Annotated in this window: 104 protein-coding genes (1 of these 104 running past the window's edge); 51 read left to right on the top strand and 53 right to left on the bottom strand. The window is 60.0% G+C overall.

The annotated features are described in order from the left end of the window. The 4 genes in view from BFP95_RS19475 to BFP95_RS19460 are tightly spaced (at most 10 nt apart) and all read left to right on the top strand, a layout consistent with a single transcriptional unit that may run on beyond the window. On the top strand, positions 1-1359 hold the 3' portion of the coding sequence (locus BFP95_RS19475; protein WP_065875029.1) for an efflux transporter outer membrane subunit. 153 nt of this gene lie to the left of the window's left edge; the window shows 1359 of its 1512 coding nt (coding positions 154-1512); the start codon falls outside the window, past its left edge; its stop codon occupies positions 1357-1359. A 10-nt stretch (positions 1360-1369) separates the two neighbouring features. After that, positions 1370-3547, top strand: a complete 2178-nt coding sequence (locus BFP95_RS19470) for an FUSC family protein (RefSeq protein WP_065910578.1) — start codon at positions 1370-1372, stop codon at positions 3545-3547. Then, positions 3537-3737 carry a DUF1656 domain-containing protein gene (locus tag BFP95_RS19465; protein WP_065875027.1) on the top strand — a complete coding sequence of 67 codons (201 nt, stop codon included), beginning with the start codon at positions 3537-3539 and terminating at the stop codon, positions 3735-3737. Before BFP95_RS19470 ends, BFP95_RS19465 begins: the two co-directional genes overlap by 11 nt. A 10-nt stretch (positions 3738-3747) precedes the next feature. Then, positions 3748-4608 carry an efflux RND transporter periplasmic adaptor subunit gene (locus BFP95_RS19460; RefSeq protein WP_065875026.1) on the top strand — a complete coding sequence of 287 codons (861 nt, stop codon included), beginning with the start codon at positions 3748-3750 and terminating at the stop codon, positions 4606-4608. Between the two features lie 105 nt (positions 4609-4713). Here the strand turns inward: BFP95_RS19460 and BFP95_RS19455 are convergent, their stop codons facing one another. Continuing rightward, positions 4714-5115 (bottom strand): hypothetical protein, encoded by a 402-nt coding sequence (locus tag BFP95_RS19455; RefSeq protein WP_017526200.1) that lies wholly within the window; start codon positions 5113-5115, stop codon positions 4714-4716. Then, entirely contained in the window at positions 5112-6296 is a 1185-nt protein-coding gene (locus BFP95_RS19450; RefSeq protein WP_065910577.1) for an MFS transporter, read from the bottom strand. The genes BFP95_RS19455 and BFP95_RS19450 overlap by 4 nt, the downstream gene beginning before the upstream one ends. Positions 6297-6407: 111 nt before the next feature. Here BFP95_RS19450 and BFP95_RS19445 point away from each other — a divergent pair, with 111 nt between their 5' ends. Beyond that, a complete protein-coding gene (locus tag BFP95_RS19445; protein ID WP_065910576.1) occupies positions 6408-7265 on the top strand; it encodes a LysR family transcriptional regulator in 858 nt (285 codons plus the stop codon). On the opposite strand, the gene BFP95_RS19440 is transcribed toward BFP95_RS19445, so the two are convergent. Beyond that, a complete protein-coding gene (locus BFP95_RS19440; RefSeq protein WP_065910575.1) occupies positions 7262-8074 on the bottom strand; it encodes an SDR family oxidoreductase in 813 nt (270 codons plus the stop codon). The two genes, BFP95_RS19445 and BFP95_RS19440, sit on opposite strands and share 4 nt — an antisense overlap. A gap of 14 nt (positions 8075-8088) precedes the next feature. Then, the gene (locus BFP95_RS19435; protein ID WP_065879586.1) at positions 8089-8553 is read right to left on the bottom strand and encodes a multidrug transporter; all 465 of its coding nucleotides are present in this window, start codon (positions 8551-8553) and stop codon (positions 8089-8091) included. Positions 8554-8733: 180 nt separating this feature from the next. On the opposite strand from BFP95_RS19435, the gene BFP95_RS19430 reads away from it, so the two are divergent. Together BFP95_RS19430 and BFP95_RS19425 are read left to right on the top strand one after the other, a co-directional pair. After that, positions 8734-9147, top strand: a complete 414-nt coding sequence (locus BFP95_RS19430) for a hypothetical protein (RefSeq protein WP_065875022.1) — start codon at positions 8734-8736, stop codon at positions 9145-9147. A gap of 170 nt (positions 9148-9317) precedes the next feature. Further along, positions 9318-9800 (top strand): hypothetical protein, encoded by a 483-nt coding sequence (locus BFP95_RS19425; protein WP_065879585.1) that lies wholly within the window; start codon positions 9318-9320, stop codon positions 9798-9800. Positions 9801-9892: 92 nt separating this feature from the next. Here BFP95_RS19425 and BFP95_RS19420 read toward each other — a convergent pair whose 3' ends face one another. From BFP95_RS19420 to BFP95_RS19355, 14 genes are all read right to left on the bottom strand, one after another. After that, positions 9893-11344, bottom strand: coding sequence for a mannose-1-phosphate guanylyltransferase/mannose-6-phosphate isomerase (locus tag BFP95_RS19420; RefSeq protein ID WP_065875020.1), 1452 nt, complete (start codon positions 11342-11344; stop codon positions 9893-9895). A gap of 171 nt (positions 11345-11515) precedes the next feature. Further along, complete coding sequence (locus tag BFP95_RS19415) at positions 11516-12169, bottom strand: alginate O-acetyltransferase AlgF (RefSeq protein WP_049709899.1); 654 nt, start codon at positions 12167-12169, stop codon at positions 11516-11518. A gap of 16 nt (positions 12170-12185) precedes the next feature. After that, positions 12186-13370 carry an alginate O-acetyltransferase gene (locus BFP95_RS19410; RefSeq protein WP_065875019.1) on the bottom strand — a complete coding sequence of 395 codons (1185 nt, stop codon included), beginning with the start codon at positions 13368-13370 and terminating at the stop codon, positions 12186-12188. 11 nt (positions 13371-13381) lie between these two features. Further along, positions 13382-14923 (bottom strand): MBOAT family O-acyltransferase, encoded by a 1542-nt coding sequence (locus BFP95_RS19405; RefSeq protein WP_065875018.1) that lies wholly within the window; start codon positions 14921-14923, stop codon positions 13382-13384. A gap of 146 nt (positions 14924-15069) precedes the next feature. Continuing rightward, positions 15070-16179, bottom strand: coding sequence for a mannuronate-specific alginate lyase (locus tag BFP95_RS19400; protein WP_083207046.1), 1110 nt, complete (start codon positions 16177-16179; stop codon positions 15070-15072). 8 nt (positions 16180-16187) lie between these two features. Then, positions 16188-17636, bottom strand: a complete 1449-nt coding sequence (locus tag BFP95_RS19395; protein ID WP_065910614.1) for an alginate O-acetyltransferase — start codon at positions 17634-17636, stop codon at positions 16188-16190. Between the two features lie 11 nt (positions 17637-17647). Next, positions 17648-19222, bottom strand: a complete 1575-nt coding sequence (gene algG / locus BFP95_RS19390) for a mannuronan 5-epimerase AlgG (RefSeq protein WP_065875016.1) — start codon at positions 19220-19222, stop codon at positions 17648-17650. Then, positions 19222-20709 carry an alginate export family protein gene (locus tag BFP95_RS19385; RefSeq protein ID WP_065875015.1) on the bottom strand — a complete coding sequence of 496 codons (1488 nt, stop codon included), beginning with the start codon at positions 20707-20709 and terminating at the stop codon, positions 19222-19224. The genes algG and BFP95_RS19385 overlap by 1 nt, the downstream gene beginning before the upstream one ends. Further along, entirely contained in the window at positions 20706-22133 is a 1428-nt protein-coding gene (algK, locus tag BFP95_RS19380) for an alginate biosynthesis TPR repeat lipoprotein AlgK (protein ID WP_371905285.1), read from the bottom strand. The genes BFP95_RS19385 and algK overlap by 4 nt, the downstream gene beginning before the upstream one ends. An 83-nt stretch (positions 22134-22216) precedes the next feature. Continuing rightward, positions 22217-23383 carry an alginate biosynthesis protein Alg44 gene (locus BFP95_RS19375; protein WP_065875014.1) on the bottom strand — a complete coding sequence of 389 codons (1167 nt, stop codon included), beginning with the start codon at positions 23381-23383 and terminating at the stop codon, positions 22217-22219. 37 nt (positions 23384-23420) lie between these two features. Next, complete coding sequence (gene alg8 / locus BFP95_RS19370; RefSeq protein WP_175402968.1) at positions 23421-24902, bottom strand: mannuronan synthase; 1482 nt, start codon at positions 24900-24902, stop codon at positions 23421-23423. Positions 24903-24985: 83 nt separating this feature from the next. Next, entirely contained in the window at positions 24986-26302 is a 1317-nt protein-coding gene (locus tag BFP95_RS19365; RefSeq protein ID WP_065875012.1) for a nucleotide sugar dehydrogenase, read from the bottom strand. Between the two features lie 898 nt (positions 26303-27200). Continuing rightward, on the bottom strand, positions 27201-27980 hold the full coding sequence (gene yaaA, locus BFP95_RS19360) for a peroxide stress protein YaaA (RefSeq protein ID WP_065875011.1): 780 nt from the start codon (positions 27978-27980) through the stop codon (positions 27201-27203). Positions 27981-28115: 135 nt separating this feature from the next. Next, complete coding sequence (locus BFP95_RS19355) at positions 28116-29024, bottom strand: hypothetical protein (RefSeq protein WP_065875010.1); 909 nt, start codon at positions 29022-29024, stop codon at positions 28116-28118. Between the two features lie 199 nt (positions 29025-29223). Here BFP95_RS19355 and BFP95_RS19350 point away from each other — a divergent pair, with 199 nt between their 5' ends. The 7 genes from BFP95_RS19350 to BFP95_RS19310 all read left to right on the top strand — a co-directional run bounded on the left by BFP95_RS19350 (position 29224) and on the right by BFP95_RS19310 (position 40411). Then, positions 29224-30348 (top strand): polysaccharide deacetylase family protein, encoded by a 1125-nt coding sequence (locus BFP95_RS19350; RefSeq protein WP_065875009.1) that lies wholly within the window; start codon positions 29224-29226, stop codon positions 30346-30348. 339 nt (positions 30349-30687) lie between these two features. After that, entirely contained in the window at positions 30688-32082 is a 1395-nt protein-coding gene (locus BFP95_RS19345; protein ID WP_065875008.1) for a PhoH family protein, read from the top strand. 88 nt (positions 32083-32170) lie between these two features. Beyond that, positions 32171-32644, top strand: coding sequence for a cyclic pyranopterin monophosphate synthase MoaC (gene moaC / locus BFP95_RS19340; protein WP_016978208.1), 474 nt, complete (start codon positions 32171-32173; stop codon positions 32642-32644). After that, the gene (moaD, locus tag BFP95_RS19335; protein ID WP_049709886.1) at positions 32641-32883 is read left to right on the top strand and encodes a molybdopterin converting factor subunit 1; all 243 of its coding nucleotides are present in this window, start codon (positions 32641-32643) and stop codon (positions 32881-32883) included. The genes moaC and moaD overlap by 4 nt, the downstream gene beginning before the upstream one ends. A gap of 2 nt (positions 32884-32885) precedes the next feature. Continuing rightward, positions 32886-33338 carry a molybdopterin synthase catalytic subunit MoaE gene (gene moaE, locus BFP95_RS19330; protein WP_065875007.1) on the top strand — a complete coding sequence of 151 codons (453 nt, stop codon included), beginning with the start codon at positions 32886-32888 and terminating at the stop codon, positions 33336-33338. A 208-nt stretch (positions 33339-33546) separates the two neighbouring features. Further along, positions 33547-35520 (top strand): hypothetical protein, encoded by a 1974-nt coding sequence (locus BFP95_RS29580; RefSeq protein WP_139114600.1) that lies wholly within the window; start codon positions 33547-33549, stop codon positions 35518-35520. 76 nt (positions 35521-35596) lie between these two features. Then, on the top strand, positions 35597-40411 hold the full coding sequence (locus BFP95_RS19310; RefSeq protein WP_065879582.1) for an RHS repeat domain-containing protein: 4815 nt from the start codon (positions 35597-35599) through the stop codon (positions 40409-40411). An 86-nt stretch (positions 40412-40497) separates the two neighbouring features. Here the strand turns inward: BFP95_RS19310 and rhlB are convergent, their stop codons facing one another. Continuing rightward, on the bottom strand, positions 40498-41958 hold the full coding sequence (rhlB, locus tag BFP95_RS19305) for an ATP-dependent RNA helicase RhlB (protein WP_175402971.1): 1461 nt from the start codon (positions 41956-41958) through the stop codon (positions 40498-40500). Between the two features lie 96 nt (positions 41959-42054). Further along, positions 42055-42711 (bottom strand): alpha/beta hydrolase, encoded by a 657-nt coding sequence (locus tag BFP95_RS19300; protein WP_065910574.1) that lies wholly within the window; start codon positions 42709-42711, stop codon positions 42055-42057. Positions 42712-43056: 345 nt separating this feature from the next. Here BFP95_RS19300 and BFP95_RS19295 point away from each other — a divergent pair, with 345 nt between their 5' ends. The 4 genes from BFP95_RS19295 (at position 43057) to BFP95_RS19280 (ending at position 47226) form a co-directional block, all read left to right on the top strand. Then, positions 43057-44088 carry an amino acid ABC transporter substrate-binding protein gene (locus BFP95_RS19295; RefSeq protein ID WP_065875000.1) on the top strand — a complete coding sequence of 344 codons (1032 nt, stop codon included), beginning with the start codon at positions 43057-43059 and terminating at the stop codon, positions 44086-44088. A 72-nt stretch (positions 44089-44160) separates the two neighbouring features. Beyond that, entirely contained in the window at positions 44161-45342 is a 1182-nt protein-coding gene (locus BFP95_RS19290) for an amino acid ABC transporter permease (protein WP_065874999.1), read from the top strand. Positions 45343-45352: 10 nt separating this feature from the next. Further along, positions 45353-46450 carry an amino acid ABC transporter permease gene (locus BFP95_RS19285; protein ID WP_065910573.1) on the top strand — a complete coding sequence of 366 codons (1098 nt, stop codon included), beginning with the start codon at positions 45353-45355 and terminating at the stop codon, positions 46448-46450. An 11-nt stretch (positions 46451-46461) separates the two neighbouring features. Continuing rightward, positions 46462-47226 carry an amino acid ABC transporter ATP-binding protein gene (locus tag BFP95_RS19280; RefSeq protein WP_003171943.1) on the top strand — a complete coding sequence of 255 codons (765 nt, stop codon included), beginning with the start codon at positions 46462-46464 and terminating at the stop codon, positions 47224-47226. Between the two features lie 51 nt (positions 47227-47277). On the opposite strand, the gene BFP95_RS19275 is transcribed toward BFP95_RS19280, so the two are convergent. After that, a complete protein-coding gene (locus tag BFP95_RS19275) occupies positions 47278-47769 on the bottom strand; it encodes a type II toxin-antitoxin system MqsA family antitoxin (protein ID WP_065874998.1) in 492 nt (163 codons plus the stop codon). Continuing rightward, entirely contained in the window at positions 47766-48050 is a 285-nt protein-coding gene (locus BFP95_RS19270) for a type II toxin-antitoxin system MqsR family toxin (RefSeq protein WP_256534270.1), read from the bottom strand. Before BFP95_RS19270 ends, BFP95_RS19275 begins: the two co-directional genes overlap by 4 nt. A 186-nt stretch (positions 48051-48236) precedes the next feature. Here BFP95_RS19270 and BFP95_RS19265 point away from each other — a divergent pair, with 186 nt between their 5' ends. Both BFP95_RS19265 and BFP95_RS19260 read left to right on the top strand, forming a co-directional pair. Beyond that, a complete protein-coding gene (locus tag BFP95_RS19265; RefSeq protein WP_065874997.1) occupies positions 48237-48896 on the top strand; it encodes a FadR/GntR family transcriptional regulator in 660 nt (219 codons plus the stop codon). Further along, the gene (locus tag BFP95_RS19260; RefSeq protein ID WP_065910572.1) at positions 48886-50139 is read left to right on the top strand and encodes a CynX/NimT family MFS transporter; all 1254 of its coding nucleotides are present in this window, start codon (positions 48886-48888) and stop codon (positions 50137-50139) included. The genes BFP95_RS19265 and BFP95_RS19260 overlap by 11 nt, the downstream gene beginning before the upstream one ends. A gap of 4 nt (positions 50140-50143) precedes the next feature. Here BFP95_RS19260 and BFP95_RS19255 read toward each other — a convergent pair whose 3' ends face one another. The 9 genes from BFP95_RS19255 to BFP95_RS19215 form a co-directional block, all read right to left on the bottom strand. Beyond that, entirely contained in the window at positions 50144-50767 is a 624-nt protein-coding gene (locus BFP95_RS19255; RefSeq protein ID WP_065910571.1) for a DUF1120 domain-containing protein, read from the bottom strand. 44 nt (positions 50768-50811) lie between these two features. Beyond that, positions 50812-51459 carry a DUF1120 domain-containing protein gene (locus BFP95_RS19250; RefSeq protein WP_065879580.1) on the bottom strand — a complete coding sequence of 216 codons (648 nt, stop codon included), beginning with the start codon at positions 51457-51459 and terminating at the stop codon, positions 50812-50814. A 19-nt stretch (positions 51460-51478) separates the two neighbouring features. Continuing rightward, positions 51479-52603, bottom strand: coding sequence for a DUF1120 domain-containing protein (locus BFP95_RS19245; RefSeq protein ID WP_065910570.1), 1125 nt, complete (start codon positions 52601-52603; stop codon positions 51479-51481). Between the two features lie 11 nt (positions 52604-52614). Continuing rightward, positions 52615-55068: a fimbria/pilus outer membrane usher protein gene (locus BFP95_RS19240; protein WP_065871713.1), complete on the bottom strand. Its 2454-nt coding sequence runs from the start codon at positions 55066-55068 to the stop codon at positions 52615-52617. 128 nt (positions 55069-55196) lie between these two features. Beyond that, positions 55197-55958, bottom strand: a complete 762-nt coding sequence (locus BFP95_RS19235; RefSeq protein WP_083214591.1) for a fimbria/pilus chaperone family protein — start codon at positions 55956-55958, stop codon at positions 55197-55199. Positions 55959-55960: 2 nt separating this feature from the next. Further along, entirely contained in the window at positions 55961-56590 is a 630-nt protein-coding gene (locus BFP95_RS19230) for a DUF1120 domain-containing protein (RefSeq protein WP_065879578.1), read from the bottom strand. Between the two features lie 66 nt (positions 56591-56656). Beyond that, positions 56657-57280 carry a DUF1120 domain-containing protein gene (locus tag BFP95_RS19225; RefSeq protein ID WP_065910569.1) on the bottom strand — a complete coding sequence of 208 codons (624 nt, stop codon included), beginning with the start codon at positions 57278-57280 and terminating at the stop codon, positions 56657-56659. Positions 57281-57313: 33 nt separating this feature from the next. Further along, the gene (locus BFP95_RS19220) at positions 57314-57937 is read right to left on the bottom strand and encodes a DUF1120 domain-containing protein (RefSeq protein WP_065879577.1); all 624 of its coding nucleotides are present in this window, start codon (positions 57935-57937) and stop codon (positions 57314-57316) included. A 21-nt stretch (positions 57938-57958) separates the two neighbouring features. Beyond that, positions 57959-58591, bottom strand: a complete 633-nt coding sequence (locus BFP95_RS19215) for a DUF1120 domain-containing protein (protein ID WP_065871717.1) — start codon at positions 58589-58591, stop codon at positions 57959-57961. Between the two features lie 397 nt (positions 58592-58988). Between BFP95_RS19215 and BFP95_RS19210 the strand changes: the two genes are divergently transcribed. The 7 genes from BFP95_RS19210 to dacB all read left to right on the top strand — a co-directional run bounded on the left by BFP95_RS19210 (position 58989) and on the right by dacB (position 66867). After that, on the top strand, positions 58989-59813 hold the full coding sequence (locus tag BFP95_RS19210) for a response regulator (protein WP_065871718.1): 825 nt from the start codon (positions 58989-58991) through the stop codon (positions 59811-59813). Positions 59814-60014: 201 nt separating this feature from the next. Further along, a complete protein-coding gene (locus BFP95_RS19205) occupies positions 60015-60650 on the top strand; it encodes a response regulator transcription factor (protein WP_065871719.1) in 636 nt (211 codons plus the stop codon). Between the two features lie 395 nt (positions 60651-61045). Next, positions 61046-61516 (top strand): nuclear transport factor 2 family protein, encoded by a 471-nt coding sequence (locus BFP95_RS19200; protein ID WP_065871720.1) that lies wholly within the window; start codon positions 61046-61048, stop codon positions 61514-61516. Positions 61517-61552: 36 nt separating this feature from the next. Next, positions 61553-61825 carry a GIY-YIG nuclease family protein gene (locus BFP95_RS19195; protein ID WP_065871721.1) on the top strand — a complete coding sequence of 91 codons (273 nt, stop codon included), beginning with the start codon at positions 61553-61555 and terminating at the stop codon, positions 61823-61825. Between the two features lie 75 nt (positions 61826-61900). Beyond that, the gene (locus BFP95_RS19190) at positions 61901-62836 is read left to right on the top strand and encodes a glutathione S-transferase family protein (protein ID WP_065890476.1); all 936 of its coding nucleotides are present in this window, start codon (positions 61901-61903) and stop codon (positions 62834-62836) included. Between the two features lie 109 nt (positions 62837-62945). After that, positions 62946-65369 (top strand): TonB-dependent siderophore receptor, encoded by a 2424-nt coding sequence (locus BFP95_RS19185; RefSeq protein ID WP_065910568.1) that lies wholly within the window; start codon positions 62946-62948, stop codon positions 65367-65369. Between the two features lie 52 nt (positions 65370-65421). Next, positions 65422-66867, top strand: coding sequence for a D-alanyl-D-alanine carboxypeptidase/D-alanyl-D-alanine endopeptidase (dacB, locus tag BFP95_RS19180; RefSeq protein WP_065890474.1), 1446 nt, complete (start codon positions 65422-65424; stop codon positions 66865-66867). Between the two features lies 1 nt (position 66868). On the opposite strand, the gene BFP95_RS19175 is transcribed toward dacB, so the two are convergent. After that, complete coding sequence (locus BFP95_RS19175; RefSeq protein ID WP_065910567.1) at positions 66869-67648, bottom strand: IclR family transcriptional regulator; 780 nt, start codon at positions 67646-67648, stop codon at positions 66869-66871. A gap of 120 nt (positions 67649-67768) precedes the next feature. Here BFP95_RS19175 and hmgA point away from each other — a divergent pair, with 120 nt between their 5' ends. From hmgA to BFP95_RS19155, 4 genes are all read left to right on the top strand, one after another. After that, entirely contained in the window at positions 67769-69052 is a 1284-nt protein-coding gene (hmgA, locus tag BFP95_RS19170; protein WP_065879576.1) for a homogentisate 1,2-dioxygenase, read from the top strand. 3 nt (positions 69053-69055) lie between these two features. Further along, positions 69056-70342: a fumarylacetoacetase gene (fahA, locus tag BFP95_RS19165; protein WP_065910566.1), complete on the top strand. Its 1287-nt coding sequence runs from the start codon at positions 69056-69058 to the stop codon at positions 70340-70342. Positions 70343-70354: 12 nt separating this feature from the next. Next, positions 70355-70996: a maleylacetoacetate isomerase gene (gene maiA / locus BFP95_RS19160; RefSeq protein ID WP_065910565.1), complete on the top strand. Its 642-nt coding sequence runs from the start codon at positions 70355-70357 to the stop codon at positions 70994-70996. A 71-nt stretch (positions 70997-71067) separates the two neighbouring features. Beyond that, positions 71068-72435, top strand: a complete 1368-nt coding sequence (locus BFP95_RS19155; protein WP_065910564.1) for an MFS transporter — start codon at positions 71068-71070, stop codon at positions 72433-72435. Here BFP95_RS19155 and BFP95_RS19150 read toward each other — a convergent pair. Next, the gene (locus BFP95_RS19150; RefSeq protein WP_049709855.1) at positions 72432-73235 is read right to left on the bottom strand and encodes a SirB1 family protein; all 804 of its coding nucleotides are present in this window, start codon (positions 73233-73235) and stop codon (positions 72432-72434) included. The two genes, BFP95_RS19155 and BFP95_RS19150, sit on opposite strands and share 4 nt — an antisense overlap. Before the next feature lie 185 nt (positions 73236-73420). Here BFP95_RS19150 and BFP95_RS19145 point away from each other — a divergent pair, with 185 nt between their 5' ends. Then, positions 73421-74440 carry a Leu/Phe/Val dehydrogenase gene (locus BFP95_RS19145; protein WP_065871730.1) on the top strand — a complete coding sequence of 340 codons (1020 nt, stop codon included), beginning with the start codon at positions 73421-73423 and terminating at the stop codon, positions 74438-74440. 54 nt (positions 74441-74494) lie between these two features. Here BFP95_RS19145 and BFP95_RS19140 read toward each other — a convergent pair whose 3' ends face one another. Beyond that, on the bottom strand, positions 74495-74755 hold the full coding sequence (locus BFP95_RS19140) for a YebG family protein (RefSeq protein ID WP_003171979.1): 261 nt from the start codon (positions 74753-74755) through the stop codon (positions 74495-74497). Between the two features lie 246 nt (positions 74756-75001). On the opposite strand from BFP95_RS19140, the gene BFP95_RS19135 reads away from it, so the two are divergent. Continuing rightward, positions 75002-75490: a phosphate-starvation-inducible protein PsiE gene (locus tag BFP95_RS19135; protein ID WP_049709853.1), complete on the top strand. Its 489-nt coding sequence runs from the start codon at positions 75002-75004 to the stop codon at positions 75488-75490. Here BFP95_RS19135 and BFP95_RS19130 read toward each other — a convergent pair. The 3 genes from BFP95_RS19130 to BFP95_RS19120 form a co-directional block, all read right to left on the bottom strand. Further along, positions 75487-75801: a DUF3509 domain-containing protein gene (locus BFP95_RS19130; RefSeq protein WP_065871731.1), complete on the bottom strand. Its 315-nt coding sequence runs from the start codon at positions 75799-75801 to the stop codon at positions 75487-75489. The two genes, BFP95_RS19135 and BFP95_RS19130, sit on opposite strands and share 4 nt — an antisense overlap. A 286-nt stretch (positions 75802-76087) precedes the next feature. After that, positions 76088-77374 (bottom strand): serine/threonine transporter, encoded by a 1287-nt coding sequence (locus tag BFP95_RS19125; protein ID WP_065910563.1) that lies wholly within the window; start codon positions 77372-77374, stop codon positions 76088-76090. Positions 77375-77434: 60 nt separating this feature from the next. Next, positions 77435-78811 (bottom strand): L-serine ammonia-lyase, encoded by a 1377-nt coding sequence (locus tag BFP95_RS19120; protein ID WP_065879573.1) that lies wholly within the window; start codon positions 78809-78811, stop codon positions 77435-77437. A 137-nt stretch (positions 78812-78948) separates the two neighbouring features. Between BFP95_RS19120 and BFP95_RS19115 the strand changes: the two genes are divergently transcribed. Beyond that, positions 78949-79896 carry a LysR substrate-binding domain-containing protein gene (locus BFP95_RS19115; protein ID WP_065910562.1) on the top strand — a complete coding sequence of 316 codons (948 nt, stop codon included), beginning with the start codon at positions 78949-78951 and terminating at the stop codon, positions 79894-79896. Positions 79897-80108: 212 nt separating this feature from the next. Further along, positions 80109-80519, top strand: a complete 411-nt coding sequence (locus tag BFP95_RS19110) for an HPF/RaiA family ribosome-associated protein (protein ID WP_065871735.1) — start codon at positions 80109-80111, stop codon at positions 80517-80519. Positions 80520-80580: 61 nt separating this feature from the next. Here BFP95_RS19110 and fecA read toward each other — a convergent pair whose 3' ends face one another. The 3 genes from fecA to BFP95_RS19095 all read right to left on the bottom strand — a co-directional run bounded on the left by fecA (position 80581) and on the right by BFP95_RS19095 (position 84435). Then, complete coding sequence (gene fecA / locus BFP95_RS19105; protein ID WP_065871736.1) at positions 80581-82917, bottom strand: TonB-dependent Fe(3+) dicitrate receptor FecA; 2337 nt, start codon at positions 82915-82917, stop codon at positions 80581-80583. A gap of 91 nt (positions 82918-83008) precedes the next feature. After that, positions 83009-83950, bottom strand: a complete 942-nt coding sequence (locus BFP95_RS19100) for a FecR domain-containing protein (protein WP_065871737.1) — start codon at positions 83948-83950, stop codon at positions 83009-83011. After that, a complete protein-coding gene (locus tag BFP95_RS19095; RefSeq protein ID WP_065871738.1) occupies positions 83947-84435 on the bottom strand; it encodes a sigma-70 family RNA polymerase sigma factor in 489 nt (162 codons plus the stop codon). The genes BFP95_RS19100 and BFP95_RS19095 overlap by 4 nt, the downstream gene beginning before the upstream one ends. 170 nt (positions 84436-84605) lie before the next feature. On the opposite strand from BFP95_RS19095, the gene BFP95_RS19090 reads away from it, so the two are divergent. The 5 genes from BFP95_RS19090 to BFP95_RS19070 are packed head-to-tail and all read left to right on the top strand — an operon-like array spanning position 84606 to position 88366. Beyond that, a complete protein-coding gene (locus BFP95_RS19090; protein ID WP_025858985.1) occupies positions 84606-84908 on the top strand; it encodes a DUF3649 domain-containing protein in 303 nt (100 codons plus the stop codon). Further along, entirely contained in the window at positions 84905-86479 is a 1575-nt protein-coding gene (locus BFP95_RS19085) for a PepSY-associated TM helix domain-containing protein (RefSeq protein ID WP_065910561.1), read from the top strand. The genes BFP95_RS19090 and BFP95_RS19085 overlap by 4 nt, the downstream gene beginning before the upstream one ends. Beyond that, entirely contained in the window at positions 86480-86806 is a 327-nt protein-coding gene (locus BFP95_RS19080) for a DUF3325 domain-containing protein (RefSeq protein WP_065871740.1), read from the top strand. 7 nt (positions 86807-86813) lie between these two features. Further along, positions 86814-87392, top strand: a complete 579-nt coding sequence (locus BFP95_RS19075) for an RNA polymerase sigma factor (protein WP_049713413.1) — start codon at positions 86814-86816, stop codon at positions 87390-87392. Continuing rightward, complete coding sequence (locus tag BFP95_RS19070; protein WP_065871741.1) at positions 87389-88366, top strand: FecR family protein; 978 nt, start codon at positions 87389-87391, stop codon at positions 88364-88366. Before BFP95_RS19075 ends, BFP95_RS19070 begins: the two co-directional genes overlap by 4 nt. Here BFP95_RS19070 and BFP95_RS19065 read toward each other — a convergent pair whose 3' ends face one another. Further along, positions 88367-88717 carry a glutaredoxin family protein gene (locus BFP95_RS19065; RefSeq protein WP_065871742.1) on the bottom strand — a complete coding sequence of 117 codons (351 nt, stop codon included), beginning with the start codon at positions 88715-88717 and terminating at the stop codon, positions 88367-88369. It abuts the gene before it with no gap. Beyond that, positions 88717-89721 (bottom strand): nucleoid-associated protein YejK, encoded by a 1005-nt coding sequence (yejK, locus tag BFP95_RS19060; RefSeq protein ID WP_049709838.1) that lies wholly within the window; start codon positions 89719-89721, stop codon positions 88717-88719. Before yejK ends, BFP95_RS19065 begins: the two co-directional genes overlap by 1 nt. Before the next feature lie 397 nt (positions 89722-90118). Here yejK and BFP95_RS19055 point away from each other — a divergent pair, with 397 nt between their 5' ends. Continuing rightward, the gene (locus tag BFP95_RS19055) at positions 90119-90400 is read left to right on the top strand and encodes an HU family DNA-binding protein (protein WP_003212743.1); all 282 of its coding nucleotides are present in this window, start codon (positions 90119-90121) and stop codon (positions 90398-90400) included. Between the two features lie 195 nt (positions 90401-90595). Here BFP95_RS19055 and rlmF read toward each other — a convergent pair whose 3' ends face one another. From rlmF to BFP95_RS19030, 5 genes are all read right to left on the bottom strand, one after another. Beyond that, a complete protein-coding gene (gene rlmF / locus BFP95_RS19050; protein ID WP_065871743.1) occupies positions 90596-91615 on the bottom strand; it encodes a 23S rRNA (adenine(1618)-N(6))-methyltransferase RlmF in 1020 nt (339 codons plus the stop codon). Positions 91616-91818: 203 nt separating this feature from the next. Then, complete coding sequence (locus BFP95_RS19045; RefSeq protein ID WP_065871744.1) at positions 91819-94665, bottom strand: valine--tRNA ligase; 2847 nt, start codon at positions 94663-94665, stop codon at positions 91819-91821. Between the two features lie 212 nt (positions 94666-94877). Then, the gene (locus tag BFP95_RS19040; RefSeq protein ID WP_065871745.1) at positions 94878-95255 is read right to left on the bottom strand and encodes a DNA polymerase III subunit chi; all 378 of its coding nucleotides are present in this window, start codon (positions 95253-95255) and stop codon (positions 94878-94880) included. A 7-nt stretch (positions 95256-95262) separates the two neighbouring features. Continuing rightward, positions 95263-95691 (bottom strand): DNA polymerase III subunit chi, encoded by a 429-nt coding sequence (locus tag BFP95_RS19035; protein ID WP_065871746.1) that lies wholly within the window; start codon positions 95689-95691, stop codon positions 95263-95265. 193 nt (positions 95692-95884) lie between these two features. Continuing rightward, positions 95885-97375 carry a leucyl aminopeptidase gene (locus BFP95_RS19030; protein WP_065871747.1) on the bottom strand — a complete coding sequence of 497 codons (1491 nt, stop codon included), beginning with the start codon at positions 97373-97375 and terminating at the stop codon, positions 95885-95887. Between the two features lie 284 nt (positions 97376-97659). On the opposite strand from BFP95_RS19030, the gene lptF reads away from it, so the two are divergent. From lptF to tadA, 10 genes are all read left to right on the top strand, one after another. Beyond that, entirely contained in the window at positions 97660-98781 is a 1122-nt protein-coding gene (lptF, locus tag BFP95_RS19025) for an LPS export ABC transporter permease LptF (protein ID WP_065871748.1), read from the top strand. Further along, positions 98774-99853: an LPS export ABC transporter permease LptG gene (gene lptG / locus BFP95_RS19020; protein ID WP_065871749.1), complete on the top strand. Its 1080-nt coding sequence runs from the start codon at positions 98774-98776 to the stop codon at positions 99851-99853. Before lptF ends, lptG begins: the two co-directional genes overlap by 8 nt. 151 nt (positions 99854-100004) lie before the next feature. Next, a complete protein-coding gene (lepA, locus tag BFP95_RS19015) occupies positions 100005-101804 on the top strand; it encodes a translation elongation factor 4 (protein WP_003210439.1) in 1800 nt (599 codons plus the stop codon). A gap of 5 nt (positions 101805-101809) precedes the next feature. Continuing rightward, positions 101810-102661, top strand: a complete 852-nt coding sequence (gene lepB / locus BFP95_RS19010) for a signal peptidase I (protein ID WP_049709829.1) — start codon at positions 101810-101812, stop codon at positions 102659-102661. A 152-nt stretch (positions 102662-102813) separates the two neighbouring features. Beyond that, positions 102814-103503 (top strand): ribonuclease III, encoded by a 690-nt coding sequence (gene rnc, locus BFP95_RS19005; protein ID WP_017136295.1) that lies wholly within the window; start codon positions 102814-102816, stop codon positions 103501-103503. Beyond that, positions 103496-104398 (top strand): GTPase Era, encoded by a 903-nt coding sequence (gene era, locus BFP95_RS19000; protein ID WP_029297473.1) that lies wholly within the window; start codon positions 103496-103498, stop codon positions 104396-104398. Before rnc ends, era begins: the two co-directional genes overlap by 8 nt. Positions 104399-104555: 157 nt before the next feature. After that, positions 104556-105245, top strand: a complete 690-nt coding sequence (gene recO / locus BFP95_RS18995; protein WP_065879564.1) for a DNA repair protein RecO — start codon at positions 104556-104558, stop codon at positions 105243-105245. Positions 105246-105296: 51 nt separating this feature from the next. Further along, a complete protein-coding gene (pdxJ, locus tag BFP95_RS18990) occupies positions 105297-106046 on the top strand; it encodes a pyridoxine 5'-phosphate synthase (protein ID WP_065871751.1) in 750 nt (249 codons plus the stop codon). 170 nt (positions 106047-106216) lie between these two features. Next, complete coding sequence (locus BFP95_RS18985; protein ID WP_139113170.1) at positions 106217-107593, top strand: multicopper oxidase family protein; 1377 nt, start codon at positions 106217-106219, stop codon at positions 107591-107593. Further along, on the top strand, positions 107593-108090 hold the full coding sequence (gene tadA / locus BFP95_RS18980; RefSeq protein ID WP_065871753.1) for a tRNA adenosine(34) deaminase TadA: 498 nt from the start codon (positions 107593-107595) through the stop codon (positions 108088-108090). The genes BFP95_RS18985 and tadA overlap by 1 nt, the downstream gene beginning before the upstream one ends. A gap of 140 nt (positions 108091-108230) precedes the next feature. Here tadA and cmoB read toward each other — a convergent pair whose 3' ends face one another. The 6 genes from cmoB to BFP95_RS18950 all read right to left on the bottom strand — a co-directional run bounded on the left by cmoB (position 108231) and on the right by BFP95_RS18950 (position 114883). Continuing rightward, entirely contained in the window at positions 108231-109187 is a 957-nt protein-coding gene (cmoB, locus tag BFP95_RS18975; protein WP_065910560.1) for a tRNA 5-methoxyuridine(34)/uridine 5-oxyacetic acid(34) synthase CmoB, read from the bottom strand. Continuing rightward, positions 109184-109927: a carboxy-S-adenosyl-L-methionine synthase CmoA gene (gene cmoA, locus BFP95_RS18970; protein WP_049709823.1), complete on the bottom strand. Its 744-nt coding sequence runs from the start codon at positions 109925-109927 to the stop codon at positions 109184-109186. The genes cmoB and cmoA overlap by 4 nt, the downstream gene beginning before the upstream one ends. 35 nt (positions 109928-109962) lie before the next feature. Continuing rightward, positions 109963-110619, bottom strand: coding sequence for a lysoplasmalogenase (locus tag BFP95_RS18965; RefSeq protein WP_065871756.1), 657 nt, complete (start codon positions 110617-110619; stop codon positions 109963-109965). Between the two features lies 1 nt (position 110620). Continuing rightward, positions 110621-111010 (bottom strand): protease inhibitor I42 family protein, encoded by a 390-nt coding sequence (locus BFP95_RS18960; protein WP_065871757.1) that lies wholly within the window; start codon positions 111008-111010, stop codon positions 110621-110623. Positions 111011-111232: 222 nt separating this feature from the next. Next, the gene (lon, locus tag BFP95_RS18955) at positions 111233-113656 is read right to left on the bottom strand and encodes an endopeptidase La (protein WP_065910559.1); all 2424 of its coding nucleotides are present in this window, start codon (positions 113654-113656) and stop codon (positions 111233-111235) included. Positions 113657-113893: 237 nt separating this feature from the next. Continuing rightward, a complete protein-coding gene (locus BFP95_RS18950; RefSeq protein WP_065879562.1) occupies positions 113894-114883 on the bottom strand; it encodes a GntR family transcriptional regulator in 990 nt (329 codons plus the stop codon). Positions 114884-115343 lie beyond the last annotated feature (460 nt).

The following is a 115343-nucleotide window of genomic DNA, read 5'->3' as shown; positions in this document are numbered from 1 at the left end:
GCCAAGGACGCTCATTGGCCCACCGCGCAATGGTGGCGGGCCTACGGCGACCCTCAACTCAACCGCTGGGTCGACCTCGCCACTCAAAACAACCCGAGCATGGCCATGGCCGCCGCACGCGTACGTGAAGCACGGGCGATGGCCGGCATTGCCGAGTCAGCCGAGTCGTTGCAGGTCAACAGTGACACCACCCTCAAGCGCCACAACTGGCCGAAGGATCAGTTCTACGGTCCCGGTGAATTGAGTGGCGCCAACACCTGGGACAACAATTCGTCCCTCGGCCTGAGCTATGCCCTCGATCTCTGGGGCCGCGAAAGCAATGCCTCCGAGCGTGCCGTCGACCTGGCGCATATGAGCGCCGCCGAAGCGCGCCAGGCCCAGCTCGAATTGCAGAACAACGTGGTGCGCGTTTATATCCAGCTGTCCTTGCATTACGCCAATCGCGATATCGTCGCGGCCACCCTGGCGCAACAGCAGCAGATTCTCGACCTGGCCAACAAACGCCTGAACGCCGGGATCGGCACGCACTTCGACGTCAGCCAGGCTGAAACCCCGCTGCCGGAAACCCACCGCCAACTTGACGCCCTGGACGAAGAAATTGCCCTGAGCCGTAACCAGCTGGCGGCGTTGGCGGGCAAAGGCCCGGGGGAGGGCGCGCGATTGCAACGCCCGACACTGTCTCTGGCCGCACCGCTGACATTACCCTCAAGCCTGCCCGCGCAATTGCTCGGTCAACGCCCGGATGTGGTCGCCAGCCGCTGGCAAGTTGCCGCCCAGGCGCGTGGCATCGATGTGGCCCACGCCGGCTTTTATCCCAACGTGGACCTGGTCGGCAGCCTCGGCTACGTGGCCACCGGCGGCGGCATGCTGGCGTTCCTGGCGGGCAAGAAATTCAACTACAACGTTGGCCCGGCGATCACCTTGCCGATCTTCGACGGCGGTCGCTTGCGTGCGCAACTGGGTGAGGCCAGTGCCGGATATGACATCGCGGTGGCGCGCTATAACCAAACCCTAGTGAATGCGCTCAAAGGCATCAGCGATCAATTGATCCGCCGTGAATCGATGGATAAGCAATCCTCTTTCGCCGCGCAATCGGTGGCCTCGGCGCAAAAGACCTACGACATCGCGATGATCGCCTACCAGCGCGGCCTCACCGACTACCTCAATGTGCTCAACGCCCAGACCTTGCTGTTCCGCCAGCAGCAGATCGAGCAACACGTACAGGCCGCACGCCTGACCACCCACGCCGAACTGGTGACCGCTCTTGGCGGCGGCATCAAAGCCGGCGACGACGTACCGCCAGATACCAAGATCCTCCCGAGCAAGACCCCGGCGGCGCTCGCCGTGTTTGATCACTGAGTAGGATGTGATGACCCCCTTGCCTGCACCGCTGCGCTGGCTGCATTCCCTTGAGTGGCGCCGTGGTTTTTTCGACTGGGCACGCAGCGACGGCGTGACCTGGGTGTATATCTTCAAGGTGCTGATCGCCGCGTTCCTCACGCTGTGGTTGGCCATGCGCCTGGAGCTGCCGCAACCGCGCACGGCAATGATCACCGTGTTTATCGTGATGCAACCGCAGAGCGGCCAGGTGTTTGCCAAGAGTTTCTACCGCTTCCTTGGCACCCTGACGGGGTCGGCGGTGATGGTGTTGTTGATTGCCCTGTTTGCGCAGAATACCGAACTGTTCCTCGGCGCGTTGGCGATCTGGGTCGGCGTCTGCACCGCCGGTGCGACGCGCAACCGTAACTTTCGCGCCTACGGGTTTGTACTGGCCGGCTACACGGCGGCGATGGTCGGCTTGCCGGCCCTGGCCCACCCGGACGGCGCCTTTATGGCGGCGGTGTGGCGCGTGCTGGAAATCTCCCTGGGGATATTGTGTTCCACGCTGGTCAGCGCGGCGATCCTGCCGCAAACCAGCAGCGCCGCCATGCGCAACGCCTTGTACCAACGTTTTGGCGTGTTCGCGCTGTTTGTCACCGACGGCCTGCGCGGGCGCAGTGAACGGGACGGTTTCGAGGCCAGCAACGTCCGGTTTATCGCCGAAGCGATCGGCCTGGAAGGGCTGCGCAGCCTCACCGTGTTTGAAGACCCGCACATGCGCCGGCGCAACGGTCGGCTGAGCCGCCTCAACAGCGAATTCATGAGCATCACCACGCGGTTCAACGCCTTGCACCAGTTGCTTGAACGCCTGCGAACCGATGACGCCGATCATGTGGTCGCCGCCATCAAACCCGGCCTGCAGGACCTTGCCGAAGTGCTCGATGGCTTCTCCGGTCGCGCGCTCACCAGCCCTGACGCAGCGCGCCTGGTGGCTCATCTGAGCGCCTACAAGGACGGCCTGCCGGCCAAGGTCCGCAGCCTGCGCGCGACCTTCCAGGAACAGAGCCCCAGCGAAGCCGAACAGCTGGATTTCCATACCGCCTACGAGCTGCTTTACCGCTTTGTCGATGACCTGCACAACTACGCGCAAACCCACGCCTCCCTCGCGGATCACAGCCATGCGCGCGAGCAGTGGGACGAAACCTTCATACCGAAAACCAACTGGCTGGCCTGCGCCGCCTCAGGGATTCGTGCGTCATTCATCTTGATCGTGCTCGGCAGCCATTGGGTCGCCACCGCCTGGCCCAGCGGCGCCACCATGACCCTGATCGCCGCCGCCACCGTCGGCTTGTCCGCCGCCACACCGAACCCCAAGCGCATGGCATTCCAGATGGCGTGCGGCACCTTGATCGGCGCGCTGGTGGGTTTTGTCGAAATGTTCTTCGTATTTCCCTTGATCGACGGCTTCCCGCTGCTCTGCGTGATGCTCGCCCCGGTGATCATCTTTGGGGCCTTCCTCGCTTCACGCCCGCAATACGCGGGTGTGGGCGTGGGCCTGCTGATCTTCTTCAGCACCGGCTCGGTGCCGGACAACCTCACGGTCTACAACCCCTACACCTTTATCAACGACTACATCGCCATGGTCATCGGCATGCTGGTGTGCGCGGCGGCGGGGGCGATCATCCTGCCGCCCAACAGCCGCTGGCTGTGGCGCCGCCTGGAGCAGGACCTGCGTGAGCAAGTGGTGTACGCGATCAGCGGCAAGCTCAAGGGCCTGGCCTCGAGTTTCGAAAGCCGCACCCGCGACCTGCTGCACCAGGCCTACGGCCTCGCCGTCGGCCAGCCACACGTGCAGCGCGACCTGCTGCGCTGGATGTTCGTGGTGCTGGAAGTCGGCCACGCGATCATCGAGTTGCGCAAGGAACAGGCGATTTTGCCGGTGCACCCGGCGTACGCCGAATCCCAGCCCTGGCGCCAGGCGATCCGCGTGATGGGCCGCTCGCTGGTGCGCTTGTTCCTGCAACCCAGCGCGAGCAACCTGGAGCGTGGCCTGATCGCTGTGGACCACGCGATCAGCCGCGTGCAGGCCACCGACGAACCCTTCGCCCCGCACTTCGATACCTCGGCGCTGCGGCGGGTGAAAAGCTACCTGCATTTTATCCGCACCTCATTGCTGGACCCGCAATCGCCGCTCGCTGCCCTCAAAGGATCCCCGAATGCCCCGTGAAATCGCCTTCCACGGCGTGTACATGCCGACCATCACCCTGATGTTCCTCATCGCGGCCGTGCTGGCCTGGGCGCTGGATCGCTTCCTGGCCGGGTTCGACCTGTACCGTTTTTTCTGGCACCCGGCGTTGCTGCGCCTGAGCCTGTTCGTTTGCCTGTTTGGCGCCCTGGCGCTGACCGTCTACCGTTGAGAATGCCCCGATGAAAAAGTTTTTCAGCCTGCTCGCGACCTTGCTGGTACTGGCCTTGGCGATCTGGATTGGCCGCACGCTGTGGGTGCATTACATGGAGACCCCGTGGACCCGCGACGGCCGCGTGCGTGCGGACATCATCAACGTGGCGGCTGACGTTACGGGTGAAGTGGTCGACGTGCCGGTGCGTGACAACCAGTTGGTGAAAAAGGGCGACTTGCTGATGCAGATCGACCCCGAGCACTACCGCATCGCAGTCAAGCAGGCGCAATCGTTGGTGGCTTCGCGCAAGGCCACTTGGGAAATGCGCAAGGTCAACGCCCACCGCCGCGCCGACCTCGATGCGCTGGTGATCTCCAAGGAAAACCGCGAAGACGCCAGCAACATCGCCGATTCGGCCTTGGCAGATTACCAGCACGCTCTGGCGCAATTGGAAGCGGCCGAACTCAACCTGAAACGCACTCAAGTCGTCGCGGCGGTCGATGGTTATGTCACCAACCTGAATGTGCATCGCGGCGACTACGCGCGCATCGGCGAAGCCAAGATGGCCGTTGTCGATATGAACTCGTTCTGGGTTTACGGGTTCTTCGAAGAAACCAAGCTGCCTCACGTTAAAGTCGGTGATAAGGCCGACATGCAACTGATGAGCGGCGAGACGCTGAAGGGGCACGTGGAGAGCATTTCACGCGGCATCTATGACCGCGACAACCCCGAAAGCCGCGAGCTGATTGCCGATGTGAACCCCACCTTCAACTGGGTGCGTTTGGCGCAGCGGGTCCCAGTGCGCATTCATATCGATGAAGTGCCGGAGGGGGTGTTGTTGGCGGCGGGGATTACTTGCACGGTGATTGTTGATCAAACACGCAACTAAAATGTGGGAGCGGGCTTGCTCGCGAATACGGTGTGACAGTCACCTAATCCATCGACTGACCCAACGCCTTCGCGAGCAAGCCCGCTCCCACATTTATCGACCCTGTCAGGCTTTGATAAAGGTCTCATGCAGGTGACGCCACAACAGCGCGCCACTGGCCTGCTTCTCGAACACCACCGTGGCGCGGCGGTCCGTCTGCGTGCCGCTGTCATCCACCTGATGTTCACGATAAGTCACCGTGGCGCCACGCGCATGCCGGTCAATCCCGGTCATCTCGCTCAACGTGATCTTCAACCCCGGACGCATGCCGCCCAAACGCGTGAACAGGGCGTTGACCCCGGCGGTATTGACCCGTGTGCCGGTCGCCGGGGCAACCATGCTGAATTCCGGAGAGAAGCGCGCGAGCAAGTTCTGCAAGGTGCCCTCTGGCGCAACCCCGGCAAACCATTGCTCGATCTCGACGTGGGTCTGGATCACTTCTTCAAAAAAGTCGCTGTAATCAATCATCGGTGAGGCTCGCTGGCAGGGTGGAGCAATGCGCGCACTCGGGACGTGTCCAGGCGCAGCACTGCAAAAAGAGGCAGCAGGGTCAGGGCTGCTGCCATCGTGAAGGTAATGGCGAAAGAATCCAAGGCCGACAACAATCCACTCAGCAGCGCGGCGCCCAGGCAGAAGCTCACTTGCCGATTGATGTTCCACAAGGCGCTGGCGTGGCACATGCGTTCGGCGGGGATATCGAGAAAAGCCAGGGTTTGCGCGGTGCTGCTGCACAGGCTGCCGCCCAAACCCATCAACAGATAGGCCGGGATAATCAGCGCAGGCTCGTTCAGCAACAGAATGCCGATGCATTGCAGCGCCATGCCCGCCAGCAACAACGGCTTCGGCCCGCAACGGTTGAAGAGCTTTTTGCTGAGGTAAATTGCGACTGCCGAGGCCAGCGCCCAGGGCAGCATCAGCGCACCGGTGTGCGTGGCGTCATAGCCGAGGCCGCGCAGGTAGAGGATGGCGATCAGGCTGGTGCCGATAAAGACGCCGGGAATGCACAGATAGATCAGCATGGCGACCCGCAACATCGGGCTGCCGATCTGTTTGAAAATACTGCTCACGTCCAGGCCCGGCCTTACAGTTGTGGGCGCGTCGGGTTTTATCCACAGCAGGGCCAGCAGCAGTGTGATCAGCGCCAGCGGCAGGTTGGCGTAGAAGATCCAGCGCCATGACAGGCTGTCGACAATCAAACCGCCCAACGCTGGGGACAACGCGGGCACCAACAACGCCACTGACATCACCCGCGCCGTCAGTTGGCTGCGCTCAGCGGCAGGGAAGTGCCGGTAAGCCATGGCCTGCCCAACGGGAATCAGCAGGCCACCGCCCAGCCCTTGCAGGCCGCGCCAGCCGATCAGCGTTTCAATCGAACTCGCCTGGCCCACCATCACCGAGGCTCCGGCGAACAACAGCAGGCTGGCGGCGATCAAGGCTCTTTCTCCCATCATCGCGGCCAGCCAGACGCTGAGCGGAATGATCACCGTCAGGCCGAGCATGTAGGCGTTGCTGATCCACGCCAGTTGCGTGACCGAGGCCTGCAGGTCGCGGGCGATATCCGGGTAGGCGACCGTGGCGACAAACATATTCACCAAGTCCAGGGCGAAGCCTAGCAAAAAGATCCAGGCGACTTTCGAGCGGTAGGTCATGGGCGCAATCCTGCGAATGAAGCGGGCAGGGTAGGAGGGATGCAGTGTTTGGTATACGTCGGTTTGCCTGTTAGTTTGTCAAAAATATTTTGACAAAGGAGCGCGCTGCCGATGGTCAGCCTGGACCGATTCGACACCTTCAAGGCCGTGGTCGAGGCCGGCTCGCTGACGGCTGCGGCTGATTTGCTGGGGCAGACCCGCGCCGTGGTCAGCTTCAACCTCAAACGCCTGGAAGCCGAGTTGGGCGTGACCCTGTTGACCCGCAACACCCGCCAATTGGCGCTGACCGATGCCGGCGAACGCTTCTACCTGCGCTGTACGCGCATGCTCGAAGAGGCGCGGCTGGCGGTGGAAGAGGCGCGCTCGGAGCATGCCCAGCTCAAAGGTTCGTTGCGCATTACCACCACCGTGGAATACGCGTTGGCCGTGGTCGTTCCGGCTATCGAAGCTTTCCGCCGCTTGCATCCGGACTTGAATATTCACTTATCCACCTCCTCGACCCATGCAGATTTGATCTCCGAGCGTTTTGACGTGGCGATCCGCCTGGGACGTTTGCTGGATTCCAACCTGCGCGCGGTGCAGTTGTCGACGTTCGAGGTGTTTGCCGTGGCGGCGCCAGCGTTAGCAGGGGTTAGCACCCTGGATGAATTGGAGCAGATGCCCAGGTTGGGCCATGGGCGGCTGACCGAATTGACGGTGACCGACTCGGTGGGCGTCGAGCATCAATACCGCACGGGGCACACCACCCTCGTGGTTGACAGCGCCGCAGTCCTGCAAGCCTTCGCCGTGCGCGGGCATGGCGTGGCGGTGTTGCCCCAATGGCTGGTCAAAGACGATCTGGACGCCGGCAGGTTGGTGCGCCTGTTGCCGGACCATCGCTTCGCCCCGCAAGGGGTCTACGCACTGTATCCGGACACTCGGCATTTGCCGCTGAAGGTGCGGGCGTTTATTGATTTCATGAAGAGCTAAAGCGAGCCGGCGAGCCCGAAGCGCTTCTTGAGTACCTTCTCCAGCAACCCCTTGGGCAGTAACGCCGCCATCAACGGCAATGCCCGGCTGCCATTGCCCGAACGCAGCAGGCGTGGCGGTAGATCTTGTTGCACAGCCTTCAGCACATCCGCCGCAAACACGCTGGCCGGTGTGGGTTTGTCCTGGGAGGCCTGGCTGCGCGCACGGATGCCGTCGCGCAACGGCCACCAAGGGGATTGCTCATTGATCAACAACTCGGCCTGGGCCCCGGCGTTTTTCGCGAAGTGGGTGTTGATGGCGCCGGGTTGCACTTCCATCACGCGCACGCCAAACGGCGCCAGTTCCATGCGCAGTGCATCGCTCAAGGCATGTACGGCGGCTTTTGACGCGCAGTAGGCGCCGGCAAACGGCGTGACCAGCACACCGGAAACACTGCCGATATTCACCACCAGGCCTTTACTGCGCCGCAGGGCCGGAAACAACGCTTGGGTCACACCCACGATAGAGAACACGTTGGTCTCGAATTGGCGCTGCATGGCTTCGGTGCCGCCGTCGAGTAACGGACCCATGGCGCCATAACCGGCGTTGTTGACCAGCACATCCAATTCGCCCAATTGTTCGGCCAGGCGCTGCAAGGCGGCGCTGTCGTTGACGTCCAGTTCGACGGCATTAAACCCGGCGGCGGAAAGGGCGGCGACGTCTTCCGGGCGGCGGGCGCTGGCCCACACCGTGTAGCCGGCGGTTTTGAAGGCATCCGCCAGGGCACGGCCGATGCCGCTTGAACATCCGGTGATGAGTACGTTGGGCATGGGTCAGTCCTTTGTCAGTCCGAGAAACTGCCTTGCAGGTGCTCGGCACGAAATTCGAGGGTTTGCGGGCGGTAGCCGGCGCGTAGAGGCGGTGTGGGCAGGCAATCGTCCCAGGTGGCGCCGGCCTGCAACTCACCCGGTCCGCGATAGCGCGGGGCGGCGTAGACATTGTCGGCGAGGTTGACCGTGTCGCCCGGCGCATAGGCGGCGACGCGCCACCGCAGCTCGGTGAGGGGCACGTCGTTGCCGTTGTTCAGGGTCAGTTTGAGCGGCCGGTCGGCCGGGCATTCTGCGGCGGCATAGGTGATGCGCAGTTCCAGTCGGGCTAATTGAGAGGCTTCGCGGTTGTCCAGCCATACCACCCAAACGGCGACCAGACCCAGGCCAACGGCGGCGGCCAGCGACACCGGCAAGGCCTTGGCCGGATAGCGCAGCAACAGGATCAACCAGGTGATGATCAATAGGACGCCGAAGAACATGATGACAACCTCATAAGCAGATAAAACATCCTACCTGCGGGGTGGCCTCGGTGCCTATCGCGGGTAGCGGTTTTCGTTTACAGGGAACCTGATAACTCATTTTCTCCACAGAGCCAGCATAGGGAAATGCCAACTACCCAGGAGGGTTATCAACCGCAGTCTGATTAAGTGAGAAAAACTATGATTGCAGCAGCCCTTCTTGCGCCGGCCGTCACCTCCGCCCTGGCGTCGGCGGTGACCTCTCTCATCACGGCTCAGCGAGCACCAGCGCCGAATACGGCTGGAGCGTCCAGGCAAACGAACGAAGAGCCGGGTTCACGCCCGTCTGGTCGTATGCAGAATCAGAAGCTTACAAACTTGGGGCAAACCTTGCTGCAAGCGCCTTCAGCAGATCTGCGCAACAGCGGTATGAACGCCAGGCACGCCAAGGGATTTGGTATTGCCATGGGCGGCATGGCAACCCAGGAGGCTGGGCAAACACTGGTCACCAGCGGTGGGACGTTGTCCAAAGTCCTCGGCGCCGCGATGATCGTGGGAGGCAAGGTTGCCCAAGAGTATGGTGCCGACACATTCGATCGCGCCAGTCGTAGGTAACGGCAATCAAAACCCAGGATTGCGTCTGTTCAGCAGCCGCAAAGCACGACCTGGGTGTGTGGGCATTTCCTTTGATACGGGAACCGGTTTCGAGCTTTTTCCCACAGAGTTTGAGCACGGAGTTGCGCGCTAAGCCATGAAGGAACTCAACCGTAGACTTACGAAGTGAGATGTTCTATGACCGTATCAAATACCCTCGCCCCTGTACCGACGCCTTTGTCTCGCTGGCATCCACGCCAGCGCCTGCGGTGTTGGGAACACCCAATCAAGTGCCCAAGCAAGAGGTCAGCTCGAACGGGTTACCGCGTATGCAAAACCTGGGGCTTACGAATCTGCGCCAGACACTCATGCAAGGCATCAGCAATCGCGTCAATTCGCAGTTTTCAACGGCGCTTCACGTTAAAGATGATTCGAATAAGGGTAAGGTCGCCGGGGTCGCCATAACGGTGGCAGGTGCGGCGATGCAGGGGGTTGGCGCGAGAGTTGCGACCAATGGTGGCGCAGGTGCGAAAGTTTTCGGGGGGGCTATGGTCTGGGGCGGCAGGACTATGGAGGAATATGGCAAGAAAAAATATGACATTGCGGGCACCAGCACTAACAATACGGGCAATTACAATGCCTATTCCCCGAGTAACTGGGGCGGTCGCGCATAGGCTTGAACGGCCTGTGAACTAAAAAGCCCCCGCCCAACCGGCTGCGGATAGGGGACGCAGTCGGCTGGACGGGGGCTTCTTGTACGACTGTTTTACTGCGCGATAGTTTTCACCGACACGCCACGTTCAACTGGCGTCGAGCGGCCGTAGATATCTTCAAATCGCTCGATATCGTCTTCGCCCAAGTAGCTGCCCGATTGTACTTCGATGATCTCCAACGGGATCTTGCCTGGGTTACGCAGGCGGTGCACCGAAGCGATCGGGATGTAGGTGGACTGGTTTTCGGTGAGCAGGAACACGTTCTCGTCACAGGTCACTTCGGCCGTGCCGCTGACCACGATCCAGTGTTCGGCGCGGTGGTGGTGCATTTGCAGCGACAGGCACGCGCCCGGCTTGACCGAAATGTGTTTGACTTGGAAGCGGCCGCCCATGTCCACCGAGTCGTAGGAGCCCCACGGGCGATAGACTTCACAGTGGTTCTGGGTTTCAGTGCGGCCCTGGTCGTTCAGGGTGTTGACCATCTGCTTGACGCCCTGGACCTTGTCCTTGTGGGCAATCATCATCGCGTCCTTGGTTTCAACGACCACGATGTTGTCCAGTCCGATCACCGACACCAGTTTGCCGTTGCCGTGGATCATGCAGTTGCGGCTGTCCTGGATCACCACGTCGCCTTTGCTGACGTTACCGTGGACGTCTTTGTCGTTGACAGCCCACAGCGACGCCCAGCAACCCACGTCGCTCCAGCCGGCGCTCAGCGGAACCACGCAGGCGCGCTGGGTTTTTTCCATCACAGCGTAGTCGATGGAGTTGTCCGGGCAGCAGGCGAAGGTGGCTTCGTCGAAGGACACGGTGTCGGCATCTTGCTCGCTGCGTTCCAGGGTCAGCACGCAGGTGTCGTAGATGTCCGGATCGTGCTTTTTCAGCTCTTCGAGGAAGCGGCTGGCGCGGAACAGGAACATGCCGCTGTTCCAGAAGTAACCGCCGCTTTTGACGAACTCGACGGCACGTTTTTCATCGGGCTTTTCCACGAACTGTTGCACGCGGCTCACGCCTTCGGGCAGCAGCGAATCAGCCGTGGACTTGATGTAGCCATAACCGGTTTCCGGACGGGTCGCCGGCACGCCGAACAACACCATCTCACCACGCTCGGCGGCTACGGTAGCCAGGGCCAGTGCACGTTGCAGGGCTTTCTGGTCGTCGATCACGTGGTCGGCCGGCAGCACCAGCATCAGCTCGTCGCGGCCTTCGTTGACCAGCATCATCGCGGTGAGGGCCACGGCCGGCGCCGTGTTGCGGCCGAACGGTTCCATCAGGATGCGCTGGCATTCCAGCTTACGGGTCGCCAGTTGTTCGTTGACGATAAAGCGATGGTCCTTGTTGCAGACCACGATCGGGGCGTCCATGCCTTCGAACACCAGGCGTTCCAGGGTTTGCTGGAACAGCGTGTGTTCGCCGGTCAGGGCCAGGAATTGTTTAGGAAACTGTTTACGGGAAAGCGGCCAAAGACGTGAGCCGCTACCACCGGAAAGGATTACTGGGATCATGTGTTTCTCCTTGAATCAATTTGGGTCAGAGCTACGAAGGTTTGTCGTTTCACTCTTGTTTTTGTCTCGGTCCCTGTGGGAGCGGGCTTGCTCGCGAAGGCATCACCTCGGTGCATCTGACAAACCGAGTCGTGTGCATCGCGGGTAAGCCCGGCTTCCACAGGGAAATAATTAGCGGGTCGACACGGGGCGTTTCACCCAGACTGGCGACAGGCTCGAACCGGAACCCGTGACGTACAGCACGGCGGCTTCACCGCGCTCCAGCGCCACTGGCTTCAGGTCGCTGACTTTCTTGTCGCCGTCATACAAGGCCAGGCTCACTTTCACCGGGTTGATTTCGCGCTCGCCACGGCCTTTGGCAGCCACGGACTTGACCACGTCGGTCTTGCCGTCAGCGGTTTTCAGGGTCAGGGCCTTGTCGCTGAGGTTCTGCACGCGCACCAGGGACTTCTGCTTATTCTTGAACGGTGGTTCTTCGATCAGCTGTGGCTGGCCGCTGCCGTTGTTGACCAGGGTGTAGTAGTGGTCTGCGGCGAGTTTGACCGGCACGGTCTGGCTGCCTACCTTCGCGCTGTAGTCACCGCCCGGCATGAAGCTGAAATCGCTGCTCGCCAGTGGCGCGACTTCGCTCAGGTTGGTGCTGCCAACGGTGGCGCTGACTTCTTGATTTGAGGCGTTGTAGACGCGCACGAAGCTCGAACCTTTCGGTGCGACGGGGCCGTACAAGGCAGCATCACCGGCGAAGGCCGACATCGAAGCGATGCTCATGCCAGCGGCGAGGGCCAAGGTTTTGGCGAGACGACGCGGAGTAGTAGTGAAAGTCATGTGAGTTACCTCTCTTTCAGTTTTGCGCCCGGTCGGGCGTCTCGGATTTTGGGTTTTTAGCTGGGGTGTTCAGTGCCATGTTCTGTTGGCGCGTACCGGCTTGTTTAAGTTGCGCAACCCACTTGGGGTCGGCATCGCCGATTTCGTTGTTCACGGGCAGATAACGTTCAGGAAACTCCCAGATCAGCACCTGTGGCGGGCTGTTCTTGAAGTCATCGCTTTTGAGGTAGCTGAGCATTGGCAGGATCGGGCCGTGGCCGTCTTCGGCGTAGCTGACTACGTCGCTGCCCAGGGCTTGCTTGAGGGCGCCGACGAAGTTCCAGTTGGGGTTGGCGCTGTAGCTGGTGCCCACCAGTGCCACCGGGGTTTCGCTGTCGCTGAACAGCGCGTCGTCACCTTTGGTTTCGGCCAGGTGCGTGACGCGTTTTTCCAGCGGCTCTTTAGGTGGCATCAGGTTTTCGAACAGCGGGTCCAGAGGCAGGAACAGGCGCAGGTCGCCTTTGTGCGGCTCGGTTTTCTCTGCTTCGGTGACAAAGCGCTGTGGCTCGCCGCTCAGCGGGGTCTTTTCGGTAATCGTCTTAGCCAACTGCTTGGCGGCAATTTCAGCACCGTCCGGCGTCCAGTGCGTGTCGGTGCGCAGGAACACTTGCTTGCCAGCGAGCTTGGCCTGTTGCAGTGGGCCAAGCAGGTCGGGGGCGATGATCTTGTCGGCGGCGACACGGGCGTGGAAGTCCTGGTACAGGTTGGCGTGGATGCTGGCCGGTTTCACTTCACCCAGGTGTTCCGGGTACAGGCGCACCTTGGCCGGCACGATCGCCATCACCAGCTGAATGCCCTGCGCCTTAAGCTTCTGGCGTACGCCTTCGACCAGCGCGTAGTTGCCTTCAAGGTTCTGGTCTTCGTTGACGGCGGGGTTGAACTCCTCGTCGCTGTACAACCAGTGATCGCGACCCAGTACCACGCCAGGGCGACCTTCATTGAACAGCTTATAATCCAGCGCTGCCCACAGGTTGGTGCCCAGGCGTTTGATCGGGAACTCTTCGTCGTAGTGCGTCTCGACAGCCTTGGTCCAACGGCCGTTGAGCACGGTTGCGTCGGCATTGGTGCTGAAACCGAAGAAACTGCGCAGTGACCAGGCACCCAGGGCCAGCAGCACCACCAGGAACAGGCCGATATAGAGGACGCGTAATGAACGGGTCATGGTCGGCTCCCTCAGAATTGGAAGTAAAGGAACGGCGAGAAACTCTGCGCCGACAATTTAAGAATCGACGCCACGAACAGCAGCAGCACCGCAGCGCGCATGGCGTAGCGTGGCCAGTCAGCGGTCCAGTAGGCCGGTTGCACGGCGGCATCTTGGCCCACGGTGAAGCCGGGCTCGTGGATGCTGCCAGGGTTGTCGCCCGGTACGGCCTTGATCAGGCTCGGGTCGGCTGGCTTGGTCTTCTCGGTTTTCTCGGCAGGGCGATTGGTGTAGAAGTCGCGCAGGCCAAAAAACGCCAGGGTTGCATAGGCCACCACCAGGGTTGCTACTTGCAGGCCGGTGAGGTTGGCGCGGTTGAGTTCCGACAGCGACCACTCGCCAAAGCTGAACATCGCACCGTACATACGGCCGGCGACGTGCAGGTTTTCGGCGCGGAAGATCACCCAGCCCATCACCACCAGCAGGAAGGTAAAGGCCCACCGTACGGGGTTGAAGCTGCGCGGCGAGGTGTTGAGGCCGATGGCTTTTTCAATCGCTAGCCACATGCCGTGCCAGGCACCCCACACGATGTAGGTGATGTTCGCACCGTGCCACAGGCCACCGAGCAACATGGTCAGGAACAGGTTGCGGTAGGTGGTCAGCGTGCCTTTACGGTTGCCGCCCAGGGTGATGTACAGGTAGTCACGCAGCCAGGTGGAGAGGCTGATGTGCCAGCGACGCCAGAACTCGGTGATCGACTGGCTGATGTACGGCTGCTTGAAGTTTTCCATGAAGCGGAAACCCATCATCAAGCCCAAGCCAATCGCCATGTCGCTGTAGCCGGAGAAGTCGAAGTACAGCTGTGCGGTGTAGGCCAGCGCGCCGAGCCAGGCATCGCCCGTTGTCGGGTTTTGCAGGGCGAAGCAATGGTCGGCCACCACCGCCAGGGTGTCGGCGATGAAGACCTTCTTGATGAACCCCTGCATGAACCGCGTGCAGCCCTCGGAGAACTTGTCGAGGGTGTGGGTGCGGTTGTTGAACTGGTCGGCCAGGTCGCGAAAACGCAACACAGGTCCGGCAATCAAGTGCGGGAAGATCGCCACGAACGCTGCAAAGTCGATGAGGTTGCGCGTGGCGGGGGTGTCGCCACGGTACACGTCGATGATGTAGCTGATGGACTCGAAGATGTAGAACGAGATACCGATCGGCAACAACACGTGGGTCAGGATAAACGGCTCCAGGCCCGCCGACTTCATCATCACATTGATGCTGTCGACGCCGAAGTTGGCGTACTTGAAGTAGCCGAGGATGCACAGGTCGACCACCACGCCCAGCAGCAGCCAGCGCTGGGCCGGCTTGGTGCGCACGCCTGCCGCACCGACCTTGAGGCCGATCCAGTAGTTCCACAGCGTCACCGCGGCGAACAGCGCCAGGAAGTCCACTCGCCACCAGGCGTAGAACACGTAGCTGGCCAGCAGCAGCAGCAGGTTGCGATAGCGTTGCCCGCTCAAATAGTACAAGCCGAGAAAGATCGGCAAGAACAGAAACAGGAACACATTGGACGAGAAAACCATCCCGATCTCTCCATGTTTAACCAACAGTCAAGGGCCAGAGCCCCCCCAAACCCCCCCACGATTTCGCGAGGGGGCGGTACTACATTCCTACTGACGAAACCGGTTCAAACTGTGGGAGCGGGCTCCCACATTTGAAGTGCGTTTCGTCAGCTACCTTTGTTGCCCTTTTCATGCGTCGGGTCGTACACCTTGGTCAGGTCACCCCCGAGGCGGAACGTCTTGAATGGCTGCATCCCGTGTTTGCGCTCGATCACATCCGGCGCGCAGGTGTAGAGGGTGCAGAACGGCTCAAGCCAGGCATATTTCATGTCTTCCTTGAGGTCCTTCATGTCTTGCTCTTTGCCATTCTTCTGTTCGAAGATTTCCGGGTCTTTCACCCCGGCCAGCACTTTGTCGCCCAGGCGCTTGAGCGCGCTGTTGTTTTCCTGGCGCAGATCAACACCGTTGACCAGGGCAAAACTGGCGATCATCGACAGCGGCGGCAGGGCGTAGTTGTGGTACGACAAGGCGCGTTGCTGGCGCTTCAATTCGTTCGGCAAGAAGCCCTGGTCATCGACCTGGTTCACGCCGACCTTGTATTCCTTCACCGCCCAATCAAACAGGTCGCGGCGGTTGGTGGCGACGGACGTTGCCATCACCGACCAGGCGGCCCAGTAGGAGTGGTTGTTGGTTTTCTCCAGCGGCAGGTTGTCCCAGTCGCTTACTACCTGATCGGCCAGTTTGTTGAACCAGGCTTCGATGATTTGCGATTCCTGCTGGTGGTTGGCCAACGGGTGCGAATCGGAGAACTTCAGGCGTACATAGGCCGACGCCATGCTGCCCAGCGCCCATTTGCGCATGGACTTGCCGGTGTGGTTGAAGTCCTTGGACATCAACGCATCCGCCTTGGCCCAGCTCGTGAGCCAGTTGAGGGTGCATTCCAGCTGCTCCGGACGACCGTCGCGCATGAACTGCATCACGCGCTTGCTGGTGTCTTTTTCCAGCTTGGTGATATCAGCGGTGCTGTCGCGGAAGGCTTTTTCGGATTGCACATTCAGCGTGGAACGCGCCTTGTCCGAACCTTCGTACTTGCTGCGAAATTGCAGCGAGCCGGTGTACGGCGCCGGCATGGCGTCGCAGTCATTCTTGAAGTCGCCGGTCTTGAAGGCTTCAATCGGTGCGAAATAACCCTGGGGCGGACGCAGTGGCGCGGCGGCGTTAACGGAGCCGGCGAACATCGCCAGGCCGAGTAACGTAGGGATCAATAACTTCTGCATAGGTAACCTCATTGCCCGAGTGATGCGGTTTTTTGACCGCTGCTTGGGAATACGTTGCGTGTGCAAATTTTCGCTTCAACCTTTTGCGCGGCAGCGCCCGCTTCGGGACCCTGCACTTCCACGGCCAGCAAGTTCTGCGAGGCCCAGTCTTCATCGGTGCGCAGTTCAAAGGCGAAACGCCCGTCTGTATCGGATGTTTCGGGTTTCTCGATCTTGATGTCCTCGTGGCGCCCGTTCATGTACCAGAGGGTGGCTTGCAAGGTTTTCACCGATGGATCGGCGAAGCGGATATCAACCTGGTGGTTGGCGTTGCGCAGGTCTTTGTTCGAACTGTTAACCAGCAATTCGTTCTTGCCGGGTTTCAATGTCGTGCTGGCCGTCATCTGTGCGGTCTTGCCTTCGCAGCCGTTGTCGAGCAGGGACATCATCTGGCGATAGATGGTCTCCTGGTCGAGGCGATACAGCGGCGAGAACTCCCAGATCAGAATCTTTGGCGGCGACTTCTGGAATTCGTCGCTGCCCAGGTACTGGATCATCGAACCTTCCAGACCGCCGCCAGGGAAGGCGACGTTGAGGATATCGGCACCGATTTCCTGCTCGAGGAAACCGGCGAAGTTGTAGTTCTTGCCACTGTGGCTGGTGCCCACGAGGGTGATCTGCGGGTTGCCCGAGTCGCCGAACAGGTCGCCATCACCGGCTTCGCCTTTGGGCTCGGTGGTGAACTGGTCCATGTACTGGATCGCGTAGCTCGTGCCGCACAGCTGGCCGGCCATGTTGTGCAGGGTGCCGGTCTTGCCCATGCGCCCGGAACGCTTGGTTTCGAATTCGCGCTTGGGAATGTCGGCAAACTCAGGCATTGCACGCACTTTGGCACCGACGATTTTCGCCGTGCGCTGGGCGCCGTAGGGCGTCCAGTGCTGGTCGCCACGGAAGTAGAAATCGTGGGCCGGCAGTTCATCCGGAAGCTGTTCGTTGGTCAACGGCGACAGGTCCGGCACCACGTAGCCCATCTTGGCGAAACGGCCGAGCATGGTCTTGTAGTTGCCCAGTGCCTTGTCGAAATCGAACTTGGCTTTCTCTTCCGGGTTGAGTTTATTGCGGTTCACCAGGCCACGGGTGGGCTGGTAAACCACAACCAATTCAACGCCCTTGGCCTTGAACGCATCGTGCAGCTGTTGCATGCGCTTGTAGCCGGAAGGCGTGGTGTCGAACTCGGTACGCAGGTCTTCCTGGGTACGGAACAGCCAGTCGCCCTGGGCTTGTACCAAGGTGGTGAAGTTCTGCTGGTAGCGCGTGGTGTAGTTGCTCGCATCATGCGCCGCCGGGCACAGGCTGCAGCACGGTTCGGCGGTGAAGGTCGGCGCCTTGATTTCGTCGGCGCGCACGCCCTGGCTGGCCGCAAGCAGGCCGAGGGTCAGACCCGAGAGGCTGAGCAGTTTGATCATGTGTGGGTGCATAAGGGTCATCCTCAGTCCTGCATTTCGGTCTGGCGTTCGACAGGGTCGATCAGCACGGCTTTCTGCTGGCGTACCAGCAGGTCGAGAATTTCTTCCTGGCGCTCGCCAAGAATGCCGGAGAAGCTGATGCCGCTGGATTTGGTCGGCGCCAGCATCGACACGCGGTACAACTCGACACTCAACGGCGAATCGATGGACAGCGGTCCGCTGCCGTTACCCGCCAGCTCTCCGCCGACCACGATCAGCGAAACTTTGGCGTCGAACGGGTCGAGGGCGATGTCACGGTCGGTGTCGGTCAAATCCTTGATGTGGCCGTAAAGCCCCGTCAGGCCGTTGGCCATCGAGGTGTTTTCGTACAGCTTGATGTTCACGCTGTTACGCACGCGGATACCGTGGCGACGGTTGGCAATCACTTTATTGCCCCACAGCAGGTTGTCACCGCTCTCATAGAGCGTGATGCCGTCGGTGTGGTTGCGGTAGAACTCGTTGTCAGCCACGTAGTTGTTGACGCTGTTACGGTCGAGCACCAGGCCGGAGAGCTTGTTGTCGTAGCTGCGGTTGTTGAAGATGAAGCTGTCGTTCACTTCCCGGGAAATGATGATGCCGTGCTTCTTCTTGGTGCCGTAGACGGTGTTGTCCGCGATGATCAGGCCGTGGGAACGGTCATGAGGGTCAATGCCGTAGACGATGTTGTCTTTGTAGGTATTGCCCTTGATCACAAAGCCCGTGGTCTCGTAGCAGTAGAAGCCGTACCACATGTCCGAGAACTCGGAATCAATGATCCAGCCGGTCGGCTCAGGGCGCTTGAGTACCTTGGCCATATTCGGCGTGTACTGGGAAATACTCACCCCGTACGACTTACTGTTGGCGTAGCCGAAGCTCGCCATCTTGGTATTGGCGATGTACGTCTCGGTGCCGCCCCAAGCCAGCAGGAACGGGCGAAATTCCTTGGGCGACTTGAACAGCGCCGGGCCGTTGGCTTTTTCGCTCCAGCCGGTGACTTTGGTGTCACTCACAAACAGCTGGCCATCGTTGATCAGGAACGAACCGGCTTCCTGGGACAAACGCAACTCCTGGGTCTTCTTGTCGATTTCCAGGATGCCTTTGCGCCCGACCACGATCGGCAACTTGGCCAGGAACACGCCCGGCGAGGTTTCGCTCAGGTACTGCTTGGGCACCTTGCCCAGCAGGTCCTTGAGGTTCATGTAGCCGTCATCGACAAAGATCGCCTGGGGAATGCCGTGCTGGCGCACCACCCATTCGGCCATCTTGTTGTCACCGCCAATGAAGTCCTTGAGGGCGTCTTCCTGCATCATGCGACGGATGCTGATCTTGCCCGCTTTGCCACGCACGATCTTCTTTTGCATCGCTGCAGCGGTGTAGCCCGAAAGATCCGGCAGGGCCGGCTTGGCCATTTCCAGCGGCGCGGTCGGCGGGCTGGAAATAGTGTAGGTCTTGGCCTGTTGCAGTTCTTTGGCGATGGTCGGCGCCTTGACCTGCTGCGCGGTATCGGCGAAGGCTGTGGCGCTGGCCATCAGCATCGCGGTCACCAGCAAGCGTTGAGGAATCATTGCGCAGGCTCCCATCAGAACTTCCAAATCACGTCGACAAAGGCGCGATGCATGTACGAATCGACCTGGCTGCCATAGGCGTCACCCGGTTTGAACACACCGGCACGGAAGCGCACCAGGGCCGACGGTTCGTCGATCGACTGGCTGAGCGCGGCCGGCAGCAAGCCGGTCTTGAAGTACTTGGTAACGACCAGGTCCATCTCCTGGCCCAGGTCTTTCTTGCCGTCTTCAAGCGGCAGGGAAGTGCTGGACAGGATCGCGCCGGTCACATCGTCGGTGTTGTTCTGCACGGCATCGATGCCGTTGCTGCCCACCGGCTTGTTACCGTCGACACGCCAGAACTTGTGGTACACCAAGCTGGCGTCGTAGTCCTCGCGCAACTGCCAGGAACCGAAGAGGCTCATGGACTGCATGTTGTTCATTTCGCCACGGAAGGCTTCGCCGAAGCGGTGCACGCGGGACTGGGTGCCGGTCCAGTTCGAACGGTTGCTTTGCAGGCCGTTCTGTTCGTACTCGGCGCTGGCGCGGGCGTAGGCAGCACCCACTTGCCACTGCGGGTCGAGGCGCAGGCGGATACCCAAGTCGGTAGCCCAACCATTCACGTCATCGCTGCGCTTGGCCTGGTCGGGGCGGGTGCCGTCGGCCTTCAAAGCGTTGACCGTGTCACGGTCGCCCTGCATGCCGGTGATGCTCGCCCAATAGTTGACGGTGTTGGTGTTGCGCCAGTTATAGGCGTCGCTGTTGGCTTCGATGCCGAGCCAGGTCAGGTCGCCGTTCTCGCGCTTGTCCAGCGAGTCGGTCGGCTGGCCCGGTTCCGGGTAATCGAGCTTGCCGTTGTCATGGGTGTGGTGGCCGCGCAGGCCGATCCATTGGCCCGGCGTCCACTGGTAGGAAGCGTCGGCGTACAGGTGCTGACGGTCCTTGTCCTTCGGCGACAGTTCCTTGAGGTCGGTGCGGTATTCGCTGAAGCGTTCGGCAACGCCGACGTTGGCCTTGAGCAGGGTGGTGTCAAAGGTCCAGTTCAGTGCTTCGATGTTGGTATCGCGCCATTGTCCGTCGTCATTGCGCAGGCGTTGGCGACCGAGCTTGAGGATCTCGCCAGGGTAGGGCGTGAAGCCGCTGTAGCCGACCCAGAACTCACGCATGGCCAAGTAGTTTTTCTTGGTCTTGCGATCGTTGTTGCTGGTTTGCTGGTTTTCGTCATTGGCCGACTGTTGCAGGGTGTCGGTCTCGATGATGTCGCTGGACGCAACCGCCTGGCCCATGGCGTAGGCGCTCCAGTTGCCGCTTTCACCGTAGATCCACGGGCGCAGGTCGAGGCCGATGCCGTTGACGTCGCCGCCTTTCTGCGTGCCGAGGTCGCGGTCATCTTCGGACTGCGCGGTGGCTTTGACTTCCAGGCCGAAGTTCTTGGCTTCGGTCAGGGCGGCCAGGGTCGGGCACGACCACAGCAGGGCGAAGGTCAGGCCGATGCCGGCCTTGACGAATGGGTTGAGCTTCATAGGGATTCCTCGCCGTCTTCTTCTTGCAGGGCGTGCAGTTGCAGCGTGCTCTGGGCCAGGGTGCCGCGTGCGGCCAGTTCCTGTTGCACCAGGCGTTGGCCTTGAGCGCGTTGCTCAGGCGTCAGCGGTGCCTCCAGCTGCGTGGCCAAGTCATTGGCCTCTGGCGTGCCCTGGGCTTTAGCCAATTGGCTGAAGACATAGGCATTCAGTGGGTCGGGCTTGGTGCCCTTGCCTTGGGAAAACAACTGGGCGATGGCGAAGTCGGCGCTGTTCTGGCCGTTGCGCGCCGCCGTCAGCAAGTGGTCCAGGGCTTTTTGCGAGTAGACCTTGCCCAGGTAGCCACGGCGGTAGATCTGGCCGAGGTAGTAATCGGCAGCCACTTCGCGGCCTACGGCTTTCTGGAAGTGTGCTTCGGCGGCCTTGGCGTCTGCCGGTACCCACTTGCCTTCGTAGTAGAGCTTGCCCAGCAACAGCTCGGCGCGCGGCTGGTCGGCGGCGCGGCCGTTGTCCAGGTACTTCATCATTTGGTCGACGTCGCCGAGCTCCGGGAAGTCGTAGAGCAGTTGCGCCAGGCTCACCCAGGAAGCCGGGTAGCCAGGCGCGATTTTTTCCAGCAGGGCCTGGGCAGTTTTTTCGTCGGTCTTGCCCAACGAAGCATCACCCAATACGCGAGCAACACTGTCGACGCGTTGTGCGGTGACGGTGCCACGGCTGTAGCCCGCTTCCATTTGCTTGAGCAGCTCGGCCTGTTTTTCCGGTTCGGCTTTTTTCTGGTAAACCGTGGCCAGCTCGACGTAGCAGATGTCGGTGGTGTTGAGCGCAGCTTTACAAATGCGCTCCACATCATCCAGATGCTGGTCGTAGGTATCCTGGGTGCGATACAGCAGCACCTGGGCCAGGCCGGCTTCCGGATAACCCGCTGCTTGCCACTTGCTGATCTGCTGCTGGGCGTTCACGTTCGGAAAGCTGTGCGGGTATTGCAGGTACAGCATCGCCAGCGGGATCAACGTGTTGCCTTCACCGTTGGCAAAAGCTTTTTTCAGCAGGCCTTCGGCTTCATGGTGCTCGGCTTCGGTGGAGCCGGGCTTCGCCACCAGCAGGCGGCCGAGGCGTGCCTGGGCGCGGGGCGAGGTGTCCGCCGCCGCACGGTAAGTGGCTTCAGCCTGTTTGATTTGCGCCGGATCGCGGGTGCCTACCTGGATATCGGCGAGGCCCACTTGGGCCTCGCTGTAACCCAGGTCTGCCAGTTGCTGGTAATTCTGCTGCGCGGTGACGGTGTCGCCACGCTTGAGCGCTTCATTGGCCAGGCGTTGGTCAGGCAGGCCGGCGCAACCGGCCAGAGAAATGGCCAGTGCCAATGTGCACAGCGATCCAATGTGGGAGCGGGCTTGCTCGCGAAGCAGGCGACGCGGTCCATCAGGCATACCGCGCTGATCCCTTAGCGAGCAAGCCCGCTCCCACAGGGATTGCGGTGTTTTTGGGAAAGTCATCACAGGCATGTCCTCGCTTACAGACCGTGAGCCATGGCTTTGTCGATCAGCCAGTTCAGCGATGGGCCGCGGTCGCTGGTCACTTCGACCGGGCGGCCGGCGTAGGTGCTGTCCAGCGGAGCGTCAGGCTTGATCTGCACGCGGATGTCGGAGGACAGGTCGGCGCTGTTCAGGCTGGTGCTGCTGACGATGGTGCCGGTGCGCAGTTGTTCTTCGTCGGCCACCTGGAAGCTCACCGGTGTGCCTGGGCGAACGTCACCAAACTGGCGATAGGTGAAGCGTGCTTCAACATTGGCTTGGGCGCCGCGCGGTACCAGTTGGAAGATCACATCGCCTTTGCTGGCGTACTGACCGTCGGCGACCATTTGCTGGGCAACGATGCAATCGCATGGCGAAGTCAGGGTGCCGGTCATTTGCTTGCCGAACAGCTCTTCAACCTTGGCCGGTTGCAGTTGGTCTTCATCCAGATGGCCCTTGAGCACATCCAGCATGCTGGTGCTGAAGGTGGCCAGTGGTGCGCCTTTGGCCGCGATCGCATCACCCTTGAGCAGGCTTTGCACGGTGCCGTCGCGCGGCATGGTCACGTTCATGCCAGGCACGCTGACAATGCCGGCCTGGGCGTGGCTGACGAAGTACATGCCGTAGACCGACTTGAACACAAAGCCGAACGCGGCCAGACCCACCAGGAAGATTGCCAGGCTGAACGTCACGGCGCGCAAGCGGCCGAAGGCGCTCATGTTGCTGCCGCTGTCCTTGACCTTGCGCGCCTTGGTGAAGTTGTCGCGCTGCAGGGTCGCGAGCACGTCGCCCATGGTCACGATGTCACCGGACAAGTGCGAGGTGATCAAGTGGCGCAGGGTGGAAATATCCTGGGCATCGAGGTTCTGGAACTGGCAACCGGTGCGGCCGGTCTGGCGGTCGTAGGAGCGAATCTGCAGCTCCACGTCCATCGCCAGGCCGAGGTTATCGATGACGAATTGCAGGCGCCCCTTGTGCACTTCACCGATGGTCAGCGGCTGCGTCGCGGTGAACGCGAGGCCGCCAGCGGACAGGTCGAGCACGCGTGCTTCGGTCGGCGTGCGGTCGGTGTTGAAAAAGCGCAGCTTGGCCGGGATTTTGACGCGGGCGTGCTGGCGCTGGGCTTCGGATTCGTGGACTACGTTGGCGTTTACTGGACTGTTCATCAGGGCATTTCCTAGAGTTAATTCAGGCTTGGCAGGGTCAGACCATCATCAGCAACACGGCAACAAAGATGCTGCCGGCGGAGAAGGTCATGGTCCGAGACGACCAGGTGTTGAACCAACGTTGAAAGCTGGCCAAATCGCGGGTCAGTTTGGTGTCCTGGCGGGTCCAGGACTGTTGATCAAGGCGGAAGAACACGTAGATCTTCACCAGCGCGCCCATGATCTGGTTGTAATAGAGAATCACCGGGTACGCCGGGCCGATCTTGTGGCCGGAGCACGACAGCAGCAGGGTCAGGATCAGGCGGGTGATGCCGATCCACAGCAGGTACGCAAGGATGAACGCGCCGCCGTATTTGAAAGTGGCGATGATCGCCACGGTCAGGCCGAGCAGGGACGTCCACATCGACACGCGCTGGTCGAACAGCACCACGCTGGTGAACAAGCCCAACCGACGCACACCCAGGCCCAGGGCACGGGAGTTCTGGCGCAGGTTGTTGCCGTACCAGCGAAACATCAGCTTGCGGCTGGCCTTGATGAAGCTTTTTTCCGGCGGGTGTTCCACGGTATTGATCGCGGCGTCCGGCACGTAGAACGTGTCGTAACCCAGGCGCATCAGGCTGAACCAGCTGGACTTGTCGTCGCCGGTCAAGAACTTGAAGCGGCCCAGGCGCCAGTGTTGCAGCGAGTCGCTTTCCACATCGGCGATAAAGCCCGGGTCGGTCACTACGCTGGCACGGAACACCGACATACGACCGGTCATGGTCAGTACGCGCTTGGACAGGGCCATGGAGCACATGTTGATGTGGCGTTGGGCGAAGCGCAGTTTGTGCCACTCGCTCATGATGTAGCCGCCGCGCACTTCGCAGAACTCGTTGGTGGTCAGGCCGCCGACATTGCCGAACAGCTGGAACCACGGCACGGTCTTGCGCACGACGCCTTCGGCGAGCACGGTGTCGCCATCGATCACCGCAACCACTGCGCGGTCATCCGGCAGATGGCGGGAGATGGCGCGGAAACCAAAGGCCAGGCCGTCGCGTTTGCCGGTACCGGCGATCCGCACGAAGTCGAGCTTGACGTGCTCCGGTGGGTTCATGCGTTCCCACAAACTCTTCACCAGCAGCTCGTCGGACATTTCCACTAGTGAGCAGACCACGGTGGTGGGGAAGCCGCATTCGATGGCTTCACGGATCACCGAGCTGTAGACCTGTGCAGTGGTCAGCGCATCAATACGGAAACTGGTGACCATCAGGAACACATGGGACGGGTCGGCGGCCTTGCCCAGCTTGCGCACTTTGCGGCGCAGGTGCGGGTAGACCACGTACAGGAACAGCATGCCGCGAAAGAAATGCGTTGCACCCATCGAGTAGCGCCAGATACCGACGGCGCCAATCAGGAAAATAAAATTCTTCGACTCAGCGTCGAACGTACTCGCCGGCAGCAGCAGGGCGAGTCCCATCAGCAGGCTCAGGAAGAACAGCCAGCCGGCGGATTGGAGCAGTACGTGTTTTAACTTGGACATGAGCGTCATCCGAAGGTGAAGAAGGCTCCAGGCTGCAAGCGCTGGGGATTAGTACGCTTGCAGCCCGGAACTGGCCGTTGCTGTTACCAGCAAATGCCTTCGGTACGACCGGTCGTGCTGGTGGCCTTGGACATGAAGCCCACCAGGTCGATCACTTGCTTACCGTGCGGTGCGTTCTGCGCCAGGGCACGGAACTTCTCATCGCGGTTGCCCAGGATGATCACGTCGGAGTTGTTGATCACGTCGTCGAAGTCCGAGTTGAGCAGGGACGACACGTGCGGGATCTTGCCTTCGATGTAGTCTTTGTTCGCGCCGTGGACACGGGCGTACTCGACGTTGCTGTCGTAGATGCTCAGGTCATAACCCTTGCCGATCAGCATTTCTGCCAGCTCGACCAGCGGGCTTTCGCGCAGGTCATCGGTGCCGGCCTTGAAGCTCAGGCCCAGCAGCGCGACTTTGCGTTTGTCGTGGCTGGAAACGATGTCGAAGGCGTTCTGCACCTGGGACTCGTTGCTGCGCATCAGCGAGTTGAGCAGCGGCGCTTCCACGTCCAGGGTGCTGGCGCGGTAGGTGAGGGCACGCACGTCTTTTGGCAGGCACGAACCGCCGAAGGCGAAGCCTGGGCGCATGTAGTACTGGGACAGGTTGAGGGTCTTGTCCTGGCAGACCACTTCCATCACTTCGCGACCGTCGACGCCGACAGCCTTGGCGATGTTGCCGATCTCGTTGGCGAAGGTCACTTTGGTGGCGTGCCACACGTTGCAGGTGTACTTGATCATCTCGGCAACGGCGATGTCCTTGCGGATGATCGGTGCGTCGAGTTCTTCGTACAGCGACTGCAGGACATCGCCGGAGGCTTTGTCGAATTCGCCGATCACGGTCATCGGTGGCAGGTCGTAGTCAGCGATGGCGGTGGATTCACGCAGGAATTCCGGGTTGACTGCAACGCCGAAGTCCACACCGGCTTTTTTGCCAGAGCAGTCTTCGAGGATCGGGATCACCACGTTGGCTACGGTGCCTGGCAAGACGGTGCTACGCACGACCACAGTGTGGCGGGTGGCTTTGTCACGCAGGACCAGGCCGATCTCGCGGCATACCGCTTCGATGTAGTCGAGTTCCAGGTCGCCGTTCTTCTTGCTCGGCGTGCCGACGCAAATCATCGACAGGTCGGTATCGCGGATGGCTTCGGCGAAGTTGGTCGTGCCGCGCAGCCGGCCGGTTTCAATACCCTGGCTCAACAGTTCGCCCAGGCCTGGCTCAACAATCGGCGATTTGCCAGCGTTGATCAGGTCGATCTTATCCTTGGAGATATCTACGCCGACCACTTCGTGGCCACGTGCAGACAGGCAACCGGCACAGACTGCGCCAACGTAACCCAAACCAAATATGCTGATGCGCATCGCATTTACCTCATGTGTCATTGAAGACGGTGTTAATCATGCCAATAATTGGCCGGAGTTCATGTTTGCAAGCGTCACTGATGCCGCGAAAGTTAGGCGAATAGACGCCGACTTATCGCGTGCAGGCATGTTAAATAGCGAGTGACTAACTATTGCACTCAAGTTGTGCGCAACTTGGCCTTGTTATTGGGGCCTGCCCTGAAATGCAGCCAGCCTTCCTGGGAGAAGGGCGTGGCGCCAGTGCCACAAGATTTTGATATGGGTTTTTAGCCTTAAATATCAATGTCTTGGGTTGTATCACTGACCCATTAGGGTAAGCACAGCCTTGGCCTCATAGTTCGTGGCAAATCATCCTTGTCGCCGCTCGTAACTAAGCATTTGTAAAGTGACCACTCGGTCAAAGTTTAGTGTGACAACTTCGATACTCTCCATTGGTCGTCATGTAAGTCATCTCCTACAGAAACAGAGAATTTCGTTGCCGGTGGTATGAGCCGTGCGTTTTGACGAAGTTCCGGGCCGCTCATCCTGTTTCCCGAAATTTCTTGAAATATTAGGCAAGATGGCACTAGTACTATATTGATAGCACTTGCTATTTGGGCCAGTAGTTGTGGGGAGTTGGCGCGCAGGGATAGTTTTGTGCCATCACGCTTTTAAAAAAGTGGTGCCACTACGAAAAAAAATGACGAATGTCGAGTGAAAGAATTGTTAGACATGCTTCAGGATGTTTTTTGACGCCAAAAATATGACGAATCTTGATGGGCGTGCACCTAAAAATGTGGGAGCGGGCTTGCTCGCGAATGCGGTGGGTCAGTCAACTCATTCAGTGGCTGACATTGCGCATTTGCGAGCAAGCCCGCTCCCACATTTGGACCTCATTGTCTGATGAGGCGGTTACGCCTTATTGCGGTGCGTGATCGCGCAAAAACACCAGGTTATCCGGCTTCGACTGCTCTGCATTGAAGCGATACCCCTGCACATCAAACGCCTTGAGCTTTTCCGGGTCGTTGATGCGTTCTTCGATCACAAAGCGGCTCATCATGCCCCGTGCCTTCTTGGCGTAAAAGCTGATGATCTTGTACTGGCCGTTCTTCAGGTCCTTGAACTCGGTGTTGATGATCCTTGCGTTCAGGGCCGTGCGCTTGACCGCCGAGAAGTACTCGTTGGAGGCCAGGTTGAGCAGCACGTCGTCGCCTTGCTCAGCCAGCGCTTGGTTGAGCCACTCACTGATTCGTGTGCCCCAGAAGGCGTACAGGTCCTTGCCACGGGCGTTGGCCAGTTTGGTGCCCATTTCCAGGCGGTACGGCATCATCAGGTCCAGCGGGCGCAGCAAGCCATAGAGACCCGAGAGCATGCGCAGGTGGTCCTGGGCGTAGGTGAAATCGGCATCGCTGAAGGTTTCGGCATTCAGGCCGGTGTAGACGTCACCCTTGAACGCCAGCAGCGCCTGTTTGGCGTTGGCTTGGGTGAACGCTGGGGTCCAGCTGCCGAACCGGGCAGCGTTGAGGCCGCCGATCTTGTCGGAGACGTGCATCAATTCGCTGATTTGCGCCGGGCTGAGGGTGCGCAATTGCTCGATCAGTTCCTGGGAGTGGTCCAGGTACTGCGGCTGGGTGAAGCGCTGGGTCACGGGCGCGGTCTCGAAATCGAGGGTCTTGGCGGGGGAAATCACCATCAGCATGAAGTTGGCTCCTGTAATCGTGGGAGGGATTCTAGGGGCTTGGGCGTTTTGACTCCACCTATGATGGCGATAGGTATGCACTCGTTACGCGCCTAGGGGTTAAATGCGCTCGGGGTCAAGGCTCGTTCCACATTGTTAGGTTTGCACGTAAAAGTAATGGGGGTGAGCAACGATCAATTCTTCCTGGCTCGTCGTCTGGTTTGCCAGAAATGCGCCGAGGAAAAAAATGTACGTTTTGCTGGTCGGTACTCCTGGGTTGATGAGCTGCATTGCCAGCGATTGGCCAGCGACGCTGGCGCTCAGCATGGCAGCATTGATAATGACGATCTTTGGAGTTGCGTGCGCTTTTTGTTCTTTCAGGCGAATGTAAAAATCGCCATTGGAGAGTTTTCCCGACACCACGGAGGCCGTGTGTATTCTTGTCCCAACTGAATACATCGATTCTGTGTCTTGATAATCAAAGGGATAAAACGCTGAGGCGTAAGTGCCGCCGAGATTCCAGGGGGCTTCTAGCGGCTGGGTTTTTCTGACCTGCTGAGTCAATTTGAGCCACTCCTTCGCGAAGCGCTCAACCCGCTGGGACTGGCTTTTACTCGTGCCTGCGCCGGTCCGGGATCGGCCTTGGGTCGAAGCGCTTGAAGGATTGATCTGGCTTGGAGAGATCGCGGTGGGGCCCCCGGAGCCAGGAGAGGTGCCGATAGGATCCACCCAAACAGCGGGGATATTGTTTTTATCCGGGTTGGCTCCTTGCGTTGGTGAAGCGTGCATAGGAGCCAGCTGCGGCTGTGAAGGTTTGCGATCGCAACCCGCTATGTGCTTTCCATGAAAATAGGATGAAGGCGTTATTTTTCGGCCAGGCTTGGAGGGCGAAATGATAGTAATGCGAACTTTAACCTTGCAGCGTGTGTTCGCGCACTCAACCTCCACTGCGCTATTGGCTTTGGCGGAGGTCGAGTAGTTCTTTTCGATGTCTTCAATGGAAACCAATTGCCCGACTTGCCCCAATGTCTGATGGCTCTTGGTCAGCCTTGCCTGCTCATGCATATTCAATATTCCTTTCGGTCTTTAGATGAATGCGGATCCCTTTGCGCACAGCTGGATACACACCGGCGCTCAATTGACTCTACCGGGCAAATGAGGTGCTGCGCCACTTTAGCGCCGACCCTATTCACGCTCCGGCATAGGCGTGGACGAGTGACTGATCGGCTATAGTGCCGGTCGACTCTGGAGAGGGAGACCCGTTGTGCGAATCGCGCTTTTTTTATCCGCTTGCCTGTTCTGCCTGAGCGCTCACGCCGCCCCGGTGGATGTGGCCAGCCTCGACCGTGGCACCTGGCCAGAAAAACTCGGCAGCCCGGCGCTGTTCGACGTCGCCTCGCGCGCGGAAATCCTGATGTTCGCCCATAGCCTGTTGGCCAGCGAGAATCAGGATGAAAGCGCGCTCAAACAGCGCCTTGGCCTGAAGATCATCAATCTGTCCGCCATCGACGACCTGCGTCGTCAGCTCTGGCAGCGCCTGCTGGAGAACTACACGCTTGCCCAAAGGAGCTGCGAGGAGGATGCCTCGTTCTGCTACCTGGTGGAAAACATGGACGACCTGCGCGAGCAGGCCGGCAAGTTCGAGGTCAGCAGCGATTCCTTCTATATAGGCTGGGCCGCCCCCAGTCATAGCTTCCATGAACGGTACCTGGACGAACTGCTGCGCAAGGCTGCGCTGTTTCCACAGATCAGCAGCGAAATCGCGCGGTTTGGCGACCATGAGCGTAATGGCGATGAATTCAACGACCGCCTGTTCCTGCTGACCTTCGACGGCGGCCCGGCCTCGGTCAGCGGTAACACCGACTGGCTCACCGACTACCTGCGCAAGCAAAAGATGAACGCCACGTTCTTCGCCCTCGGCAGCAGCCTGCAAACCCGTGTGGAGCGCAGTTCCGTTGCTGATGTGCAGGCGCTGTACCAGGGTCAGTGCGTGGGCACCCAGGGTTGGCAGTACCGTTCCCACAGTCATTGGGTGGATTGGCAGAGCTCCATCACCCGCAGTGCCTCACTGGCGCAAAACCTGATGCCGGAAAACTACGTGCCTCTCTTCCGTCCGCCCTACGGCCAGCGTCGTGCCGACAGCCAGGGTTTCTTTCAAGCCCAAGGCTTGCAGGTGGCATTGTGGGACATCGATTCCCAGGACGAGCCGGGCAAGCTCAAGGCCGATGAGTCGGCGCAACGGGTGCTGACGTTGATGCTGCTGTGGCGCAAAGGTGTGATTGTGTTTCACGACACCCAGGACAAAGCGCGGGTTGCTTTGCCCATCCTGCTACAGGCAACGGCGCAGAGTGGACTGGGTTGGCAGGACTGCCGAGAGGCGTTTCGCTGAAGTGCCCGGCCCTGTTGGGTGTGAGGCATTTTTGGAGTGATTTTGTACGATATTTCGATGCAGGCGGACTTCCGACTTTAACGGGGTACCTGTTACTCGGCTAGTGCTATTCGTCATCCTGAAAAATAAACTTCAAAAAAGCGTCAAAGTGCTTTTTCCTGTCATGGGTTTTGCGGTATTACGAAGTCAGATCGCCGAAACCTGCAACACAGGTGGCGTCTTCCAAGACTCCTCATGTGGGCACTGCGCTTGACGTCACTCAGGTGCAGTCGGTGGTCGAATCGAGGCGCAGCACCGCCCAGGTATTGCGTCGACTGGCTCCCACAAAGGTGACCGAGTATGGATGATCATGGACGTAACCCTTCTTCCGACCAGCCAATCCTTTATGTGCTTGATACCAACGTACTGATCCACGATCCGAACGCACTGCTTAACTTTGAAGAACACCACGTCGCCATCCCGATGATCGTGCTTGAGGAGCTCGACAAACTCAAAAGCGGGCACCACAGCGTTGCCGCCGAATGCCGCCAGGCCATCCGCCTGATCGACAAGACACTGGGCGAAGCATCGCCGGAGGATGTTGAAGTCGGCGTACCGATCCAGCGTGGCAAAAGCGGGCCCAAGGGCTTGCTGTCGATTCTGATGAGCAAGCGCAGCGAGCCCAACAGCCTGCTGCCGGAAAATCTGAACGACAACAAAATCATCAACCAATTGATCGACCTGCACGCGCGCGACAAGGATCTGCGCCTGGTACTGGTGACCAAAGACATCAATATGCGCCTCAAGGCACGAGCGTGTGGGATCGCTGCCGAGGACTACAGCACTGACCAACTGGTCGACGACGTGTCGATGTTGTCGCGTGGCTATCACACGGTGCCCGGCTCCTTCTGGGACCTCGTCAGCAAGGTCGAAACCCGTCAGGACCATGGCCGCACCTGGCATCAGGTACAGCTGATCGACAACCTGCCGGCTGTACACATCAACGAATTCATCATCGACGAACAGGGCTTTGTAGGCTGGATCAAAGAAATCCAGGTCGACAAGCTGCTGATTCTCGACCTGCATCAGGAACCCCTGTTGCACCAGGAAGCCTGGGGCCTGAAACCGCGCGATATCTACCAGAGCCTGGCGCTGTACGCGCTGCTCGACCCGGACATCCACCTGGTCAACCTGACGGGGGCTGCCGGTTCCGGTAAAACCATCCTTGCCTTGGCTGCCGCCATCGAGCAGACCATGGTGACCAAGCGCTATCGCCGCATCATCGCCACCCGCAGCGTGCAGGGCCTGGACCAGGAAATCGGTTTCCTGCCCGGCACCGAGGCGGAAAAAATGGAACCGTGGCTGGGGGCGATCACCGACAACCTCGAAGCCTTGCACATGGATGACGAAAACACCCATGGCAGCGTCGACTACATCCTCAGCAAAGTGCCGTTGCAGTTCAAATCCCTCAACTACATCCGAGGTCGCAGCTTCCAGCAGAGCCTGATTTTGATCGATGAATGCCAGAACCTGACCCCGCACCAGATGAAAACCATCATCACCCGTGCCGGTGCCGGTTCCAAAGTGGTGTGCCTGGGCAACCTGGCACAGATCGACACCCCTTACCTGTCCGCGACCAGCTCCGGGCTGACGTACCTGACGGAACGCTTCAAAGACTTCCCCAACGGCGTGCACATTGCGCTGCAAGGGGTGCCCCGTTCGATTCTGGCCGAATACGCCGAATCTCACTTGTAAATGCGGTCAGTGTGGGAGGGCACTTGCCCCTCCCACATTTTGATCGGCGATAGGTTTACAATCGGTGCTCCTGATCAGGAGTATCCCTGTGCTGACCCATCTCGATTCCCAAGGTCGCGCCCATATGGTCGACGTCACCGACAAGTCCGTGACGTTCCGTGAGGCGGTGGCCGAAGCGCGCGTGCGCATGCTGCCCGAGACCCTGAAAATGATTGTCGACGGCGCCCATCCCAAGGGCGACGTATTTGCCGTGGCCCGCATTGCCGGGATCCAGGCTGCGAAAAAAACCAGTGATCTCATCCCTCTGTGCCACCCGCTGATGTTGACGGGCGTCAAGGTCGAACTGAGCGCCGATGGCGTGGACGCTGTGCATATCCTGGCGCGCTGCAAACTCTCCGGCCAGACCGGTGTAGAGATGGAAGCGTTGACCGCTGCCAGCGTCGCGGCATTGACGATCTACGACATGTGCAAGGCCGTGGACCGTGGCATGACCATCGAAAGCATTCGCCTGCTGGAAAAGCTCGGCGGTAAAAGCGGGCACTTCAAGGCGGACCAGGCATGAGCATCAACGTATTGTTTTTTGCGCGTTACGCCGAAGCAGTGGGCTTTGACTCGCTGGAGGTGGAGGGCGATTTCGCCACTGTCGATGCGGTGCGTCTAGCGTTGGCCAGTGACCCGGAGTTTGCCGTACTCAACGAGACCAGCCTGATGTGTGCGCGCAACGAAGAGTTGTGCGGCCTCGATGAGCCAGTGCAGGCAGGTGACGAAGTAGCATTCTTTCCACCCGTGACCGGAGGCTGATCATGGCCATTCGTGTGCAGGCCCAGGCGTTCGATCCGGGTTTTGAGGTGAATGCCATGCACGCAGCCAATGTGGGCGTGGGCGGGGTGGTGAGTTTTGTGGGCTATGTCCGCGACTTCAACGACGGCCTGGACGTGGCAGGGATGTTCCTGGAGCACTACCCCGGCATGACCGAAAAGGCCCTGGCCAAGATCGCAGTCGAAGCTGAGCAGCGCTGGCCGTTGCTCAAGCTGGAAGTGCTGCATCGTATTGGCGCGCTGGAGCCGGGTGAGCCGATTGTGTTTGTTGCAGCCGCCAGTGCCCATCGGCAGGCGGCGTTTGATGCCTGTGCGTTTGTGATGGACTACCTGAAGACGCGGGCGCCGTTCTGGAAGAAAGAGAACACCAGTGAGGGGCCGCGTTGGGTGGAAGGGCGGGAAAGCGATTGTGCGGCTGCACATCGTTGGAACGTGTGAGAGTTTTCATGGCTTTTTGAAGCGCAAAACTTCATGACTATTTCTATTTGTTCTTATTAACTGTTACTTCTGACAGTTGTCATCACCTTGGTGAAAGACTTTTAATCGACCGTATGGTGCGGTGGCTTATAGCGGTTAAAGAAATTTATAATAAGTTTGTCGAGCCTGTAATTTTCTTATTTTTCATAATTTCTATAAGGAATTTGACATGGCTCAGACCGAAGATTCTATTCGCCTTTCTCATTTTACAATCAGAGGCTCTGGCGATGAAAGTTCGCGTTGCTCGGTATATGCCAATGGTAACCATCAGTGCGAGCTAATTATCGAAGTGATTAAAGAGGCTCAGGATGGGAACGGAGTGTGGCATGAAACTGAATTGTCGGAGTCTGAGCGTGCCAGTGTAACGGTCATCCAGTGTTTCGCTGATAAGATTCAACCACTCGCGTCGGGATGGTCGTGTGATAAGAAGAGAAATCAATATGATCTTGGCCTGCAAAAAAATAAAACAGGGCAGGGCAAGGCTAGAAAAAATGAAACTTCGATCTGCGGTGTAGGTTCTAAAAAAGAGTATGTGCGGCGTTTTATGCGTTGCGCCCCAACTGATAGTTATGCACCTATCACCCTTGTGGCCAAGGTTGAATTTGATGGCCAAGTTTATACGTCGGCAGGCTGTGCAGGCGATGAGGAAGATTCGTCGGTAGTCGTTAAGCCGATCCGTCCATTCGTCATTAAAGCTGAGGATCTCTCTGAATCTGCAGATGCTGCGTATGTAGACGCCAGATGTACCATTCAATGTTCCTATTGGACGCCTCCAAGCCCAATGTATTTTACTCGGAATTTAGGGCTTGGACGGTCTGTTGAATTTTCTGAAGAGGGAGAGCTGTTCCAAACATCGTTCTTACATGAGGAAGCATACAACTTGGGGTGGAAGGCTGGCGTTGTCAGGGGGGGGGACTATTCCGGTCTGCAGCTGCATTTGAGTGATATTCATCATGGTTTCTACCATCCATGGAAAAATCCGCTAGTACGATTTCATGAGCGTCCGACGATCATGCGTGCTCTCCACGTGAGTGATGATATGCCAATTCTTCGCGAAGACACTCGCAGTGCATGGACATTGATTGATAATGTCGGGACGACACAAAAATACCGTTTATCGAAATCATCTGGCGGTTTTGGGATGCGGGTGGAGGACTATGAGGAGATCGCTGAAACTAACGTCAAAGTCTTCAAGATTTTTTTCCCTAGTGGGCAGCCCAATAGTAATGAGCTCTATACCAATAATCGCCATCAATGCAAAGTTTTGATTGAAGTCGTCAAAGAAGAAACTCTCGATGGGAGCATCTGGGTGGAAAAACCCCTGACGAATGAGGAGAAAAAAAGCGCAACGATCACCTTTTATTCATCAGATAAGTTTGCCCCACTCCCGACGGGGTGGTCTGTTGACACAGATAAAAACATCTTCGATACGGGAATTCGCAGCCTGGATGCCGAGAACTCTGTGTGTGATGATAGTGGGTATACAGTTACCAATGATCCTAGAGCTGAAATAATTGAGCGATATATGCGCGTTGCGCCAGGCATCCCATTAGAATCAATCAGATTTATGGCGAGAATAATTGTAGGTGGCGTGGTTTATACAACTTACGGGTACGTGGGTAATTCATTTATCACTCTTTCACCTGTCAGGCCTTATGTTATTCGGGTTGGTGAGTTAACTGTGAATCGCTATGATGTTTTTAATGGCGCAGTCTCTACTGATTTAGATATGTATTATGTGCGTCCGTCAATGGGCGGTGTCGAGTTTCTGATGAACAAAGGGTTGGACACCCCTCTGTCGTTGCCTAGTGAAGGGTTAAAATTTCAGTCGTGTTACGCTCATGATGGGGGTGCTTTAGGGCGCTCTAGAAAAATTGGTGTGCTGTTAGGTGATGATGTTAATGCCGTCGTTCGATTTGGTGATATTGCGAATGATGGATTAGTGGATCCAAATATTATAATAAAAGCGGATCATCATAATACAGTAATGCGTATTGCGAGAGTGACAAGGCCTTCGATTTCGTTCGGTAGCGGAGACACAAAAACGCCATTGCGGCTGATCGATAATTACGGATGTGAGCAGGCGTATTATATTAATCAGAGTGAGGACGGTAATACCGCCTACTTTACCGATTATAACTAGTGCTTAGGAACCTTGAGTCTTGTTGTTATTGATGAGGCGGCGTTCAATTTCAAATGCTGACTTGAGGTGCGTCCGTATGAATGTTTACTCGAATGCGTTTTGCTTTGGCTCTTATTTGGCCGGTTCTGTCGATGACCGCACATTGCAATACACGTCTAAGGTTCAATTGGCAACCTTATATCCAAACGGCCCTTTAGAAGTGTCTAAGGATGTCACGCTGTCATTTTCAATGCTGAACACTCAGCCTTCAAGGTACGGTATTGGTTGGCGAATCAGTAATACCGAGTTTGATGTTGACAACCTTACGCTCACGCTACTCACGGGTGAGCGCTATAAAACCCAGAGCCTGCCGTCAGTAGGGGGCACGCTTGCATTCACAGATCGTAAGTTAAGGGATTTGGTGGTCAAGCGGCCGGCTGCGGACACGCTACATGTAGTTTATAAGGATGGAACCGTCGAGGTTTTGAAAAAGCATGGCAGTACCGTGCCCTATCGTATAAATACCATTCAGTTTGAAAATGGCGAGAGCTTGAGCTTTCGATATGCTTTGGGTGAACACCTCGATCGCATCCTTAATCAGAAGGGCGAGGAACTTGTGGTGTTGACCTATTCCCAGAGCTGGATACTGTCGACGGTCGATACCCTTGTCGGCGGCGGGCGTTACGCACGCGTCCGATTTTCATATGCCAACGAGTATTTAACCGGTGTCACCGTTCCCTATGATCGCAGTGGTCCGCCCGGGTCTGCTGCTTACACGTTCGCCTATACCGTGTTCCGCAATGGCTTGAGTGCTATCGAGAGTGTAAAGCGGCCTATGGGGGGGGAGGAACGCATTGTCTACAGCGAAAATACCCTTGCCTACGGTAACAACCAATACATTCCCAGCGTCGACACGTGGGTGCAGATTCCTGGCGCCAATCAGCCGCGCATGATCAGAAAATATAGCTACAGTCCGGGCAGCAACTTCTCCGGATACCCTTTTTCAGGTGGTTTCCAGGAGGGCGAGGACAACTTGTTGAAGGTGGCGGGGGCTTACGTTTATTGGTCGGAGGAAACCCGCATTGACGCAGCCGACAATGACAAGGTGCTGATGGTTACACGTACGACCTACAACAAATTTCACCTGCAGACCGAAAAAACGGTGCGGCGCGATGGCACCATAAGCAAGACCAGCGTCATCTATAACGTGGTCGCGGGTCAGTTCTCTGATCAACCGGCCAATTACGCGATTCCGAAGACGGTTACCCAGCGCTATGAACGGGCGGGTAACCCTGCAAGGGAGGTGTCTGAGCATATCGAGACCGACGACTTTGGCAATGAGCTAAGTCTCACTGAAGTATCCGGCGTTCGCACCGAGTACAGCTACTACCCGATCACTGGTGAAGCTGCAAAATGCCCGGCCGACTCTCACAACCTCTTTCCTCGCTACGTGAAGCAAGAGCGCCTTTTTCCTGTGGGAGCCACGGTTGCTGCGCGAGTCACCGACTACACCCACACCCGCTTGCCGGCGACGGGCGCCAGTTACTTTGTCTTGCAGCAGTCCATCCTTCAGGCTGGGAGTTTCAGCCAGCAGCACACTTACTACAGCGCGCCTGCCGAGCTGGTAGGTCGGTTGGAAACATCCTCTTGCACCATTGCTGGACTGACGCTGGTCAGCAACTTCAGCTATACCATCGCGGGTGATCGTCTTATTGAAACGCGCCGACTGCTGGGCCGTGAAGGGCAATGGGTTGAGTCTCAACGCACACTATCGCTGGTCAACCGGCGCCAGGAATCAATGATCCGGGACGGTGGTTGTGCAGTGGCTCTAGCATTCGATGTCAATGGTCGACTGGTTGAGGAAGTGGTTTCTCCGGGCAAACCGCAGCAGGCTAAGCGTAACTATGCCTACCATTTTTCGACGCAGAGCAACGCTGCTCATCTGATCACCACAGATGCCCAAGGTCGCCAGGTCGTCACAAGGTTTGATGGGCTTGGCCGCCAGGTTTCCGATAATCAACTGATGGCGGGACCGCTGGAACGCGCTATCGGAACACGGACTTACGATGCGCTTGGGCAACTCATTGAACAGGTCGATTTCGATTATGTGACCGACGGCCAGCGTGTGCTGAAGACGGTCTATTCCTACAATGGTTGGGGCAACCCCAGCAGCGTAACCGGTCCCGATGGCCGCGTTCTGATTGATGAATACGATCCGCAGTTGAATCTCAAGGTTGAGGGCGTTGAGGGTGGTGAACGTCTGAAAACTTATTTCAATGAGCATAGTCAGCCGGTGAAGGTGGAGCGACTTGATGCCAGCAATAACGGCGTAGAAGTAGAGTCGCGCACCTATGATGGCCTGGGCCGATGCCTGCTGGTGAAGGATATCAATGGCACTTCGAGTGAGTTCACCTATGACACCTTCGGCCGGCTGTTGACCGTTCTTCAAAAGCCTGTGGACGGCACCCCGCAACGGTTGCGCAAAATTGACTACGCGCCGGGTACCAGCAGCGAAACGGTCAGCGCACTCTTGATCGACGGCAAACAGTTGGGCACACGCAGTTATGACAGCCTGGGGCGCATGACCAGCCAGAGTCGTGGCACGGGGCAAGCCTCTACATGGGAGTATGAGGCAGGGTGGATGGCGCCCGTTGCGATGGTATCCCCTCGTGGTGCTCGTCAAAGCATTACTTATGACAAAGAGCTGGATGTGCAAACCAAGGTGGAGATGACGGGGCTCCCGGTAAGTACCTACAAGCATGATTATGTTGCGGGAACACTGACGCGCACGGAGACCAATGGCCTGATCCATGAGTATGTTCATGATGAGAACGGCCATCTCGAGAAGGAGACTCAAAACATCAATGGCACTTCGTTGACTGCCCTCTACAGCTATTCCCCTGGCGGTCGACTGCTGCATCAAACGGCCGCTGATGGTCAGGTTAGTCGGCTTGATTATGACGAGCGCGGTCGGTTTACCAAGATAGTCACGGGCAGTATGGTCGTTGAGCAGAGCTATGATACGTTGGGTCGGCCACAGAACCTGACCACTGCCTATGGCAGCACTGAAGTCGTAACCATGCTGTCTTACGATGGGCTGGGGCGTGAGTCCTCACGCCGTTTTGAGCAGAACGGCGCGCTGCTGCAAGTGATCACCAGCACATACGATGCCAACAGTATGCTGGCGACACGGGTTCTGACGGATGCGAGCTCACAAGTGGTGACCGATGAGAAATTTACCTACGATGCCTTCCTGAGGCTCAAGACTTATCGCTGTGAGGGTCGCGAACAGCCTAAGGACCAGTTGGGGCGTGGCGTCGTAGGGCAGGTTTTCAGTTTTGATAGCCTTAATAACATTACCCAGGTAATCACCTCCTTTACCGACGGTACGCAAGATACGTGCGTGCGCTTTTTCACCGGCACCGACCCTACCTGTTTGACCCGGCTCACTCACACTCTCCCAGTGCAGGATGTCACTCTGACTTATGATGCGGCGGGCAACTTGCAGGTCGGAGCCTCAGGCCAGACCTATACCTATAACAGTTTTGATCAACTGACTGGAGTACGGGCCAATGCCCTCCAGTACAGCTATGAGTACGATGCCGAATCACGCCAGGTACTTGCTTCCAGGGGCAACGAACCTCCTGTGAAGCTGATGTACGTGGAAGACCGCCTTGATACCGTGGTGGAAGGCAATAAAAAAATCCGTTTTGCCGACGGAGGGGATCAGGTGTTGGCGCGCAGCGGCGGTGTGGATGGGCCACAACTGCACACTAACGATGCATCAGGTAGCGTGCGCGGCATATCGGCTCCGGGGCTTGCGCATGTGCGGCGACATTACACGCCCTATGGCGATGCGCAAGTTGTACCGAATGACGGAAAGACTCGCACCATGGCAGACCTGCAACTGCCAGCGTTCAATGGTCATCGACTGGATGCGTCGTGCAACCTCTATATTTTGGGCAACGGCCAGCGCGTCTACGATCCTAGTCTGCTGGTTTTTCTGCAGGTTGATCCGCTTGCTCCATTCGATGAGGGTGGATTCAATAGCTACGCGTATTGTGCGTGTAATCCAATCAACTTGATGGACCCCAGCGGTTTGTGGCCGAGCTGGCTGAAGTGGGTTCTGACCGGGACGGCATTAGCCCTGTCGATAGTAACGGTAGGATTTGCGACGCCCGGGTTGATGGCGGCTGCGGCTGCCTATACGGCGGCGGCGACGGCGGCAGGTTTAGCAGCGGCTTCGGGTGGCGCAGCGGCAGTTGCTGCGACAGCCTCCGCCGCTACGGCGGCGATGGTAGTTGCCTCCAAATCGGCAGTTTTTATCGCTTCTGCATTGGGCGTAGTGGGTGGAACCTTGAGTACTGCGGCGCTTGGCATTGCAGAGGTTGACAGAATGACGGGGTGGGACCGTTCCCACCATATTCGCAACCTGGGGTGGGCCTCTTTAGGGTTTTCCATTGCTTCATGGACGGCCAGTATTGGGGGAGCCTATACATCGGCAAACCTGGCTTACAACGCGGCAGCGAAAGCCGGGACTGCCAAAGACTTCGTCAAGTACGCTGGCTTTTTTGATACCCCGCTTGGAAGCGGTCTGCAGGCGGCGGGCAAACGCATGGTGGGCTTGACCTACAAGTTCACCGACAAACAGGGCGTTACTACCTTCAGCAAGGTTTATGGCGTCACGCGCTTTGCTTTGAGAACGACCAATTTTGGCCGAGCGATAGAGGCCAGAAGCAAAGCGGCGTCACCGGCTTCTGAGTCAGGCCCGACGGGGCCGGGTTCGAACGCTTCGGCACAGCCACAGGCCGCTGGCAGTCTTTTTTTTGATATGCCAACGAGCAGTGCAGGTTACTTTCAGGCATTCAGAGACGAGGAGTCGCGCATTCGCCAACCATCCTGGTGGAATTGATATCGGTAGGACGGTGGCGCGGGACGTGTTTGATGCAACAAATTTGAGAGCGGGCGGGCCCGCTCACTTTTTTAATCGCGTTGCGCTTAAGGCCGCTTACGTTCCACCGCCCGCAGCAAATGCGTCGACGGCGTCTCACAGCTGATCTTGCGGCCCAGCAACGTCTCAATCGACGGCAACTGGTACGAGTCATCCTCACCCGCAAAACTGATCGACACCCCCGCCGCCCCGGCACGGCCGGTACGGCCGATGCGGTGCACGTAGTCGTCCGGCACTTCCGGCAGGGTGAAGTTGATCACGTGGCTGATGCCGTCGATGTGAATCCCGCGCCCGGCCACGTCGGTGGCCACCAGCACGCGAATCTTGCCTTCGCGAAAGCCTTCCAATGTCTTGATGCGCTTATGCTGCGGCACGTCGCCCGACAGCTGCGCGGCGTTGACGCCGTCACGCACCAGGCGCTCTTCGATGCGGCGTACTTCATCCTTGCGGTTGGCGAACACCATCACCCGCTCCCAACCGTTATCGTTGATCAGGTTGTAGAGCAGCTTGTACTTGTCGGCGCCGGCCACGGCGTAGATGTGTTGCTCGACGTTTTCGCTGGCGACGTTGAGCGCTTCGATCTCAACGATGGACGGGTCGGTAGTCCACTGCTTGGCGAGGTTCATCACGTCTTCGGTGAAGGTCGCGGAGAACAGCAGGGTCTGGCGCTCGGCCTTCGGTGGAGTTTGGCGAATGATCTGGCGCACTTGCGGGATAAAGCCCATGTCGAGCATGCGGTCGGCTTCGTCCAGCACCATCACTTCGACCATGTCCAGGTGCACGTCGCCGCGCTGGTTGAAGTCGAGCAGGCGGCCCGGCGTGGCTACCAGGATGTCGCAGTGACGGGCTTCGAGGTGCTTGAGCTGCTTGTCGAAGTCCATGCCACCGACGAATGTCATGACGTTGAGGCCGGTGTACTTGGTCAGGTCGGCGGCGTCCTTGGCGATCTGTACCACCAGCTCCCGGGTCGGGGCGATGATCAGCGCGCGCGGTTCACCCATGTAGCGTTCTTTCGGCGGCGGCGTCTGCAGCAGTTGGGTGATGATCGAAATCAGGAACGCGGCGGTCTTGCCGGTACCGGTCTGGGCGCGGCCGATGGCGTCCTTGCCCGCCAGGGTAAAGCCCAGCACCTGCGCCTGGATCGGCGTGCAGTACGGGAAACCCAGGTCCTGGATGGCGTGCATCAGTTCCGGGGCCAGTTTGAAATCGTGGAAGCGGGTCTTGCCTTCCTGGGGTTCGACGACGAAGTCTTCGAGCTTCCAGGGGATGACGACCGGCTTTGGTGCGCGTTCGCGGCGAGGCTTTGGAGCCACTGGCGCGGGAGCGGCTGCCGCCGGTGTTGCCTGTTCAGGCGGTGTCACCTTCGGCTGGGCAACGGGTGCTGTCCGGCCGGGTTGTTCACCGTCGTTGCGGCTGCCGGTAATAGAGACAGGAGCACTGGAATCAGGCGCGAGCGGCTCAGCCTCGCTTTTGCCGAACATCTTCTTGAGTGCTTTGAGCACGGTGATCTCATTAATTGGTTAAGGAATGTACGCCGGCCAGTGTAATGCAAGAATCGGGCGCGGCGTAGTGCGTCTGTCATACGGCTACATAAACGCCGGGTTTCAGCCCAGGCGCGCGGTCAGCCAGGCGCCGATATCGTGTATCTCCTGGGGTAACACTTCGTGGCCCATTGGGTATTCCTGCCATGTCACGGTGACACCACGGCTCTTCAGGTGCTCATACGCCGTGCGCCCCATGGCGTTCTGTACCACTTCATCGTACTGGCCGTGCAGACACAGCGTTGGAATGCGCTGCTGGCTGGCGGATAACTCCAGCTCATCGCCGAATGTCGGTGCGTAGGTTGATAGGGCAATAACGCCGCCCAGTGGGCCTTCCCAATTCAGGAACGCGGTATGAAAGACCACGGCGCCGCCCTGGGAAAACCCGGCGAGGAAAATCCGCGACGCGTCTATTCCGGTTCTCTTCTGCGCTTCGATCAAATCCGTGACCATTTTTGCCGACACCTCCAGCTCTTCCAGGCTGATCGAGCGGGCCGGGCTCATGGCCTTGATGTCGTACCAACTGGGCATCTCATAGCCGCCGTTGATCGTCACCGGACGGGTCGGTGCCTGGGGCAAAACGAAGCGGGTCGTCAGCAAGCTTTCCTGTAACGCCTCGGCCACCGGCAGGAAGTCGTAGCGATCGGCACCCAGGCCATGCAACCAGATTACGCAGGCGTCTGCGGGCTTGGCGGGCTGAAGAATCAAGGGTTCGGTCATGTCTGCTCCATTAATGTGCGCGCGCTCCGATTAAGTGCAACGGAACGGTGCGCGACGAGTTGATCTGTTAAGAAGATGTCGCACGGTTGAATCTTTTGCTATTGACCGTGGGCTGAATCGGCTCAGCCGGCACTCTGGTACGGGCCTTGCTATGTGTTGGACGATGTCAGCGCTATCTCAGGACGGTAACACTATCAGTGACTGCCGCTTATGGGATAGCAACTGGATTGACCGCAACAACCTCATGCCGCTTGACCCCAAAAAAAGCCAACACGGGTCGATATCGCCTCATAAGGGTGCGCTGAGGTTCGAGCTCCGACACAACAAGAGCAACTGGAGGTTTGAATGAAGGTATTGAAATCCACCCTGGCCATCGTTTCCGCGGCGGCTGTACTGGGTGTCAGTGGTTTCGCCCAAGCTGGCGCCACGCTGGACGCCGTGCAGAAGAAAGGCTTTGTGCAATGTGGCGTGAGTGACGGTCTGCCGGGTTTCTCGGTACCGGATGCCAGCGGCAAGATCCTGGGGATTGACGCTGATGTGTGCCGCGCTGTGGCCGCTGCCGTTTTCGGTGACGCGACCAAGGTCAAATTCAGCCAGTTGAACGCCAAGGAGCGTTTCACCGCGCTTCAATCGGGCGAAGTCGACATTCTGTCCCGTAATACCACCATGACCAGCTCCCGCGACGCCGGCATGGGCCTGAAATTCCCAGGCTTCATCACGTACTACGACGGCATCGGCTTCCTGGTAAACAACAAGCTGGGCGTTAAAAGTGCCAAGGAACTGGACGGTGCAACCATCTGTATCCAGGCCGGTACCACCACCGAGCTGAACGTTTCCGACTACTTCCGCGGCAACAACCTCAAATACACCCCGATCACCTTCGACACCTCCGATGAAAGCGCCAAGTCGCTGGAATCCGGTCGTTGCGACGTACTGACCTCCGACAAGTCCCAACTGTTCGCCCAGCGCAGCAAGCTGGCCGCACCGAAAGACTACGTGGTCCTGCCGGAAACCATTTCCAAGGAACCATTGGGCCCAGTCGTGCGTAACGGCGATGACGAGTGGCTGGCCATCGTGCGCTGGGTTGGCTACGCCATGCTCAACGCTGAAGAAGCCGGTATCACTTCGAAAAACGTTGAAGCTGAAGCCAAGTCCACCAAGAACCCGGACGTCGCTCGTCTGCTCGGTGCTGACGGCGAATACGGCAAAGACCTGAAAGTGAAGAAAGACTGGGTCGTACAGATCGTCAAGCAAGTCGGTAACTACGGCGAAGTGTTCGAGCGCAACCTCGGCAAGAGCACCCCGCTGGAAATCGACCGTGGCCTGAACGCGCTGTGGAACGCCGGCGGCATTCAATACGCACCACCTGTGCGCTGATCGCTGATGGTTCTGTCACCCGGTGGGCCAACCACCGGGTGATGTTCTGTTCCATTATTTCCGGGGCACTTCATGCAAAATCAAATCGGCGCACCAAAGCAGAAGCTCAGCTTCAGCGATCCCAAAGTGCGTGCGTGGCTCTTCCAGATCATCACGATTGTGGCGGTGGTCTCGCTGGGCTGGTACCTCTTCAACAATACCCAGACCAACCTTCAACACCGGGGCATTACCTCGGGTTTCGACTTTCTTGAACGCAGTGCCGGCTTCGGCATCGCGCAGCACCTGATCGACTACACCGAATCGGACAGTTATGCCCGGGTGTTTGTGATCGGTTTGCTCAACACCTTGCTGGTGACGTTTATCGGCGTGATCCTGGCGACGCTGCTGGGGTTCATCATCGGCGTCGCGCGGCTGTCGCCGAACTGGATGATCAACAAGCTGGCAACCGTGTATGTGGAAGTGTTCCGCAACATTCCGCCGCTGCTGCAAATCCTGTTCTGGTATTTCGCGGTGTTCCTGACCATGCCGGGGCCGCGTAACAGCCACAACTTCGGTGACACCTTCTTTGTCAGCAGCCGCGGCCTGAACATGCCGGCAGCGCTTGCAGCCGACGGTTTCTGGCCGTTTGTGGTCAGTGTGGTGGTGGCGATTGTCGCAATCGTGCTGATGGCTCGCTGGGCCAACAAGCGCTTTGAAGCGACGGGCGTACCGTTCCACAAATTCTGGGCGGGCCTGGCGCTGTTCATCGTGATTCCGGCGTTGTGCGCCTTGATCTTCGGCGCGCCGCTGCACTGGGAAATGCCTAAGCTGCAGGGCTTCAACTTTGTCGACGGTTGGGTACTCATCCCCGAACTGCTGGCACTGACCCTGGCGCTTACTGTTTATACGGCAGCGTTTATCGCCGAGATCGTGCGTTCGGGCATCAAGTCCGTCAGCCATGGCCAGACCGAAGCCGCGCGTTCCCTGGGCCTGCGCCCTGGGCCGACGCTGCGCAAGGTCATCATTCCGCAGGCCCTGCGGGTGATCATTCCGCCGCTGACCAGCCAATACCTCAACCTAGCGAAAAACTCTTCGCTGGCCGCCGGTATCGGTTACCCGGAAATGGTTTCGCTGTTTGCCGGCACGGTGCTCAACCAGACCGGCCAGGCCATCGAAGTTATTGCTATCACCATGAGCGTGTACCTGGCGATCAGCATCAGCATTTCCCTGCTGATGAACTGGTACAACAAGCGCATTGCGCTGATCGAGCGGTGAGGAAACGCCCATGAGTTCACATATTTTCAAACCTGATATGCCGCCGCCGAACAAAGTGTTCGGGCCGATGGCATGGATGCGCGCCAACCTGTTCTCCAGTTGGCTCAATACCTTGCTGACGCTGTTGGCGTTCTACCTGATCTACTTGGTGGTGCCGCCGATCCTGAGCTGGGCGATCATCGATGCCAACTGGGTCGGGACCACTCGCGCCGACTGCACCAAGGAGGGCGCCTGCTGGGTGTTTATCCAACAGCGCTTCGGGCAGTTCATGTATGGCTACTACCCCGGCGATCTGCGCTGGCGCGTAGACCTCACCGTGTGGCTGGCCATCGTTGGCGTGGCGCCGTTGTTCATCTCGCGTTTTCAACGCAAGGCGGTCTACGGCCTGAGCTTCCTGGTGCTGTACCCGATCATCGCGTTCTTCCTGCTGCACGGCGGTATCTTTGGCCTGACCAACGTGGCGACCAGCCAATGGGGCGGCCTGATGCTGACCCTGGTGATCGCCACCGTCGGCATTGCTGGCGCCTTGCCGCTGGGCATCATGCTGGCGCTGGGGCGGCGTTCGAACATGCCGGCGATTCGGGTGGTCTGCGTGACTTTCATCGAATTCTGGCGCGGCGTGCCGTTGATCACCGTGCTGTTCATGTCCTCGGTGATGCTGCCGTTGTTTCTTCCCGAAGGCATGGGCATCGACAAACTGCTGCGCGCATTGATCGGCGTGATCCTGTTCCAGTCGGCCTACGTGGCGGAAGTGGTGCGCGGTGGCTTGCAGGCGATTCCCAAAGGTCAGTACGAAGCGGCCGCAGCGATGGGCCTGGGCTATTGGCGTTCGATGGGCCTGGTGATTTTGCCGCAAGCCCTGAAGATGGTGATCCCTGGCATCGTTAACACCTTTATCGCGTTGTTCAAGGACACCAGCCTGGTGATCATCATCGGCCTGTTCGACCTGCTCAACAGCGTCAAGCAAGCCGCCGCCGACCCGAAATGGCTGGGCATGGCCACTGAAGGCTACGTGTTCGCGGCCCTGGTGTTCTGGATTTTCTGTTTTGGTATGTCGCGCTATTCCATTCATTTGGAACACAAGCTCGACACTGGCCACAAGCGTTAGGAGTTGTTGTTATGAGCGAAGCGATCAAACAGCCTGTGAGCCCTGAAGGCATTATCCAGATGCAGGGCGTCAACAAGTGGTACGGCCAGTTCCACGTGTTGAAAGACATCAACCTCAACGTCAAACAGGGCGAGCGCATCGTGCTGTGCGGCCCGTCGGGTTCAGGCAAATCCACCACCATCCGCTGCCTCAACCGCCTGGAAGAGCACCAGCAGGGCCGCATCGTGGTCGATGGTGTGGAGCTGACCAACGACCTCAAGCAGATCGAAGCGATCCGCCGTGAAGTCGGCATGGTGTTCCAGCACTTCAACCTGTTCCCGCACCTGACCATCCTGCAGAACTGCACGCTGGCGCCGATGTGGGTGCGCAAGATGCCCAAGCGCAAGGCCGAAGAAATCGCCATGCATTACCTGGAGCGCGTGCGCATTCCGGAACAGGCGCACAAGTTTCCGGGGCAACTGTCCGGCGGCCAGCAACAGCGTGTGGCGATCGCCCGTGCCTTGTGCATGAAGCCGAAAATCATGCTGTTCGATGAGCCGACTTCGGCACTCGATCCGGAAATGGTGAAGGAAGTTCTGGACACCATGATCGGCCTGGCCGAAGACGGCATGACCATGTTGTGCGTGACCCACGAAATGGGCTTTGCGCGCACCGTGGCCAACCGCGTGATCTTCATGGACAAGGGCGAGATCGTGGAACAGGCGGCGCCGAATGACTTCTTCGACAACCCGCAGAATGACCGGACCAAGTTGTTCTTGAGCCAGATTTTGCATTGATCGATGTTTGAATGAATAAACCCGGCCTGGCGCCGGGTTTATTTTTTGGGGCTAGGACACTTTGAGTGCCTCAGCGTCGTTGTTCACGGTGTAGGTGAAAGCGCCACGCATGTCAGCACCTTCTGCCAAGACTTCGGCATCTGCCAGCAAATGCGGGTGACGATCCAATAGCCGCATCAGTAATACCAGCGGCTTGGGGGGAAGAAGCTCGCCGCGTTCGTAGCGAGAGAATGCGTTGTGGCCGCCACCGGACAGTAATTCCACCGCTTCCTTTTGCGTAAGGTGCAATTTGCGGCGGATACGTTTCATCTCGGCGCCAATCATCTTTTGGGCTGCTATGACGAGTTCATCGCCGGCTTCGCCATAACGATCCGCACTATCGGTATCGGGGTCCCAAAAGCCGTCACCGCATACGTGACATTCCCAGCCGGAAAGATTGTCTACCCGGCGCTCCATACCTCTGACCCTGATGGTTTCACTGCGGCCCTCAAAATAATGCAATGCGTCGGGGGCACCACAGATGTAGCAATTTTTTACCTTCATAGGTTCTTCTCCTTGAAGGAGATCACCGGAGGGTCACCGTCCGGGGAGTAAGTGACCTTGATGTAAATCTCCCTATCTTTTGCGTACGTGTGATACACGTCCTGCCAAACCCGATGATCTCTATAGGTGGTCATCGACTTGTACAACATCCAGTTTTGTAACTCATAGATGGCATCCTGCATTTCCTTGATGCTGAAGTGGAGTTCCCTGCCGCACCTTTGTGCTGTGTGGGTAAACGCTCTCCTGCCAAGCCGCTTCACATCCGCCTTTACCACCGCCAGATCGTAATGAGGTGTGTACTTTTACATAAGACACCTGAGTCCAATAATTACCCTCTGAGGGTAATTTTACCAATCGAAAATACTGCTCCTTTTCCTGCCTCAAAACCCTAGTCCGTTGCCTTTGTAGGCTGCTCCGAATAGGCTGTAGGAAAATTCATCCTATGATTGGACGAAAATGCAAAAGCCATGACAGACATCGCCCCCCTGATCAAACGCTCCCTGGTCGACCAGGCGTTGGAGCAACTGCGCCAACGCATCAGTCGAGGGGTGTGGGCCATTGGCGAACGCCTGCCCACCGAGCCTGAGCTGTCCGCCGAGTTGGGCATCAGCCGCAATACCGTGCGCGAAGCCATGCGCGTATTGGCCTTTTCCGGGTTGATTGAAATTCGCCAGGGCGACGGCAGTTACCTGCGTTCGATGACCGATCCGCTGGGCGCGATGCGTGCGTTGTCCCATTGCACGGTCACCCAGGCGCAGGAGGCGCGGCAGATTCTTGAAGTGGAGGCCATCGGCCTTGCGGCGTTGCGCCGAACCCATGACGACCTGGCAGGTTTGCGCGAAGCCCTGCACGCGAGCGCCGCGCTGTATCACGGCGATTTGGAGGCGTACATCAGGGCTGATCTGGTGTTCCACAAGCGCCTGGTAGACGCCGCACACAACCCGGCCTTGAGCGAGCTGTACCAGTATTTTTCCGCCGTCGTCGGCGCCCAATTGCGCCAGACCCTGAACATCTCGCCGCGTCGCCAAGCGGTGTTCGACCTGCATATCGCCCTGCTCGAAGCCGTGGAGCACCAAGACCCGGAACGCGCCAAATCCCTTTGCCGGCAGTTGATCAATGAACCCTGAAACCAAGCTTGAAGAACTGTTGATCGACGCTGAAGCCGACGACGAGGGGGTGCAACACACCCCACCGGTGGTGAGCCGCCCGTGGCTGTTGATCATGGGCTTGATCCTGGTAGCGATGAACCTGCGCCCGGCACTGTCGAGCCTGTCGCCGTTGCTCAGTGCGGTGTCCGACAGCCTGGGGTTGTCGGCGGCCAAAGCGGGTTTGCTGACCACTTTGCCCGTGCTGTGCCTGGGGCTGTTTGCGCCCTTGGCGCCGCTGCTGGCGCGGCGTTTTGGCGCCGAGCGGGTGGTGTTGGGAATTCTGCTGACGCTGGCGGGCGGGATCACCCTGCGCAGTGCGTTCGGCGAAGTGGGGTTGTTCGCCGGCAGCCTGATCGCCGGCGCGAGCATCGGCATTATCGGCGTGTTACTGCCGGGCATCGTCAAGCGTGATTTTGCCAAGCAGGCCGGCACCATGACCGGCGTCTACACCATGGCCCTGTGCCTGGGCGCGGCGTTGGCGGCGGGGGCGACGGTGCCGCTCAGTCATTGCTTCGGCGACAGTTGGAGCGTCGGCCTGGGCTTCTGGATTGTGCCCGCGCTGGTGGCGGCGTTGTTCTGGTTGCCACAGGTCGGCCAAAAGCACGGCGCCCATCAAGTCGCCTATCGCGTAAAGGGCTTGCTGCGCGACCCGCTGGCCTGGCAGGTGACCCTGTACATGGGCCTGCAATCGTCCCTGGCCTATATCGTGTTCGGTTGGGTACCGTCGATTCTGATCGATCGTGGCCTGAGTGCCACCGATGCCGGTTTGGCGCTGTCCGGTTCGATCATCGTGCAACTGCTCAGCGCGCTGACGGCGCCGTGGCTGGCTACCCGTGGCAAGGACCAGCGGCTGGCGATTGTGGTGGTGATGCTGCTGACCCTTGCCGGCCTGTTCGGTTGCCTGTATGCGCCGCTTGAGGGGTTGTGGGGGTGGGCGGTGCTGCTCGGCCTGGGGCAGGGCGGCACCTTCAGCCTGGCGCTGACCTTGATCGTGCTGCGCTCGCGGGACTCCCACGTGGCCGCCAACCTGTCGGGCATGGCCCAGGGCATCGGCTACACCCTGGCTTCCTTGGGGCCGTTGGCGGTGGGCCTGGTGCATGATTGGACCGGTGGTTGGGCAGCGGTGGGCTGGATTTTTGCGGTGATCGGCGTGGGTGCGATCGTTGCCGGCCTGGGGGCAGGCCGGGCGTTGTATGTGGGGGTGAGCAGCGAGAAGGTCTAGTGCCTTACAGGTAGCGCACCGTCAATGTGGCTGAGCCGTCGATGGGCACTTCGCTGGTGAGTGTGAGGTTCTTGGACGGGGCAATGGCCGCGTCGATTTGCATCGAGGCCGTGAGCACTTGCACCGGGACCGGCATGAGCGGTGAGGCCTTGTAGATCGATACCAGGCCACCGTTCCTGAAGTAGCCGCCAGTGTTCCAGGTCAGGCCGCCGTCATTCGAGTGAATACCGTAGCCGCTGTCGCCGTCGGCCAGTATGGACCTGAGCATCACATACATGTTGCCGAGCTTCTGGTTGCCGTTGATCAGCCCCAGTCCCAGGCTTTGGGCGTCATCGAAGTAGGCCGAGCCTGCGCGGTTATCCTGGGTTTCGATCGCCACCAGGGATGCGGCCTCGCACGTGACGGTGAGGGCCGTGGTCATGCTTGGCAGGTCGGTCGGCTGTTCGGGATATAGATCTTTGGACGCGATCTTGCCGACTTCAAACTGGCCGCCATTGGCCAAATTCAATTCACACGCACTCGGTGTAATCAACCCGCTCACGCTCAGGTCGATAGCCGAGGCCGCCTGGGTTTGCGCGGCGCAGGCCATTGCCAGGGTGGCGACCAGGATGGGAAGGGACTTGCTCATGGTGTTGCTCCTTTCTAGGGAAGGTTGTGTGGCAGGGAAAAGGGTTACAGGTAAACGACTTCCAACGACGCTGAACCGTCCATCAACACATCGGTGCTCAGGTCCAGGTTCTGCTTGGCGTTAAGCGTCGCTTCAAGTGTCAGGGTGCTGGTCAGGGTCTGGATTGCCGATGGTCCGGCGGTACTGCCCTGCACATCGGTGAAACCCAACAAACTGCGCGAGCCGATGTCGATGGGGTTGGTATTGGCCATGCGCCACGCCACGCCGCCGGTGGTGGACTCGGTGCCGTAGATCACCGGCACATCATCGACCACGGTTTTTTTCGGGTCGAAGCTCACGGAATACACGCCAATCTTGCCGCCGCTGTTATCCAGGCCGAGGCCGTAGAAAATCTCGCTGTTGACGTGGGCGGTGCCGTCGCGGTTATCGCGCATGCGCAGGGCATAACGGCCCGCCGCGTTGCAGTTGATGCTCAGGGTCAAGGACTTGAGCGGCAGGCGCGTGCCGACCGATTGGTTGAGGTCCTGTTGGGAAATCTTGCCGAAATCCACCAGCCCGCCGCCGGACAACATCGGTGTGCAGGCCATGGGCGTGATCAGCCCGGTGACAGTCAGCTCAACGGTGGACGCGGCGTGGGCGGAACTGCCCTGGGACAACAGGTACACAGCGAGAGGAATCAGGTAACGGTTCATGGTGAGCTCCAGTAGGGGGTCAGAGGTAAGTGATTTCGAGGGTCGCCGCGCCGTCGAGACGCACTTCGTTGCCCAGGTCCAGGCTGTTGAGCGGTGCAATCACCGCCTCCAGGCTTGCGGTGGCACTGAGGGTTTGAATCGCCACCGGGCCGGCGCTGCTGCCGGGCGTGGCGGCAAAACCCAGGTAGCGATTCGCGGCGATGGCGAGGGGGCTGCTGCTGGCGGTGCTCCAGGGCACGCCACCGCTGGCGGAGTCGGTGCGGTACAGCGCAGGCAGGCTGTCGGCGCTGGCCCGGGTTGGGTCGAAGGTCAGCGCGTAGCGGCCGATTTTTTGCTGGCGAGCATCCAGGCCCAGGCCGTAGGTGCCGGCCTCGGCGGGCCCGGTCGCTGAGCCCTCACGGTTGTCCTGCAGGCGCAGGGCGAAGTGGGTGGGGGCGTCGCACGCCACCGTCACCAGCAGGTCGCGGGGGGGCAGGGCGGTGTCACGGTCTGTGTGCAGGTCGCTGACCGAGAGTTTGCCGAGGTTGACGTTGCCGCCATTGGACAGGCTTGGTGTACACGCCGCCGGGGCAAAGCGCGCTTGCAGGCGCAACTCCCGCGAGCGCCCGGCGCCGGTGGCCTCCAGCACGCCGCTGGTGTCCCAGGTCACGGCGTCGCGCACGCGCAGGGCGTCTTCGCTGGCCCAGGCACTGGCGTCGATCTGCAACGACAGGCTGCGGCCAGTGACCACCGCACCGCCGCGCATTGGCACAATGCCGTGGTCGGCGCGCCACGCCAGGCTGGCGCTGCCGAGGCTGGGTGCCTGGCCGCTGGCGCTGAGCAAGCCCAGTTCAACGGCCTCGCCATCCAGCACAGCGTCACTGACGTTCAGGCCATAGCTGCCGCGCTCGGTGAAGCGAAAACGCTCCGGCCCGGCGGCCAGCCCCCGGTAGAACAGGCTCATATCGGTGGCTTGCGCGCAGTTCAAGGTGAGGCTGAGCCGGCGTTCGCCCAGCAATCGTTCCGGCGTCGGCACCAGGGCTGCGGCGCGGTTCATCAGGCCGAAATCCAGGGTCGATTCGCTGATGTTCAATTGGCACTCCTGCGCACCCCAGGCGCCGCTGCTCAGGCACAGGGTGGCTAACAACAGCCCGGTAGGCTTCATGACGATGTTCCTCATGGCTGGAGGCAGCGGGCGGCTGCGCTTTCGAAATACACATCGGGGTCGCCCTTGTTCGGCAACGTGTAGCTCAGGCGACAACGGGGTTGGCCCGGGGCCTTGACCCACAGCGGGCGCTCGTCGAGCACGTTGGGCAGGAACACCTGGCTGCCGTCCTGGACGAGGGTGATGAACTCGCCGTCCGCCGTGGTCACCGCTGCGCCTTTGGGCAGCGGCTGGCCGTCGTCGCGGCTTACCGTGAGCAGCGCGCGACGGGTCACGGCCACGCCGAATTGCACTTTGTCGACCGCGCCGCGTCCGGCGGTCAGCACCGCCAAGCCGTTGCTGATATCGGCATTGCGCGGCAGCGAACGGGTGTGCACTTCCACCGGGCTGCGGCCGTAGGCGCTCAGTTGCGGGACCACGGCCTGGCCTTGCCAGTCGGTCCACACCGGCCCGCTCGGGGTGCTGACTTTGATCCCTGCCATGTCGCCCACCGACATCACGGCAAAAGTGTCGCGCACCGGATAGGGCGAGAACGTCAGGCCGTCACCGTGGGCCACCACACCGCCGCGTGCGCCGCCCTGGTAGCTGGCGCGCTGATCGTCGGAGCGGGTGTAGTTGAAGTCCAGCTGGCTGTAATACGGCAGGGCCGAGACGCCGAGGGTGGCTTCCACTTCGCGGTCGCGGCTGTCACGTTCGACGTCGACGCGGTAGCTCAGTTGGTCGTTGAGTTGCTCGCTGAGCCCGGCGCCCAGGCGATGTTCACCGCCGGTATTGCGTACCCAGGTACGCGCCCGGCGGGTTTCACCCAAGGGCAGGCTGACGTTGAGGTAAAGGCTGTCATCGCTCTGGTGTCGCCCGCCGACTTGCCACTCGGCACTGGCCGATACCGACACCCGCCCGAAGCTGGTGCCCCAGGACGCCAGCGCGCGGCTGCTGTTGTCGCCGCTATAGGATGACGAACGCGAAATCCCGGCACTGAATGCGCCCAGTGTCGGGTGCGCCCAGGAGGCGGTGAAGCTCTGTTGATCGCGGTAGCGCGAGCGTTGCTGGTCGCGAGTGTTGGCGTCGAAGGTCGACTCCTCCAGGTCGCGGTAACCGAGGGAGCGCCACGACGCCGCGGTACTGAACCCCCAGCGATCCGACAGGCGCTGCGACCACGACAGGTCGGTCTGCAGCCCTTGGTCCTGGCCGACGCGGCTGGCTTGGGCGGCCTGGGTCGACCATTGCAGCTGACTGTCCTGCCACGGCAGCCAGCCCAGGCTGACGCCGCTGGATCGGTACGCATCCGCCACCAGCACGCCGGCGCCCACGCTGATTTGCGGGTGCAGCGCACCGCTCCAGCCCGCGCTGACCACCCAGGGTTCGGCTCCGGCACTGTCGCCAATCTGCCGCACCCGCCCGGCCGCCACCGAGAAGCCCGGCGCCGGCAAGCCCAGCCCGAGCATGCCCGCCGGTACGGTGAAACGGCGCTCTTCACCGCTGGTTTCCTTAACCGTGACTTCCACGTCGGAGCGGCTGTTCAGGCGCCGCACATCGGTCAGCGAAAATGGCCCGGCCGGAACCACCGTGGAATGGATCAGCGTGCCGTTCTGACGGATCTCCACCTGGGCCGGGCTATTCGCGATGCCATTGATGGTCGCGCCCTGGTTCTGGTCCTGCAGCGCGGTTTCGGTCAGCACCTGGGCGCCGGTGATTTGCGTGCCGGCCAGCACCGGGTTATAGAGGTTGATCTGCCCGGCCTGCAGCACCGCCTGCTGTTCAGCGAAGGTGCGCTGGGCGTAGGCGTCCAAGTGGGTGGTGCGCGAGCGACTCTCTTGCCAGGTGCGTACCTGGCGGCTGCGCACGATCCAGTCGCCGGCATTGAAGCCGACTTCGGTGTTGGCCGAGCCGAAGCGGCTGGTGTCGCCGCCGTATTCGTTGTGCAGCCCAGTCAGGTCGTAATTGAGCAGCGCGGCAAAACCGCCGCTCTGGTAGCCAGACACATCTCGCTGCGCCGGGCGCAGGGCCTCGGTGGGCACCACCAGGGCCAGGTTGAGGCTGGCCGGGTCTTGCTCGATGACCGTCTGCGGGTAGCGCGCGAGAAAGCTGTCGCAGGCGCCATCGTCGGGGACGATCAGGTTGCCGACATCGAGCAACGCACGGTTGAAACACAGCGTACCGTCGCGCTCGAACGTCACATCGACCCGGCCGCGGCGTTGGCCGTTGACGTTCAGGTTGACGGCATGCCGGCCAGGGGTGAAGCGCGGCGCGTCCAACAGCAGGTTGGCCAGCTCCGGGTCGATGCCACGTTGGGACAAGGTTTGCGGATCAAATGAACCGGCGAGCAACAACTCATCGGCCAGTGGGTCGTTGGCGGGCAGTGTGCCACCCAGGGTCAGGGCCAGTCCCGCCAGAAACCTGCGGGACCGGCGAGTAGGACGACCGGGCACGGCTTCGCCGTCGCGGTCAGTGGTTACTGTGCTCACAAGGTCGTACTCAAGTGTTGGACGCGTGCTACCGATTCCTATCGGTTCACGCCGCGTGCCGGTGGCGTTCAATGGGAGGCCACTTCTTTTTGTCTGGGCGCCGGCTTAGGTCCTTGGGCGCCCGCTTGTCATAGAGCGATGGGGGCTTCGTAGGGCGCCACGGCGAACCCGTATACCGTGGCAGGTTGCAACTGCACACGGGTCGCGCCGCTGGCACTGGCGGTCACGTGCAGGGTTTCGCCGGGCAACACATAAGTGCGCGGCAACAGCGCGGCGCCATCACCCGGCAGCAAGCGCAGTTCCTGGGCCAGGCGCACCACGTAGGGCGTGGGGTTGTGCACGCTCAACTGGTTGTTGTCCAGGCGCCAGGCCAGGCCGGTCCAGGGCGTGCGATTGGGCTCAAGGCCCTTGGGATGAATGATCACCGGCAGGTTCTGGCGCACGGTCACGCCTACGCGAGCATGACCGGCCTGGGTGGCGGAGCGGTTCTGGGGCATGCCTTCGAAGATCACCCGCTTGAGGCGTTGAGTGGTCAGTGGCTCGGGGGTCTGCAGGATGAAGCGCACCAGCTGGCTCTTGGAGGGCTCAACCCGCGCCAGCGGTGGGGTGACGAACAACAGTGACGCAGTGTCCTCGGGGATATCCTCGAGGGTGACGTGCAACAGGGCGAGCTTGTTGTCGGTGTTGGTCACCGACACCGAGGCTTCGCCGTCCTCTTCATGCACGATCACCACCGAAGTGTCCGGCACCATGCCGTCGGCCAGCACCAGCGACGGGCCGCCCAATGCCAGGGCCAGCGCGCCTATATACAGGCATGCGTAGCGCATCAGGGTAGAAAACAACAGGTTCAGAAAGCGGTTGAACAAGGCAACACAAGGGAAGGGGGGCATGGCTACAAGTACCTCAGGTCAAGCACGATGGAGCCGTCCAACGGCACCTCTTGGTTAAGGGTCAGGTAGGCGGCGGCGTTGATCGACGTATTGACGTTCAGGGTGGCGGTCAGCAGGCGATGGGGCTCGGGCACCAGGGTGCCCGGGGAGGCAAAACCCATGTAGTTATTGGGATAGGCGTTGGACTCGGGAAACCAGGTCAGGCCTTGGTTGCTCGAGGCCAATACCAGCACGCCGTCGCCGTCGCCGATGACGTCACGAAAGGCCAGGGACACGGTGCCCAAGCGCTCGGTCGGGGCATGTATGTTGTTGCCCAGGCCGTAATAAAAGCCTGGACCCAGGGACGAATCGGCGCGGTTGTCCACGCCCACCAGCACAAACAGCACGGGCTCGTTGCAACTCACGCTCAAGTCCAGGTTTTGGCTGGGCAACTGGCTGAACTCCCATTGATTGAGCCCGCGTGCCGGCACCTTGCCGTGGTCGACAATTCCGTCGGCCGACAGCGATACGGTGCATGCATTGGGCGTGATCCGCCCGGTGACGTTCAGCTCCGTGCTGGACGTCGCCAGCGCCGAGGGCCCGATACTCATCAGGCCCAACAGAGCAAACAGCGTTGAAGGAGTGGTCTTCATAAAGTGTGTTCACTAGGTGAGCGCGGCCCGGCGTCCTGCCGTGCCGCTGCTCGGTTCAATGGCGGCTTACAGGTAACGCACGGTCAGGGTGACGGAGCCGTCGATAGCGACTTCGTTGTTCAGGGGCAGTTGGCTGGCGGGCGCGATGTCGGAGACCACGGCGAAGTCCGAAGAGAACACCTGCACCGGCACCGGCGCCACGGTGGTGGAATCGGCCACCGAAAGAATGTTGTCGCGCATCACGTAGCGGTCGAGGTACCAAGTCAGGCCGTTGTCCATGGAGGCAATGGTGCGTGCCGCGACGCCATCGGCCAGGGGCGACAGCAGGCGGATGGACATTCGCCCAAGTTTTTCCGTGCCGTTGATCAGGCCCAGGCCGAAATACATCAGGTCGTTGCCGTAGTCCGTGCCTTCGCGGTTGTCTTTGCCTTCGATGGCCATCAGCGTGGCGGCGTCGCAGGTCACGGTCAGTTGCAGGATGTGCTGGGGCAATTGGGTCGGCAGGTCAGGCTTGAGGTCCTTGGCCGAGATCTTGCCGTAATCAATCGCGCCGCCATTGGACAGCGCCGGTGTGCAGGCACTCGGGGTGATCAGGCCCTTGACGGTGAGGTCGACGCTGGAGGCGGCAACGGCCTGGCCAGTGAACGCCAGCAGGGCGGCAGCGATCAGGGTAGTGAGGGACTTGTTCATTTTCAGGGCTCCGTAGGGGGACAGGGACAGGGGTTACCAGTACTTCAGTTGCAGGGTGACGTGACCGTCGATGGGGATTTCATCGAGCAACGTCAGCCCCTTTGAAGGGGCGATGGTGGTGAAGGCGCGCAGCCGCGCACTCAGGTCTTGCATGGCGATGGGCGTGTAGGGGGCACTCGGCGCGGCGAACGAGGTCAGCGCAGCGTGGCCCACGTAGGAAGACGGCCCCCAACTGGCGCCACCATCACGGGACATGATGGTGTTGACCGGCAATTCATCGGCCATCGGCTCGAATACACCAAATGCGACGTCGCCCAGTTTCTGGTCGGGGTTGGCCATGCCCAGGCCGTGGTGGGAGTAATGCCCTGCCGCCGTGCCCGAACGGTTATCCACCATGGTCAGGGTGAAAAACGTCGGCCCTTCACAGTGCACTTCAAAGGCCATCTCGCCCGCCTGAAGGCGGGTGGGCAGTTCGAGGTCGAGGTCACGGGCGGTGAGCTTGCCGTGATCGATCACCCCGTCGCCGGACAGGCTCGGTGCGCACGAGCTGGGGGTGATGGTCCCGGTGACACTCAGGTCCAGGCTGCTGGCGGCGAACACGCCGGGGGCACAGGTCGCCAACAGCAGGGCGAGGGTGGCTGGGGTGGGTCTGGTCATGGGCACAAATCCTTGTGGGGTTTACAGGTAGCGCAGTTCGAAGGTGGTGGAACCGTCGATGGGGATTTCTTCGTTGGCCGGCAACCAGGTTCCGCCCGGGTAGAAGAACGGACTGACCAGGAACGAAACATTCAGGTTCTGGATCGGCAGCACGTTGGCCGGGCCGATGATCCACTCGCCGAAAGCGGTCAGCTTGCGCGGCTCGATCAGGTCCAGCGGGTCAGCGACGCGCCAGGTCTGGCCGTTGTTTTCCGAATACAAGCGGGTGAGTTCGACGCCATCGGCCAGTGAGTCGACAAAGTCCAGCCAGTAGCCGCCCATGGGTTTGCCCGAAGGCATCAACGCGAAGCCGAACGCCCAGGGCGTGAACATTTGCGGGCGATTGTCCTGGGGGGCTAATGCAAACAGGGTGGCCGCTTCACAGTTCACGGCCAGGTCCATTGCCGCCTTGGGCAGGTAGGTGATGTCGCCGGGAAGAATGTCGCCGGCGGCAATTTTGCCCAGCTCAACCACGCCGCCGCTGCTCAGGGTGGGCGTGCAGGCGCTGGGGGTGATCAGGCCGGTGACCGACAGGTCCACACTGCTGGCAGCGTGGGCGCATGCAGCGGCGGTCAGTAATAGAGCAGCCGCGAGGGTGGCGCGGGATGCGTTCATAGGAAAGAGGCTCCAGGTGAAGTAAAGGCGTAGAGGTTCAGGGCGCGCTGATGCGTCAGTGGGCAGTCGTTATTTTTTAAAGGGCGACGTCAGTTCAGGACGGGGAGAAATTTATCGCCCGAGGCGGGGAGGGGGAATGCAACTATTACGATACTGTCGGGCGATGTGGAACTTATCGTCGTGTATGTAGGAAAAACCAACTTGTCGTAGTTGTTGTATCGCTGCAGTTCGTCCATTCAGATATTTTTCGCGCACTTTGTTGGCCGCACCTTATTCAAATGAATGCGGCGAACGTTTATGTGCGAGAAGTTCGAGTGCGGTCGCCCACCTGGTCGACAACATACAGCCGCGCCCTGTCGGGGGGGGCGGTGAGCTGATCGCTCCGTATGAGGTCGATATGCCGGGCAAGACTCCAGGCCGTGGGGCGCGCAAACGTGCGCCCGCGGTGGCTATGCCATTGCATTGGCAAGGCGCCAGGTTGCTGGTGGTCGATGATCAACGCACTTACCGCTTGTTAATGAGTTCGCTGTTGCATCGGCTCGGGCTGGCACATGACGCGGTGGCCGACGGGCGCATGGCCTTGCGGGCCCTGAACGCGCAACGCTACGACATGGTCATTACCGACTGCCGCATGCCGGTCATGGACGGCTATACCCTGGCCCGCGAATTGCGGTGCCGTGAGGCGCGAACCGGGACGCCGCACATTCCGGTGCTGGCCTTGACCGGCTGCCTTGGCCCGGATGAAGTGCGGCGCTGTGTCGATTGCGGCATGGACGGTTGGCTGATCAAACCGGTCGTTCTGGAGCAACTGCGCGAGGTGCTTCTTTACTGGCTGCCGGCTCCGCAGTCACGGCCACGGGGTGGCTGGCGTGAGCCCGTGCCTGCCGCCGTGCAGGAGCGGGTGCCCACGCGCAGCAGCCTTATCGCCACCTTCGGCTCCTGGGCCGTGGTGCAGCCGCTGCTGAGTTGCCTGCTGCAGGAGGCCCGCGAAGATCTCGCCGTGCTCAGCCTGGCCCGCTCCCGCCTTGATGCGACATTGACGACCCAGCGGTTGCATCGCCTTGTCGGCAGCATCGCGTTTTTTGGTGCGACGATCCTTGAGCAACGGGCGGTGCACTTGATTGCCCAAGTGAATCAATCCGGCGTCGCCACGCAGTTGGCGGGCCTTGAACAGTTTCATCGGGATGTTGAACAGTATTTGGAGTGTTTGGCGGCTCTCTGAATTTTCTGACTTTGTGCCGTGGGAATTTATCTATTTGGCATGTAGTACTTTTCTGTATTCCATTTCTTTTTATTTTGTAGGTGAAAGTGTGAGGCCCATTAAATAAAGGCTGGGCGTAAATTGAGCGGCGAGCGCGCAGTTGTTACTAAAGGTTTACCGTTGTATTTTGCTTATACCCAAATTGCCATCATGGAAAAGCCAATGCTTCGCATAATAATTGCTGACGACCACCCGATCGTCCGAGTTGGACAAAAAGTGGTGATTGAGGCGAGTGGTAAATGCAAAGTCGTAGGAGAGGCCAATGGCCCCGACCAACTGCTGGCCTTGATTGCCAGCACCCCGTGTGACGTCATAGTGACGGACTTCGCCATGCCCGGAAATCAACAGGCTGATGGTTATGGCTTGCTGGGGTTGCTGCATCGCCAGTATCCCAACTTGCCGGTGATTCTAGTGACGATGTTTGCCAATATCACCACCCTGCGCACTGCGCTGGCCCAAGGCGCCAAGGCGGTTGTGGCCAAAAGTGCGTCGGCCAGGGAGTTGCCCCAGGCCCTCGCCACCGTGGCCGCCGGGCGTGTGTTTGTCAGTGAGTGCCTGCGGGTGCAACTGGACCAGGCGTGCGTGGCCGAGCCGACTCAGGAACCCCAGTTGTCCGGCAAGGAACAGGAGGTGGTCCGCATGCTCGCCAGCGGTATGACCGTCAGCCAGATCGCCGCGCGGGTCAATCGCAGCATCTCCACCATCAGCAAACAGAAAAGTACCGCCATGCAGCGGTTGTGTATTTCAACTGATGTGGCGTTATTTGCGTATGCGCGAGACACGGGGATGGTGCCTTAGTTGGTAAGTTTTACACTTTTGTGAACGCTTTTAAGTTCGTGTTAGTTGCAGGGGTTGAGAGGGTTGAAACAGTAAAATGTGTGCATGCTCCGGTACAGGTTGATCGGCGCATGACACTGAATACTTATTAAATAAATCGAGCCCCACTGCCGATGCAAAACCTGGTGGTTGATCTCAAGGTGGCGACGACCATTGCGCTCAAGCGTACCTTGCCGGTGGGTCAGGCTATCCCTATGGACGGCAGTGCAACCCTTGAGGTTGTTTACCTCTAAGACGTGCACGCCACTCAGGGCTGGTCCATCGCGTGCCTATTGTTGTGAGGAATGCCGATAGTCTTTCCCGCCCGGGCGGATTATCGTGCGGGCCTCACAACAAAATTTTCCCGGAGCCTGCCCATGAGTGATGCCCACGACGCCCTGATCACCCGCTTCTACCAAGCCTTTCAACGCCTGGACGCCGAAGGCATGGTTGCCTGCTACACCGACGATGTGGTGTTCAGCGACCCTGCATTCGGCGAGCTGCACGGGCGTGATGCCGGCGATATGTGGCGCATGCTCACCACACGGGCCAAGGACTTTTCGCTGACGTTCGATCATGTGCGCAGCGACGAGACCACCGGCAGCGCGCACTGGGTCGCGACCTATTTGTTCAGCGCGACCGGCAACACGGTGGTCAACGACATCGGTGCGCGGTTCGTGTTTCGCGACGGCAAGATTTGTGAGCACCACGATCACTTCGACCTGTGGCGCTGGTCGCGTCAGGCCTTGGGCCTCAAGGGCCTGCTGCTGGGTTGGTCGCCCGCGCTGAAAAACGCCGTGCGTGCCCAGGCGCTCAAAGGCTTGAAGGCATTCCAGGCCAGTCGTTGATAAGATTGGCGTCCCTTGGTCTTACCGAATGCACCCGTGACCACGCCTGAACCCAAACTCTGGTTTGTCTACCTGGTGCGCGCCGCCAATGGCTCGCTGTACTGCGGCATCAGCAATGACCCGGTGCGCCGCTTTGCTGCTCACCAGAGCGGCAGGGGCGCGCGGTTTTTCCTGTCCAGCCCGGCCGTGGCGCTGGTGTACACCGAGCAGTGCGCGAGCAAGGGCGAGGCGTTACGCCAGGAGCGGTTGATCAAGAAGTTGAAGAAGAGCGCCAAGGAATGCCTGGCGGCGAGTGGCTCATTGATTTGACTGATGGGCTCTCATCACCCCCAATCGGGTTTTTGCAGGCTAAGCTAGCGGCTCATTTCAAGAGCGGAAGCTGGCATGTCTGAGTTGATTCTTCATCACTACCCGCAGTCCCCCTTCGCTGAAAAAGCCCGCCTGTTGCTGGGCTTCAAGGGCTTATCCTGGCATTCGGTGTTGATCCCGCCGGTGATGCCCAAGCCTGACTTTACCGCCCTCACTGGCGGCTATCGTAAGACGCCAGTGTTGCAGGTCGGCGCGGATATCTACTGTGACACCGCTATGATTGCGCGTCGTCTGGAACAGGAAAAAGCCGCTCCTGCGTTGTTTCCCCAAGGCCTGGAAATGGTCGCCCAAGGCTTCGCTGCCTGGGCTGATTCGGTAGTGTTTGCCCACTCGGTTGCGTTGGTGTTCCAGCCCGAATCCCTGGCGGTCAAGTTCGCCAAGGTGCCGCCGGAAATGATCAAGGTATTGGTGGCGGATCGCAGCAAACTGTTCAGCGGTGGCACGGCGGCGCGTCTGCAACTGGACCAGGCCAAGCACCAATGGCCGGTGATCATCAACCGCATTGATCAGCAACTGCGGCACCAGTCGGGGGATTTCCTGTTCGGTGAGCCTTCGATTGCCGACTTCTCCCTGGCCCACCCGTTGTGGTTCCTCAAGGGCTCTTCGGTGACGGCGCCTTTGGTGGATGGGTATCCCTGCGTTGTTGCATGGCTGGACCGTGTGCTGGGTTTTGGCCATGGGACCTCCACTCAGATGAGCGCCGAGCAAGCCTTGGACGTGGCGCGCAGCGCGACGCCGGCGGCAGTGCCGCATGAACTGTTCGAGGACTTGAACGGCTTCGAGCCAGGCCAGCAAGTCACCATTTGCGCAACTGACTATGGCACTGACCCCGTGGCAGGCGAGTTGCTATTTGCGGGCCGCGAAGAGCTGATCCTGAGGCGCACCGATGAGCGCGCGGGCACCGTGAATGTGCATTTCCCACGCTTCGGTTTCCACATTCAGGCGCAATAAGTAAAAATATTTGCAAATAAGGGTGAGGTAAATTGCCGGCCCATCCGTGTAGTGCATGAAACTGCGATCTATTCGCATTAACAGCGTTTTCTACACGGGTTCTCATAGCATGAAGTCGACGGCGGGCGGTTTGGTTAAACAGTGGTTGGGCGCCTCGGTATTGGCAGCGTCGGGGCTGGCGTTGCTACCCCTGTGCGTGGCGCAGGCGCAGGAGCAGCAAAGCGCCCAGTTCAGCTTTGCCCTGGCGGCCAAACCGCTGCCCCAGGCCCTGAGCGACTTCAGCCGGGTCACCGGGATCAGCGTGATCTACACCGATGAAGCGCCCTACGGCCTCACCGCCCCGGCAGTCAGTGGGCAGATGAGCGCGACCCAGGCCCTGCAACGCCTGCTCGGTAACAGCGGCTTTACCTTTCGCCAGATCGACGCACGCACCCTGGCCCTGGAACCGGTGCCCACCGAGGGTGCGGTCAACCTCGGTGCCACCACCATCAGTGGCGTCGGCCAACAGACTCAGGACAGCACCAGCTACCAGCCACCGCCGACCAGTTCGGTGATGCGCTCCCGTGCCTTGCTGCTCGAAACCCCGCAAACCGTCAACGTCGTCCCCGCCCAGGTACTGCGTGACCAGACCCCGCGCAACCTGGATGACGCCCTCGCCAACATCAGCGGCATCACCCAGGCCAACACCTTGGCCAGCACACAGGACGCGGTGATGCTGCGCGGCTTTGGTGACAACCGTAACGGCTCGATCATGCGCGACGGCATGCCGATCGTGCAGGGGCGTGCGCTGAATGCCACGGCGGAGCGCGTCGAAGTGCTCAAGGGCCCATCCTCGCTGCTGTACGGCATCCAGGACCCGGGCGGCGTGGTGAACATCGTCAGCAAAAAGCCTGAGCTGGTGCAGTCCACGGCCCTGACCGTGCGCGGTTCAACCTTCGGTGACGGCAAGAACGGCAGCGGCGGCAGCCTCGACACTACCGGCCCGATTGGCGACAGCGGCCTGGCGTATCGGTTGATCGTTGACCATGAAGACGAGGATTACTGGCGTAACTTCGGCACTCACCGTGAGAGTCTGATCGCGCCGTCGCTGGCCTGGTATGGGGACACCACCCAGTTGCTGTTGGCCTACGAACATCGCGAGTTTCTCTCGCCGTTCGACCGTGGCACCGCCATCGACAAGTCCAACCACCCGCTGGATATCCCGTCTACCCGGCGTCTGGACGAGCCGTTCAACAACATGGAAGGCCGCTCCGACCTGTACCGCTTCGAAGCCGACCATGATTTGAACGACGACTGGAAAGCTCACTTCGGCTACAGCTGGAACCGCGAAACCTATGACGCCAGCCAGGTGCGCGTCAGTGCCGTGAATACCAACGGTACCCTGACCCGCAAGATGGACGGCACCAAAGGTGCGATCACCACCGACCGTTTCGCCACGGCCAGCCTGGAAGGCAAGGTCAATGTGCTGGGCATGCAGCATGACCTGGTGTTTGGCCTGGATGATGAATACCGCAAGATCTATCGCGCCGATTTGATCCGTCAGAACTCGCGCGCCGCCAGCTTCAACTACAACAACCCGGTGTACGGCAACGAAGTGGCGGGCACCACCGTCAGCGCCGCCGACAGCGCCCAGACCGACCTGCTGCGCAGCGACTCGCTGTTCTTCCAGGACGCGATCCACCTGACCGACCAGTGGATTTTCGTGGCCGGCGCGCGCTACCAGATGTATGACCAGTACGCGGGCAAAGGCGTGCCGTTCAAGGCCAACACCAACGGCAATGGCCAGGCCTGGGTGCCGCGTGCGGGCCTGGTGTACCGCTACACGGATGAATTGTCGTTCTATGGCAGCTACACCGAATCGTTCAAACCCAACTCCACCATTGCCGCATTGGCCGATGGCAGCACCTTGACCGGCGACCTCACGCCCGAGGAATCCAAGTCCTGGGAGCTGGGGGCCAAGCTCGACATCCCAGGGCGTATCACTGCCAGTGCCGCGTTGTTCAATATCGACAAGCGCAATGTGCTGGTCTCGGTCGGTTCCGGCGCGAACACCGTCTACAGCATTGCCGGCCAGGTGCGTTCGCGTGGCCTGGAACTCGACGCCAGTGGCCAACTGACCGACAAGTGGAGCCTGATCGGCAGCTACGCCTACACCGACGCACTGGACGTCAAGGACAACGACCCGACACTGGAAGGCAACCGCCTGCAAAATGTCGCCAAGCACACCGGCTCGCTGTCGGTGGCGTATGACTTTGGCAACATTTTTGGCGGTGATCAGCTGCGTGTGGGTACCGGTGCGCGCTATGTCGGTGAACGCGCAGGTGATGCGGCCAACGATTTCACCCTGCCGGGTTATACCGTGGCGGATGCATTTGCCACCTACGACACCAAAATCGATGGGCAAAAGGTCAAGTTCCAGCTCAACGTGAAGAACCTGTTCGACCGCGTCTACTACACCTCGGCGGCGAGCCGGTTGTTCGTGTCCATGGGCGATGCGCGACAAGTGTCGGTGTCCAGCACCCTGGAGTTCTAAGGGCGATGTGGTAGCGTTGCCGCCATTGATGATTGGGCGGAAAAAAATACCGATGCCGTTTGGACGATGGATACACCTGTTGTGCTTGAGCGTGTTGCTGGGTGGTTGCGCGAGTGTTTCGACGACTTCCACCCCGGCAACCCTGGACCAGCTCCTGGCCGATCCGGCCTTCAATGGCGCCACCGTTTCGGTGATGGTGCGCGATGCCCGCAACGGCGACACCCTCTATCAACACAACCCGCGTACGCGGTTGATTCCCGCGTCCAACCTCAAGCTGTTGACCACTGCGGCAGCGCTGGATGTGCTGGGGCCGCAGTACCGTTTTTCTACCCAGTTGTTGAGCAATGGCACGCAGCAAGGTGAGCGCCTCACCGGCAACCTGTACCTCAAAGGCCTCGGCGATCCGACCACGCAGTTCGCCGATTACCAGGCACTGGCGGCACAGCTTGCAGGCCAAGGCGTGCGCCAGATCCAGGGCGACCTGGTATTCGACGACACCTTTTTCGACGCCGAACGGCTGGGCGTGGACTGGGCACAGGACGATGAAAGCACCTATTACGGCGCGCAGATTTCAGCGCTGACCGTGTCACCCAACACGGATTTTGATGCAGGAACATTGCTGGTTACGGCGAAGGCGCCCGCTGTGGTTGGCCAACCGGTCAGCGTGATGTTGAGCCCGTCCACCGATTACGTACAACTGAGCAATCGCGCCGTCAGCGGACCCGGCAACAACTACGGCATCACCCGCCAGCACGGCACCAATTTGCTGCAGCTCACTGGTGCGTTGGCGCCGGGTAAGCAAAGTCGACAGTGGGTGAGTGTGTGGGAGCCGACACAGCTGGTGGCCAATCTGTTTGAACAGGCGTTGGCACAGCAGGGCATTCAGGTGATGGGACGGCGTGTGATCGGCGGTGCAAGCCCTGTGACGGCCAGGGTCCTGGCCGAGCATCAATCGGCGCCGTTGCAGGAACTGATCACGCCGCTGCTCAAACTGTCGAACAACAACATGTCTGAGGCGTTGCTCAAGGCCATGGGCCGTAAGGCGTCGAATACAGGTACGGCGCAGGCCGGTGTCGCGGCAGTGGCGGACTTCATGCGCCACCAGGGTTTGGACCCGATGACGCTGAGCCAGGTCGATGGTTCGGGCTTGTCGCGGCGCAACCTGGTGTCGTCGCAGAACCTCACGGACCTGCTGCTGGCCACGGCCAAACAGCCCTGGTTCGAGGCGTGGTACACCGCCTTGCCGATCGCCGGCAACCCGGACCGCATGACCGGCGGCAGCTTGCGTTATCGCTTGCGCGGCACCGCGGCTGAGAACAACCTGCACGCCAAGACGGGGTCTATGGCCGGGGTCTCCTCGCTGAGCGGCTATATCACCGATGCTGACGGGCGACGCTTGGTGTTCTCAATGATCAGCAACAACTACCTGAGCGATGCAGCGCCGATCCGCGCGCTGGAGAACCGCGTGGCACTGGCCCTGACTCAATGGCACGATTAGCTCAGGGCTGATAGCCCATTCGCCAACTCACGGCCTGGGTCGCCGCCAACAAGCGTTGCGCCGCCGGGCCATCTTCATCGGCGTGGAACAGTGAGGTGGGGCCGACCACGGTCATCACCGCCGCCACTTGGCCGATGGCGTTGAACACGGGGGCCGACAAGGCGTCCACCCCAGGCATCAGCAAACCATGCACAAAATGCAGGCCACGGCTGCGGATCTGCTGGCAGACGGTGGTGTAAGCCTGGTCATCGGCCAGGGCATGGGCGATACCGGCCTGGATCTCGCGGTCACGCAATTCCACAGTTTCCCGCGACGGCAGAAAGGCGCTGAACACCAGCCCGGTGGACGAACTGAGCAGCGGCAATACGGAACCCAATTGCGTCACCACCGTGACGGCGCGCACGGCGGGTTCGATCTGCACCACGGTCGCGCCCTGGTTGCCCCACACCGCCAGAAAGCAGGTCTCATTCAATTCGTCGCGCAACTCTGCCAGCGGCATTGCGCCGACTTTCAATACGTCCATGCTGCCCAGCGCCGCCAGGCCCACGCGCAAGGCTTCACGGCCCAGGCCATAGTGGTTGGTGGCGGTGTTCTGTTCGGCGAATCCCGAGGCGATCAACGCCTGCAGGTAGCGGTGCACCTTGCTCGGAGGCATCTGCACATGCTCGGCCAAGCGCGACAATGAGGTCGCCGGCGACAGTTCGGCCAAGGCCTTGAGGATGTCGGTGCCCACTTCGGCCGAGCGGACTTTCTGTTTACCGGTGTCGCGAGGCTTTTCCATGGAGGGGCGAGAGTCCGAGAGATGAATGGGCGTCTTTATAGCTTGACGGTCGATAGTGATCAAATTACGTTATGCGTAACTGGATTACGATAAAAACAACTTCCGTGTAGAGGATGATCCATGAACCTCGAATACCTGTCGGGCTTCGGCAATGAATTCGCCAGCGAAGCGCTGCCCGGCGCATTGCCGGTCGGCCAGAACTCCCCGCAAAAAGCGCCTTATGGGCTGTACACCGAGCTGTTCTCCGGCACAGCGTTCACCATGGTGCGCAGCGAAGCCCGGCGTACCTGGCTTTACCGCATTCAGCCGTCGGCTAATCACCCTGCGTTCGTCAAGCTTGCGCGGCAATTGGCTGGTGGGCCGTTGGGCGCGGTAACGCCCAATCGCTTGCGTTGGAACCCGTTGGATGTTCCAAGTGAACCGACGGACTTCGTTGATGGGCTTGTAGGAATGGTCGCCAATTCGGCGCTGGAAAAACCCTCTGGCATCAGCATCTATCACTACTGTGCCAACCGTTCGATGGAGCGCGTGTTCTTCAACGCCGATGGCGAATTGTTGATCGTCCCCGAGCAAGGTCGGCTGCGTATCGCCACGGAATTGGGCGTGCTGGAGGTGGAACCGCTGGAGATCGTCGTGCTGCCGCGAGGCCTCAAGTTCCGCGTCGAACTGCTGGATGCCCAGGCGCGTGGCTACGTCGCTGAGAACCACGGCGCGCCGTTGCGCCTGCCGGACCTGGGCCCCATCGGCAGCAATGGCCTGGCCAATCCGCGCGATTTCCTCACGCCGGTTGCGCACTACGAAGACCTGAAAAAGCCTACGACGCTGGTACAAAAATTCCTCGGTGAACTCTGGGCCTGCGAACTCGACCATTCCCCGCTCAACGTCGTCGCCTGGCACGGCAATAACGTGCCGTACAAATACGACCTGCGCCGTTTCAACACCCTCGGCACGGTGAGTTTCGATCACCCGGACCCTTCGATTTTCACTGTCTTGACCTCGCCGACCAGCACCCACGGCTTGGCTAACCTCGACTTCGTGATTTTCCCGCCGCGCTGGATGGTGGCCGAGAACACCTTCCGCCCGCCGTGGTTCCACCGCAACCTGATGAACGAATACATGGGCCTGATCCAGGGCGCCTACGATGCCAAGGCCGAAGGCTTCCTGCCCGGCGGCGCGTCGCTGCACAGCTGCATGAGCGCCCACGGCCCGGACGGCGAGACCTGCACCAAGGCGATCAACGTCGAGCTGGCGCCGCACAAGATCGATAACACCATGGCTTTCATGTTCGAGACCAGCCAAGTGCTGCGTCCCACACAGTTCGCCCTGGAATGCCCGCAACTGCAAAACACTTACGACGCGTGCTGGGCCTCGCTGCCCGCCACCTTCAACCCGAATCGGAGATAACCCATGACTCAGCCAACACTAACGCGCAGCTGGGTGACCTCGGCCAATGGTCACGCGGATTTTCCCCTGCAAAACCTGCCGCTGGGGGTGTTCAGCCTCAACGGTTCGGCACCGCGCAGTGGCGTGGCGATTGGTGATTCCATCCTTGATCTGCACGCCGCCTTGGATGAGTTCGACGGTGAAGCGCGTCGCGCCGTTGAAGCGACCGCTGGCGGCCAACTGAACGAGTTTTTTGAACTCGGCCGTGGCCCGCGCGTGGCCTTGCGCGAGCGTCTGCTGGAACTGCTGGCTGAAGGCAGTAAACTGCAAACCCGCGAGGCACAGGTGCTGCACCGCGCCGCCGATTGCCAGATGCACCTGCCGGCGAAAATCAATGACTACACTGACTTCTACGTCGGTATCGAACACGCGCAAAACGTCGGCAAACTGTTCCGCCCCGACAACCCGCTACTGCCTAACTACAAGTACGTACCGATTGGTTACCACGGCCGCGCATCGACCATCCGTGCCTCGGGCACCGAGGTGCGTCGTCCCAAAGGCCAAACCTTGCCAGCCGGCCAGACCGAGCCAACTTTCGGCCCATGTGCGCGCCTGGACTATGAACTGGAGCTGGGCATCTGGATCGGCCAGGGCAATGCGATGGGCGATTCGATCCCCATTGGTGACGCGGCCGAGCACATCGCCGGTTTCTGCCTGCTCAATGATTGGTCGGCGCGGGATATCCAGGCCTGGGAATATCAGCCGCTGGGGCCGTTCCTGTCGAAAAGCTTCATCACCACCATTTCACCGTGGGTGGTGACCGCCGAGGCCTTGGAGCCGTTCCGCAAGGCGCAACCGGCGCGGCCTGAGGGCGACCCGCAACCACTGCCGTACTTGCTGGATAAACGTGACCAGGCTGCGGGTGCGCTGGATATCGAATTGGAAGTACTGCTCACCACCGCCGCCATGCGCGAGCAGAACCTGCCGGCGCATCGCCTGGCCCTGAGCAACAGCCTGCACATGTACTGGACCGTCGCGCAGCTGGTTGCGCATCACAGCGTCAACGGCTGCCAGTTGCAAGCGGGTGATCTGTTTGGGTCGGGCACCTTGTCGGGGCCGCAAGAAGGCCAGTTCGGCAGCCTGTTGGAAATGACTGAAGGCGGCAAAAAGGCAATCGAGTTGCCGTCCGGCGAAGTGCGCAAGTTCCTGGAAGATGGTGACGAAATCATCCTGCGCGCCCGTTGCAGCCGCGAAGGTTTTGCTTCCATCGGCTTCGGCGAATGCCGCGGCACCGTGGTCGCGGCGCGCTAGGAGGGCAGGGCGATGGAACTCTATACCTACTACCGTTCCACCGCGTCGTACCGGGTGCGTATCGCCTTGGCACTCAAGGGCCTGGATTTCAGTGCCGTGCCAGTCAACCTGCTGGTGCCGGCGGGTGGTGCCAATCGCCAGCCGGAGTACCTGGCGATCAACCCACAAGGTCGCGTGCCGGCGTTGCGTACTGATGAGGGCGAGTTGCTGATTCAGTCACCGGCGATCATCGAATACCTGGAGGAACGTTATCCACAGGCGCCGTTGCTCTCCAAAGACTTGGCGACCCGCGCGCATGAGCGTGCGGTGGCGTCGATTATCGGCTGTGATATCCACCCACTGCATAATTCGAGCACCCAGAACCTGCTGCGGCAATGGGGGCATGACGAGACGAAGGTGTTGGAGTGGATCGGTCATTGGATCAGCCAGGGGCTGGGTGCGGTGGAGCAATTGATTGGTGACCAAGGTTATTGCTTTGGCGACCAGCCGGGGTTGGCTGATGCGTTTCTGATCCCTCAGCTGTATGCGGCAGAACGCTTCAAAGTGCCATTGGCGGCGTACCCGCGCATTGGGCGGGTGGCGGGGCTGGTGGCGCAGCATCCGGCATTTATCCAGGCCCACCCTGCCAATCAACCCGACACACCCCAACCCTAAATGTGGGAGCGAGCAAGCCCGCTCCCACATTTGTTCGGCGTGATCCTTATAAAAATAATAGGTACCTTGCGATGCACAACCAAATTGCCAGCTTTCGCGCGGCACTCGACGCCCGTCCGGTATCGCGCTATCAGTGGTTGATTCTCCTGTTGCTCGCGCTGCTGCTGGTCACCGATGGCTATGACGCCCAAGTGCTGGGATATGTCGTGCCAGCGCTGGCCAAGGATTGGGGGCTGGAGAAAGCTGCATTTGGTCCGGTGTTCAGCGCCAACCTGCTGGGGCTGACGCTCGGCTCATTGCTGGTCACACCCTTGGCCGATCGCTTTGGCGTACGCCGCATCCTGCTCGGCTGTGTGCTGATCTACGCCAGCCTCACCGTGTTGATGGTGTTTGCCAACTCGCTGAACACGCTGATGGCCGCACGGTTTATCTGCGGTATCGGCATGGGAGGCGCGATGCCGAGTGCGATGGCGTTGATGTCGGACTATTCCCCACCACGCTTGCGCACGCTGATGGTGACCTTGGCGGCTTGTGGCTTCTCGTTTGGCGGGGCCGCAGGTGGTTTCGTGGCGGCAGGGTTTATTGAAGGCTTCGGGTGGCAGGCAGTGTTTCTTGCCGGAGGCGTGACGCCGTTGCTGCTGTTCCCGTTTCTGGTGTGGCTGCTGCCGGAATCCCTGCCGCGTTTGCTGCGTGATGCCCCGCCCTATGCACGTTTGCGGACGGTGACGGTGCGTATGCTGCCCGACTGGCAACCGCCGCTGGCGACACAGGCAGAAAACCAACAGGAGCAAGGCAGCGAACTGACGGTCGTGGAGTTGTTCCGTAACGGCTACGCGCGCCCGACCGTGCTGATCTGGGCGACCTTTTTTGTCAGCCTGATCCTGCTGTATTTCATGATCAGTTGGTTGCCGTCGCTGCTTCTGGAAAGTGGGTTGACGCTGAAAGACGCCAATCTGGTGACATCGATGTTCCTGTTCGCCGGCACCTTGGGCGCCATCGGCATGGCCTGGTTCGCCGACCGCTTGAAAAGCAAAGTACGACTACTGTCAGGCGTGCTGGCGGCGGCTGCGGTGTGCACCGTTTTGCTCGGCCTGAACCATGACAACCCTCGCTATTTGGTGGCCTGCGTCTTTGCGGCCGGGTTTTGCATCATCGGTGGCCAGTTGACCCTCAATGCCTTTGCCAGCAACTTCTACCCGGCGCATGTGCGCGCTACCGGTACGGGCTGGGCATTGGGGGTAGGGCGATTTGGCTCAATCCTGGGGCCGCTGTTTGGCAGCATGCTGCTCGCGATGCATATCCCGGTGGAGCAGATTTTCTTCTTCTGCGCGATACCGGCGGTGATTGCGGCGTTGTTGATTATTCAGGTGCGTTCGCCCGGGGTTGAGCTGCCGAAGAACCCGATGACTGGGGATATTCTCAAGACGCCGCAGGCTTAATGCACCACTGAATTGGGCGGCAGGTGCCCCAGCCGCTCCGTCAGGCGCAGGCGTTGGATGGGGTCTTCGCTGAGCATCAACGCGTGCTCCAGGTCGAAGCGTTCGGCGTTAGGGCAGTCCAGGCGCTGATACAGGCTGGCCCTCGCCAGGTAATCGGCGGCGCTGGCATTGCCCAGTTCCAGCACGCGTTCGGCATCGACCAGCGCTTCAAGCGGGGCGTCATTGGAAAGGTGCAGTTGCCGCAGGTTGCGCGACAGCCGTTGCAGGATCGAACGCGGGTCGGCGGTGTGCAGGTGGTCGGCTTGCAACTTGAGGTTGGGGCCATATTGGCGTTGCAGCAGGTCGCGACAATCATTGGGGTACAGACGTCGGCCGCCGCAGGGGTCCAGCAGGTGATCGGCACCGGGTACCCGCAGCAGGAAGTGGCCGGGGAAATTCACGCCGACCATGGGGATGTCGAGGCGCCGCGCCAGTTCCATGGCGATCAGCCCCATGGCCAAGGGTTGTCCACGTTTGCGTTGCAAGACCTTGTCCAGCAGGGCGGCGGCGGGGCGCAAGGGGGTGAATTCATCCTGGGCAAACCCCAGGTCATTCATGCGCCGCAGCAGCGGCTGGGCCTGCTCATCCGCTGGCAGCATGGGCATGCCCAGGCTCACCTGCTGTTGCAACAGGGTCAGCTCCTGCAGGATCAGCAACGGCTGCACCGCCGGGTCATGCTCGGCGGCAATCCACAGCGCCGCTTCAAACAGCGCAGGTGGTGAGCGTTCCAGGCAGGCGAAAAAGGCTTTGCGGGGATTCATTGCATTCTCCGGCATATGCCCCCGTTTTAGCCTTGCTGGGATTTTTCGTCCAGTGGCTTAGAAAATATCCTGCGCTTATTTCCCAAGTCCCGCAAAAACGGGCGTCTTATTCCAGCGTGGTCCGGCACTTTTCTGCCACACGCCTATACTTGGCCCACTACCAGAAGTGATTCGGGAGCTTGACGATGTTTGCTCTCATGCATAGCACCCGCCTTGAATCGCTGCACTTGAGCGTCGACCCGGTCACCGGGCTGAAGGCGGTCATCGCCATCCACAACAGTCGCCTTGGGCCCGCCCTCGGTGGTTGCCGTTACCTCTCCTACCCCGACGACGAAAGTGCCGTGGCCGATGCCGCGCGCCTGGCCCAGGGCATGAGCTACAAGGCCGCACTGGCGGGATTGCCGGTGGGCGGCGGCACCGCAGTGATCCTGCGCCCAGGCCACGTGGAAAACCGCGCGGCACTGTTTGAAGCGTTTGGCCGTTGTATCGAACAACTCGACGGCCGCTACATCACCGCTACCGACAGTGGCACCTCGGTGGCGGACATGGATTGCATCGCCCAGCACACTCGTTACGTGACCAGCACCACCGCCGCGGGCGACCCTTCACCCCATGCCGCCATGGGCGTGTTCGCCGGCATCCGCACCACCGCCATGGCCCGCCTGGGCAGCGACAACCTGGAAGGCTTGCGCGTGGCCATCCAAGGCTTGGGCAATGTCGGCTACGCCCTGGCCGAACAACTGCACGCCGCCGGCGCCGAATTGCTGGTCAGCGACATCGACCATGGCAAGGTGCAGCTGGCCATGGAGCAACTGGGCGCGCACCCCATCGCCAACGAGGCGTTAATGAGCACGCCGTGCGACATCCTCGCGCCCTGCGGCCTCGGCGCCGTGCTCAACCGCCAGAGCGTCGGCCAACTGCGCTGCGCCGCCGTGGCCGGTTCCGCGAGTGCGCAACTGACCAACCTGCAAGTGGCCGACCAACTTGAAGGGCGCGGCATCCTCTACGCCCCCGACTACGTGATCAACTCCGGTGGCCTGATCTACGTGGCCCTCAAGCACAGCGGCGCAGAACTGGCGACCATTACTGCGCACCTGTCCAACATCGGTACGCGCCTAACCGAAATCTTCGCCCACGCCCAGGCCGAAAAACGCTCCCCCGCACGGGTGGCGGATGAACTGGCCGAACGGTTGCTGTACCAATAACCCGCTATTAAAAAGGCCCTGAATCGATGATTCAGGGCCTGTTCAATTCTGGCTTTATTCCGCCGCAGCGTTGAGCAACTCGGACAACGCGTCCGGCTGGCTCTTGAACGCCTTGGCAAATACATCGCGGTTCTTCGCCATGTAGATCCCGGCTTCTTCCACCTGCTGCTCACTCAGGGACGGCACGGCTTTTTGCAACACTTCTGCCAGCAGCTCAGCGAGCTCAAGCATTTTGTCATGACGGTCAGCTTCGGCTTTATCCATGAACAAACGCTCCAGATCTCGGCTGCTGCGGTATACCACTTCGACGGCCATTCACCACCTCACATGCCTTCACGATAGTTGTCTTTTGCGACTACTGTATTTATATACAGCAAAAAGAGTAAGCCAAACCGTGGGGTTTGGATAGCAGTTTTTAATGTAGCCCGTAAATACAGGTTAAGCGTGTCTCATGTCACCCGGCCATCATCTCATACCTGCCCTGGCCTTTTTTCTGCATGCAGAACAACCGTCACGTCCAACCCGCATTATCCGGTCGAGTCGACCTAAGGAAGCATCATCGTGAAAATCAACTGGGCCGAAAGGCTGCGCCAGCAAGTACATGGTCTGGCCGAGTCCCTGGGCAATCTGTTTGTCGAGTCGTTCCACTACCTGGCGTTGTTCGCCATTGGTGCGGTGACCGCTTGGGCAGCGGTGATGGAATTTCTGGGGATGCTGGAGAACGGGCACATCAAGATTGATGACATCTTGCTGCTGTTCATCTACTTGGAATTGGGCGCCATGGTCGGGATTTATTTCAAGACCAACCACATGCCGGTGCGCTTTCTGATCTACGTGGCGATCACCGCCCTGACGCGCCTGCTGATCTCCAACGTGTCGCACCACAACCCACCAGACGTAGGAATCATCTACCTGTGCGGCGGGATTCTGCTGCTGGCGTTCGCCATACTGGTGGTGCGCTACGCGTCGTCGGCGTTCCCGTCGGTGAAGGTCGAAGGCCCGCGTCGCAAGGGCGGGGCGAGCCTGGAAACCGAGAAGGGCGAGCTTTAAAGCCCGACGCTGAAGGGCAGGGGGCGGGTGGGCGGTCGCTGTAGCACTTTGTGATCGCCATCTGTCATCACCGCCAGGATTTCCATGGCGCTGTGACCCTGTTCGATGGCAATACCGAATTGGATGCTCTGCACCAAACGCTTCAGCCGCTTTGGATCGTTGCGCTGTTCGGCGCTGATCATGCGTTTGGCTACCACCCCGTCCTCATTGGAGAGGGTGAGCATAATGCTGCCGTCCAACCGCTGGATGCTCAGGTTGACCCGATATTCCGGGGTGAAGGTGTCGGTGATGATCTGAAAAGGATTGTCCATGGTGCGTTACCGCCTGATAAGAACATGCAGTCATTGACGACCGGTGTTGGGATTAGTTCGTGTCTCCTGACCACCGGCCACTTCGTCGCTGAAGCGTCACAAGATCCGTTTGCTTCATAAGCTGTACAGCAAGGGGCGTGCCGTGTGGCGACCTACCTGACTGCGCCTGACCCATGTGGGAGCGGGCTTGCCCGCGATTGCGGTTCGTCAGCTTGTTAATTTCTGACTGACGGACGGCTATCGCGGGCAAGCCCGCTCCCACATTGAATGGACGTTGTGGGCTATTTCAGGGCAGTACGGAAAAAACGATCGCAGACAGCGCAATCAGCCCGATCACCACTACAAATACATTCGAGACTTGGCCCGAATACTGGCGCAGGGATGGCACGCGGCGAATTGCGTACATCGGCATCAGGAACAGCAGGCACGCGATGATGGGCCCGCCCATGGTCTCGATCATGCCCAGGATGCTCGGGTTGAAAGTGGCCACGGCCCAGCAGGTCAGCACCATGAACAGTGCGGTGCAGCGTTCCAGCCATTTGGACGACATCGAACGATTGCGCCCACGCAGGGATTTGACGATCAGGCCCTGGAAGCCTTCGCTGGCACCGATGTAGTGGCCGAGGAAGGATTTGGTGATGGCCACCAGCGCGATCAACGGCGCGGCGTAAGCGATCACTGGGGTCTGGAAGTGGTTGGCCAGGTACGACAGGATCGAGATGTTCTGCGCCTTGGCTGCTGCGAGGTCTGCCGGTGACAGTGCCAGTACACAACTGAAGCAGAAGAACATCACGGTCAACACCATCATGCCGTGGGCGGTGGCCAGAATGCCGCTGCTTTTGCGCTCGGCTTGCGCGCCATACACGCGTTTCTGGTCGACGGCGAACGCGGAGATGATCGGCGAATGGTTGAAGGAAAACACCATCACCGGGATCGCCAGCCACAGCGTCTTGAAGAACAGTGGCAACGGCATGCCCTCACTGGCGGAGGCGAAGAACGCGCCGTTCCAGTTGGGGATCAGGCTCAACGCCAGTAACAGCAAGGCAGCGACGAACGGGTACACCAGCACGCTCATCGCCTTGATGATCACGCCCTGGCCGCAACGCACGATGGCCATCAGGCCGAGGATCAGCACCAGCGACAGGATCGCCCGCGGCGGCGGGGTCATGTGCAGTTGGTGCTCCATGAAGCTGCCCAGGGTGTTGGTCAGCGCCACGGCGTACACCAGCAGGATCGGGAAGATTGCAAAGAAATACAGCAGGGTGATCAGCTTGCCGGCGCCGACGCCGAAATGCTCTTCGACCACTTCGGTGATATCACCGGATTTGCCTGACAGCACAAAGCGCGTCAGCCCACGGTGGGCGAAGAAGGTCATCGGGAAGGCCAGCAGTGCCAGGATGATCAGCGGCCAGAAGCCGCCGAGGCCAGCATTGATCGGCAGGAACAAGGTACCAGCACCGATGGCGGTGCCGTAGAGGCCCAGCATCCAGGTGGTGTCGTGCTGGGTCCAGCCGGTTGTGACGGTGCTCTCTACAGCAGGATTATCAGCAGCAGGTGTACGTACATCGGTCATCGTTATTGCCTCGTTATTATTTTTGCGCGGGCTCACGTTGGGGCAGTCAGGGAGTGCTCCTCAGCACTCCACCCAGCTGACCGCCAGGCCGCCCCGTGAAGTTTCCTTGTATTTGTCATGCATATCGGCGCCGGTATCGCGCATGGTGCGGATCACCCGGTCGAGGGAAATAAAGTGTTTGCCATCACCGCGCAGGGCCATTTGCGTGGCGTTGATCGCCTTGACGGCGGCGATGGCATTGCGCTCGATACACGGTACTTGCACCAGGCCACCGACCGGGTCGCAGGTGAGGCCGAGGTTGTGTTCAAGGCCAATTTCGGCGGCGTTTTCCAGTTGCTCCGGCGTGGCGCCAAGAATGTCCGCCAACCCGGCAGCGGCCATGGCGCAGGCCGAGCCGACCTCGCCCTGGCAGCCGACTTCAGCACCGGAGATCGAGGCGTTTTTCTTGCAGAGAATGCCCACTGCCGCCGCGGCCAGGAAGAAATTGACCACGTCGTCGTCAGACGCGTCGGCGTTGAACTTCATGTAGTAATGCAGCACTGCCGGGATAATGCCGGCGGCGCCATTGGTCGGTGCGGTGACCATGCGCCCGCCAGCGGCGTTTTCTTCGTTGACGGCGAGGGCGAACAGGTTGACCCACTCCATGGCCGACAAGGTTGACGTGATGACATTCGGTTTGCCGATTTCCAACAGGCTGCGGTGTAATTTCGCTGCACGGCGGGGCACGTCCAGGCCACCCGGCAGAATGCCTTCATCGCGCAGGCCTTGTTCCACGCATTCGCGCATCACCGACCAGATATGCAACAGGCCGCTGCGAATTTCGTCGTCGCTGCGCCACGCACGTTCGTTGGCCATCATCAGCTCCGATACCCGCAGGCCGTGCTTGTTGCAGAGGGCCAGCAGTTCAGCGGCGCTGGAAAAGTCGTAGGGCAATTCCACATCGCTGGTCGGCGCGATGCCCGAGGCTGCTTCGGCTGCCTCTATGATGAAACCACCACCCACCGAGTAATAGGTTTGCTCGTTCAGCAGGCCGTTTTCGCCGTAGGCGTGCAGGGACATGGCGTTGGGGTGGTAGGGCAAGCTTTCGTCCAGCAGTAGGAGATCTGTATGCCAGTTGAAGGCAATTTCCTGCTGGCCTGCGAGTAGCAGTCGTCCGGACTCGCGCAATTGCTGGATGCGTGCATTGATTGAGGTCGGATCGACCTGATCTGGCCATTCGCCCATCAGGCCCATCACGCAGGCACGGTCGGTGGCGTGACCGACGCCTGTAGCGGACAGCGAGCCATACAGGCGCACTTCAACGCGGCGGGTATCGCGCAGCAATTGGGTGTCGATCAGCGCTTGGGCAAACGTTGCCGCCGCCCGCATGGGGCCGACGGTATGAGAGCTGGAAGGGCCAATGCCTACCTTGAATAGATCGAAAACACTGATAGCCATGCTAAAGCCTTACAAGCAATGGAGTGGAAATCGCTGCCATCTTTTGTAGGACGAGCGGAATTAGCGCGATACTGAGGCTCTGGATCGGCACTGACCAACGAATTATCCTAAGACACCCTTTAGCTGGACTAAACGCTATGACCCGACCCCTCCATGGTCAGACTTATGTGTGGCTGCACGTTTTTTCCTGTGCGGCGCGGCATTTGTCGTTCACCCGCTGCGCCGAAGAACTGCACATCACGCCGGGGGCGGTGAGCCAGCAAATCCGTCAGTTGGAGGAGCGATTAGGTTTCCGCTTGTTTCATCGACGCGCACGTGGCGTAGAGCTGAGTGCCGAGGGGCAGCGGTTGGCAGCAACGGTGGGTGAAGCCTACGGCAGCATCGATGCTGAATTGCAGCGCTTGGACGTGGGGATGATCAGCGGCACCCTGCGCCTGCGCTCGATCCCGTCGTTTCTCGGCAAATGGCTGACCCCACGTTTACCGCGCTTGCAGCAGCGTTTTCCGGATATCCAACTGCGCATGGTCGCCGAAGACAGCAGCATTGCCCTGCATGAGGGCGACTTCGACCTGGCCATCGACTTGAATGACGGCAGCTACCCCGGCCTGTTATCCACAGCCCTGCTGGACGAACAGATCTTCCCGGTCTGCGCACCCAGCCTGTTGCGTGGTCGCCCACCGTTGCATGGCCCGGCTGATTTGGTGCATTTCCCGCTGCTGCACGACATCACTGCGTGGCGTGGGAGTTATGAGTACGCGGAGTGGGAGTTCTACCTGAATGCCATCGGCTATCACGTTGCCGATGTGCGTCGTGGCCACACCTTCAACCGCAACCACCTGACCATCGAAGCCGCCATCGCCGGCATGGGCGTGGCCATTGCGCGGCGCACTTTGCTTAACGATGAGCTGGAGCGCGGTACTTTGATCGTGCCGTTCGGCTTGGCCGTGCCTAACCACAAACGCTACGTATTGTTGTATGCGCCAGGCGCGCTGAACCATCCGGGCGTGCGGGCGGTCCATGATTGGCTGGTGGAAGAAGCGATGATTTTTCGCGGATTGCACCCCCTGGGAGAGGGGCAGTTGTAGGAAATTGGGCGAGTGAGAAGATGTACCCAACTCCCGACGATAACAGCGTGTTTGATCGTTGTCAGACTTAATTTGTAATGTGTGATTTATCTTTGCAAAGGGGTTGAATTGTTTCGCGGTCTGCCCAATTGTGTAATCAAGAGGTCATGGTTTTACCTGCCTGGTAAAGCAGTCGTGATCTCTCGCGAGCTAGCTGAAATAAGGGAAAAACTATGCAAATCCAAGTCAATAGCGATAACCATATTGAAAGCAGCATCCGACTGGAGGAGTGGGTACGTACTACCATTGAAAGCACGCTCGAACGTTATGAAGAAGACCTGACCCGCGTTGAGGTCTACCTGAAAGATGAGAACGGCGATAAGCCCGGTCCCCACGATTTAAGTTGCCGCCTGGAAGCACGGCCAAAAGGCCATCAGCCAGTGTCGGTCCTGCACAAGGCCGATACCCTGGAACAGGCGATCGACGGTGCAGCCACCAAGCTGGACCATGCGTTGGAACATTTGTTTGGCAAACTGCAAGGCAAGCCACGCGCTGCCGGTAAAAACCTGCCGGCCAATAAAGTGAACGATGACGCGCTTGAAGAGGAATTCCTGGAAAACGAAAATGCTGCACTTAACAGCTGACAGTTTTTTCACACCCCACTAAAAACGGGCCTGCATTTGCAGGCCCGTTTTCGTTTCAGGCTTAAAACGCGATGGAGGTTTGCACGTAGACCGTGCGCGGCTCGCCTATGTATTTGCCCTTGTTGTTATCGTCGAACGAGCGGGTGAAGTACTGCGTGTTGAAGATGTTTTTCACCCCGACTGCCACGTTCAAGTCCGACAGCTGCGGGCCGAAGTCATATGCCGCGCGGCTGCTGAATAACATGTAGCCCGGGATGCGTCCGTTTGCGCCGTCAGCAGTTTCCTTTTGGGTATTGGCGTTGTCGGCGAACTGGCTGCTCTGGTAGCTGCTGTCCAGGTTGAGCTTCCAGCGACCTTCGGTGTAACCCACGCCCAGAGTGCCCTTGTGCTTGGAGGAGAAAGGCACGCGGTTACCTTTGTTCGGGCCGTCTTCGCGAATGGTGGCGTCGACGTAGGCGTAGGTGGCATAGACATCAAAGCCGGCCAGTGCCGGGCTCAAACCGTCGAGCGCATAGTTGACGCTGGTCTCGATACCCTGATGGCGCGTTTCGCCACGGGCAATCACCGAGTCGTTGGTCTGGTTGCTTTCGTACTGGTTGTCGAAGTTGATCAGAAACGCACCGATTTCCGCACGTAAGGTGCCGTCGTCGTAGCGGGTGCCCAGTTCCCAGGTGCGGGCTTTTTCCGGTTTCACTTCGCCGCTGGTCACGCGGTTGGGCATCTGGCTGTACTGCACGCTGCCGAACGAGCCTTCGGTGTTGGCGTAAAGGTTCCAGCTGTCGGTAAGGTGGTAGAGCACGTTCAGCGCCGGCAGCGCGGTGTTGTAGTCGCCCTTGTATTTGACGTTGGTGAGGTTGTTGGTCTGCTGGGACTCGATCATCTCGTAGCGAATGCCAGGGGTGATGGTCCACTTGCCGATATCAATCCGGTCATCGACGAAGAAGGCGTTGGCTTCGGTGCCGCCACGGGTGTCGCGGTCGTTGCGGCTGTCGGTGCTGGGGATTTGCTGGTTGGCGGCGATCGGCGTGCGGTAACGCAGTTCGTGGCCGGCTTCGTTGATGTAGCGGTAACCGACGCCGACTTCATGGCTGGTCGGACCCAGGTCAAAACCTTGGGCGAAGCGGGTCTCGATGCCACGTACCCAATATTCACGCGGGGACAGCGAAAGGAACGTGCCCTGGTCCAGGTAGCCGCTGCGCAGGGTCTTGGTGAAGAAGCTGTTCACGGTAAATTCGCGACGGTCCTGCTCATAGCGATAGCCGATGTTGAACATCGTACGGCGGCCCCAGAATTTGTCGTAGGGGCGGGTGGACTGGTACGGGTCGGCCTTGTAGTTCGCGACGTTCAAGCCCCCAGGCATGTCGGCCTGGCCTTCGTAGTACTGCGCCATGGCGTTGAAACTGTTGGCGTCGTCGAGTTGGTATTTGCCCTTGAGAATCAGGTCGTCGATTTGCGTGTCGCTGTGTTCGCGCCAGTCGCCGCCACGGGTACCGGAGTACAAAATCGCCCCGCCCAGGCCATTGTCGGCGGTGCCGCCGGCGAGCAGGTTGCCGGTGGTCTTGAATCCGTCATGGCTGGAGGACGGGCTGGTTTCGGTCTGCAAGCCGCCTTTGACAGTGGGCGCGTCCGGAATTGCGCGGGTCACGAAGTTGACCACACCGCCGACGTTTTGCGGGCCGTAGCGCACGGCGCCGCCGCCGCGGACGACGTCCACCGCGTCCATGTTGCCCATGCTGATCGGTGCAAACGAAAGCTGTGGCTGGCCGTAAGGCGCGAAAGGCACCGGGATGCCGTCCATCAGCACCGTGGAGCGTGATGCCAGGCGCGGGTTGAGGCCGCGAATACCGAAGTTCAGCGCCATGTCATGGCTGCCGGTGCCGTTATTTTCCGGCGCGTTGACGCCAGGGATGCGGTTGAGCACGTCTTTGGCCTGGGTCGCGCCCTGGCGTTCGAATTCTTCACGGCGGATCACATCACGGGCGCCGGGGTGTTCGAAGACGTTGGTTTGCGCGGCGTCGCCGAGCCAGTCGCCGACCACGCTGGAGGTGCCCAACTCAATGCTGGCTGGGGCAGTGGCCGGTTGCAGGCTGTAGGCATTGTCGCCTTCGGCGCGGGCTTGCAGGCCGGTGCCTTCCAGCAGTTTTTGCAGGCCTTCAGCCGCGCTGTAGTTGCCCGTCAAGCCACGGCTCTGCCTGCCCGCCGTCACTTCGGAACCAAAGGAGATCAATACGCCGGCTTCGCGGCCAAATTGATTCAGTGCGGCTTCCAACGAAGTCGGCGCGATGTGAAAAGGCTTGGCGTCGGCGGCCATCACCTGAGGCAGTACGGTAAGACTCAGGCTGGCGCCGAGTAGGAGTTGGCGCAGTGAGCGGGCGAGAAGCGTCGGTTGCTGGGGCATGACGGGCGGTCCTGAGAAGGAAGGATCTAGGTGGCTTTCCTTCTCTGTCACGCGAGGTGTGGAAAACGGCTCATCGTTTTTAAGAAAAAGTTCAGGCGCGGGCCTGGACGGTCACCCAGTAGCGGGTAAACCGCCGGATTTTGACCGGCAGGCTCACTTCCAGCAGGTCGAGAATGCGTTCGCTGTTGTCCAGTGGATAGCTGCCGGAGATCAGCAGATTGGCCACCTGTGGGTCGCAATTAACCTGGCCACGCCGATAACGGCCGAGTTCGCCGAGGAAGTCTTCCAGGCGCATGTGAGCCGCGACCAGCATGCCGTCGGCCCAGGCGCCGCTGTTGGCGTCGGTAGGGTGCGGGGTGTCCCAGCCTTTGCGCGTGAAATTGACCTGATGCGAAGCCTGGACTGTCAGCGGCAGGCCGCTATAGGTATTGGGCATGACGTCGACGCGCCCCTCGAACACCGACAGTTGAGTGTGATCGTTGAACTGGCGCACGTTCAAACGCGCCGCCTGGCTGCTGAGCAGGCCCTGGCCGGTCAGCACCTGCAGCGGCGTATTGCCTGCGGCGCTGGTCAACAGGATCTCGCCTTCGAGCAAGCGGATCAGGCGTTGCTGGCCGTCGAAATGCACATCCACCGCACTGCCGGTATTGAGCTGCAATTGGCTGCCATCCGCCAGTTGTACCTTACGGCGCTGGCCGACGGGGCTACGGTAGTCGGCGCTCAGCGGCGGCACTATATGTTGCTGGCGCAGGCTCCAGGCGGCGGCTGAACCTGCGCCGAGTATCAGCAGCAGCTTCAGGGCCTGGCGTCGGCTGGTGGAGGTGGGGGCGTTCAGTGCCGCGTGGGCCAGCGGCGACGGCATGCCGCGCAGGCGCTGGTTGACGCGCTGCATGTGGTCCCACGCGCGCTGGTGTTCGCTGTGGGCGTTCAACCATTGTTGCCAGGCGGCTTGCTGGCGCGGATTGAGGGCGCCTTGCTGCATTTCCATCAACCAATGCACGGCTTGTTCGGCGACTTGCGTGGAAAAATTCATAGCGCGAAGTAGCAGCGCATCGCCGCTTTGCTCAAGTGGCGCTTAACAGTGGCGATGGAAATGCCTAACTCAGCGCCGATTTGCGCGTAAGTCAGGCCATCGAGTTGGGCCAACAGGAAGGCACGCTTGACCTGCGTGGGCAGGCCGTCGAGCAGTTGGTCCAGCTCGATTAGGGTTTGCAGGATGATTGCGCGTTCTTCTTCCGACGGTGCCACGTGTTCGGGCATTTGCGCCAAGGCATCGAGATAGGCGCGTTCCAGGTCCTGGCGACGGTAGAAGTTGAACAGCACACGCTTGGCGACAGTGGTGAGGAACGCGCGGGGTTCGATCAGCGTTGGTGTTTCCCGCCCGGTGAGCACGCGGATGAACGTGTCCTGAGCCAGGTCGGCGGCACTTTCCGGGCAGCCGAGTTTGCGTCGCAACCAGCCGGTGAGCCAGTGGTGATGGTCGTTGTACAAAACTTCGACGGTATTGGACGGGCTCAACAGGAACGCTCCGCAAGCATCGGCATGCTTTAGAGAACAAGAATTGTTCGCATTGTAGGGCGCATGAAGGGCTTCGGCAATCCATCTGCACCGGTGATTCATCCGTTCTCTTTTGCTTATGAGAATATTTATCATTAATATCGCGTGCTGATGAACCTGGCGCCTTCCGCATGAAAAGCAAAACCTCGCTGCCTGTCTCCTACCGTCTCGCCGTGACCTCGCGCGTACTGGCTGCTGTGGTGGGCGGTTACCTGATGGCTTCACTGGCCAGCATCTGCCTCGCGCTGTGGATGCCCACGTCACGTGCCGACGCTGTGATCACCGGGATGATGAGTTCATTCGTGTTCTATTTGCTGGCCGTGCTCTGGTGTTTCGCCTGCCGCAGCGCCGCACGCGCCTGGTTCGGCGTGATGCTGCCGAGCGCAGCATTTGCCACGCTGGCGGGCGTGGGCTTTTGGATGGCGCGCACATGAAAGAGGGCTTTCGCCAGGCCATGGCCTGGTTGCACACGTGGGCTGGATTGATCTTCGGCTGGCTGTTGTTTGCGATTTTTCTGACAGGCACGTTGGCGTATTTCAAAGACGAAATCAGCCACTGGATGCAGCCCGAAGTGCAGGCTCGTCCTCTGGACGATGCACGTAGCCTGAACGTCGCTCAAACCTATCTGCAGCACGTCGCGCCGACCGCTGCCCGCTGGTTTATCACCCTGCCGGACAGCCGCGACCCCGGTCTGTCGGTAATGTGGCAGGACAAAGTCGACCCCGGCAAGCGTGGCAACTTCATCCAGAAAACCCTCGACCCGGTCACCGGCCAGGCGGTGCAGGCCCGTGAAAGCATGGGTGGCGAGTTCTTCTATCGCTTTCACTTCCAACTGCAAATGCCGCATCCCTGGGGCCGCTGGCTGTCGACCATTGCCGCGATGGTGATGTTTGTTGCACTGATCACCGGGATCATCACCCACAAGAAAATCTTCAAGGACTTCTTCACTTTCCGCCCCCGCAAAGGCCAGCGTTCCTGGCTCGACGGGCACAACGCGGTGGGTGTATTGGTGCTGCCATTTCACCTGATGATCACCTACAGCAGCCTGGTGATTTTCATGAGCCTGGTAATGCCGGCATCGATCCTGGCCTCGTACGGCAACGACACCCGCGCCTTCTTCAGTGAGGTGTTCCCGGCAACAAACAATGCACCGGCGCTTGGGCAACCCGGGCAGTTGAAGCCGCTGGTGCCGATGTACGAACAGGCGCGTGAGCATTGGGCGGGTGGACATGTCGGGCGTGTGGCGGTGAATAACCCCAGTGATGTGAACGCTTCGGTCAATGTGTTTCGCGCCGGCTCTGACAGCGTGGTGCATGATTTCGGCAGCACGGTGTCCTTTAACGGCACCACGGGCGAGCTGTTGCGGGTCAGTGGTGAGCAGTCACTGCCGGCCGTGATCGGCGGCAGTTTTTATGGCCTGCACATGGGCCATTTCGCCGGCCCGGTGCTGCGCTGGTTGTACTTTATCTGTGGTCTGGCGGGCACGGTGATGATTGGCACCGGGCTGGTGATCTGGCTTGGCAAACGCCAGCTCAAGCACGCAAAAAGCGCGGTGATGCCGTTTGAATTGCGCCTGGTGGAAGTGCTGAACATCGCCAGCATGTCCGGGCTGATGATCGCCGTCGCGGCGTTTTTCTGGGCCAACCGTTTGTTGCCGGTGAGCTTCGCCGAGCGTTCCGACTGGGAAGTGCAAACCTTCTTTATCGCCTGGGGCCTGAGCCTGTTGCACGCCATGCTGCGCCGCGGTCGCCAGGGGTGGATCGAACAATTGAGCCTTGGCGCGCTGCTGTTTATCGCCATTCCACTGCTCAATGCGCTCACGACCTCCCATCACCTGGGCGTTTCCCTGGCAACGGGCGACTGGGCCATGGCCGGCTTCGACTTGACTTGCCTGGCCAGCGGTGTGTTCCTCGCCTGGGCCGCCTGGAAAATGCAGCAGCGTACGGTGCCTGCCTCCAAGCCTGAACGCGCACGCCGGTTGACGCTCAAGCAGGAGGCGAACTGAATGCTGCTCGCACTGCTGATGTGCTACGCGGGGTTCACCGCATTGTGCTTGTCTACCGACCGACATCACGGCGAACTGCTGCACAGCAAGCCATCGCCACGTCGTCGGCTGGGCCTGCGTGTGGCCGGTTGGGTGCTGCTGACGGTGTCGATCTGGCCCGCCGTGAATATCGCGGGTTGGGGCCAGGGCCTGGTGGAGTGGTGCGCGGTGTTAATGCTCAGTGCGCTGTTGCTGGTGCTGTTGTTGCCGTATCGGCCAAGGCTGGCCTTGATCCTGGCGGGCGTCGGCCTGCTCGCCAGCCCTGTTGCGGCCTTTGCCACTCTTTGAGTTCAGCCTGATGATCAGCACGCCACCCGAATCCCAGGACAGCCCGCACGCTGACGCGGCAGGTGGACGTGCGCATTTCCTGCAGGTGTTTTTGTCCCAGCGTTCGCAGATGGAGGCCTTGGTGAGCCGTCGCGTGGGATGTCGCGCCACGGCGGCCGACCTGGTGCAGGACCTGTTCCTGCGCTTCTGGCGCCGGCCATTGGTGCAGGTCGAAGAACTCAGCACCTACCTGTTGCGCTGCGCCGGCAATATTGCCATCGACCACCTGCGCAGCGAAGGCGCGCGGGTGCGCAGCAGCGAAGGCTGGCTGCCCGAGCAGCAGGACAATCAGGGTTGCGAACCGCAGGCAGCGCTGGAAGCCGGCAACGATTTGCGCCACGTCGAAGCCGCCTTGCGCAGCTTGCCCGAACGCACGCGGCAGATTTTCCTGCTTAACCGCATTCACGGCCGCAAATACGCGGAGATCGCCAAGGCCATGGGCCTGTCCCAAAGTGCCGTGGAAAAACATATGATGCGTGCCCTCGAAGCCTGCAAAGCCAGCCTTCGCGAACCATCGCCCCCACGCACGCCAGGGAAAGCACCGTGAACGTCACCCCCACGCCCGCGCAGGAGCAGGCCGCACTGGCTTGGCTGAGCCTGTTGCATGACCAACCCAGCAGCGGCGACCAGGCCACGTTCAGCCACTGGCTGCGCGCCGATCCCGCGCACGTCGAGGCCTACGCACAGGCTCAGGTGCTGTGGGAGTTGAGCGAAGTGCCGGCACGCAAATTGGCGGATGAAGAGGCCATGGCCTTGCAGGGCTATCTCAATGCGATGAACACCTCGAAGCGCTCACGGGTTGTGCGCTGGTCTGGCGCGTTGGCGATGGCCGCCTGTCTGGTGTTGATGGTGTCGATGGGCGCCGGTTGGCAGCCGTCGCGCTGGGTCGATGACTTCGGCGCCGACTACGTGACAGCGCCGGGGGAGGTCAGAACCGTCACGCTGGCCGACAAGTCCCAAGTCACCCTCGATGCCGACAGTGCCATTGCGGTGGATTTCAGCCAGGGTGAGCGGCATATCCAGTTGCGTCGCGGCGCCGGTTTTTTCAGCGTAACTCACACCGGGCAATCCTTTGTGGTGGAGGCGGGCAGCGGCGAAGCGCGGGTGTTGGGTACGCAGTTTGAAGTGCGCCTGCAACCGGAGGGGGCTCAGGTAACCGTGTTGTCCGGGCGCGTTGGCGTCATACCGTCCAGGCAGGGCCAGCAGCAAATTCTTACGGCAGGCCAGCAAGTGACCTACGTCGACGGTGTCGCCGACCCTCTGCATGCGGTCGACAGCGAATCACGCCTGGCTTGGCGTGACGGCTGGCTCAACTACTACAAGGCGCCGCTGGCCGATGTGATCAATGACTTGGGGCGCTACTATCCGGGCCGCATTCTGTTGCTCAACGAAGAGATGGGCGCCAAGCGGGTCAGCGGCAGCTTCCCGAGCAAAGACCCGCAGGCGGTGTTGAATGCGTTGCAGGCTGTGCTTGGCTTTGAGCAGCACACGGTATTGGGCCGGATGATCGTGGTGCGCTGATTACTTCAGCGCAGCCATGATCTTCTCGGGGCTGTAATCGCGGATCAGTGTGCCGTTTACATCCACGAAGGGAATCCCACCGCCCCCCAACGCCTCATACGCCTTGCGCGCCTGGGCGTCTTTTTCGATATCAAACGCCTGGTACGGAATGCCCTTCTGGTCCAGGAACCGGCGGATCTGCTTGCAGTAACCACACCACTCGGTGGAATAGAGCACCACACGCGCCGAGGCGCGGGTCTGCTCTGGTACCACCTGCGATGGGTTGAACACCCGCTCGATCTTGCCCCAGTTCTGAATCACCACCACGACCAGCAACACCAGCAGGACTTTCTTGAAAACCCCGCCGAGCATCAGTTGCGGCGCTTGAGCTGGTCGGTCAGTTGGGTCGGCAAGCCCTTGATGATCAAGGTACCGGCGGCTTCGTCGTATTCAATCTTGTCGCCCAGCAAGTGCGCTTCAAAGCTGATCGACAAGCCTTCGGCACGGCCGGTGAAGCGACGGAACTGGTTGAGCGTGCGTTTGTCAGCCGGTATCTCTGGCGACAGGCCGTAGTCCTTGTTGCGGATATGGTCGTAGAACGCTTTTGGCCGATCTTCATCGATCAGCCCCGAGAGTTCTTCCAGGCCCATCGGCTCGCCGAGCTTGGCCTGGCTGCTGGCGTAATCCACCAGGGTCTTGGTTTTTTCGCGAGCGGATTCGTCCGGCAGGTCCTCGCTTTCGACGAAGTCGCTGAAGGCCTTGAGCAGCGTGCGGGTCTCGCCCGGGCCGTCGACGCCTTCCTGGCAGCCGATAAAGTCGCGGAAGTACTCCGAGACTTTCTTGCCGTTCTTGCCTTTGATAAAGGAGATGTATTGCTTGGACTGCTTGTTGTTCTGCCACTCGGAGACGTTGATGCGTGCCGCCAGGTGCAGTTGGCCGAGGTCCAGGTGACGAGAAGGGGTCACGTCCAGCTCATCATTCACCGCCACGCCTTCGCTGTGGTGCAGCAGGGCGATGGCCAGGTAGTCGGTCATGCCTTGTTGGTAGTGGGCAAACAGCACGTGACCGCCGACGGAGAGGTTGGACTCTTCCATCAGCTTCTGCAGGTGCTCGACGGCAGTGCGGCTGAACGTGGTGAAATCCTGGCCACCGTCGAAATATTCCTTCAACCAGCCGCTGAACGGGTGCGCGCCGGACTCGGCATGGAAGAAGCCCCAGGCCTTGCCTTGTTTGGCGTTATAGCTCTCGTTAAGGTCGGCAAGCATGTTCTCGATGGCAGCGGATTCGGACAACTCCGAGTCACGCGCGTGAAGAACTGCAGGTGTGCCGTCGGGTTTTTTGTCGATCAGGTGGACGATGCAATGACGGATCGGCATAGGCTTCTCGGCTGGTTGAAGGGGAGCGGTGCGCCCTCCCCAAAAAGTTGCTCAGTGTACCGCACCCATTGGGCAAGACGCGCTTCGAAGGCGGTTTTGGGCACCCTCCGACGGTCCATATGCCTTTTTTTCACGGTTTAGAGCGATAAAGCTGACCAAATGGGTAGGTAGAGGCGGATATTTCCCCGTCTCTGTGCTAGTTTTGCCCCGTCTTACGCCAAGTCTCGGCGATAAGCGTGCATTCAGCATCTGTCAGGTCGAACCAATCCCCGTTTCAAGCATCTATAACCCCGATCTCCGTGGTTATAGCCGGGGGTGCCAGGCCATGACGGTCGGGCTCGACGGCTGACACTGCACTCTGCAATCCATATGAATTTGATAGGGAAGGAACACCACAATGGCTATTACTAAAGACCAACTGATCGCTGACCTGGCTGAAGCAGTAGACGCACCGAAGACCACCGTGCGCGCTCTGCTGGACCAACTGAGCCAGATCGTTGCTGATCAGCTGGAAAACGGCGGCGAAATCACTCTGCCAGGCGTTGGCAAACTGAAAGTGACCGAGCGTCCTGCCCGTACTGGCCGTAACCCTTCGACTGGCGCTGCCATCGAAATCGCTGCCAAGAAAGTTATCAAGCTGGTTGTGGCCAAAGGCCTGACCGACGCTGTTAACAAGTAAGACGCAGCAAAAAAACCGTGCTCCGGAGCGATCCGGGCACGGTTTTTTGTTGCCTGCGATTTACTGTGGTTGCGGGGTTGCTGTGGCGAGGGAGCTTGCTCCCGCTGGGCTGCGCAGCGGCCCCAAAAGTCTGGGAGCGCTTCGCACTGGAGCGCCAGCCCGGTCCCGCGGGAGCAAGCTCCCTCGCCAAATGGATCAGTCGCGCACCCAGCGCTGGCGCCAGATCTGCTGTTCGTTCTTGGTCTGGAAGGTCCAGGCCACAAAGCGGCTTTGCTTCTGCCCCTGGGACATTTCCACCACTTGGCTTTCCAGCACGCCGGCTTTTTTCAGCGCAGTCTCGATGGCGGGCAAGTTCGACGCTTTTGACACCAGAGTGCTGAACCACAACACCTTGTGGGCAAAGTGCGCGCTCTCGGCGATCAACTGGGTCACGAAGCGTACTTCACCGCCTTCACACCACAACTCGGCCGATTGGCCGCCGAAGTTCAGCACCGGCAACTTGCGTTTCGGGTCAGCCTTGCCCAAGGCTCGCCACTTGCGTTCGCTGCCCTTGGTGGCTTCGTCCATGGACGCGTGGAATGGCGGGTTGCACATGGTCAGGTCAAAGCGCTCACCCGGTTCCAGCAAGCCCAGCAGGATCTGCTTAGGGTTAGCCTGCAGGCGCAACTGGATGACCTTGCTCAAGTCATTGGACTGCACGATGGCCTTGGCTGCGGCCACGGCAGTAGGGTCGACCTCCGAGCCCAGGAAGTTCCAGCGGTACTCCATGTAGCCAATCAACGGGTAGACGCAATTGGCGCCCATGCCGATGTCCAGCACCTTGACGATTGAACCGCGCGGGATCTTGCCGTCGTTGACGCTGGCCAGCAGGTCGGCGAGGAAGTGTACGTAGTCCGCACGTCCCGGCACCGGTGGGCACAGGTAATCCGCCGGGATGTCCCAGTGCTGGATACCATAAAAAGCTTTCAGCAGCGCCCGGTTGAACACCCGCACCGCATCCGGGCTGGCGAAGTCGATGCTTTCCTTGCCGTAGGGGTTGAGGATCACGAACTGCGCCAGTTCCGGCGTGGTTTTGATCAACGCCGGGAAGTCGTAACGGCCCGTGTGACGGTTGCGCGGGTGCAGGGTGGCCTCTTTGCGCGGCACGACGGGCTTGGCCGTGGCTGCGGTTTTAGGCTTCTTGCGCGGAGGTTTTGGCGTGCTGGGGGTGGTCATGATGATTCTGGTGTTGGCTCAAAGTGGTGGGCATTGTCACACATTCTTGAGGTGATCTCGGTCAAATGTGGGAGCTGGCTTGCCTGCGATGGCATCAACGCTGTCGTGCAGGTACACCGAGTTGTCTGCATCGCAGGCAAGCCAGCTCCCACAAAAGGCAAAAAAAAGAGACCCGAAGGTCTCTTTTTCACGCGGTTTACACCTTACAAGCTGGAAATCCGCGCATGTTGCTCCGCCAGCTTACCCAAGGCCTGTTCAGCCTCGGCCAGCTTGGCGCGTTCTTTTTCGATCACTTCAGCCGGCGCCTTGTCGACGAACGCCGCGTTGGACAGCTTGCCGCCCACCCGCTGCACTTCGCCTTGCAGGCGCAGGATTTCTTTGTCGAGGCGGGCCAGTTCAGCGCCCTTGTCGATCAGGCCAGCCATCGGCACCAGCACTTCCATGTCGCCGACCAGAGCGGTGGCGGACAGCGGTGCTTCTTCGCCCGCCGCCAATACAGTGATCGACTCCAGCTTCGCCAGCTTCTTGAGCAGTGCATCGTTCTCAGTAAGACGACGCTGATCCTCAGCGCTGGCGTTCTTCACAAACACTGCCAGTGGCTTGCCCGGCCCGATGTTCATCTCGGCGCGGATGTTACGTGTGCCCATCATCAGCGTCTTGAGCCATTCGATATCGCTTTCGGCCGCCTCATCGATACGCGCTTCGTTGGCCACCGGCCAAGGCTGCAGCATGATGGTCTTGCCTTCGATACCGGCCAGCGGCGCGAGGCGCTGCCAGATTTCTTCGGTGATGAACGGCATGAACGGGTGCGCCAGGCGCAGCGCCACTTCGAGCACGCGCACCAGGGTGCGGCGGGTGCCGCGCTGGCGTTCGACCGGTGCGTTCTCGTCCCACAGCACGGGTTTGGACAGTTCCAGGTACCAGTCGCAATACTGGTTCCAGATGAACTCGTACAAGGCCTGTGCGGCCAGGTCGAAGCGGAACTGGTCGAGCTGGCGGGTCACTTCGGCTTCGGTGCGTTGCAGTTGCGAGATGATCCAGCGGTCAGCCAGGGACAGTTCGACTTCTTCGCCGTTCTGGCCGCAGTCTTCGCCTTTATCCAGCACGTAGCGCGCCGCGTTCCAGATTTTGTTGCAGAAGTTGCGATAGCCTTCGACGCGGCCCATGTCGAACTTGATGTCGCGACCGGTGGACGCCAGCGAGCAGAAGGTGAAGCGCAGGGCGTCGGTGCCGTAGCTGGCGATGCCGTCGGCGAACTCGTCGCGGGTCTGCTTCTCGATCTTCTTCGCCAGTTTTGGCTGCATCAGGCCCGAGGTGCGTTTCTGCACCAGGGTTTCCAGGTCGATGCCGTCGATGATGTCCAGCGGGTCCAGGACGTTGCCCTTGGACTTGGACATCTTCTGGCCCTGGCCATCACGCACCAGGCCGTGCACGTACACGGTTTTGAACGGTACTTGCGGCGTGCCGTCTTCGTTTTTCACCAAATGCATGGTCAGCATGATCATCCGGGCAACCCAGAAGAAAATGATGTCGAAACCGGTGACCAGCACGTCGGTGGAGTGGAATTTCTTCAGGAATTCGGTCTGCTGCGGCCAGCCCAGGGTAGAGAACGTCCACAGGCCCGAGCTGAACCAGGTGTCCAGTACGTCGTTGTCTTGTTGCAGCGCAACGTCCGGGCCGAGGTTGTGCTTGGCACGCACTTCGGCTTCGTCGCGACCTACGTAGACCTTGCCTGATTCGTCGTACCAGGCCGGAATGCGATGGCCCCACCACAGCTGACGGCTGATGCACCAATCCTGGATGTCACGCATCCACGAGAAGTACATGTTTTCGTACTGTTTCGGCACGAACTGGATGCGGCCATCTTCCACTGCGGCAATCGCAGGCTCGGCCAGCGGCTTGGTGGACACGTACCACTGGTCGGTCAGCCACGGTTCGATCACGGTACCGGAACGGTCGCCCTTCGGCACTTTCAGGCCGTGGTCGTCAACGCTCACCAGCAAACCGGCGGCGTCGAAGGCGGCAACGATCTGCTTGCGCGCTTCGAAGCGGTCGAGGCCGGCGTATTCGGCCGGGATCTTGCCGTCGATGCTCTCGTTCAACGTGCCGTCCAGGTTGAACACCTGGCAGGCCGGCAGTACGGCGGCATTCTTGTCGAAGATGTTCAGCAGCGGCAGGTTGTGCCGCTTGCCGACTTCGTAGTCGTTGAAGTCGTGGGCTGGAGTGATTTTCACGCAGCCGGTGCCGAATTCAGGGTCGCAGTAGTCGTCCGCGATGATCGGGATGCGACGGCCAACCAAAGGCAGCTCGACGAACTTGCCGATCAGCGCCTGGTAGCGTTCATCGTTCGGGTTAACCGCTACGGCGGCGTCGCCGAGCATGGTTTCCGGACGGGTGGTGGCGACGATCAGGTAGTCATTGCCTTCAGCGGTCTTGGCGCCGTCGGCCAGTGGGTACTTGAGGTTCCACAGGAAGCCTTTCTCGTCGTGGTTTTCCACTTCGAGGTCGGAAATCGCCGTGTGCAACTTGGTGTCCCAGTTGACCAGGCGCTTGCCGCGGTAGATCAGGCCGTCTTCATGCAGGCGCACGAAGGCTTCTTTCACGGATTCCGATAGGCCATCGTCCATGGTGAAGCGCTCGCGGCTCCAGTCGACGGACGAGCCCAAGCGGCGGATCTGACGGCTGATGTTGCCGCCGGACTGGTCTTTCCATTCCCAGATTTTTTCCAGGAATTTCTCGCGACCCAGGTCGTGACGGTTCTGGCCGGTGGCTTCGAGTTGGCGTTCCACCAGCATCTGCGTGGCGATACCGGCGTGGTCGGTGCCTGGCTGCCACAGGGTGTTGCGGCCCTGCATGCGGCGGAAACGGATCAACGCATCCATGATCGCATTGTTGAAGCCATGGCCCATGTGCAGGCTGCCAGTGACGTTCGGTGGCGGAATCATGATGGTGTACGAGTCGCCCGCACCTTGTGGGGCGAAATAGTTCTCGGACTCCCAGGTGTTGTACCAGGAAGTTTCGATAGCGTGGGGCTGGTAGGTCTTATCCATGCGCGGCGGGACCCTAGTTGGCATTAATTCAGGAAAGCCGGCAAGTATAACGGGGGAGGGCGTGGAGGGCGAGTTGAAGACGGACTAAAGGCCTATGCAAAACCAATGTGGGAGCTGGCTTGCCTGCGATAGCGGTATGCCTGCCACTGAAGATGTTGACTGAGACACTGCGATCGCAGGCAAGCCAGCTCCCACAAGGATCTGGACAGCTATTAAGACTGGTACTGGTTAAGCAACCTTTCCATCCGCGCATCCAACCGACGCTTGATCTCGGTCTCGATATGCGGTGCGAAATCGTCGATCACGTCTTGCATGATCAATTGCGCAGCGGCGCGCAGCTCGTTATCCAGGTGCAGCAGTAGGGCGTCCGGGCCTTTTTCAGCGGGGGCGGGTTCTGCTGCTGCAGTGACTGCCACCGGGGCTGCGGGCTTATTACCGACCATGTCGAATAACAGTGGAATCTGTACCTCGCTCTCGACCGTCTCGGTCAGCAGCGGCGGCTGCAAGTCATCATCACCCAGCAACTGGCGGATCGACTCGAGGTCGTCCAGCAGGTGGTCGTCTTTTTTTACAGAATTGGGAGTGTCCATCGTGTGCTCAAAGTCGTTGTAGCCGGTGATCTTGCAGAGGATAGCCCTGTTCGCGGTAGAAACGGAAACTCTCCCGCGCGGCCTGACGAATAGCCGGATCTTCCACCACCACCTCGGCCACGCGGGCAAATGCCTTGGCAAAGGGGGGGACTTTCAGGTCAAGGTTGACCAGCAGGTCCTGGTGATCGCCGCAGTTGTCGCCCAGGCCTAATACCACCTGGCCTTCGGGTTCGGATTCTGCGGCGCCGTGGGGCACGAAGCTTTCGCCCTTGAAGCGCCACAGGCGGGCATCCAGCTCGTCGCGCTGGGCGGCATCGCTGCAATGCAGGTAGATGCGGTGGCCCATGCGCCAGGCCTTTTCGGTGAGTTTGCAGGCAAAGTCCAGGCGCGCGAGTGGGTCGGCGCTGGGCAATATATAGAAGTCGACTTGGGTCATTGGGGTCCTTATAGCCGCGCCGCAATTAAATCGATCACCCTTCGCCGCAAAGGAGTCTGAGCTTGGCGTAGCAGCTGTCGAGCGCAAGCGAGGCTGCGTTGCGGTGTGTCAGATACTCCGCCAACGCAGCCTCGCTTGCGCTCGGCAGCTGCTACGGCCGGGGTGACGCAATGGCGACCCCGGCGTTTTAGCGTCAGGCCTTGGCGCGATCCAGCAGGTATTGGGTCAGCAACGGAACCGGACGGCCAGTGGCGCCCTTGTCCTTGCCGCCGCTGGTCCAGGCCGTGCCGGCGATGTCCAGGTGGGCCCAGTTGAAGTTTTTGGCAAAGCGCGACAGGAAGCAGGCAGCCGTGATGGTGCCGGCTTTCGGACCGCCGATGTTGGCGATGTCGGCGAACGGGCTGTCCAGTTGTTCCTGGTACTCATCGAACAGCGGCAGTTGCCAGGCGCGGTCGTCGGCAGCCTTGCCGGCGCTGAGCAATTGCTCGATCAGTTCGTCGTTGTTGCCCAGCAGGCCCGAGGTATGGGAACCCAGGGCGACGATGCAGGCGCCGGTCAGGGTGGCGATGTCGATCACGGCCTGCGGCTTGAAGCGCTCGGCGTAGGTCAGGGCGTCGCACAGCACCAGGCGGCCTTCGGCGTCGGTGTTGAGGATTTCGACGGTCTGGCCGCTCATGGTGGTCACGATATCGCCCGGGCGCGCCGCGCCGCCGCTTGGCATGTTCTCGGCGCAGGCCAGGATGCACACCAGGTTGATCGGCAGTTTGAGTTCCAGCACGGCACGCAGGGTGCCGAACACGCTCGCGGCGCCGCCCATGTCGTACTTCATCTCGTCCATGCCCAGGCCCGGCTTGAGGCTGATGCCGCCGGTGTCGAAGGTGATGCCTTTGCCGACCAGGGCGTAAGGCTTCTCGGACTTCTTGCCGCCGTTGTATTGCATCACGATCAGGCGTGGCGGCTGGTCGCTGCCCTGGCCTACGGCATAGAACGAGCCCATGCCCAGTTCCTTGATCTTTTTCTCGTCCAGCACTTCAACTTTCAGGCCCTTGAACTCTTTGCCCAGTGCCTTGGCTTGTTCGCCCAGGAAGGTCGGGTGGCAGATGTTCGGCGGCAGGTTACCCAGGTCGCGAGTGAACGACATGCCATTGGCGATTGCTGTCGCGTGGGTGACGGCGCGCTCGACTTCAGCCTGGGCCGCCTTGATGGTCAGCAGGGTGATTTTCTTCAGGGCACGCGGTTCGGCTTTCTGGCTCTTGAACTGGTCGAAGAAGTAACCACCATCCACCAACGTTTCAGCCAGCAGGCGGGTCTTGCCGTAGCTGTCACGGCCTTTTACGACGATTTCATCGAGTGCCAGCGCTGCATCGCTGCCGCCCAGGCCCTTGAGGGTGGTGAGGATGGCGCTGATGATCTTGCGGAAAGGGCGGTCGCCGAGTTCGGCGTCCTTGCCCACGCCCACCAGCAATACACGCTCGGCTTTAAGGTTGGGCAGGCTCTGCAGCAGCAGGCTCTGGCCGACTTTGCCGGCCAGGTCGCCGCGCTTGAGCACTGCGCTGATAGCGCCGCCGCTGAGTTCGTCGAGTTGCTTGGCGGCAACGCCGAGTTTGCGGCCTTCGCCAATGGCGACCACGAGGGTGGCGGTTTTCAACGTTTCGGGGCTAACGCTTTTTACAACCAATTCCATTTTCGGGTCCCTTATAAAGGTCTATTAGCCAGGAGTCTGTACTCCGGCTTTAATACCCGGCAGCTGTGTAAACCGCCGGCGACAAAGGCCGCAGTTTGAACCTCGCCGGCGGAGCCTGACAACCCTTGCCACCAGCTTTGTGCACGTGCATGAGGTTGCGCAGTGACAGGCGCGGTCAATCACAGGATAATGCGCCATCTTTTTAGCCGGCCCTGTGTAACGGGGCTGACTCGGTATGCTTGCTTGTTTGGCCGCCTTAGCCTGACAACCCTGGAGTGTCTGGTTTGATCGTCTTCCGTTATCTGTCCCGCGAAGTCCTGTTGACCCTGAGTGCCGTGAGTGCGGTATTGCTGGTCATCATCATGAGTGGTCGTGTCGTTAAGTACCTGGCCCAGGCTGCCTCCGGCGCCCTCGATCCGGGAGCCCTGCTGTTGATCATGGGCTTTCGCATTCCCGGGTTCCTGCAACTGATCCTGCCGCTGGGCCTGTTCCTGGGCATCCTGTTGGCTTACGGCCGCCTGTACCTCGAAAGCGAAATGACCGTGCTATCTGCCACGGGCATGAGCCAGCAGCGCCTGCTGGGCATGACCATGATCCCGGCCACCGGCGTCGCGTTGCTCGTGGCTTGGTTGAGCCTGAGCCTGGCTCCCCAGGGCGCCATGCAATTCCAGTTGGTGCTTAATAAGCAGGACGCCATGACCGAGTTCGACACCCTCGAGCCGGGCCGCTTCCAGGCGCCCAACAGTGACGGTACGCGGGTGACCTATACCGAAACCCTGTCCGATGACCGTGCCAACCTGGGTGGGGTATTCATCTCCGAAAAGCGTCTGGACGATGATAATAAAGACCGTAGCATTTCCGTATTGGTGGCCGACTCGGGCCGCCAGGAAGTGCGGCCCGACGGCAGCCGCTACCTGATCCTGGAGAACGGTTACCGTTACGACGGCAACCCCGGCGAAGCCAATTACCGGGCCATCAAGTACGATACCTATGGCGTGTTGCTGGAGCGACCAGACATCAGCGGTGAAGTCACCGACCGTGACGCTATCCCTACGCGAGACCTGATCGGCAGCAAGGAGCTGCGCTCGATTGCCGAGCTGCAGTGGCGCATTTCCCTGCCGCTGCTGGTGTTTATCGTGACCTTGATGGCCGTGCCGCTGTCTCGCGTCAACCCGCGCCAGGGTCGGTTCCTCAAGTTGCTGCCGGCCATCCTGCTGTACATGGCGTACCTGACCATCCTCATTATCGCCCGTGGCTCCATGGAAAAGGGCAAGCTGTCGCCGACCCTGGGCCTGTGGTGGATTCACGGCATCTTTTTGCTGATTGGCCTCGGGCTGCTGTATTGGGAGCCTATTCGTTTGAACATGTTGAGCCGTCGTGGCCAGAAGGAGTTGGCTCGTGGTTAAGCTCGATCGTTACATTGGCAGCAGCGTACTTATTGCCATCCTGGCGGTATTGGGCATCATCCTTGGCCTGGCCTCGTTGTTCGCCTTTATCGATGAAGTCGGTAACGCCACCGCGAGCTACACGGTCTGGGACGTGTTGAGCTACGTCGCACTCACCGCGCCGCGTCGTGTGTACGAGATGATGCCGATGGCCGCACTGATCGGCTGCCTGATCGGCCTGGGCACCCTGGCCAGCAACAGTGAATTGACCATCATGCGTGCCGCCGGTGTCTCGATTGGACGCATCGTCTGGGCTGTCATGAAACCCATGCTGCTGCTGATGCTGTGCAGCGTCCTGGTCGGCGAATACATTGCGCCACCGGCTGAAACCACTGCCCAGGCCAACCGTGCTCTGGCACAGGGGGCGGGCAATGCGCAGAGTTCCAAGCGTGGCCTGTGGCACCGTCAGGGCGACGAGTTCATCCATATCAACGCGGTGCAACCGGGCGGCCTGTTGATTGGTGTCACTCGCTACACCTTTGACAAGGAACGCCACCTGCTGTCGTCGAGTTTCGCCAAACGTGCGCAGTACGGTGCCGATCAATGGCAACTGACCGACATCACCACGACTTACTTCCGCAATGTCGGTCAAGGCATCAAGGCCAGCACTGAAGTGATCAAAGTGCCGACCGAACAGTGGGATATTGCGCTTAAGCCCGAACTGCTCAATACCGTCGTGATGATCCCCGAAAGCTTGCCGATCTCCGGGCTTTGGAGCTATATCCATTACTTGAAGGACCAGGGCCTGAATAATGGCCGTTACTGGCTGGCATTCTGGGTCAAGGTATTGCAACCGGTGGTGACCGCTGCGCTGGTGTTGATGGCAATCTCGTTCATCTTCGGCCCGCTGCGCTCCGTGACCCTGGGTCAGCGCGTGTTTACCGGTGTGCTGGTGGGCTTTGCGTTCCGCCTTGCCCAAGACCTGCTCGGTCCTTCTAGCCTGCTGTTCGGCTTCTCGCCGCTGTTTGCGGTGCTGGTGCCCACGGCCATCTGCGCCTTGGCTGGCTTCTGGCTATTGCGTCGAGCCGGTTGATACCACGCTTATGAACAAAAAATGCCCCGGTCGAGAGTTCGGGGCATTTTTGTTCTGGTCAGCAAAGATGACGCCTGGCCTGAGCATCAGGTACAATTCCCGGCTATTTTTCAGCGGGCAATCTGCCTGCAGCCTTTTTGAGTGTTGATCCGTGAGTGATTTGAGTCATATCCGCAATTTCTCCATCATCGCCCACATTGACCATGGTAAGTCGACGCTGGCCGATCGATTCATCCAGATGTGCGGCGGCCTTGCCGAGCGTGAAATGGAAGCCCAGGTGCTGGATTCCATGGACCTCGAACGCGAGCGCGGGATCACCATCAAGGCCCACAGCGTCACCCTGTACTACACCGCCAAAGACGGTATCAAGTACCAGCTGAACTTCATTGACACCCCGGGCCACGTCGACTTCACCTATGAAGTCAGCCGTTCCCTGGCGGCCTGCGAAGGCGCATTGCTGGTGGTGGACGCGGGTCAGGGTGTTGAAGCCCAGTCCGTAGCCAACTGCTACACCGCCATCGAGCAAGGCCTGGAAGTGATGCCGGTGCTGAACAAGATCGACTTGCCACAAGCCGATCCGGACCGCGTCAAAGAAGAAATCGAAAAAATCATTGGCATTGACGCCACCGACGCCGTCGAGTGCAGCGCCAAGACCGGCCTGGGCGTCGACGAAGTGCTTGAGCGCCTGGTCAAGACCATTCCCGCCCCCACCGGCAACTACGAAGATCCGCTGCAAGCGTTGATCATCGACTCCTGGTTCGACAACTACCTGGGCGTTGTTTCCCTGGTACGCGTACGCCATGGCCGTGTGAAAAAGGGCGACAAGATCCTGGTCAAGTCCACCGGCAAGATCCACCTAGTGGACAGCGTCGGTGTGTTCAACCCCAAGCACACGGCTACCACTGATCTGAAAGCCGGTGAAGTAGGCTTCATCATTGCCGGTATCAAGGACATCCACGGTGCGCCGGTCGGTGACACCCTGACCTTGAGCTCCACCCCTGACGTCGACGTGCTGCCGGGTTTCAAACGCATCCAGCCGCAGGTCTACGCCGGCCTGTTCCCGGTCAGCTCCGACGACTTCGAAGACTTCCGCGAAGCCCTGCAAAAGCTGACCCTCAACGACTCGTCGTTGCAGTACACCCCGGAAAGCTCCGACGCCCTGGGCTTCGGCTTCCGCTGCGGCTTCCTCGGCATGCTGCACATGGAGATCATCCAGGAGCGCCTTGAGCGCGAATACGACCTGGACCTGATCACCACCGCGCCAACGGTTATTTTTGAGCTGGCGTTGAAAACCGGTGAAACGATTTACGTCGATAACCCGTCGAAGCTTCCAGACCTGTCTTCCATCGAAGACATGCGCGAACCGATCGTGCGCGCCAATATTCTTGTGCCGCAGGAACACCTGGGCAACGTCATTACCCTGTGTATCGAAAAACGTGGCGTACAGCACGACATGCTGTTCCTCGGTACCCAGGTGCAAGTGACCTATGATTTGCCGATGAACGAAGTGGTGCTGGACTTCTTCGACCGTCTCAAATCCACCAGTCGCGGCTATGCTTCGCTGGATTACCATTTCGACCGTTACCAGTCGGCTAATCTGGTGAAGCTGGATGTGTTGATCAACGGCGACAAGGTCGATGCCCTGGCACTGATCGTGCACAAGGACAATGCGCACTATAAAGGTCGCCAGTTGACCGAGAAGATGAAAGAACTGATTCCGCGCCAGATGTTCGACGTCGCGATCCAGGCCGCCATCGGCGGGCAGATCATTGCACGGACCTCCGTCAAGGCACTCAGAAAGAACGTACTGGCCAAATGCTACGGCGGTGACGTAAGCCGTAAGCGCAAGCTGCTTGAGAAGCAAAAGGCCGGTAAAAAACGCATGAAGCAAGTGGGCAACGTGGAAATTCCACAAGAAGCCTTCCTTGCGGTGCTCAGGTTGGATAGTTAGGTCCTATGTCACTAAATTTCCCGCTGTTGCTGGTCATCGCCGTTGCCGTTTGTGGCCTCCTGGCGTTGCTTGATCTGGTGTTCTTCGCCCCGCGTCGGCGGGCGGCTATCGCTTCGTATCAGGGCAGCGTCAGCCAGCCCGATGCCGTGGTGGTCGAGAAGCTCAACAAAGAGCCTTTGCTGGTTGAATACGGCAAGTCGTTCTTCCCGGTATTGTTCATCGTGCTGGTGCTGCGTTCGTTCCTGGTGGAGCCGTTTCAGATTCCTTCGGGGTCGATGAAACCAACCCTGGACGTGGGCGACTTCATTCTGGTGAACAAGTTTGCCTACGGGATTCGCCTGCCGGTGATCGACAAGAAGGTCATCGAAATTGGTGACCCGCAGCGCGGCGATGTGATGGTGTTCCGTTTCCCGAGCGACCCGAACGTCAACTACATCAAGCGCGTGATCGGCCTGCCGGGCGATGTGATTCGCTACACGGGCGACAAGCGTCTGTTGATCAACGGTGAGTCGGTGGCCGAGAAGCTGCTCGGCTCCGAGCCAAGTTCCCTGGGCAGCGCCGAGCTGTACCAGGAAAAACTCGGCGCGGTAGAGCATGAGATCCGCAAGGAAATGTCGCGCTACCGCCAGCCTGACGGTGAGTGGAAAGTGCCTGCCGGGCACTACTTCATGATGGGCGACAACCGTGACAACTCCAATGACAGCCGCTATTGGAATGATCCCGCTATTCCCAAGGACTTGCTGGGCATGGTCCCCGACGAAAATATCGTCGGCAAGGCCTTCGCGGTCTGGATGAGTTGGCCGGAGTCCAAACTCAGCCACCTGCCGAACTTCTCGCGGGTCGGGCTGATCAAGTAATACAGGCGGCGCTGTGAACACAGCGCCGAATGCTTTTCTGGGGCTGGGACAATTATTTGCCCGGCCCCATGCAGCACCAACCAGGATTTGAATTTGAACACTGCGTCAATCGTCGATGGCCGCCGGTGCCACCAAACAGATATGGGTAAACCGTGAGCGTTTCTTTAAGTCGTCTCGAGCGCCAGCTCGGCTACACCTTCAAGGACCAGGAATTGATGGTCCTTGCCCTCACACACCGCAGCTTTGCTGGGCGCAACAACGAGCGCCTGGAATTCCTCGGTGATGCCATCCTTAACTTTGCCGCCGGTGAGGCGCTCTTCGAACGTTTCCCTCAAGCGCGCGAAGGCCAGCTGTCGCGCTTGCGTGCACGCCTTGTGAAAGGCGAGACCCTGGCCGTGCTGGCCCGTGGTTTCGGCCTGGGCGAATACCTGCGACTGGGTTCCGGTGAATTGAAAAGCGGTGGCTTCCGTCGCGAGTCGATCCTGGCGGATGCCCTGGAAGCGTTGATCGGTGCGATCTACCTCGATGCAGGTATGGAGACAGCCAAGGAGCGCGTGGTCGCCTGGCTGGCCTCGGAAATCGAAAGCCTGACGCTGGTCGACACCAACAAAGATCCCAAGACCCGCCTGCAGGAATACCTGCAGTCCCGTGGTTGCGAACTGCCACGTTACGAAGTGGTGGATATCCAGGGTGAGCCGCATTGCCGCGTGTTCTTCGTGGAATGTGAAATCACCTTACTGAATGAAAAAAGCCGAGGTCAGGGTGTGAGCCGTCGTATTGCCGAACAGGTAGCGGCCGCTGCAGCACTGATTGCCCTGGGCGTGGAGAATGGCCATGACTGATTCAACCGCAACACGCTGTGGCTATGTTGCCATCGTTGGCCGCCCCAATGTGGGCAAGTCCACGCTGCTCAACCACATCCTCGGCCAGAAGCTCGCGATCACCTCGCGCAAGCCGCAGACGACTCGCCACAACATGCTGGGCATCAAGACCGAAGGCAACGTACAAGCGGTCTACGTCGACACCCCGGGCATGCACAAAGGCGGCGAGAAAGCGCTTAACCGCTACATGAACAAAACCGCTTCGGCGGCGTTGAAAGACGTCGACGTGGTGATCTTCGTGGTCGACCGCACCAAGTGGACTGATGAAGACCAGATGGTCCTCGAGCGTGTGCAATACGTAACCGGCCCCTTGATCGTCGCGCTGAACAAGACCGACCGTATCGAAGACAAAGCCGAACTGATGCCGCACCTGAGCTGGCTGCAGGAACAACTGCCGAACGCCCAGATCATGCCGATCTCGGCCCAGCACGGGCATAACCTCGAAGCCCTGGAACGCGTGATCGCCGGCTACCTGCCGGAGAACGAGCACTTCTTCCCGGAAGACCAGATCACCGACCGCAGCAGCCGTTTCCTCGCCGCCGAACTGGTCCGCGAGAAAATAATGCGCCAGATGGGGGCCGAGCTGCCGTACCAGATCACCGTCGAAATCGAAGAGTTCAAGCAGCAGGGCAAGACCTTGCACATCCATGCGCTGATCCTCGTCGAACGTGACGGCCAGAAGAAAATCATCATTGGCGACAAGGGCGAGCGCATCAAGCGCATCGGCACCGAAGCGCGCAAGGACATGGAGTTGTTGTTCGATTCCAAGATCATGCTCAACCTGTGGGTGAAGGTTAAGGGTGGTTGGTCCGATGATGAGCGTGCACTGCGCTCGCTGGGCTACGGCGACCTGTAAACACCGCATACCTTTGTGGGAGCGGGCTTGTGTGGGAGCTGGCTTGCCTGCGATAGCATCACCTCGGTGCAATTGAAAAACCGAGGTGCCTGCATCGCAGGCAAGCCAGCTCCCACATTGGTTTGTCGCTGTTCTTAAGTTCTGCGAAGAGACTTCCATGTCCCAATCCCCACCCCCCAGCCAACTCGCCTACGTCCTGCACAGCCGTGCCTACCGCGAGACCAGCGCCCTGGTGGACTTTCTCACGCCTCAAGGTCGCCTGCGCGCGGTATTGCGCAGCGCGCGTGGCAAGGCCGGCACGCTGGCAAGGCCATTCGTGGCGCTGGACGTGGAATTTCGCGGCAAGGGCGAGCTGAAAAACGTTGGGCGGCTCGAGAGCGTCGGTACGTCGGCCTGGCTCAACGGTGATGCGTTGTTCAGCGGCCTCTACCTCAACGAACTGCTGATCCGCCTACTGCCCGCCGAAGACCCGCACCCGAGCGTCTTCGATCACTACGCCGCCACCTTGCTCGCCCTCGCCGAAGGCCGCCCGCTGGAGCCGCTGCTGCGCGCTTTTGAATGGCGCCTGCTCGACGACCTGGGCTACGGCTTCGAACTCGCCAACGACCTGCACGGCGACCCCATCGCCGCCGACGGCATGTATCGCCTGCAAGTCGATGCCGGCCTTGAGCGCGTGTACCTGCTGCAACCTGGCCTGTTCCAGGGCACCGAGTTGCTGGCGATGAGCGAAGCCGATTGGAGCGCCCCGGGTGCTTTGTCCGCCGCCAAGCGCCTGATGCGCCAAGCACTGGCCGTGCACCTGGGCGGGCGGCCGCTGGTCAGCCGCGAGTTGTTTCGAAAGCCCTGACAACCCCGTGTATGCTGTGCAGCGTTTCTTTCCCTATTCAGGAGCGCTTCCGTGACCACCAGCAATCGCATTCTTCTTGGCGTCAACATCGACCACGTCGCCACCCTGCGCCAGGCCCGGGGCACCCGTTACCCTGACCCGGTCAAGGCCGCGCTGGACGCCGAAGAAGCGGGCGCCGACGGCATCACCGTGCACCTGCGTGAAGACCGCCGCCACATCCAGGAGCGCGACGTGCTGGTGCTCAAGGACGTGCTGCAAACCCGCATGAACTTCGAGATGGGCGTCACCGAAGAAATGATGCAGTTCGCCGAGCGCATCCGCCCGGCGCACATCTGCCTGGTCCCGGAGACTCGTCAGGAACTGACCACCGAAGGCGGCCTCGACGTGGCGGGCCAGGAGGCAAGGATCAAGGCTGCGGTAGAGCGCTTGTCGAAGATCGGCAGCGAAGTCTCGCTGTTCATCGACGCCGACGAGCGCCAGATCGAAGCCTCGCGCCGTGTCGGTGCGCCGGCCATCGAACTGCACACCGGCCGTTACGCCGACGCTACCACACCGACCGAAGTCGCCGACGAACTGCAACGCATCATTGACGGTGTGAACTGCGGCCTCAAGGAAGGCCTGATCGTCAACGCCGGCCACGGTTTGCACTACCATAACGTCGAGGCCGTGGCTGCGATCAAGGGCATCAACGAGCTGAACATCGGCCACGCCTTGGTGGCGCACGCGTTGTTCGTCGGTTTCAAAGGTGCCGTGGCCGAGATGAAAGCGCTGATCCTGGCGGCCGCCACAATGAAACGCTGACACTGTAGGAGCGAGCTTGCTCGCGAAAAACTTCAACGATGACGTGGGTTGCCTGAATGTCCGGGGGGCCTTCGAGTTTTTCGCGAGCAAGCTCGCTCCTACAGCCGGTGCAGGTGTATCGTATCTGCCCTTTGCAGGCCCTGGCTCTGCGGCAGATACGTGAGGTTGTTGTGTCCCGATCCTTTTCCCGTCGACAAATCCTGGGTGGTCTTGCAGGCCTGGCCGTAGTGGGTGTGGGGGCCGGTGGCGCCTACCGCTACTGGCTGGGGAAAGTCGCCGAGGCTGAGGCCGGGCACGATTACGAACTGATCGCGGCACCCTTGGACGTCGAGTTGGTACCGGGCCACAAGACCGAAGCCTGGGCATTCGGCCCCTCAGCGCCGGGCACCGAGTTGCGCGTGCGCCAGGGTGAGTGGCTGCGGGTGCGCTTTATCAACCATCTGCCCGTCGCCACCACCATCCACTGGCATGGCATCCGCCTGCCGTTGGAAATGGACGGCGTGCCCTACGTCTCGCAATTGCCGGTACTGCCCGGTGAATATTTCGATTACAAATTCCGCGTGCCGGACGCCGGCAGCTACTGGTATCACCCCCATGTGAACAGCAGTGAAGAACTGGGCCGTGGCCTGGTCGGCCCGCTGATCATCGAAGAACGCGAGCCTACCGGTTTCAAACACGAACGCACCCTGAGCCTGAAAAGCTGGCACGTCGACGAAGAGGGCGCTTTCGTGGCCTTCAGCATCCCGCGTGAAGCGGCGCGTGGCGGCACCGCGGGGCGTTTGTCGACGATCAATGGCGTGTCCCAGGCGGTCATCGATTTGCCTGCGGGGCAGATCACCCGTGTGCGCCTGCTCAACCTCGACAACACCTTGACCTATCGCATCAATATTCCAGACGTTGAAGCGCAGATCTACGCGCTGGACGGCAACCCTATCGAGCCACGCCCGCTGGGCAAGGAATACTGGTTGGGCCCCGGCATGCGCATTTGCCTGGCGATCAAGGCACCGCCTGCCGGTGAAGAACTGTCGATCCGCAACGGCCCGGTGCGCCTCGGTACGTTTCGTTCGGTGGCCAACTCCGATGCACCGAGTGAGTGGCCGCCCGCATTGCCCGCCAACCCGATCAGCGAACCGGACCTGGCCAATGCGGAGAAACTCAACTTCAATTTCGAATGGGTTGGCAGCGTTTCAGTCGATGATGGCAAGCCACCAAGCCTGTGGCAGATCAACGGCAAGGCGTGGGACATCACAGACAAAACCTGTGCCGACCGCCCGATTGCCAAGCTGGAAAAGGGCAAGAGCTACATTTTCGAATTGAAGAACATGACCCAGTACCAGCATCCGATCCACCTGCATGGCATGAGCTTCAAGGTGATCGCCTCGAACCGCCACAAGGTGATCCCGTACTTCACCGACACCTACTTGTTGGGCAAAAACGAACGCGCCCGCGTGGCCTTGGTGGCGGATAACCCGGGGGTGTGGATGTTCCATTGCCATGTGATCGACCACATGGAAACCGGCCTGATGGCCGCCATCGAGGTGGCGTGATGCGCCAGTTTCGCCCAGCGGCGATCATCGACCGCAGCCGCGACCAGGACTTCATGCGTGAAGCCCTGGCCCTTGCTGCCCAGGGCGCTGCACTCGGCGAAGTGCCCGTCGGCGCAGTGCTCGTACAAGATGGCGAGATCATCGGCCGTGGCTTCAACTGCCCGATCAGCGGCAATGACCCCAGCGCGCATGCTGAAATGGTCGCCATCCGCGCCGCCGCGCAAGCGATCAGCAACTACCGCCTGGTCGGCAGCACGCTGTATGTGACGCTGGAACCGTGCAGCATGTGCGCCGGCGTGATCGTGCATTCGCGTGTTGCGCGGGTGGTGTATGGCGCGCTGGAGCCCAAGGCGGGGATTGTGCAAAGCCAGGGGCAGTTTTTTACCCAGGGATTTCTGAATCACCGGGTGTTGTTTGAAGGTGGGGTGTTGGCTGAAGAATGCGGGACGGTGCTGAGTGAGTTCTTCAAGGCCCGGCGGGCCAAGCCCGCACTCTAAAGAACACGGGTGAGCAAATGTGGGAGCGGGCTTGCTCGCGAATGCAGTGGGTCAGTCGGTACATGTGTGACTGATACACCGCATTCGCGAGCAAGCCCGCTCCCACATTTTTGATCTCCACTTGGCAGGCAGATTGAAGGTTACTTCTTGGCGATGATCACCGCGCGCATCGGCGCCGGCAAACCTTCAATCGTCTTGCTGTGATCCTCCGGATCAAGAAAATCACTCAGCGACTGAAACTTCATCCACTCGGTCCCGCGCTGTTCTTCAACCGTGGTCACGCTCACATCCACACAGCGCACATCGCTGAACCCAGCACGGCGCAGCCACAGCATCAACGCCGGCACCGACGGCAGGAACCATACGTTACGCATCTGCGCATAGCGGTCTTCCGGCACCAGCACTTGCTGCTGATCGCCTTCCACCACCAAGGTTTCCAGGACCAGTTCACCGCCTTTGACCAGTGTGTCTTTCAGCGCCAACAAGTGCTCGATCGGCGAGCGGCGGTGATAGAACACGCCCATGGAAAACACCGTGTCGAACCCTTCCAGATTCGACGGCAAGTCTTCGAACGGGAACGGCAAGTGCCAGGCTTTGGGTTCGGACAGGTAACGCTGCACCGCCTGGAACTGGCAGAAGAACAACCAGTTCGGATCGACCCCAATCACGCTGTCCGCGCCGGCGCCGAGCATGCGCCACATGTAGTAGCCATTGCCGCAGCCGACATCAAGGATGCGCTTGCCTTTCAGATCCAGGTGCGGTGCGGCCCGCGACCACTTCCAGTCCGAACGCCATTCGGTATCGACATGCACGCCGAACAAGTGGAACGGACCTTTGCGCCACGGGCTTAGGCCCATCAACGCGGTGTGCATTTGCGCGCGGGTAGCGTCGTCGCAGTCAGTGTCGAGGGTCAGGTCATTCAGCAAATCGACTTCGCTGGGCATGATTTTCGGTAAGGCATCCAACGCACTCTGCCAACGCTCCAGGTCGCCATGACCTTTCTCCATCTTGCTATCGAGTTGCGCTTGCAGGCCCTGGGCCCAAACGGCCAAAGGAGTGCCCACCAAGTGGCGGGCAAGGGGGGAGAGATCAATCATGGCAGGGCAATCAACGAGGCAAAGTTAAGACACTGGAACCACGGCACGACTTTCGAGAACCCCGCTGCCAGCAGGCGTTCGCGGTGTTCTTCGAGGCTGTCGGGCTTCATGACGTTTTCGATGGCGCTGCGCTTCTGGGCAATTTCCAGTTCGCTGTAGCCGTTGGCGCGTTTGAACGCGATATGCAGGTCGGTGAGTAGCGCGTGTTCTTCAAGGTCATTGAAGCGCAGCTTTTCCGAGAGGATCAGCGCACCGCCCGGCAGCAGCGACTGGCGGATACGCGAGAGCAAGGCCAGGCGTTCATCCGGTGCGATAAATTGCAGGGTGAAGTTGAGTGCAACCACTGAGGCCGGTTGGAATTGCAGCGCGAGAATATCGCCCTCGATGACCTCGACCGGCAGCAACTCCTGGAACATCGAATCCTGGCCATTGAGGTACTCGCGGCAGCGCTCCACCATCGCCGCCGAGTTATCCACCGCAATCACCCGGCACCCGTCCGTGCGTACATGGCGGCGCAGGGCTTGGGTCACTGCACCGAGGGACGAGCCCAGGTCGTACAGCACGCTGCCCGGCTGGGCAAACTGCGCCGCGAGCACGCCGAGGTTCTCGACGATAGTCGGATAACCCGGCACCGAGCGCTTGATCATGTCCGGGAACACCCGCACCACGTCCTCGTTAAAGGCGAAGTCCGGCACCTGGGGCAGGGGCTGGGCGAATAGGCGATCGGGTTCTTTGCTCACGGTTGTTCCGGCGACGAGGGGGAAAGCCCGGCATTTTAGCCAAGTTGGCCCTCGTGTGCGCGGGTTGTCTGATGGAAAGCCGAGGCGGTAATGCCCCACTGGCCAAGCCAATACGTGCTGATCAACAAATACGGCGCGGCTTCAAACGTCACCACGAACCGGTTGATGCCTATCAGCGTGTCGGAAAACACAAACGACGCCGCACCCGCCGCTGCCAGCCATGCCGAACGTTTCGGCACGTCACTGCCCAGCCGTGCCAACGCACGCCAGAGCATGGCACTGATCACCAGGGCATAAACCACCACTGGAATCAGCAGGTCGCCCAGGCCATGGGAGATCAGGATGCTCAGCAGGACCGCGCCCACGCCCAGCGCCAATACCAGCGGCAGCAGTGCAAGACGGCGGCAGTCGCTGAAATAAGCTTTCAGATACGCCAAGTGTGCAAACAGAAACGCGCCCAGGCCAAAGATAAACAGGTCGCCTGGCCAGGCGAGTAATACATCGCCCACCAGGGAAAAAATCAGCCCCAGGCTGATCCAGCGTCGATAGTCGCTGGGCGGCGCATCATGCAGCCAGCCCAACAGCGCGAGGACCGGCAGCGGCTTGACCAGCAAGCACAGCAACGTGGCATGGGTGGTCAATCCGTAGATGAAAGTGCCGGCGCCCATCAACGCAAGAATCAGCCATGGCATATCAGTTCACCGTGATGGCGCAGTCGAACGTTTCGGCGGGTTCGGCTTCCGGCTCCCAGGGTTGCTGGGAAGTCAGGCGCAAGCGCCCCTGGCCGGCCGCGAAGGCCTGGAAGCGCCAGGTGGACTGGCCACCGCCGCCGACCACGCCGGATTCCGAGCTGCTGTAGACCTCAGGGCTCAAGGCGCGCAACACACCGCCAGCGGAATCCTGGATGGCCCAGCGGTAACCCGTGGTGGGGTTGCTCGGCAGGGTGAGGATCAGGTTTTGTCCGGTTTTAAGCTGAAGCGGGCAGGCGCTCTGGTTGTCCACGCTGACGTTTTGCTTGGGGGCGCTGGCGCAGGCGGCCAGCAGGGCAAGGCTCAAGGGGAGAAGCAGGCGAGCAGCGGTCATGAGGGCTCCGTTGATTGGCGACGAAGGGCGAGCATAACCGAAGATGGGACAAGGTGTGACAGATGGGCTAGACCTGACTTGTTGTAGTGAGCGGGCTTGCCCCGCGCTGGGTGGCGAAGCCGCCCTAAAACCGTGCACCTCGTTTTAACTGGAAAAACTGTGTGCCTGGGTTGGGGCGGCTTCGCCACCCAGCGCGGGGCAAGCCCGCTCACTACAGATCTGTCAGAAAAGCACCTTCGCCACATCCGCAAACCGCTTGGCAAAGTGCACCGTCATCCCTTCCTTCAGGTATTCCGGCAACTCCTCAAAACTGCCCCGATTTGGCTCCGGCAGGATCAGCTCATGAATCTTCTGACGCCGCGCCGCAATCACCTTTTCGCGCACCCCGCCAATCGGCAGTACATGCCCGGTCAACGTCAGCTCACCGGTCATGGCCACGCCTTTTTTCGGCGGCTGGTTACGTGCCAGCGACAACAGCGCACTGGCCATGGTCACCCCGGCGCTCGGGCCGTCTTTCGGCGTGGCACCTTCCGGTACGTGCAAGTGCACGAAGGCTTCGTCAAAGAATTTCGGATCACCGCCAAACGACTTCAGGTTCGAGCTGATGTAGCTGTAGGCAATTTCGGCCGATTCTTTCATCACTTCACCCAACTGCCCGGTGAGCTTGAAGCCGCGATTGAGCGTATGGATACGTGTCGCCTCAATCGGCAGCGTCGCGCCGCCCATGCTGGTCCACGCCAGGCCGGTGATCACGCCGGTGCCGGACAGCACCTGCTCATTGCGGAACACCGGTACACCCAGTGAGCTTTCCAGGTCTTTGTTGCCGATCTTGATCACCAGATCCGGCTCATCCAGCAGCTTGACCACAGCCTTGCGCACCAGTTTGCCTAGCTGTTTCTCCAGCTGGCGCACACCGGCTTCGCGGGCATAGCCGTCGATCACCGCGCGCAACGCGCCGTCGCTGATGGTCAGGGTGTTTTTCGACACGCCGGCTTTTTGCAGCTGCTTGGGCCACAGATGGCGCTTGGCAATGGCGACTTTTTCTTCGGTGATATAGCCCGACAGGCGAATCACTTCCATGCGGTCCAGCAGCGGGCCAGGGATGGAGTCCAGGGTGTTGGCGGTGCACACGAACAGCACTTTGGACAGGTCCAGGCGCAGGTCCAGGTAGTGGTCGAGGAATTCGACGTTTTGCTCGGGGTCGAGGGTTTCCAACAGCGCTGACGCCGGGTCGCCCTGGAAGCTCTGGCCCATCTTGTCGATCTCGTCGAGCATGATTACCGGGTTCATCACTTCCACATCTTTGAGCGCCTGCACCAGCTTGCCGGGCATGGCGCCGATGTAGGTGCGGCGATGGCCCTTGATCTCGGCCTCGTCGCGCATGCCGCCGACGCTGAAGCGGTAGAAGGGCCGTCCCAGCGACTCGGCGATGGATTTACCAACGCTGGTCTTGCCCACGCCCGGCGGGCCGACCAGCAGCACGATGGAACCGGCGACTTCGCCTTTATAGGCGCCCACCGCGAGGAATTCGAGGATGCGACTCTTGATGTCATCCAGGCCTGCGTGGTGCTTGTCCAGCACCTTGCGCGCATGTTTCAGGTCGAGTTTATCCTCGCCAAACACGCCCCACGGTACCGAGGTGGCCCAGTCCAGGTAATTGCGTGTCACCGCGTATTCCGGCGAGCCGGTTTCGAGGATCGACAGTTTGTTCAGTTCTTCATCGATGCGTTTTTTCGCCTGGGCCGGCAGTACTTTGCTTTCCAGGCGTTGCTCGAACTGCTCGACATCCGCACTGCGGTCGTCCTTGGTCAAGCCCAGCTCCTGCTGGATGACCTTGAGCTGTTCCTTGAGGAAGAACTCGCGCTGGTGCTCGCCGATCTTGCGGTTCACTTCAGCGGAGAGTTCTTTTTGCAGGCGCGCAACTTCGACTTCTTTGCGCAGCATCGGCAGCACTTTTTCCATGCGCTTGAGCATGGGCACGTAGTCCAGCACTTCCTGCAATTCGTTGCCGGTGGCCGAGGTCAACGCGGCGGCGAAGTCGGTGAGCGGCGACGGGTCGTTGGGGCTGAAGCGGTTGAGGTAGTTCTTCAACTCTTCGCTGTACAGCGGGTTAAGCGGCAGCAGTTCCTTGATCGCATTGATCAGCGCCATGCCGTAGGCCTTGACCTCGTCGGTCGGCTCCGAGGGCTGGTGCGGGTATTCGACTTCCACCAGGTACGGTGGGCGGTGGTGCTTGAGCCAGGTCTTGATGCGCACGCGGGTCAGGCCCTGGGCCACGAATTGCAGCTTGCCGTTTTCGCGGCTGGCGTGGTGCACCTTCACCAGCGTGCCGTACAGCGGCAGGCTGGAAGTGTCGAAGTGGCGCGGGTCTTCCGGCGGGGTGTCCATGAAGAACAGGGCCAGGGAGTGGTGGTCGGATTTGCTCACCAGCTCCAGGGTCTCGGCCCACGGCTCTTCATTGACGATCACCGGCAACACTTGCGCCGGGAAGAAGGGCCGGTTGTGGATCGGGATGATGTAGACCTTGTCCGGCAGGTTTTGCCCGGGTAGGGCCAGGCCGGTGTTGGAGGACGCTGCGTGCTCGGCGTTTTCGGGATCGGCGTAGTCGTTGAGGTCGTAATCAGGGAATTCTTGCTGGTCGCTCATGGGGCACCTGCATCAGGAAGTATGGTGCTTAGATGGGGCGGGGGGGCGGTGGTTTCAATGGCAGCGGCGAGATCGCAACATATTGCATGAAATTCTCGACAGCACCGTGGTACCCCTGTGGGAGCTGGCTTGCCTGCGATGGCGGTGTGTCAGTTGATGAAGATGTGGCTGATGCGCCGCTATCGCAGCGGTTCGACGATTCGACAAGCCAGCTCCCACATTTTGTATTGCGTACGGTCAGCTGATTTTGTGCAAGTACGTCGGCAAGGGTTGTTCTGGCAGGACTGAGAGCACCTTCAGCCGTTGCAACATGCGCTGGCGTGCCCGCTGAAGATGCTCACGCAGATTCAGCGCCGCTGCATCCACCGCACCATGCAACAAGAGCTCAAGAATCAACCGATGTTCGGCCAACATCGCCGGATCGGCGCCGATCCCCAGCAACCGATAAAAAATCCGGCTGATGATCATCGGGCTCTGCCCCTGGCGGATCAGTGCAGCGATCTTGCGATTCTGCAAGCCGGCCAGGCAGTGCTGGTGCAAGTCTTCCTCGATCTGTTCGATGGCCTCAAGGCTGCAATGAGGGCTGTCCTGGGCGGCCAGCACACGCTGCAACATGGCTTCCAGCAACTCGCGATCAAGGTTCGGCGCGCTCTGGCGCAGGGCTTCGGGTTCCAGGCAGGCGCGCAGTTCGTAGTCTTCGGTGACTTCCCGCGCCGTCAAAGGCCCCGCCAGCCATTGGGAATAGGGTTCCTTTTCCACCAGGCCGCGATCGCGCAGGCGCATCAGTGCTTCACGCACCACTGCACGGCTGACGCCGTAGTGGTCGGCGGCGGCTTGCTCATCCAGGCGGTAATGGCCGAAGGCAATGCAGGTGGACAGCGCCGCGCCGATTTCCTCGACGATACGTTCCCCCAGCGGCCGCGTATCCACCAGCTCATCCTTACCATCAAGACCCAAGTGTGTGTGGCTCAAAGGCAGGCGCAGCGGCTCCATTGCCAGGCCTTCAGGGTTGATCAGGTAACCCCGGCCATTGAAGCGGCAGATCAGGCCTTCGGCGTGCAGCAGGTCCAGGGCCTTGCGCACCGGTACACGGCTGGTACCGAACAGTTCGGCCAACGGCGCTTCCAGCAAAACCAGGCCGTGGCGAGCGGTGCCGTTGACGATCGCGTCACGCAACACTTGGTGAATCATCGCGTAGCGAGAGGCCGAGGCGGACACTGCTTTCATCGATTTCTCTAAAGGAGGGAGGACGGTGGCCGGGGATTCTCTCATAAGTTGCACTGTCACTCTGGGCCACGTCGATGGCACTTTTTTGGGGCCTGAAAACTGTGAATGTTACTTTTCTGCACCAAAATGTACTTATTAATAAAAGGTACATTATTTCGTTGGCAGCATTGCGCTTAGCTCAGACGCGGTTTTTTCGCGCCTATTAAAACCATCTATCCCGTTGCTCTCAACGAAAAACCCTCACAGTGCAAAAGCACCTGACTTGAGACTGGCACGAAAGCTGCCTTTGTAAAATGTACATTTTATTAATATGTACGTTTTTGAGGGTCATCTTGATGTCAGACGCCACTTCAATGGCCGAGGATTTTGCCAGCGGTCGCAGCGATCCGGTTCAAGCCCTCGAACAGGCACTCGAGAAGGCAAGCCAGGTGCCGTCAATATTCATCAGCCTGACCAGCGA

It is taken from the genome of Pseudomonas sp. 58 R 12, assembly GCF_900005865.1.
Classification (GTDB): Bacteria; Pseudomonadota; Gammaproteobacteria; order Pseudomonadales; family Pseudomonadaceae; genus Aquipseudomonas; species Aquipseudomonas tritici.
Note: the sequence above shows the minus strand (reverse complement) of the source record. Positions and strands in the feature narration are given on the sequence as shown.

Coding starts and splice junctions, on each gene's coding strand:
- BFP95_RS19470 (WP_065910578.1), top strand. CDS start 1,370: ATGACCCCCTTGCCTGCACCGCTGCGCTGGCTGCATTCCCTTGAGTGG.
- BFP95_RS19465 (WP_065875027.1), top strand. CDS start 3,537: ATGCCCCGTGAAATCGCCTTCCACGGCGTGTACATGCCGACCATCACC.
- BFP95_RS19460 (WP_065875026.1), top strand. CDS start 3,748: ATGAAAAAGTTTTTCAGCCTGCTCGCGACCTTGCTGGTACTGGCCTTG.
- BFP95_RS19455 (WP_017526200.1), bottom strand. CDS start 5,115: ATGATTGATTACAGCGACTTTTTTGAAGAAGTGATCCAGACCCACGTC.
- BFP95_RS19450 (WP_065910577.1), bottom strand. CDS start 6,296: ATGACCTACCGCTCGAAAGTCGCCTGGATCTTTTTGCTAGGCTTCGCC.
- BFP95_RS19445 (WP_065910576.1), top strand. CDS start 6,408: ATGGTCAGCCTGGACCGATTCGACACCTTCAAGGCCGTGGTCGAGGCC.
- BFP95_RS19440 (WP_065910575.1), bottom strand. CDS start 8,074: ATGCCCAACGTACTCATCACCGGATGTTCAAGCGGCATCGGCCGTGCC.
- BFP95_RS19435 (WP_065879586.1), bottom strand. CDS start 8,553: ATGTTCTTCGGCGTCCTATTGATCATCACCTGGTTGATCCTGTTGCTG.
- BFP95_RS19430 (WP_065875022.1), top strand. CDS start 8,734: ATGATTGCAGCAGCCCTTCTTGCGCCGGCCGTCACCTCCGCCCTGGCG.
- BFP95_RS19425 (WP_065879585.1), top strand. CDS start 9,318: ATGTTCTATGACCGTATCAAATACCCTCGCCCCTGTACCGACGCCTTT.
- BFP95_RS19420 (WP_065875020.1), bottom strand. CDS start 11,344: ATGATCCCAGTAATCCTTTCCGGTGGTAGCGGCTCACGTCTTTGGCCG.
- BFP95_RS19415 (WP_049709899.1), bottom strand. CDS start 12,169: ATGACTTTCACTACTACTCCGCGTCGTCTCGCCAAAACCTTGGCCCTC.
- BFP95_RS19410 (WP_065875019.1), bottom strand. CDS start 13,370: ATGACCCGTTCATTACGCGTCCTCTATATCGGCCTGTTCCTGGTGGTG.
- BFP95_RS19405 (WP_065875018.1), bottom strand. CDS start 14,923: ATGGTTTTCTCGTCCAATGTGTTCCTGTTTCTGTTCTTGCCGATCTTT.
- BFP95_RS19400 (WP_083207046.1), bottom strand. CDS start 16,179: ATGCAGAAGTTATTGATCCCTACGTTACTCGGCCTGGCGATGTTCGCC.
- BFP95_RS19395 (WP_065910614.1), bottom strand. CDS start 17,636: ATGCACCCACACATGATCAAACTGCTCAGCCTCTCGGGTCTGACCCTC.
- algG (WP_065875016.1), bottom strand. CDS start 19,222: ATGGGAGCCTGCGCAATGATTCCTCAACGCTTGCTGGTGACCGCGATG.
- BFP95_RS19385 (WP_065875015.1), bottom strand. CDS start 20,709: ATGAAGCTCAACCCATTCGTCAAGGCCGGCATCGGCCTGACCTTCGCC.
- algK (WP_371905285.1), bottom strand. CDS start 22,133: ATGCCTGATGGACCGCGTCGCCTGCTTCGCGAGCAAGCCCGCTCCCAC.
- BFP95_RS19375 (WP_065875014.1), bottom strand. CDS start 23,383: ATGAACAGTCCAGTAAACGCCAACGTAGTCCACGAATCCGAAGCCCAG.
- alg8 (WP_175402968.1), bottom strand. CDS start 24,902: ATGTCCAAGTTAAAACACGTACTGCTCCAATCCGCCGGCTGGCTGTTC.
- BFP95_RS19365 (WP_065875012.1), bottom strand. CDS start 26,302: ATGCGCATCAGCATATTTGGTTTGGGTTACGTTGGCGCAGTCTGTGCC.
- yaaA (WP_065875011.1), bottom strand. CDS start 27,980: ATGCTGATGGTGATTTCCCCCGCCAAGACCCTCGATTTCGAGACCGCG.
- BFP95_RS19355 (WP_065875010.1), bottom strand. CDS start 29,024: ATGCATGAGCAGGCAAGGCTGACCAAGAGCCATCAGACATTGGGGCAA.
- BFP95_RS19345 (WP_065875008.1), top strand. CDS start 30,688: ATGGATGATCATGGACGTAACCCTTCTTCCGACCAGCCAATCCTTTAT.
- moaD (WP_049709886.1), top strand. CDS start 32,641: ATGAGCATCAACGTATTGTTTTTTGCGCGTTACGCCGAAGCAGTGGGC.
- moaE (WP_065875007.1), top strand. CDS start 32,886: ATGGCCATTCGTGTGCAGGCCCAGGCGTTCGATCCGGGTTTTGAGGTG.
- BFP95_RS29580 (WP_139114600.1), top strand. CDS start 33,547: ATGGCTCAGACCGAAGATTCTATTCGCCTTTCTCATTTTACAATCAGA.
- BFP95_RS19310 (WP_065879582.1), top strand. CDS start 35,597: ATGAATGTTTACTCGAATGCGTTTTGCTTTGGCTCTTATTTGGCCGGT.
- BFP95_RS19300 (WP_065910574.1), bottom strand. CDS start 42,711: ATGACCGAACCCTTGATTCTTCAGCCCGCCAAGCCCGCAGACGCCTGC.
- BFP95_RS19295 (WP_065875000.1), top strand. CDS start 43,057: ATGAAGGTATTGAAATCCACCCTGGCCATCGTTTCCGCGGCGGCTGTA.
- BFP95_RS19290 (WP_065874999.1), top strand. CDS start 44,161: ATGCAAAATCAAATCGGCGCACCAAAGCAGAAGCTCAGCTTCAGCGAT.
- BFP95_RS19285 (WP_065910573.1), top strand. CDS start 45,353: ATGAGTTCACATATTTTCAAACCTGATATGCCGCCGCCGAACAAAGTG.
- BFP95_RS19280 (WP_003171943.1), top strand. CDS start 46,462: ATGAGCGAAGCGATCAAACAGCCTGTGAGCCCTGAAGGCATTATCCAG.
- BFP95_RS19275 (WP_065874998.1), bottom strand. CDS start 47,769: ATGAAGGTAAAAAATTGCTACATCTGTGGTGCCCCCGACGCATTGCAT.
- BFP95_RS19265 (WP_065874997.1), top strand. CDS start 48,237: ATGACAGACATCGCCCCCCTGATCAAACGCTCCCTGGTCGACCAGGCG.
- BFP95_RS19260 (WP_065910572.1), top strand. CDS start 48,886: ATGAACCCTGAAACCAAGCTTGAAGAACTGTTGATCGACGCTGAAGCC.
- BFP95_RS19255 (WP_065910571.1), bottom strand. CDS start 50,767: ATGAGCAAGTCCCTTCCCATCCTGGTCGCCACCCTGGCAATGGCCTGC.
- BFP95_RS19250 (WP_065879580.1), bottom strand. CDS start 51,459: ATGAACCGTTACCTGATTCCTCTCGCTGTGTACCTGTTGTCCCAGGGC.
- BFP95_RS19245 (WP_065910570.1), bottom strand. CDS start 52,603: ATGAAGCCTACCGGGCTGTTGTTAGCCACCCTGTGCCTGAGCAGCGGC.
- BFP95_RS19235 (WP_083214591.1), bottom strand. CDS start 55,958: ATGCCCCCCTTCCCTTGTGTTGCCTTGTTCAACCGCTTTCTGAACCTG.
- BFP95_RS19230 (WP_065879578.1), bottom strand. CDS start 56,590: ATGAAGACCACTCCTTCAACGCTGTTTGCTCTGTTGGGCCTGATGAGT.
- BFP95_RS19225 (WP_065910569.1), bottom strand. CDS start 57,280: ATGAACAAGTCCCTCACTACCCTGATCGCTGCCGCCCTGCTGGCGTTC.
- BFP95_RS19220 (WP_065879577.1), bottom strand. CDS start 57,937: ATGACCAGACCCACCCCAGCCACCCTCGCCCTGCTGTTGGCGACCTGT.
- BFP95_RS19215 (WP_065871717.1), bottom strand. CDS start 58,591: ATGAACGCATCCCGCGCCACCCTCGCGGCTGCTCTATTACTGACCGCC.
- BFP95_RS19210 (WP_065871718.1), top strand. CDS start 58,989: ATGCCGGGCAAGACTCCAGGCCGTGGGGCGCGCAAACGTGCGCCCGCG.
- BFP95_RS19205 (WP_065871719.1), top strand. CDS start 60,015: ATGCTTCGCATAATAATTGCTGACGACCACCCGATCGTCCGAGTTGGA.
- BFP95_RS19200 (WP_065871720.1), top strand. CDS start 61,046: ATGAGTGATGCCCACGACGCCCTGATCACCCGCTTCTACCAAGCCTTT.
- BFP95_RS19190 (WP_065890476.1), top strand. CDS start 61,901: ATGTCTGAGTTGATTCTTCATCACTACCCGCAGTCCCCCTTCGCTGAA.
- BFP95_RS19185 (WP_065910568.1), top strand. CDS start 62,946: ATGAAGTCGACGGCGGGCGGTTTGGTTAAACAGTGGTTGGGCGCCTCG.
- dacB (WP_065890474.1), top strand. CDS start 65,422: ATGCCGTTTGGACGATGGATACACCTGTTGTGCTTGAGCGTGTTGCTG.
- BFP95_RS19175 (WP_065910567.1), bottom strand. CDS start 67,648: ATGGAAAAGCCTCGCGACACCGGTAAACAGAAAGTCCGCTCGGCCGAA.
- hmgA (WP_065879576.1), top strand. CDS start 67,769: ATGAACCTCGAATACCTGTCGGGCTTCGGCAATGAATTCGCCAGCGAA.
- fahA (WP_065910566.1), top strand. CDS start 69,056: ATGACTCAGCCAACACTAACGCGCAGCTGGGTGACCTCGGCCAATGGT.
- maiA (WP_065910565.1), top strand. CDS start 70,355: ATGGAACTCTATACCTACTACCGTTCCACCGCGTCGTACCGGGTGCGT.
- BFP95_RS19155 (WP_065910564.1), top strand. CDS start 71,068: ATGCACAACCAAATTGCCAGCTTTCGCGCGGCACTCGACGCCCGTCCG.
- BFP95_RS19150 (WP_049709855.1), bottom strand. CDS start 73,235: ATGAATCCCCGCAAAGCCTTTTTCGCCTGCCTGGAACGCTCACCACCT.
- BFP95_RS19145 (WP_065871730.1), top strand. CDS start 73,421: ATGTTTGCTCTCATGCATAGCACCCGCCTTGAATCGCTGCACTTGAGC.
- BFP95_RS19140 (WP_003171979.1), bottom strand. CDS start 74,755: ATGGCCGTCGAAGTGGTATACCGCAGCAGCCGAGATCTGGAGCGTTTG.
- BFP95_RS19130 (WP_065871731.1), bottom strand. CDS start 75,801: ATGGACAATCCTTTTCAGATCATCACCGACACCTTCACCCCGGAATAT.
- BFP95_RS19125 (WP_065910563.1), bottom strand. CDS start 77,374: ATGACCGATGTACGTACACCTGCTGCTGATAATCCTGCTGTAGAGAGC.
- BFP95_RS19120 (WP_065879573.1), bottom strand. CDS start 78,811: ATGGCTATCAGTGTTTTCGATCTATTCAAGGTAGGCATTGGCCCTTCC.
- BFP95_RS19115 (WP_065910562.1), top strand. CDS start 78,949: ATGACCCGACCCCTCCATGGTCAGACTTATGTGTGGCTGCACGTTTTT.
- BFP95_RS19110 (WP_065871735.1), top strand. CDS start 80,109: ATGCAAATCCAAGTCAATAGCGATAACCATATTGAAAGCAGCATCCGA.
- fecA (WP_065871736.1), bottom strand. CDS start 82,917: ATGCCCCAGCAACCGACGCTTCTCGCCCGCTCACTGCGCCAACTCCTA.
- BFP95_RS19100 (WP_065871737.1), bottom strand. CDS start 83,950: ATGAATTTTTCCACGCAAGTCGCCGAACAAGCCGTGCATTGGTTGATG.
- BFP95_RS19090 (WP_025858985.1), top strand. CDS start 84,606: ATGAAAAGCAAAACCTCGCTGCCTGTCTCCTACCGTCTCGCCGTGACC.
- BFP95_RS19085 (WP_065910561.1), top strand. CDS start 84,905: ATGAAAGAGGGCTTTCGCCAGGCCATGGCCTGGTTGCACACGTGGGCT.
- BFP95_RS19080 (WP_065871740.1), top strand. CDS start 86,480: ATGCTGCTCGCACTGCTGATGTGCTACGCGGGGTTCACCGCATTGTGC.
- BFP95_RS19065 (WP_065871742.1), bottom strand. CDS start 88,717: ATGCTCGGCGGGGTTTTCAAGAAAGTCCTGCTGGTGTTGCTGGTCGTG.
- yejK (WP_049709838.1), bottom strand. CDS start 89,721: ATGCCGATCCGTCATTGCATCGTCCACCTGATCGACAAAAAACCCGAC.
- BFP95_RS19055 (WP_003212743.1), top strand. CDS start 90,119: ATGGCTATTACTAAAGACCAACTGATCGCTGACCTGGCTGAAGCAGTA.
- rlmF (WP_065871743.1), bottom strand. CDS start 91,615: ATGACCACCCCCAGCACGCCAAAACCTCCGCGCAAGAAGCCTAAAACC.
- BFP95_RS19045 (WP_065871744.1), bottom strand. CDS start 94,665: ATGGATAAGACCTACCAGCCCCACGCTATCGAAACTTCCTGGTACAAC.
- BFP95_RS19040 (WP_065871745.1), bottom strand. CDS start 95,255: ATGGACACTCCCAATTCTGTAAAAAAAGACGACCACCTGCTGGACGAC.
- BFP95_RS19035 (WP_065871746.1), bottom strand. CDS start 95,691: ATGACCCAAGTCGACTTCTATATATTGCCCAGCGCCGACCCACTCGCG.
- BFP95_RS19030 (WP_065871747.1), bottom strand. CDS start 97,375: ATGGAATTGGTTGTAAAAAGCGTTAGCCCCGAAACGTTGAAAACCGCC.
- lepB (WP_049709829.1), top strand. CDS start 101,810: ATGTCACTAAATTTCCCGCTGTTGCTGGTCATCGCCGTTGCCGTTTGT.
- era (WP_029297473.1), top strand. CDS start 103,496: ATGACTGATTCAACCGCAACACGCTGTGGCTATGTTGCCATCGTTGGC.
- recO (WP_065879564.1), top strand. CDS start 104,556: ATGTCCCAATCCCCACCCCCCAGCCAACTCGCCTACGTCCTGCACAGC.
- tadA (WP_065871753.1), top strand. CDS start 107,593: ATGCGCCAGTTTCGCCCAGCGGCGATCATCGACCGCAGCCGCGACCAG.
- cmoB (WP_065910560.1), bottom strand. CDS start 109,187: ATGATTGATCTCTCCCCCCTTGCCCGCCACTTGGTGGGCACTCCTTTG.
- BFP95_RS18965 (WP_065871756.1), bottom strand. CDS start 110,619: ATGCCATGGCTGATTCTTGCGTTGATGGGCGCCGGCACTTTCATCTAC.
- BFP95_RS18960 (WP_065871757.1), bottom strand. CDS start 111,010: ATGACCGCTGCTCGCCTGCTTCTCCCCTTGAGCCTTGCCCTGCTGGCC.
- lon (WP_065910559.1), bottom strand. CDS start 113,656: ATGAGCGACCAGCAAGAATTCCCTGATTACGACCTCAACGACTACGCC.
- BFP95_RS18950 (WP_065879562.1), bottom strand. CDS start 114,883: ATGAAAGCAGTGTCCGCCTCGGCCTCTCGCTACGCGATGATTCACCAA.